Source organism: Ramlibacter agri (assembly GCF_012927085.1).
Taxonomy (GTDB): domain Bacteria; phylum Pseudomonadota; class Gammaproteobacteria; order Burkholderiales; family Burkholderiaceae_C; genus Ramlibacter; species Ramlibacter agri.
Genome location: NZ_JABBFX010000003.1, coordinates 494,495 through 603,316 on the forward strand (window position 1 = coordinate 494,495; position 108,822 = coordinate 603,316).

Consider the following 108,822-nt stretch of genomic DNA (forward strand, 5'->3'; position numbering starts at 1 on the left):
CTGGATCATCGCGTGGCGCACGCCGGGACGCAGGAACGCGGCCAGGTACTGCGCGCGCGCCTCGGGCGTGACTGCATCGAAGCGCCGCACCATGCCGCGCAGCGTCGAGTCGAGGAAGGACTCGGGATCCGCGGCCAGCAGGCGCTCGGGCAGGTCGTAGGGCTGGGCCAGCATGAACCAGTGCCAGGCCTTCAGCGAGAAGGCCGTGTCGACGCGCTGCCAGACCCATTCGGTGGGCAGCACGGTGACCGAAACGAAGGCCGACACCGCGTCCGGATGGTCCAGGCAGAGCCGGTGCGCGACGCGGCCGCCGCGGTCGTGCCCGATGAGCGCGAAGCGCTCGAAGCCGAAGTGCCGCATCAGCCGCGCCTGGTCGGCGGCATGGGCGCGCTTGCAGTGGTTCTCCTGCAGCGGGTCGCCCGGCGGCCCGCTGCTGTCGCCCCAGCCCCGCAGGTCCGGCGCGACGACGGTGAAGTCCTGCGCGAGCCTCGGCGCCACCTTGTGCCAGGCCGCGTGCGTCTGCGGATAGCCGTGCAGCAGCAACAGCGGGGGGCCGTTGCCGCCGATTTCGCAGTGAAGCGTGACGTCGTCCTGCACGCGCACCTGGTGCGTCGCGAAGCCGCGGATGAAACTCATCGTGCCTCCCCAGCGGCCGCGGCCGCGATGGCCGGCGCGAAGAAGTCCTGCATCATCGCCAGCTGCTCCTCCATCATCGGGCGGCCGCCTTGCACGGGGCAGCCGCGTTCGGCCGCCGCCGCCATCAAGGCGGTGACGGCGGGCTGCATCACCACGTCGGCCACCACCAGCGCGGGGTGCAGCGAAGCCGCGGGCAGCGGCAGGGGATCCGCAGGCTTCATGCCCAGCGGCGTCGCATTGACGAGGAGATCGGCGCCGCCGGTATCCACGCCGTCCCAGCGCCGCGCCTCGATGTCCGCGGCCTGCAGGCGCCGCAGCAGCGCGTCGGTGCGCTCGCCTGCGATGTCGTGGATGCGCAGCGCCTTCGCGCCGGCTTCGGCGAGCGCGAAGGCGATGGCCGACGCCGCCCCGCCGGCGCCAAGGATGCAGGCCGTGCGTCCTGGCACTGCGTGGCCGGCGCGCTGCAGGCCGCGCACGAAGCCCAGGCCGTCGAACAGGTCCGCCTCCCAGGCGCTGCCCGAGCGGCGCAGCACGTTCGCCGCGCCAATGCGCAGCGCGCGCTCGCTCGCCGGTCCGGCCGCTTGCGCTGCAGCCTGCTTGTGCGGCACGGTCACGATCAGGCCGGCGAAGTTGCGGATGTGGAGCAGCTCATGCAGCACCGCGGCCAGTGCGCCCGGCGCCACCTGCAGCGGCACGAGCACGGCGTTGATGCCCGTGGCCTGCAAGCGCTCCGTGAGGGGCTGCGGCGCCTTCACCTGTGCCACCGGATCGCCGACGATGCCGAGCAGCACGGTGCTGCCATCGAGCTTCCAGCCGGCGCCATCCATTCCGGGCTTCATGCCGCTTCCTCCACAGCAACGCCATGCGCTTGCGCCCATTGGCGGGTCTTGCGCATGGCGAGCCTGGCGCGTCCGGTGGCGTCCAGGGTGTCACGCCGCAGCGCGTTGGGGGCTTCGACGGCCAAGGTCGCATCCGCTTCCAGGGCCGAGGCCAGCCGCACCAGCGGAACCTCGCCTTCCCCGGGCAGCAGCCGGTGCGCCCGCGCTTCTTCGGCCAGCGACGGTGGCGCGGGCGGGCGGGCCAGGACATCGCTGACCTGCGCGAAGGCGCGCGCAACCTCGGGAGACTCCGCCCAGGTCTCGAAGGAGCCACCCGAGCGGAACAGGTGCAGGCTGTCGACCAGCACCCGGGCGCCGGGATGCGCCGAGCGCCGCACCAGCGCACACGCCCGCTGCAGCGTTGGCAAGGCGGTGTAGGCCATGAATTCGACGCCGACGCGCAGGCCGCGCGCGGCCGCGGCCGTCGCCACGCCCGCCAGTTGCTCCGCGGCGCGCGCTTCGTCGTCCTCGTCGACGTTGGCGACGAGCCAGCGCGCGCCGAGTTCCTGCGCGGCGTCGAGGGCCGGAGCCAGCTGCCGCAATTGCAGGGCCGGCCCGAGCCGCACGACCTCCACGTCGTGCACCTGCACGCCGAGCGCCCGCGTGCGGGCCAGCGTCTCGCGCAGCATCGCGCTGCCGGGGGCCATGGGCCAGGGCTGTTCGCCGGGCCTGGCAGGCAGCAGGCGCAGGCCGACCTGCCGGAAGCCCGCGGCGGCGGCCGCTTCCACCAGTTCGGGCGGCGAGGCGTCCTGCACCGTGAAGTGCGCCAGGGACAGGCGAAAGGCCATCAGTGCGTTCCTTCGAGGATGGCGCCGTCGGCCAGCAACCGGCGGCGCAAGGCAGTGCGGTCCACGCTGCGCACGTCGCCGTCCCAGCCCGGGCTGGCGTCGCACAGCGCGGCGGCCGTCCCGGCGGCCTGGCCGGTCGCCATGCAGGTGCCCATCACCCGGGCGGAACTCTGCGCCTCGCGCGTGCTGGAGATGCAGCGTCCCGCCATCAGCAGGCGGGTCTGTCCGCGCGGGATCAGGCATTCCAGCGGAATGTCGTACGAGCCGCCCTGTGCGATGGTCTCGTGGCGGTGGTCCTTGACGCCGAGGATATCCAGTTCGTGGCCGCCCTTGGCGATGCCGTCGGCGCGCTTGCGCGCGTGCAGGATGTCCTCGCCGCTCAGCACGTAGTCGCCCAGGATGCGCCGCGTCTCGCGGATGCCGATGCGCGGCGCCACCGCGGCGAGCTGCGCCTGCTCGAAGCCGGGGAGGCGGCGGCGCAGGAAGTCCAGGCCCTGCTTCACCTGCGCCATCAGCGGCGCCAGGGCTGCGCTCACCGATTCGGCACGCGTGCCGTCGACGCCGGCCAACTGGGTGGAATTGATGCTCACCTCCTTGCGTGCCAGCGAGGTGGGGACGATGGCGAGCACCGACGTCGGGTACATCTCGCCGGACGCGATGGCATCCTTCAGGAGTCCGTGGGTGCCTCGCAGCAGCACCTTGGGCAGGCCCTGGCGATGGAGCGCCTCGGCGCAGGCCCGGGCGTCCATGCCCAGGCCGGGATAGTCGCCGAGGCCGAAGTGCTCGGGGTGCTGGCGCACGAAGTCCAGCAGGCGAGCCGACTCCACGCCGCAGACGCGGTACATCAGCGTGGGCGGCTGCAGCACGCCGCCGGCGCCGCCCTGTTCGTAGCCGGCGCCGGCCATGACTGACACGTCGCCGTCGCCAGAACAATCGATGACGACGCGAGCGCGGTACCAGCGCTCCGCGCCCTTGTGGACTGCGCGCACGCTCGCCCCTTGCGCGTCCTGCGCGAAACCGAAGACGAAAGCCGGCATCAGGGTCCGCACGCCCGCGTCGGCCAGCAGGCCGGTGACGGCGATCTTCATCAGCTCGGTGTCGAAGCACACGAGGTGCAGCGCCCGGTAGTCGAAGACGGGGCCGATGTAGCCCCCCAGCGCCTTGACGCGATCCAGCAACTCGGTGACGACGCCGCCGACGATCCACTCGCCGCGGGTGGAGAGGCAGCCGAGGAGCGAGATGCCGCTGATCAACTCGCCGCCGGGCAAGGGCGAGGCGTCGAGCAGCAAGGTGCGGGCGCCGCAGCGGGCGGCGGCCGTGGCCGCAGCGACTCCGGCACTGCCCGCGCCGACGACGATCACGTCCCAGTCCTCGGGCAGGCTGGCTTGTGGAGGGAGATGGAGGCTTGTCATTCGTTCCGCCCGCTCAATTGCGCCCCTGGGCGAGCAGCAGGTCGGCGAGCTGGCGCGGCCGGCTCACCATCACGTCGTGTCCCGCGGCGATCTCGCTGAAGCTCCAGCCCGGGTCGGCCTTGACGCGCTCCTTGGTGGGCGCCAGCACGTCCAGCGCTGGCGAGGTGCAGCTGATGAACGCGCGTCGCGGTGCGGCGGCGGCTGCCGGCTGGCCCATCCGCAGCGCCTGCAGGTAGGTGCCGCTCGGATGGTCGGTCAGGCGGGCGTCGACCCAGTCGATGTCCGCCTGCGACTCGAGCCCGAAATACATCGCCGGGATCTTCGGCCAGCGCGGGTTGCCCGCGGCGAAGTCCGCCTGCATCTGGGCCTGGCCGGCGGCGTCGACGTAGTTGAACAGGCGGTCTCCCGGCGTCGGCACGAAGGCATCGAGGTAGACCGCGCAGCGCAGCCGGCCTTCGCCCGCCAGCGCCTCGATGGCGCCGGTGGCCGGGAAGCCCCCATAGCTGTGCGCCACGAGGACCACGTCGCGCAGGTCCCGCGTGCGCACGAGCGTGAGGATGTCGGCGATGTGCGTGTCGAGGTTGATGGCCGTCGACATCTCGCCCGCTCGCTCGGCCAGGCCGGCCAGGGTGGGCGCATGGGCGCCTGCGCCCGCGGCCTGCAGCAGCGGGACGACCCTGTCCCACGCCCAGCCGCCGTGCCAGGCGCCGTGCACCAGCACGTACTGCGGCGGCGGGTCGGATTCACCGCCGCCGCAGGCACTGACCGCGGCCGCGCCCGCGACGGCGCACGCTGCGCGCAGGAACTGGCGCCGGTTGCGGCGCGCTGGTGGGGTGGCCCGGTCTTTCATCTGCATCCTCGGTCTCCGTCGTGGGTTCGTTTCAGCTTAGTTCATGTATGTGAACTGTTCATGAATATAAACAAGATCCGGAAAATGCGTCAAGCGGCCTCGCGGAGGCGGCTCCTACAATTCGCCGCATGGCGTCTCCAAGAACCTCCGCCGCCGGCGCCCCGGCCGATGCGGCGTCCGTGAAGTCGGCGGATCGTGTGCTGGACATCCTGGAGTTGCTCGGACGCCAGGGCAGCGCACTCAGCCACCACGAGATCGGCACCACGCTCGGCATCCCCAAGAGCAGCCTCACGCACCTGCTGCGCAACCTGGTCGCGCGCGAGTTCCTGGCCTACGAAAGCGCCAAGGGCGTCTACTCGATGGGGCCGGCGGTGCACCGGCTGGTGTCGGGCCGGCAGGACCGCGAAGCCCTGATCGCGCTGGCGCGGCCCGTCGTGGACTGGATCGCGAAGAGCACCGGCGAGGCCGCCGCGTACTCCGTGCTGCGCGATGGCGAGGTCGAACGCGTGTGCGTGGCCGAATCGAAGTCGCCGCTGTCCTATCGCATGGCCGTCGGCGACCGCTTCCCGCTCTACTCCACGTCTGCGGGCAAGGCGATGCTGGCGGCGCTGCCGCCGGAGGAGCTCGCGGACTGGCTGGACCAGGCGGACCTGCAGCGCCACACGGCCAGCACCATCCGTTCCGTGAGCGCCCTGCGCAAGGAACTACAGCAGGTGCGCAAGACCGGCATCGCGTATTCGCGCGGCGAGCACACGCCGGGCGTGGTCGGCATGGCGATCGCCATGCAGTTGCCGGGTGACCCGCAGCCGTCCGCGCTCAACGTGGTGGTGCCTAGCGTTCGCCTGACACCGGACACCGAACAGGCCTGCCTCGACGCGCTGCGGCAGGCGCGCCAGCGGCTCGAGACCGGCGCGCGCTGACGCGGGCCCGGGGCCTGCGCCTCACTCGGCCGAAGTCGTCACCACCATTTGCGGCGCCTCGGCTTCCGCAGCCGGCAGCACCGGTTTGCGCTCGCTCGCCACCCAGCCCATGAAGATCTGGTAGCCCAGCGCCAGCACGGTGGCGCCGACGAACAGGCCCAGGATGCCCGCGGTGGCCATGCCGCCGAGGGCGCCGATCAGGATCACCGGCATCGGCGCATCGACGCCGCGGCCCAGCAGCAGCGGCTTGAGCACGTTGTCGGCCATGCCGGCCACGAACAGCAGCACCGAGAAGAGGGCCGCCTCGCCATTGCCGTAGTGCCCGCTCATCCAGAGGTAGGCGATCGCAGGCAGCGTGACGATCAAGGCCGGCACTTGCGCGATGCCCAGCACCAGCACCACGCCGGACAGCACGCCGGCCAGCGGCACTTGTGCGACGAGCAGGCAGAGGCCCACGGCCAGCGACTGGATGAAGGCGATGCCGATGACGCCCTGGGCCACGGCGCGGATGGTCGCCACGGAAAGACGCGTGAACTCCTCGCCCCGGGCGGCGCCGAACAGCCGCACGAAGATCGCGCGGCAAGCACGCGCGCCGGCTTCGCCGAAAGCCATCAACAGGCCCGCCAGGATCAGGGCAGCAATGAACTTGAGGATGCCGCCGCCGATCGAGGCCACCAGCGCGAGCGCGGCACGGGCCAGTTCGCCGACCTTGGGCTGCAGGCTTTGCAGCAGCGCCGGCAGGTCGGAGTGCACCCGTTCCCAGAAGCCATAGACCTTCGGGCCGATCAAGGGCCAGCTGGCGACGCGCTCGGGCGGCGGCGGGACCTGCAGCGTGTTCTGCTGCAGGCCGTCGACCAGGCGCTTCACCGAATCGCCGGTGGAATCGAGCAGCACCGCGGTGGGCGCGACGATCAACGCGATGCCTAGCAGCGTGATCAGGGTGGACGCCCAGCCCGTGCGCCCGCCCAACTTGCGGGCCACGGTCCGCTGCAGCGGATAGAGCGTGATGGCCAGGATGATCGCCCAGGCCATCAGCGACAGGAAGGGCGCGAAGACCTGGTAGCACAGGAGCGCCAGCACGACGATCAAGCCGGCGCGGATCAGTACTTCCTGCAGGCTGGTGGACAGCCGGCTAGCGAGCCCGTCTTCGGAGTTCACGGCGATTCCCCGGTGGTACCAGCACGACCGTATTCCGCGCGTTCCGGCGCGCGTAGTGGACTTTGGTCCTATGAGCGTGGCTAGCCGATGACGATCCGGAACAGGCTCCAGCGCCGGCCGTGCCCGCGCCCATGTCCATGGTGGCCGCCGTGGTGCCCGTGATGACCCGCATGGTGGCCGTGGCCGCGAGGCCGCGCCGGTTCGGCCGCATCGCCCTGTTCGTCATCGTCTTCACCCGATGGCGCCGCTGCTTGGGGCGCCTGCGGACCGGCGCCGGCCACCGCCGTCTGCGGAGCGGCAGCGGCGGCGGGAGCGGGCGCAGGAACAGGAACGGGCGCAGGCGCAGGCGCGGGCGCGGGCGCGGGCGCGACCGGCGCCGCCACCGCAACTTCCGGCAACGCCCCTGGCGGCCGCCCGAAACTCGCAGCCGGGTCGATCCACTTCGCCCCCAGCGCCTGCTGGAAGAACTCCGCCACCATCGGCAAGGCGCTGTTCGCGCCCGGCCCCCAGCTGTCGCCCATGCGCAGGCGGCTGTCGTCGAAGCCGACCCAGGCGCCGGCCACCAGCTGCGGGTGCATCAGCAGGAACCAGCCATCGGTGTTGTCCTGTGTCGTGCCCGTCTTGCCGGCGACGTCCGCGGTGATGCCATAGCGCTCGCGGATCGCGCGGCCGGTGCCGTGGTTCACCACGCCGCGCATGGCGTCGATCAGGGTGAGGTCCACGCCGGCATCGAGCTCGCGCTGCGGCCGCGCCGGCGCGAAGGCTTCCAGCACGCGGCCATGGCGGTCTTCCACCTGCAGGACGATCACCGGCTCGAGGTAGCGGCCGCCGTTGGCGATGCTGCCGTAGGCGGTGACCATTTCCTTCAGGCTCACCGGGCTGGTGCCGAGCGCCAGCGAGGGCACGGCGTCGAGCTTGCTGTCCCGCACGCCCAGGTCGCGCGCCAGCCGCGCTACCCGCGCCGGCCCGACCTTCTGCATCACCTGCGCCGTGATCGTGTTGCGCGAATAGGCCAGGCCGTCGCCCAGCGTCATGGGCTGCATCGAAGGCGGCGTGGTGTCCTGCGGCGTCCAGGTGCTGTTGCCGTTGCGGATCGCCACCGGCTGGTCGATGAACGTGTCGGTGGGCTTCAGGCCGGCGGCGAAGGCCGCGCCGTAGACGAAAGGCTTGAAGGTCGACCCCGGCTGGCGCCGGGCCTGCTCCACGTGGTCGAACTGGCTGGTCGCGAAATCGCTGCTGCCCACCCAGGCCAGCACGTGGCCGTCGCGCGGGTCGATGGCCAGGAAGCCGGATTGCAGCGGCTGGTTGCGCGCCACTGCCGCGGCTGCCGGCTGCAAGGCCTGCAGCTGGTGGGCGACGACGTTGTTGGCGGCCGCCTGCAGGTGCGAATTGATCGTCGTGCGCACCACCAGGCCGTCGGCATGCACCGAGTAGCCGTGGCGGTCGGCCCAGTCCGTCAGCCAGCGGCGCACCTGCTGCGCGAGGTGGGGCGCCGGGCCGAGGTCTTCGCGCTGCACTTCGAAGTCCACGCGCAAGGGTCGCGCCTGCAGGCTGTGCATCTGCGCTTCGCCCAGGTCGCCGTGCTGCTGCATCAGCTGCAGCACCAGGTTGCGCCGCTCGATCGCGCGCTCGGGATGCAGCATGGGGTTGTAGTAGCTGGTGCCCTTGAGCATGGCGACCAGGGTCGCGCTCTCCAGCACGTCGAGCTGCGACGCGTTCTTGCCGAAGTAGGTGCGCGCGGCCATCTCGATGCCGGTGGCGTTGTACAGGAAGGGCACCGTGTTCAGGTAAGTCTCCAGGATCTCCTGCTTGCTGGCGTGCGCCTCGATCTTCAGCGCCGTCATCGCCTCGCGCAGCTTGCGCGTGAGCGTGGGCGCGTTGCCGATCTCCTCCGGGTACAGGTTGCGCGCCAGCTGCTGCGTGATCGTCGAGCCGCCTTCGCGGTCGCCCTGCAGCGTGTTGATGCCGGCCGCGGCCATGCGCAGCGGGTCGATGCCGATGTGATGGAAGAAGCGCCGGTCCTCGGTGGCCACCAGCGCCTGCACGACATAGGGCGAGATCTTCGACAGCGGCTGCCAGTCGTGGTTGCTGCCCCGGTAGCGCGCCAGCACCTGGCCGTCGGCCGAGACCAGCACGCTGGGCTGCTCCTCGCGCGCCTGGCGCAGGTGCGCGACCGATGGCGTGAAGGGCACCAGGGCCAGGACGTAGACGGCGAGGACGGCGCCCAGCCAGGCCAGCAGGGCCAGGGCGCGGCGCGCGAGCGTGCGTGGTTCAGCCATGCAGGCAGCTTGCCGCGCCGTTGCCGTGCGCGGCCTTCACGCTTGCAGAGGCTGCGTGTAGGCGCAGGCTGGGGGCACGTCGCCGGCTTTCGCTCAGCCATGGCTTGCGGACGCGCTTGCCTATACTGGCCCGCCATGACCGAACCCGCCTACACGCCCCCCGCCGTCTGGACCTGGAACAAGGAAAGCGGCGGCAAGTTCGCCAGCATCAACCGCCCCATCGCCGGAGCTACGCACGACCAGGAACTGCCGGTGGGCCGCCACCCGCTGCAGCTGTATTCGCTGGGCACGCCCAACGGCGTGAAGGTGACGGTACTGCTGGAGGAACTGCTGGCGCTGGGCCACGCCGGCGCCGAATACGACGCCTGGCTCATCAACATCGGCGAAGGCGCGCAGTTCGGCAGCGGCTTCGTCGGCGCGAACCCGAATTCCAAGATCCCGGCCATGGTGGACCGCAGCGGCCCGCAGCCGGTGCGCATCTTCGAGTCGGGCGCCATCCTCGTGCACCTCGCCGAGAAGTTCGGCGCCTTCCTGCCGCGTGAGCCCGCGGCGCGCGCGGAATGCCTGTCCTGGCTGTTCTGGCAGGTGGGCAGCGCCCCCTTCCTGGGCGGCGGCTTCGGGCACTTCTATGCCTACGCGCCCAGCAAGATCGAGTACGCCATCGACCGCTATGCGATGGAAGTGAAGCGCCAGCTCGACGTGCTGGACCGGCGCCTGGCCGAAACGCGCTACGTGGCCGGCAACGAGTACACGATCGCCGACATGGCCATCTGGCCCTGGTACGGCGCGCTGGCCAAGGGGCAGCTGTATGGCGCCGGCGAATTCCTGCAGGTGCAGGATTACCGCAACGTGCTGCGCTGGACCGACGAGATCGCGCAGCGGCCCGGCGCGCGCCGCGGCCGCATGGTCAACCGCACCTGGGGCGAGCCGGCGAGCCAGCTGCACGAGCGGCACGAGGCAAGCGACTTCGACACGAAGACACAGGACAAGCTGGACGGAGCCAAGCCATGATCACCCTCTACGACTGCCTCACCGCGCCCAGCCCGCGCCGCGCCCGCATCCTGCTGGCCGAAAAGGGCATCCGCCACGAGACTGTGAACGTGGACCTGCGAGCGGGCGAGCAGCTGGGCGAGGCCTACCGCCGCATCAACCCGCAATGCACGGTGCCCGCGCTGCGCACCGAAGAAGGCGTGGTGCTCGCGGACAACGCGGCGATCGCGGCCTACATCGAAGCGCTGCAGCCGGAGCCGCCGCTCATGGGCGTGACGCCTTTGGAAAAAGCCGAAATCGCCAGCTGGAACTGGCGCGCCGAATTCGAAGGCCTGCTGGCGGTCGCCGAAGCCTTGCGCAACGGCTCACCGGCCATGGCCAACCGCGCGCTGCCGGGCCCGCAGGACTACGCGCAGATCCCCGAGCTGGCGCAGCGCGGCGTCGCGCGCGTGACCGCCTTCTTCGCGACCTTGGACGCGCGCCTGGCGAACCGCGACTTCATCGCCACCGACCGCTTCAGCATCGCCGACATCACCGCAGTGGTGGCCGTGGACTTCGCGCGCGTCGTCAAGGTCAAGCCGGGCGAGGCCCACCCCAACCTGCTGCGCTGGCGCGCGCAGCTGGCCGAGCGGCCTTCGATGGCGTTGTAGCGCCTCAGTCCGCCACGAAGCCGGTGGCCTTGACGATGCGGCCCCAGCGGACGGTTTCGGCTTCCATCTTCTTCAGGAACGGTTCGCCGCAGATGCCGGGTGTCACGGTCAGTCCGGCAATGGCCATGCGCGACTGCACGTCCGGCGAAGCGACGAACTGGTTGTGCGCCTGGGTCAGCTTCTGCACGATCGCGGGCGGCAGGCCCTTGGGGCCGGACAGGCCGAACCACACCGTGGTCGTCAGCTGCGGCATGCCCACTTCGGCGACGGTGGGCACATCCGGCAGTTGCGGCGAGCGCTTCTCGCTGGTGGTGGCATAGGCCACGAGCTTGCCGGCCTTGATGTTGGGCGCGGCGGTGGCGATCTGCACGAAGCCCAGCGGCGCCGCGCCGCCGATCATGTCGGTGATCTGCTGCGGGCTGCTCTTGTAGGGCACGTGCGTCATGTCCACCTTCAGCGCCTCCGCCAGCTGGTAGCCGAGGAAGTGCGCCGGCGAACCGGGCGAGTAGGAGGAGTACGAAGGCGGCGTCTTCTGCGCCTTGATCCACTGCGTGAGCTGCGTGAAGTTCTTCGGCCCCAGCTGCGGGTTCGCGGCCAGCACCAGCGCGGCTTCGACGCCCTGGCAGACCTGCGTGAAGTCGCTGCCCTGGTAACGCGCCTTCGGGTTGGCGTTGGGCGTGATGGTCATCATGCCCGCGGTGTTCACCAGCAGCGTGTAGCCGTCGGCCGGGGCGCGCTGGATCTGCTGCGCGGCGAGCATGCCGCCGACGGCAGGCACGTTCTCCACGATCACGGCCTGGCCCAGCGCCTTGGACAGGTGGTCGGCCAGCGCACGCGCATAGACGTCCGGCGGGCCGCCGGCGGTGGAGGGCGCCAGCAGCTTGATCGTCTTCTCGGGCCAGTTCTGGGCTTGCGCCCAGGGCAGGGCGAGCGCCAGCGCTGCCAGCACGACGGCGCGCCGCGCCGCGGGGTTCTTCAACATCTCGATGTCTCCTTGCTTTGGAATGGGTTGCGTCAGCGCTGCGGCATGTCCGCGGACGAATAGCCCAGGCTGACGGCGGCGTCTGCGGGAATGGCCGGCACGGTTTCGTTCCAGGCGAGCCACTGCTTGCGCATCGCCTCGAAGCGCTCCGGCTGGCGCCTGGCCAGGTTGGCGCGCTCGCGCGCGTCGGCGTCCACGTCGAACAGGTATTCGTGCTCGTCGACCTTCAGGTACTTCCACGCGCCCAGGCGCAGCGCGCGCTGGTCGCGGTGGTTCATGCGCCAGTACAGCGGGCGCGCGAAGGTTTGCGCGGGATCGCGCAGCACCGGCGCGAGCGACACGCCGTCCAGCGGGTAGTCGGGGTCGGGCAGGCCGCCACCCAGTTCGAGCATCGTCGCCGACCAGTCCATGGTCATGCAGTGCTGCGTGCTGACGCCACCGGCCGGAATGGTTGCGGGCCAGTGCGCGATCCATGGCACGCGGATGCCGCCTTCGGTGAGGTCCATCTTGCCGCCCACCAGCGGCCAGTTGTCGGAGAAGCGCTCGCCGCCGTTGTCGCTGGTGAAGACGATCAGCGTGTCCTCCAGCAGGCCTTCCTGGCGCAATGCGTCGACCAGCCAGCCAATGCCTTCGTCCATGTGGTGGATCATCCGGCGGTAGGTCTCGACGTTGCCGCCGTGCAGGTGGAAGAGGTTGTCCTTCACCTCCTCGGCCCGCGCGGCGTCCTCGCGCGTCTCCCAGGGCCAATGCGGCGCCGTGTAGTGCAGGCTGAGGAAGAAGGGCTTGCCGTCCTTCGCATCGGCGGCCTTGCGCTGCACGTAGTCGACGGCGCGGCGCGACAGCAGGTCGGTGAGGTAGCCGGCGTCGTGGCGCTGCTCTTCGCCTTCGTACAGGTCGTGGTCGCCCTTGCCGGAGCAGTGCGTGAAGTAGTCGGCGCCGCCGGCCATGATGCCGTAGAACTCGTCGTAGCCGGAACGCTGCGGGCCGAACGTGGGCGGGTAACCGAGGTGCCATTTGCCGACCAGCGCGGTGGCATAGCCGGCCTGGCGCAGCAGCGAAGGCAGCGTGGGGATCTTCGGCGGCAGGCCCAGCGTGGTGCTGCCCTTGCTCTTGCTGTTGATCGGTTCTTCCATGCCGCCGCGCACCCGGTACTGGTAGCGCATGGTCATCAGCGCAAAGCGCGTGGGCGAGCAGACCGGCGAATTGGAATAGCCCTGCGTCATGCGCAGGCCACCGGCGGCAAGCGCGTCGATGTTGGGCGAGACGGGGCCGAAAGCGGCTTCGCGGCCGCCGTAGCAGCCGAGGTCGGCGAAGCCGAGGTCGTCCGCGACGATGTAGATCAGGTTGGGTTTTTTCACGGAAAGGCGAGCATAGGGGAGCGTTGTCGCATCTGTAAAATCGAGATTCAGCGATTTGGATTGAAGTTTTTCGATGGATCCCCGTCACCTGGTCCAGCTCGCCGCCATCCTGGAGCACGGCTCGATCAGCCAGGCCAGCCGGCACCTTCACCTGACCCAGCCCACGCTCACGCACAACATGCAGGCGCTGGAGGTGCAGGCGGGCGGCAAGCTGTTCGAACGCAGCCGCTTCGGCGTGCGCAGCACCGTGCTGGGCGACATGCTGGCGCGCGAGGGCCGCGCGATTGCCCGGCGCCTCAAGGATGCGGCTGAGGCCACCGCCCGCCATCGCGGCGGCCTGCGCAGCACGCTGCGCCTGGGCACGGGGCCGCTGGTGGGCGCCGCGCTGCTGCCGGACCTCGCGGAGCAATTGCTGCGGGAGCACCCGGGCACCTATCTCACCTTGCAAAGCGACCGGCCCCACCTGCTGGTGGACCAGCTGGTGGACGGGCGCCACGACCTCGTCATCGCGCCCTCGTGGCTGGACAAGCCGCCGCCGGGCATCGAACGCTTCCTGCTGGTGGAGGACGACCTCGGCGTGTTCTGTGGCGCCAGCCATCCGCTGGCGGCCGGCGGCGTGCTGGCGCCCGGCGCGAGCGAGGGCCAGCGCTGGATCGCGCTGGGCGCGACTTCGCCTTTCGACCAGCACGTGCGCGAGATGCTGGAGGAAGCGGGCGTGGACCTGCCGCGCACCGAGATCACCATCCTCGGCGAGGCCTTCATGCTGCTGCGCCTGCTGGCGCAGGGGCGGCACCTGGCCGTGCTGCCGCATTTCCCGATGCGCATGCTGCGCAGCTTCCTGCCGATCGTGGAACTGTCGTTGCCGGCGCCGCCGCAGCCGCGCAACATCTACCTGTGGTGCCGGGCGACCTTGCTGGAAGACCCGGCCTTCGTCGCGATCAAGGACGGCATCCTGGCCCACGCGCAGGGCCTGGCCGCCAGCGCCTAATCCAGCTGGCCGTCGCGCGAGAGCAGCACCGCGAGCGGCCGCGTGCCCTCGAACTCCTGGAACACGATCAGCATGATCGCGGCGAAGGGCACCGCGAGCAGCGCGCCGGGAATGCCCCACAGCGCGCCCCACACCGCCAGGCTGAACAGGATGATGAAGGGGCTCAGGTTCAAGGAGCTGCCCATGAGCCAGGGATCGAGCACATTGCCATTCAGGAACTGCAGCACCGCCAGCCCGACGCACAGCCAGACCAGCGCCACGTCATCCGCGCCACTCAGGAAAGCCAGCAGCGCCGGTACCGCGACCCCCAGCACCGAGCCCACATAAGGGATGTAGTTCAGCAGCGCCACCAGCAGCCCTGACAGTCCCGCGAAGGGCAGGCCCAGCAAGGCCATCGCGCCCCAGGTGAGGACGCCCAGGCCCACGCCCAGCAGCGTCTTCAGCGCGAGGTAGTTGCCGACGCGGTCGTTGATGGCATGCAGCACGGTGCGCAGCCTTGCCGAGCGGCCCGGGTCCGCATAGAGGCGGTCGATCTTGCGGTCGAAAGCGCTTTTCTCGATCAGCAGGAACAGCGCATAGAGCAGGACCACCGACGGGATCGAGACCAGGCGCAGCATCACGCCGGCGGTGGAACCCAGCAAACGCGTCACGCTGACGCGGTCATAGAGCAGCTGGCGCAGCTGCGGCCAGGTGGGCTCGGCCTCGATGCCCAGCCAGTTGGCGGCGCGCTGCACGGCGCCGAGCATCGCCTTGTCGTAGCGGGCCGCGTTGTCGGTGATCTCGGCGACGCTTTCCAGGACCAGCAAGGTGATGCCCCAGACCGCGACCAGGATCACGGTGGCCGACACGACATAGCGCAGCGAAGGCGGCAGGCGCGGGCCGAGGCCCGGGATGCGCGCCAGCTGGCGCGTCATGCCCAGCACCACGTAGACGAGGAGGACGCTGTAGGCCACCGGCACCAGCACGTCGCGGGCGACGTACAGCACCCAGCCGATCAGCACCGCCAGCGCGATGCCCAGCACGAGTGTCTGCAGCAGCGATTTGTGTTCGGTCATGCGCCCCCCGCGAGATCGCCTGCCGAGTCTCGACAAGCCCGAGCGCGGCGTCAAGGCGGGGCGCGGGCAATCAGCCGGCCGCGGGGGCGGCCGTCCGGCCGGAATAGCGCTGCGCCAGCACCGCGCAGACCATCAGCTGCAATTGGTGGAACAGCATCAGCGGCAGGACGACGGCGCCGGCAGCGCTGGCGGAGAACAGCACGTGCGCCATCGGCACGCCGCTGGCCAGGCTCTTCTTCGAGCCGCAGAACACGATGGTCACTTCATCGGGCTTGGAGAAGCCGAGGCGGCGTGCCGCGAAACGGCTGGTAGCCAGCGCCAGCGCGAGCAGCACGGCGCACACCACCAGCAGGCCGGCCAGCGCCGACAGCGGGATGTGCGACCACAGCCCTTCGACGACCGCGGCGCTGAAGGCCGTGTAGACCACCAGCAGGATGGAGCCGCGGTCCACCAGGGTCAGCGCCGTCTTGTGCTTGCCGACGAACTCGCCGATCCACGGCCGCAGCAGGTGGCCCGCCACGAAGGGCACCATCAGTTGCAGCAGGATGTGGCCGATCGACTCCAGCGACGAACCGCCCTGGCCGTGCACGACCAGCAGGTTGGCCAGCAACGGCGTGACGAACACACCCAGCAAGGTCGATGCCGAGGCACTGCACACGGCCGCGGCGATGTTGCCGCCGCCCAGCGCCGTGAAGGCGATGGCCGACTGCACGGTGGCCGGCAGCACGCACAGGAACAGCACGCCGGTGTACAGGGCCGGCGTCACCAGCGAGGACAGCACGGGCTTCAGCGCGACGCCCAGCACCGGGAACAGGACGAAGGTGCAGGCGAACACCAGCAGGTGCAGCCGCCAGTGCGTGATGCCCGAGACGATGGCCTCGCGCGAGAGCTTGGCGCCGTGCAGGAAGAACAGCAGGCCGATGGCCAGGGTGGTGAGTTGTTCGAAGAAGCGGGCCGCGTCGCCATGCGCGGGCAGCAGGGAGGCCAGGGCGACGGTGACGAGGAGGGCGAGGGTGAAGTTGTCGGGAAGGAGGCGCGAACGAGGCATTCGGTGGATTGGACCAGAACTGCCTTTTCCCTCGCTGGCGAGGGTACGGATTTCCGGCCGCCAGGCGCCGGGATGGACGGAGAACCGTCCCCGGAATCGGCGTTCTCCGCTCGGACATCGCCTTGGCATGCCGCGTGCTGGCACAGGGAGCCCATGCTGCCCGCCTTCGTTTCCGTCTTCCTGCTGCTGGGTGCGGGTGCTGCCGCCGCGCAACCTGTCGATACGCTGAAACGCATCGCCGAGACCGGGACCATCAACCTCGGCCACCGGGAAGCGGCGCTGCCCTTCTCCTATTACGCCGGGCAGCGGCAGGTGGCCGGCTACTCGCACGAGCTGATGCTGCGGCTGCGCGATGCCATCCAGGCCGCGCTGGCGCTGCCGGCGCTGACGGTGCGGCTGGTGCCGGTGACGCCGCAGAACCAGGTGACGCTGGTGCAGAACGGCTCGGTCGACCTCGAATGCGCGGCGACGCCGCACGACCGCGAGCGGGCGCGCCAGCTGGCTTTCTCCATCTCGATCTTCCGGGCCGACACGCGGCTGCTGGCCGCGCGGGACTCGGGCATCCGCGACTTCCCGGACCTCGCCGGCAAGCGCGTCGCCATCGCCGGCGCGAATGCGCCGGAGCAACTGCTGCGCGAGCGCATCGGCCGCAAGCCGCGGATCGTCGCCGCCCGCGACCCGCGCGAATCCTTCGCCCTGCTGGAAGCCGGGCGCGTGGATGCGGTCGTGATGGAGGACGCCGCGCTGTACGCCGAGCGCGCCAGGTCGCGCGAGCCGGAGCGCTGGGTGGTCGTCGGCACCCCGCTCGCCGCCAGGGTGTACGCCTGCACGATGCGCCAGGGCGAGCCGGAGTTGAAGCGCATCGTCGATGCGGCGCTGGCGCGGATGATGGAGTCCGGCGAGATCCTGCGCATCCACGCGAAGTGGTTCGAGCAGCCGATCCCGCCGGTGGGCCTGAACCTGCGCTGGCCCGCGTCGCCGGACCTCGTCGACCTCTATCGCCATCCCGACGACCACCCGCTCGATTGAACGGGCGAGGCGACGGAAAGCCGGTCCTCCGCTCGCCACCGTGACGGCTTTCCGTTTGCGCCCTGGCCTGTTCGCGGCTGGTTTCCTGCTACTCGCGGCCACTTCTGCAGCGCTTCGTATTACTTCCTGCCTTGGCATGCCCGTTGCAAAAGCGCCTTGTCATCGCGGTGCAAGAGCGCATGGCCGAAGCACGGGGCGAGCACCCATCGCCGCCTCGCGGAGTAGCGAACTCAAAGGACGAAAGCATGGACAAACTGAAGAAAGTACGACTGCTGGTCATGGCGACCGCCGTCGCCCTGTCGGCCTGCGGCGGCGGCGACGACGCCCCCGCGCCCGTGGCGCCGCCGCCCTCCGGAGGCGGGGACACGACGCCCCCGCCCCCGCCTCCGCCGGCGCCGCCGCCGGTGTCCGCGGACACGCCGACGATTCCCGCCGAAGTGGTGAGTGCCGCGGCCAAGATCGCCGCGGACCCGCAGGTGAAGGCGCTGCTGGACGAACAGAGCACGCCGGCGGCGGCGCTCTCGCGCTGGCACCAGTTCCTGGAGCTGGTCCACATCGCCTCGCCCTCGCGCTTCGAGTACCGCATGGCCGGCGACATCCATCGCCGCCTGGTCGACGAGCTGGGCTTCTCGCCGACCGAGGTGAAGACCCGCGCCGACGGCATCATGTTCGGCACCGACGTCAACGTCGTCGACGGCTCCGCGGTCTACAACGCCTGCGTCGAGATCAAGGGCTCCTATTCGAGCACGGCCGGCGCGCAGCACTACAAGGGCGAGTTCCCGAAGGTGCTGCTCGAAGGGCACATCGACGTCGTGAACCCCGAGACGCTGCCGCCGGCGGCCGACCCGTACAACCGCATGAAGCTGCAGCCTTATGCGCAGGCCATCGTGGAAACGCCGGCGCAGCTGGCGGCCATCCCGGACGAACTGCACTTCGACGCCAGCGGCCGCATCCTGCAGGACGCCAACTACACCACGGCCAGCAAGTGGTTCGCCAACGCGACCGCCGCGCAGGCTGGCGGCGGCGTGCGCATCTACGTGCCGGGTTATGGCGACATGATCAGCAGCACGTCGAACGCCTTCGTGCTGGCGGCCGCGATGAAGAAGCACAAGATCAAGCCGGTCTACGACGTCTGGATCTGCGGCACCGCGGGCGAGGAGGGCAAGGGCAACCTGGCCGGCATGAAGCAGCTGTTCGGCTTCGAGCAGGACCTGGGCACCGGCTCCAACCCGCTGAACTTCGTCACCAGCATGGGCCTGGAAGGCGGCGGCGCCGTCAACTTCCTGGGCAGCTACCGCTACGAGATGAAGTTCAAGGCACCCACGACGCCCGGCCAGCCGAGCGCGGTGGAAGCCATGGCCGCCGTCATCGCGAAGATCGCCGACCTGAAGACGCCGTCGGAACTGCGCGCCGATGCGCCGCGCACCACCTACACCGTGGGCCGCGCGAGCTGCGAAGCCCCGGTGGGCGGGATCGTTCCGAGCTGCTCGATCGAAGTGGACATGCGCTCGCCGCGCACGGAAACGCTGAACGAGATGCGTGACAAGATCGTGCCGACCTTCCAGGGTGGCGTGACCGCGGAGAACGGCCGCTGGAGCGTGACCGACGGCACGGCCCAGGCCGTGACCATGGAACAGGTCTGGTACGGCCTGCGCCCGGCCTTCGTGCTGGAAGACGCCAACAACCCGGCCATCTATGCCGGCCTGCAATCGGGCATCGCCACCGGCGCCGAGAACCGCACCAAGGTCTCGACCGGCTCCAGCAGCCTGAACGACAACGTGCCGGCGAACACCGGCGTGCCGACCTACAACTTCAGCCTGGCTTCCACGGCCAGCGGGGGCGGCGGCCACGCGTTCTGGGAGTGGGGCACCCGCGGCGACCCGGCCGCCGAAGTGCAGCGCATGCACCGCGTGCTGACCGCCGTGCTGATCGCCTCCGGCTTCCACGCCGCCGACGGCAGCATCGTCGCGCCCGCGGCCGGCCCGATGGGCAAGCGCACCCGCGAAGTCAACCGCTAAGCAAAGGAGTCCGATTCATGAAGAAGACCATTGGATGGTTGGCGTGCTGCGCCGGCCTGGCCCTGGCCAGCCTCCCGGCATTCGCGCAGCAGACCGGCACGCTGCTCGTCGAGTTCCAGGGCCCCGGCGGCCACAGCAGCAACAACTACGGCCGCACCAGCGCGCTCCACGCCGCGGGTCGCGCAGCGATCCTGCTGCAGACCGGCATGCCGGCCGGCAGCTACGTGATCACCAACCTGACCGGCGGCAACTCGGTGAACAGCATCGCCTCGGACGGCCTCATCGAGGTGCAGCTGACGGCGGCGGATGCCACCGCCTATGCCGCGCTGGTCACCAAAGTGACCAGCGCCGCCAAGGGCGGGGCGGACGCCGAGAACGCCTTCCGCAACGTCAAGGCGGGTGACCTGACGGCGGGTGCGCCGGCGAACATCCGCTACACCGTCACCCCGAAGTGAACGAAAAAAGGCGCGGCGAAGGCCGCGCCTTTTTCATTGGCAGTGCCGGCTTACTTGTTGAAGTCTTCCGCCGGCGCGTCCGACGGTGTCTTCAGCAGGCCCGCCAGGACGGTGCCCATCTTCAGGTTGACGCTGGTGTCCTTGGGCGGGATCGGCTGCAGGAACCACTTGTCGTACAGCGCCGTGAGTTCGCCGCTCTTGATGGCGCCGCGGATGTAATCGTCCACCGCCTTCTTGAATTTGGCGTCGTCCTTGCGGATCATGATCGCGATCGGCTCAACGTTCAGCGTCTCGCCGACGATCGCATAGCCCTTCGGCTCCTTGGAGCCGGCGATCAGGCCGGCCAGGATGTTGTCGTCCATCACGAAGGCGTCGGCGCGGCCGGATTCGAGCAGCAGGAAGCTGTCGGCGTGGTCCTTGCCGTAGACCTCGGTGAAGTTGACGCCCTGGGCGCGCTTGTTCTTGCGCAGCAGCGCCACCGAGGTGGTGCCGGTGGTGGTGGCCACGGTCTTGCCGTTCAAGTCGGCGACCGACTTGACGGCGGAACTGGCCTTGACGGCGGTGCGGACCTCGGTCACGTAGGTCGTCAGCGCGAAGGCCACTTCCTTCTGGCGGGCGACGTTGTTGGTCGTCGAGCCGCACTCGATGTCCACCGTGCCGTTCTGCACCAGCGGCATGCGGTTGGCGGAGGTGACCGGCGCGTATTCGACCGGCACGCCCGGCAGCAGCGCCTTCAGGATGCGCTGGCACAGCTCCACGTGGTAGCCGGTGAACTGGTTGTTGCCCACCGTGTACGACAGCGGCGCCGACGATTCGCGCACGCCCATGACGACCTTGCCGGCGGCATGCGCCTTGGCCAGCGTGTCGTTCGCCTGGGCGAACACGCCGGTGGCGGCCAGCGCCAGGCCGGCGCAAGCGATCGATTTCTTCAGCTTCATCTGCGGTTTCCTTTCCATGTCTCGAAACGAGCGCAGCCGCAGGTGCAACTTGCATGCCACGCGCCCGCGCGGCGCTTCCGGTGCGGATTTCCGCCCTCGCGCGCAGGGAAAACCGTTCAAGCGGCCGCCGTCAATCCGGAAAACCGTCCTCGTGTTGGCATGCTAATGGCATGCAAAATGCTCGGCGACCGCAATGAAAAAACTGGCTCTTCTCGTCGGCGGCGCCCTGGCACTCGCGTGTGCCTGCCCAGGCGCGCAGCCGGTCGACACGATCAGGCGGATCTCGGAAGCCGGCACCATCAACCTCGGCCACCGCGAATCCTCCGTCCCCTTCTCCTACTACGACGCCAAGCGGCACGTCGTCGGCTTCTCGCACGAGCTGATGCTCAAGGTGGCCGAGGCGATCCGCGTCGAGCTGCACCTGGCCAGCCTCACCGTCAAGCTCGTGCCCGTCACCGCGCAGAACCGGCTGGCGCTGGTCCAGAACGGCAACGTCGACCTCGAATGCGGGTCGACCACGCACAACCGGGAGCGGGCGCGGCACGTGGCCTTCTCGGTGTCCTTCTTCCGGATCGGCACCCGCCTGATGACGGCGCGCGACTCCGGCATCCGCGACTTCCCCGACCTGGCGGGCCGCCGCGTCGTCGTCACCGCGGCCACCACTTCGGAGCGCTTGCTGCGCCTCTACAACGAAGGCACGGGCCGCAAGTTCACGATCCTGGTCGCCAAGGACCATGGCGAATCCTTCGCGCTGCTGGAAGCGGGCCGGGCGGAAGCCTTCATGATGGACGACGCGCTGCTGTATGGCGAGCGGGCCAAGGCGGTGAACCCGGAGCGCTGGGTGATCGTCGGCTCGCCCATGTCGTCCGAGGTGTACGGCTGCATGATGCGCCGCGGCGACCACGAGCTGAAGCGCATCGTCGACAAGGCGCTGGCCGACCTGATGCGCGGTGGCGAGGCGATGCGCCTGTACGCGAAGTGGTTCGAGCGGCCCATCCCGCCGCGCGGCCTCAACCTCGACTGGCCGCCCTCGCGCGAGCTCGTCGAGCTGTACCGGGACCCCAACGACCTGCCCCTGGATTGACGGCCCCGCCTGGAATGCGTTCCCCCTCTCGCGATGTGAAGATCGGGATGGCGGCTTTTGCCATCGCCCTGCTGGTTGTCGCCAGCGCGGTGCTGGCTTTCCGGCATGGCGAGCAGCGCGGCATCCACCAGCTGAAAGTCGACGCCAACCACCGGCTCGACCTGTTTGCCGCGGCCGTGCAGGGCGTCGTGAAGTCGCTGGAGAACGTGCCGGCGACGATCCAGCTGCATCCGGCGATCCTGGCCCTGCTGCGCGAGCCCGCCACGCCGCAGCGCACGGCCGCCGCCAACGCTTACCTGCGCCGCTTGAACGCGCACGTGGGGAGCCTCGCCGCCTTCACGCTGGACGACCGCGGCGTCGTGGTGGCTTCCAGCAACGAGACGCACCCGGACGACAGCCGCCTCGGCACCGACGTCTCGTTCCGGCCCTACTTCCTGGAAGCGCTGTCGGGCCGGGTCGGACGCCATTTCGCCATCGGCGTCGATGGCCGCCGTCCCGGCTACTTCGTGTCCTATCCGATCCGGGATGGCTCGGTCATCGTGGGCGTCGCGGCGATCAAGATCAGCCTGCAGCCGATCCACCAGACCTGGGACATGGTGGGTTCGCCGGCCCTGATCGCGGACGTGAACCGCGTCGTCATCGATTCCAGCAACCCCGGCTGGCGCTACCGCTCTCTGATGCCGCTGACGGTGGACCAGCGGGTGGACCACCAGTTGACGCGGGTCTATGCCGACATGGCGATCCGCCAGTTCCCGCTGGTGGCCGAACTCGACCCGCAACAGGACACGCAGCCCGTGGCCGGCCAGCTGGTGCTGAGTCGTCCCCTGGACGGCATGGATTGGCACGTGATGCTGTTCCTGGACCTCAAGGGCGTGCGCCGGCAGGCGCTGCTGCAGGCGGCGCTGGTGGCAGGCTTCCTCGTGCTCTTCGCGCTGGTGCTGGCGCAGGCGCGGCGCATCAGCCGCCAGCGCAGCGACGTGCGCCGCATGCTGGAAAACGCCAACGCGGAACTGGAGACCAAGGTGGAGGCGCGCACGCAGTCCTTGCGGGCTACGCAAAGCGAACTGGTGCAGGCCGCCAAGATGGCCGTGCTGGGGCAGCTGGCCGCGGGCATCACCCACGAACTGGCGCAGCCGCTGGGCGCGTTGCAGACCTTCGCCGGCAACGCGGAGGAATTCATGCGCCGCGGCGAGACGGAGCAGGTGGCCGGCAACCTGCAGATCATGGCGCGGCTGGCGGACCAGATGGGCAACATCATCCATCCGCTGAAGACCTTCGCGCGCAAGTCCGACGCCGTCTGCGAGTCCACCGACATCGGCCAGACGCTCTCCAACGCCCTGTTCCTGTACGGGATGCGCCTGCGCAAGATGGGCGCGCGGCTGGTCAACGACTGCGCGCCCGGCACGGTGTACGCCTGGTGCGAGGCCAACCGGCTGGAACAGGTGCTGATCAACCTGATCGGCAATGCGCTCGATGCGATGGCCGGCGTGGCCGCGCCCTGCCTGGAACTGCGGGTCTCCCGCGTCGAGGACGGCGAGGCGGGCGGGGCGTGGACCTGCATCGACGTCTGCGACAACGGCACGGGCATCGCGCCCGGCATTCGCGAGCAGCTCTTCGAGCCCTTCTTCACGACGAAGGCCCAGGGCGCTGGGCTGGGCCTGGGCCTGGCCATCTCGCGCGACATCGTGAGCGACTTCGGTGGCGACATCGTGGTGCTCGAACACGCATGCGGAGGCACCTGCTTCCGCGTGCGCATCCCATCGGAACAGCTGCTTGAACATGCGCATCACTGAACTCTCCGTCCTCGTCGTCGAGGACGATCCCCACATGCGCCTCGGCTGCGTCCAGGCGATCCAGCTGGCCGGCATCCAGGTGCAGGCGGTCGATTCGGCCGAGGCCGCGATCGCCGCGCTGCACCCCGGCTTCCCGGGCGTCGTGGTGACCGACATGCGCCTGCCCGGCAAGGACGGCCTCGAGTTGATCCGCTGGTGCCGCACGCACGACGCGGACCTGCCGGTCGTGATGATCACCGGCCACGGCGACGTCGGCCTGGCGGTGGAAGCGATGCGCAGCGGCGCCTACGACTTCATCCCCAAGCCCTTCTCGCGCGAAGCGCTGGTGGAAGTGGTGCGACGCGCGCTGGAAAAGCGCTCGCTGACCCTGGAAGTCGAGAAGCTGCGCCGCACGCTGGCCAGCCGCGCCAGCCTGGAGAGCCAGCTGGTCGGCGTCTCGCCGCAGATCCAGCGGGTGCGCGCGCTGCTGGCCGACATCGCCGATTCGCCGGTGGACGTGCTGGTGCATGGCGAGACCGGGACCGGCAAGGAAGTGGTGGCGCAGGCGCTGCACACGCATTCGAAACGCCACAACGCGCCCTTCGTCGCTCTGAATTGCGGCGGCATGCCCGACAACCTCCTGGACAGCGAACTGTTCGGCCACGAGCCGGGCGCCTTCACCGGCGCGCAGAAGCGGCGCATCGGCCGCATCGAGCATGCCGACAAGGGCACGCTGTTCCTCGACGAACTCGAGACCATGCCGATGGCGATGCAGATCAAGCTGCTGCGCGTGCTGCAGGAGCGGCGGGTGCAGCGGCTCGGCTCCAACGAGCAGACCGAGGTGGACGTGCGCATCGTCGCCGCCACCAAGGAAAACCTGCTGCTGCACGCGAAGGGCGGCCACTTCCGCCTGGACCTCTATTACCGCCTGAACATCGCGGCCATCGAGCTGCCGCCCTTGCGCGAGCGGCGTGAGGACATCCCCTTGCTGATGGAGCACTTCATGCTGCTGGCGGCGAGCCGCTATGCGCGGCCGAACCCGGGCGTCACGCCGCACCAGCTGCGGCTGCTGCTGTCGCACGAGTGGCCGGGCAACGTGCGCGAGCTGCGGAATGTGGCGGATTGCCTGGTGCTGGGGATCCCCTGCGCGGTCGTTGAGACCACGGCTGCATCGCCAGCCGCGGACGATGCCCCGGCGCCGTCACTGCCGGAGATGGTGGAGCGCTACGAGCGCGAGCTGATCGTCGCCGAACTGGACAAGCACAAGGGCAACGTGGCGCACAGCGCGCGGGCCTTGCGGATTCCGAAGACGACCTTGGCGGACAAGGTGCGCAAGTACGGGCTGGCGCAGGCGCCCGCCGTCGAAGGCAGCCTGCTGGACTGAGGCCCGTTCAGCCGGCCCGCTGCAAGGTCTGCTGCGCCAGCCGGATCACGGGCAGGTCCACCATCTTGCCGTCCATGCTGAAGGCTTCGCCTTGCCGCGCTTGCGCGCCTTCGACGACGCGGCGGGCCCATTCGACATCGGCGGCCGAGGGCGAGAAGGCCTCGTTCACCGCGCGCACCTGCGCCGGGTGGATGCACAGCTTGGCGCCGAAGCCGAAGCCGCGGGCACGCTCGGTGTCGGCCTGCAGCCGCTCGGCGTCGCCGGTGGCGACGGTGACGCCATCGATCGGCGAGGGCAGGCCGGCGCGGCGCGACGCGGCCACCAGCGCGAAGCGCACCGACGTGAGCTCGGTCTCCGCGGGGCCGCAGCGCATGCCCAGGTCCAATTGAAAGTCGAGATGGCCGAAGGCGAGGCGGCACACTTGCGGCGTGCCTGCCAGCGAGTCCACCTCGTCCAGGCCGGCCAGCGATTCGACCAGGGGTACCAGCTTCGCGTCCGGTCCCAGTGCCATGCCGACGCTGCGCAGCGCCGAGGCGGATTCGGCCTTCGGCACCATCGCACCCGCCAGGCCCTGGCCCACGCAGCGCGCGAGCATGCGCAGGTCCTCTGCATGCCAGGACGTGCCGTCGGCGTTGATGCGAACCAGCGTGCGCGCCAGTTGCGCGCGGGTGAAGCCGGGCAGCCGCTGCGCCAGTTGCTCGCGGGCCTGCGCCTTCTGGTCCGGCGGCACCGCGTCTTCCAGGTCCAGGATGACGCAGTGGGCGCCGGACTCCAGCGCTTTCTCGAAACGCTCCGGCCGCGAGGCGGGCACGAACAGGAAGCTGGCGGCGCGGGCGACGGCCTGGCTCATGTCAGATCGCTCCCGCGGCACGCAGCGCCGCGATGTCCTGCTCGTTGCGTCCCAGCTCGCGCAGGATCGATTCGCTGTGCTGGCCCACCGCGGGTACCGGGTCCATGCGGTAGTCGAAGCTGTCGTTCGCGCCGGGCGGCAGCAGCGCCTGCAACGCACCGGCGGGGGACTGGATCGTGCGGAAGCGCTCGCGCGCCCGCAGCTGCGGGTGCTGCCACAAGTCGCCGACGGTGTTGACGTGCGCGTTCGCGATCTGCGCCTGTTCGAGCCGGGCGATCACTTCATCGGCGCTCAGCTTGCCGAAGGCTTCCAGGATCAGGCGCTTCAGCTCGGCGCGGTTTTCGCTACGCCTGGTGTTCGCGTCGAAGCGCGGGTCGGCGGCCAGCTGCGGCTGCAGCAGCACCTTGTCGCAGAAGGACTTCCACTCGCGCTCGTTCTGCAGGCCCAGCATCACCGTCTTGCCGTCGCCGGCCTCGAAGGGGCCGTAGGGATAGATGGTCGCGTGCGCGGCGCCGTTGCGCGTGGGCGCGCTCTGGCCTTCGTACGCGTAGTACATCGGGAAACCCATCCACTCGCCCAGCGCTTCCAGCATCGACAGGTCGATGTGCGAGCCGCGTCCCGTCCGCTGCCGCTGCAGCAGCGCGGCCAGCACGTTGCTGTACGCGTACATGCCGGCGGCGATGTCGGCGATGGAGTTGCCGGCCTTGCAGGGCTCGTCCGGCGTGCCGGTGATCGAAAGGAAACCGGCCTCGCTCTGCACCAGCAGGTCGTAGGCCTTCTTGTCGCGGTAGGGACCGTCGTTGCCGTAGCCCGAGATGTCGCAGACGACCAGCCGCGGATTCAGCGCGCTCAGTTCCTCGTAGCCCAGGCCCATGCGCGCGGCGGCGCCGGGCGCGAGGTTCTGCACCAGCACGTCCGCCGTCGCCAGCAACTCCTTCAAGGCCGCCAGCGCCGCCGGCTGCTTCAGGTCCAGGGCCAGGCTTTCCTTGGAGCGGTTGACCCAGACGAAGTGCGAGGCCAGGCCGTGCGTGCGCGTGTCGTAGTCGCGAGCGAAGTCACCACCGCCTGGGCGCTCGACCTTGATCACCCGCGCGCCGAGGTCGGCGAGCTGGCGGGTGCAGAAGGGCGCGGCGATCGCATGTTCCAGCGACACGACCATGATGCCGTCGAGAGGCCTGGCCATCAGAAACTCCGAGGCAGGCCGAGCACGTGCTCGGCGACATACGAGTAGATCAGGTTGGTCGAGATCGGCGCCACCTGGTACAGGCGCGTCTCGCGGAACTTGCGCTCGACGTCGTATTCATGGGCGAAGCCGAAGCCGCCGTGCGTCTGCAGGCACATGTCGGCCGCCTGCCAGGAGGCTTTGGCCGCCAGGTACTTGGCCATGTTGGCCTCGGCGCCGCAGGGCTGGTGCGCGTCGAACATGGAGCAGGCCTTGAAGCGCATCAGGTTGGCCGCCTCGGTCTCGATGTAGGCGTCGGCCAGCGGGAAGGCCACGCCCTGGTTCTGCCCGATGGGCCGGTTGAACACCACGCGCTCGCTGGCGTAGCGGCGCGCCTTGTCGACGAACCAGTAGGCATCGCCGATGCATTCGGCGGCGATCAAGGTGCGCTCGGCGTTCAGGCCGTCCAGGATGTACTTGAAGCCCTGGCCTTCGGTGCCGATCAGGTTCTCCGCCGGGATCTCCAGGTTGTCGAAGAACACTTCGTTGGTCTCGTGGTTGACCATGTTCTGGATCGGCCGCACCGTCATGCCCTTGCCGATGGCCTGGTGCAGGTCCACGATGAAGATGCTCATGCCTTCGCTCTTCTTCTTCACCTCCGCCAGCGGCGTGGTGCGGGCCAGCAGGATCATCAGGTCGGAGTGCTGGATGCGCGAGATCCAGACCTTCTGGCCGTTGACGACGTAGCGGTCGCCCTTCTTCACGGCGGTGGTCTTGAGCTGCGTCGTGTCGGTGCCCGTGGTGGGCTCGGTGACGGCCATCGTCTGCAGGCGCAGCTTGCCGCCGGCGATGCCGGGCAGGTACTGCTTCTTCTGCTCGGGCGAGCCATGGCGCAGCAAGGTGCCCATGTTGTACATCTGGCCGTGGCAGGAGCCGGCGTTGCCGCCGGCGAAGTTGATCTCCTCCATCACCACCGAGGCCTCGGCCAGGCCCAGGCCGGAGCCGCCGTATTCCTGCGGGATCATGGCGGCCAGCCAGCCGGCTTCGGTCAGCGCGTCGACGAAAGCCTCGGGGTAGCCGCGCTCGGTGTCGACCTTCTGCCAGTAGGCGGAGTCGAAGCGGCCGCACAGGTCGCGCAGGGCCTCGCGCATTTCCTGGTAGGGAAAGGGGATCTGGGTCTTCATGTTCTTGCTCACTGGAATCGGGCTTCGGCCTGCATGGCCAGGTGGCCGCTGGCGTCCTGCGTCCACAGGCGGGCGCTGTGGCCGTCGGCCTGCGGTGCGCTGCAGACCTGGAAGGGGTGGCCGTCGAAGATCGGGCTCATGGCCCGGAAGCTGAAGCTGGCGAGCCGCGCCTGCGGCTGCTTGCGCCGCACCAGGTCCAGCAGCAGGGTCGCCTGCAGCGGGCCGTGCACGACCAGGCCGGGATACTGCTCCACGTCCTGCGCATAAGTGCGGTCGTAGTGGATGCGGTGCGCGTTGAAGGTCAGCGCGGAGAAGCGGAACAGCAGCGCGGGGTCGGCGACCAGCTCGCGCGACCAGGTGGCGTCGGTCGGGGCTGCTTGCGGTGCCGGAGCGGGATCGCCGGGTCGTGCCGGCGCGCGATAGACGATGTCCTGCTCTTCACGGATCGCCAGTTCGCCGCCGCGCGAGATCTCGTGCCGCACCGTCACGAACACCAGGTCGCCACTACGCCCGGCCTTGTGCGCCAGCGACTGGATGGTCGAGACGCGCTGCATCCTGTCGCCCACGCGCAGCGGCGCGAGCCACTGGATGCGGCTGCCGGCCCACATGCGGCGGGGCAGGGGCACCGGCGGCAGGAAGCCGCCCAGGCGCGGGTGGCCATCGGCGCCCAGTTCGGACTGCGGGGCGTTCGGCAGGAAGTACAGCCAGTGCCAGATCGGGGGCAGTTCGCCGCCGGCGGCAGCGCCCGCGGCGAGGTCCAGCGTGGCGGACAGGCCGGCCACGGGGGCGGGGGTGACCTCGTCCTGGCGTTCCTCCGTCTTGCCCGTCCACGTGCGCAGGTGCTCCAGCACGTCCTGGGTGATGCGCATCTCTGCGTTGGCTTCGGTCATGGCGGGATGGTGCCCAAGGCAGCGCTCCTTCACAATGCGGAGATTCCAAAGGAAGCCTTCGGCCGATCCGAAGGCTCAGCCGGCGCAGCATGAACTTCGACCTTCGCGACCTGCGGCTCTACGTCGCGGTCGCCCAGAAATCCAACATCACCCACGCCGCGGAGGAGCAGCACCTGTCGCTGCCGGCGGCCAGCGGCCGCATCAAGGCGCTGGAGGAGCAGGCCGGCATGCCCTTGCTGTACCGGCAGGCGCGCGGCGTGCGGCTGACGCCCGCCGGCGAGGCCTTCCTGCACCACGCCCGCAACCTGCTGCGCCAGTCGGAGCAGTTGCGCAGCGAACTGCAGGAGTACGGGCGCGGCCTGCGCGGCCACGTGCGCATCCAGGCCAACACCACGGGCGTGACGGACATCCTGCCGGCCGTGCTGCCCCGCTTCCTGAAGGCGAACCCCAAGGTGAACGTGGAGCTGCAGGAGAAGCACAACCCGGAAATCGCCCTGGGCGTGCTGGATGGCTCGGCGGACCTGGGCATCGTCTCCACGCGCATCGAGACGCCCGGCCTGCGCTCCATCCACTTCAGCACCGACCGGCTGGTGCTGATCGTGCCGCGCGGGCACCGCTTCGCCCGGCGCAAGAGCATCGCCTTCGCCGACACGCTGGACGAGCCGCACGTGGGCATGCATGCGGCCAGCACCTTGCGGGCGCACCTGGCCGCGGTGACCGCTTCCATCGGCCGCACGCTGCACTTCCGGGTGGAGCTCTCCAGCTTCGACGCGGTCTGCCGCATGGTCGGTGCCGGCGTCGGGATCGGCGTGGTGCCGGAGATGAGCGCGGCCCACAACCTGGCCAGCATGCAGCTGGTGCAGCTGGAACTGACCGACGCCTGGCGCATGCGCGAGCGCTTCGTGGTGGTGCGCGAGGGCGAGACCTTGCCGGCCTACGCCCAGGCGCTGATCGACGCGCTGGTGGAGTTCTACGCTGGCTAGGTCTTGTAGGAGGGATCGCGCCGGTCGAGATATCGGCGCATCGCCGGCCACTCGAGGATGCCGTGCGGGCGCCGCACTTCCGGCCGGTACAGGTGCTCGGTCTTCTTCACGACTTCGTCGCGGGCGAAGTTGAGCTCGGTGTTGCAGGCCATGGCGTCGACCTGCGCCCGGCACGCCATCTCCAGCCAGTAGATCGTATTGAAGGCCTGCGGAATGTCGGCGCTGGCGACCAGCAGGCCGTGGTTGCGCAGCACCATCGCGTCGGCACGGCCCAGGTCCTGCACCAGCCGCTCGCGCTCGGCGAGGTCGATCGCCGGCCCTTCGAAGTCGTGGTACGGGATGCTGGCGAAGCGCATCGCGGTCTGCGTCAAGGGCAGCAGGCCGCACTTCAGCGCCGCCACCGCCATGCCCGCGCGCGAGTGCGTGTGGATCACGCAGTGCACGTCCTCCCGCGCCGCGTGCACCGCGCCGTGGATCACGTAGCCGGCCTGGTTCACCCCGTAGCCGGCGTTCGGGTTGAAGAGGATGTTGCCCGCGAGGTCGATGGTGACCAGCGACGAGGCGGTGATCTCCTCGTACATGAAGCCGTAGGGGTTGATGAGGAGCTTGCCCTGCTCGCCCGGGATGCTGCAGGTGATGTGGTTGTAGATCAGGTCGCTCATGCCGAAGAGGGGCATCAGGCGGTAGGCCGCCGCCAGGTCCACGCGCGCTTCCCATTCGGCAGCGGACACTTGTTCCTTCACGTTCACTTCCGCACTCCTTCTTTCAGGTACGCATGGATCGCGGTCTGGTCGGCGCCGCGTTGCAAGGCCGCTTCGGCGGCCGATGCGACCTGCAGCACGCTCTGCGAAATGCCGCTTGCGATGCCCATGGCTTGCACCAGGCCGGCGGCGGTGGCCAGGTCCTTGCGCATCAAGGCCAGCGCGAAGCCGAAGTCATAGCGGCCGGAAAGCATGCACTGCACCTTGGATTCCGTCGCCGTGTTGCGGGCCGAGGAGACGTTGAAGACGCCGTTCACCCGTGCCGGGTCGATTCCGAAGGCTTCCGCGGCGACGAGGGCTTCGCTCGCGGCGATCAGGCCGGCGGCCGAAACGAAGTTGTTCAGGGCCTTCACCGCGTGGCCGGCGCCGGTGGCACCGACCAATGTGATCGTCTTTCCCAGGTGTTCGAGCAGCGGCCGGGCGGTGGCCAGGTCCGCGTCGCTGCCGCCCACCATGATCGACAGCCCGCCGTCGTCGGCGCGCTGGATGCCGCCGGACACCGGCGCGTCCAGGAAGGAGATGCCCAGCGCCGCGAGCTTGCGGGCGTTCTCCTGCGAATGCCGCGGGTCGGAGGAACCCATGTCGACCAGCAGCGCGCCGGCCTTCATGTGCGAAGCGATCCCGTCGGCGCCCCAGAGCACGGCGTCGACCACGGCGCTGCTTGGCAGCATGAGCACGACGACGTCCGCATCCGTCACCGCCGGCGCGGCGCCGTCGGCGCGGCGAAAGCCTTCCAGCGTGGCCAGCGTCTGCGCCGGTGCGGCCGGGTCGTAGGCGGTGACGGCGAAGCCCGCGCGCAACAGGCGCCTGGCCATGGGCACGCCCATGTTGCCCAGGCCCAGCCAGCCGATGCGAGGCAGCGGGCTCATGCCTTCTCCAGTTCGGCGAAGGTTTCGCGCGCCACGCGGAAGGCGTCCATGCCGGCCGGCACGCCGCAGTAGACGGCGCATTGCAGCAGGACTTCCTGCACCTCGGTCCTGCCGAGGCCGTTGTTCAGGGCGCCCTGGATATGCAGCTTCAGCTGCTGCGGCCGGTTCAGCGCGGTGAGCATCGCGAGGTTGATCGCGCTGCGCGTGCGGCGGTCCAGGCCGGGGCGGTTCCAGATCTCGTTCCAGCAGTAGGCCGAGACCAGTTCCTCCAGCGGCCGCGAGAAGTCCGCCTCCGCGCCCATGGACTGCTGGACGTGGGCCAGGCCCAGCACTTCGGCCCGCGTGCGCAGGCCGGCATCGATTGCTTCTTGATCCATGCGGGCAGTCTAGGAAGCGATGTGGCAGTGTCCGGACGGAGCCGGCAGAAACATTTCAACCCACGAAAAAGTGCCGTGCGCCGCGGCGTTCCACGCCTTGGAAACTCTTTGCCATCGACGCGGCGGGAAGCCGCTGGCCCCTGCATACACTGCCGCGAAAGCAAACATGAGCGGTGAAGCAGTGAGCAGATCAGCGTGCCCGGCCCCCACGGGTCCGGGCACGCGCAGCGTCGACCGAACCTTGCAGGTGCTGCTGGGCCTCAGCAGCCGGGGCGAGTTCGGCTGGCGCTTGACCGACCTGGCCGACCACGTCGGCCTGGACCCGGGCACCTGCCATCGCATCCTCGCCTGCCTGGTCAGCGGCGGCTTCGCGCGCCGCTACCCGCGCGACGTCAAGTACTACCCCGGCCAGCGCCTGTTCGAGATGGGCGTGGGCCTGCCGCAATACTCTACGTTCCGGGACCGGGTGGAGCCGCGCCTGGAGCAGCTCGCGCTGGCGACGCGCTGCATCTGCAGCTTCAGCCTGAGAAGCGGGCACGAAGTGGTCTGCGTGTTCCAGAAGAAGGGCGGGGTGGAACTGGCCGCCATGATGGTCCGGGTGGGAACGCGCCGGCCGCTGATCGGCGCGGCCGGCGGGCTGGCCATCCTCAAGATGCTGGAGCAACAGGAAGTGCGACAGATCGTCGAGGCCAATCTCGCGCTCGAAGCGAGCGGCGGGCCGCGGCGCTTCAAGGCTTTCCAGCAGATGCAGGAGCGCAGCGCCGGCCAGCCCTATGCCTTGAGTGCCGGTGACATCGCGCCCGGCGTGCACGCCATGGCGCTGGGCGTCGAAGGCGTGGACGGCGAGGCCTTCGGCGCCATCACGGTCACGGGCAGCCCCGAGCGCATTTGCGCCGCGAGCGTGCCGGCGCTGCACGCGCGGGTCGCGGCGCTCGCCGAGGAGATCCGCGGCTACGCGCTGCAGTGCTTCCAGAAACAACACAGGTAGTTCATGAAGGAGATGGAATGAAGGTTCTTGCAGAGGGTCTGCGCTTTCCCGAGGGCCCGGTGGCTCTCAGCGACGGGTCCGTGTGTTTCGTGGAGATCGCGGCCGGCCGCGTGTCCCGGGTGACGAAGGACGGCGCCGTGCAGGTGGTGGCCGAAACCGGCGGCGGCCCGAACGGGCTCGCGGTCGGCCCCGATGGCGCGCTGTACGTGTGCAACAACGGCGGCTTCATCGTGCAGGACGTCGATGGCGAGTGCCACGTGGTCCATGGCGAACTGCCTCCGGACTACGAGACCGGCTCCATCCAGCGCATCGACATGGCGACCGGCGCGGTGCGCACGCTCTACACCCATTGCGGCGACGTGCCCCTGACGGCGCCGAACGACCTGGTGTTCGACGCGCACGGCGGCTTCTACTTCACCGACTTCGGCAAGATCCGCCATCGCCAGCGCGAGGTGGGCAGCATCTACTACGCGCTGCCCGATGGCAGCGGCATCGTCGAAGTGGCGCACCCGGTCGCCAACCCCAACGGCGTTGGCCTGGCGCCGGACCAGAAGACGCTGTACGTCAGCGAAACGGAAACCTCGCGCCTGTGGGCCTTTCCCATCGTGGAGCCGGGCCAGGTGGCGAAGGCGTCCTTTCCTTCGCCCAATGGCGGGCGGCTGGTGTGTGGCTTGCCGGGTTATCAGCGTTTCGACAGCCTGGCGGTGCAGGCGAACGGCAGCATCTGCGTCGCGACCCTGGTCACGGGCGCGATCACCGTGATCTCGCCCTCGGGCCAGGTGGAGCGCGTGGTGAAGATGCCGGAGCCGTATTCGACCAACATCTGTTTCGGCGGCCCGGATCGGAAGAAGGCCTACGTCACCTTGTCGTGGACCGGGCGCCTGATCGAGCTGGATTGGGAGGAGGCCGGGTTGGCCTTGAACTTCAACCTGTAAAGCGAAAAGGCGGGCCCGCGGGCCCGCCTTGCATCCTGTCGCTCAGGTCTTCGCGTGGGCGACGCCCACCGGCGCCCGTGAACTCGCCTCATGCCCTTCCGAAGGCCGCATGAAGTGCGCGCAGATCGCGGCCAGCACGCCGATCGCTCCCACGTAGTACGCAACCGGAGTCAGGTCCCCGTAGCGTGCCACCAGCGCCGTCGCCATGATCGGCGCGATGCCGCCGCCGATGGCAGCCCCGAACTGGATGCCGATCGACAGCCCCGAGTAGCGCAGGTGCGCGGGGAACTGGGCGCTGTAGAAGGCCGCCTGCGGCGCGTAGACCAGCGGATGCACGACGCCCAGCGCGAAGATCATCGCCAGGTCCAGGCGGAAGCTGTCGCGGCTTTCGATCAGCGTGATGAGTCCGGCAATGGACACCGCCAGCACGATGCCACCGACGCGGGCGACGTTGCGGCCGTCGACCTTGGAGCAGAGCCATCCGGTGATGACCATGCCGATCACCTGCGCCACCGCGCCCACCAGCAGGGCGTGGATGGTGTCGGCGCGCGAAAAGCCGATCTTGATCGCGTAGGCGATCAGGAAGACCGTGGCCGTGTAGTACAGCGTCACCTCGCCCAGCTTGTTGCCGATGGTGAGGGCGGTGATCTTCCAGTGCTCCCGCAGCAGCTCCAGCGAGGGCATGCGGCTGGTGCGGTGGCGCTGCTGCACCTCCAGGAATTCCGGCGTCTCGGGAATCGAGGAGCGGATGTAGTAGCCGCCGATGACCAGCAGCACGCTCGCCAGGAAGGGCAGGCGCCAGCCCCATTCCAGGAAGCTGCTTTCGGGCAATTGCGTCACCAGCGCGAAAGATCCCGCCGACATCACCAGTCCCATCGGCACCCCGGCCAGCGGCAGCGCGCCCAGCACGCCCTTCCACTTGGGCGGCGCATGTTCCACAGCCATCAGGATCGCGCCGCCGAACTCGCCGCCGAAGGCGATGCCCTGCACCATGCGCAGCAGCACGAGCAGCAGCGGCGCCCAGAAGCCGATGGCGGCATAGCTGGGAACGAGCCCCAGGCCCACGGTCGCGACACCCATCATGACGAGGCTCAGCGACAGCATGGTCTTGCGTCCCACGCGGTCGCCGTAGTGGCCGAAGACCAGGCCGCCCAGCGGGCGGGCCAGCAGGCCGGTCGCGAAGGTGGCGAACGAGGCGATGCTCGCCGTGGTCGCGTCGAGGTTCGAGAAAAACACCTTGCCGAATACCAGGGCCGATGCCGTGCCGTAAGCGAGGAAGTCGAATCCCTCGATGGCCGAGCCGACCACTGCCGCGACGCACACCCGCCAGAGGTCGGGCCGGGCGCGCGCTTCCATTCCTTGTGCCACTGTTGTCTCCTGTTCTATTGCGAAATCCATCCTATCGGCCGGGGCTGACGATGCGCCGAGCGAACGCGCACGCAATTTTCAACGGGTGACAAAAGCGTGGCCCCGGCCCGCCGGGAATCAGGAAGTTCACGCCTTGGAACAACGGGCCGCCAGCCGCTGGCGCGCCGGGGGACGACCGCACTATCGTGGGCGCGCCCCTTCCAGGAGACAAGCGTGTTCGTCAGATCCATCCAAAAACTGTGCGTGCTGGCCGTCGCGGCAGGCCTTGCCGGCACCGCCTTTGCGCAACAGCATTCCGCCGCCGCCGGTTATCCCAACAAGCCCGTCAAGATCATCGTTGCCGCCGCCGCCGGCAGCAGCCCGGACGCGATCGGCCGCACGCTGGCCACCAAGCTGACATTCGCCTGGGGCCAGCCGGTCGTCATCGAAGACATCGCCGGCCTCGGCGGCATCGTCGGCACCGAGCGCGCGGCCAAGGCCACGCCGGACGGCTACACGCTCGTCATCAGCACCATCGGCGCCGTGGCGGTCGGCCAGAGCATGATGGACAAGATGCCCTACGACCCGGTCAAGGACCTGGCGCCGATCTCGCTGGTCATGAGCATGCCCAACCTGCTGGTCGTGCATCCGGCCGTGCCGGCGAACAACCTGCGCGAGCTGATCGCGTATGCGAAGCAGAACCCCGGCAAGCTGCGCTACGGCCACCCCGGCTCGGGCACCACGCCGCACCTGTCGGCCGAACTGCTGGACGAAATGGCCGGCATCAAGATGATGGGCATCCCCTACAAGTCCAGCTCGCAGATGATGACCGACCTGCTGGGCGGCCATTACGAGGTGCTGTTCCACAACAGCTCCGTGGTGCTGCCGCATGCGAAGGCCGGCGCCGCGCGCATCCTGGCGATCACGAGCGCCGAGCGCAACGCCACGCTGCCCGACATCCCCACGGTCGCCGAAGCAGGCGGGTTGAAAGGCTTCGCCGTCAACGCCTGGTGGGGCCTGTATGCGCCGGCGGGCGTGCCCGCGGAACTGGTGGCGAAGATCAGCGCCGACGTCGCGACCGCGCTGGCGCAAGCGGATGTCAAGAGCTGGGTCGAGCAGCAGGGCGGCGTCCCCGGCGGCGGCACGCCCCAGTCGCTGCGCAACTTCCAGGCTGCCGAAACCCGCAAGTGGCATGACCTGGTGAAGTCGGCCAACATCAAGCCGGATTGAGCCAACGCGGCGACCGCTCCCGCTCCTCTTTTCAAACCCCATCGTGCTGCGCCGGCGCTTGCGTCCGGCGCAGCGCCGTTTGTGGGGTCGCAATGCGCCCTGCACGCGCCGATTCGTGAAGTCCAACCCGTGGAACGCACGACGCGCAGCACCTTCTTCACCGCATTTCCCAAGCGGATGATCCGCCCACTTGATCGTTATCGAAAGGCGCATATGAGCGGGATCGTCGGTGTGGTGGGACTGGGCAACATGGGGCGCGGCATCGCTTCGCGCCTGCTGGAAACGGGCCACAAGCTCGTCGTGTTCGACGTGCGGCCCCAGGCGCAGCGCGAGTTCGCCGAGCGCGGCGCCACCATCGCGGGCTCGCCGCGTGCCGTGGCCGACGAAGCAGCCGTGGTGCTGGTGAGCCTGCCGACGCCCGATGTCGTCAAGCAGGTGGCGTTGGGCGCGGACGGCCTGGTCCAGGGCCGCGCCATCAAGACCTACATCGACTTCTCCACCACCGGCCCGCAGGTCGCGCGCGAAGTGGGCGAAGCGCTGGCGCAGGCGGGCATCCAGGCGATCGATGCGCCCGTCACGGGTGCCGTCACCGGCGCCGCCACGGGCAAGCTGCAGATGATGCTGTCCGGCGACCGCGCGACCATAGCCGCGGTGACGCCGGTGCTGCAGCACCTGGGCCACTGCGAAGTCGTCGGCGACCGCGTCGGCATGGGCCAGAGCCTGAAGCTGCTGAACAACCTGATGGTCGCCACCGCGATGGCCATCACCGCCGAAGCCACCGTGCTGGGCGTGAAGGCGGGCCTGGACCCCGACGTGATGCTGCGCGTGCTGAACCGCGGCTCGGGCCGCAACATCTGCACCGAGGAGCGCTGGCACAAGCACGTGCTCAATCGCAAGTTCGACAACGGCTTCGCCAACGGCCTGATGCGCAAGGACGTGCGCCTGTGCATGGACATGGCCGAATCGCTGCAAGTCCCCATGTGGGTCGCCACCGCGGTCGACCGCCTGTGGATGCAGACCGTGCTGCAGGTCGGCGCGGAACAGAACACCACCACGATCGTGCAGACCCTCGAGCAGTGGGCTGGCGTCGAGGTGCGCGGCAACGCCGCCTGAGCGGCACCTTCATTCACTACGAGAGCAAGAGGAGACATCATGAAGATCCGTTTCGAGCAGGCCCGCCGCGCGGGCTGCGCGCTGGCCGCCGCCCTGCTGCTGCCGCTGGCGGCGCACGCCGACAACTGGCGCGCCTACACCTACAACGCCGTGGCCACCGTCACGTCGGTCAAGGGCCTCAACGCCATGCTGGACGCCGTGCACAAGGAGTCCAAGGGCCAGCTGCAGATCCGCCTGCACCTGGGCGGCACCCTGCCGATTCCCGCGGTGGCCATCACGCAGGCCGTCAGCGACAACGTCGTCCAGATGGGCGACGACGCCTCCTTCATCGGCAACCTGCCGGTCGGCGGCCTCGTGCGCCTGCCGATGTTCCTGCGCACCCGCGCCGACTTCGAGAAGGCCTGGGACATCGAGGCCGACTACCTGCGCGCCGAACTGGCCAAGAAGAACATCGTCCTCCTGGGCCGCTACATCTTCCCGGAGAACGTGTTCTGGTCGAAGAAGAAGATGACCTCGCTCTCGGACATCGCCGGCCAGAAGATCCGCGTGATCTCGCCGGAGCAGGCGGAGTTCATCAAGCTGCTGGGCGGCGTGCCGGTCACGCTGGGCACCTCCGAAGTCGCCGCCGGCCTGGACCGCGGCGTCATCGACGGCGCACTCACCGCGAGCTCGGGCTATGGCTACGTCTGGCGCGACCTGCTGAAGTACAGCTACCGCCTCAACGTCAGCTTCATCGACTCGCTGATCCTGGTGAACAAGGATGCCTGGGACAAGCTGTCGCCGGAGCTGCGCACCAAGATCCAGGCCATCGTCAACGAGCACACGCGCAAGATCTCCGACGCCATGGCGGCGGAGGACAGCGACCTGACGAAGAAGCTGGCCGAGGGCGGCATGGTCGTCACCGAGCCGACCCGCGCCGACCTGGCCGAAGCCGAGCGCCGCATCACGCCTTACTGGACCGAGTGGGGCGACAAGCGCCCGGGCGTGAAGGAAGCGCTGCAGAAGGTCCGCACGGCGGTGGGGCGCTGACATGGCCGCGGTTCTGAGCGAGGGCCACGCGCCCCCGCCGGTCGCGGCGGAGGAATACGGGGAGCTCGAAAGCCCCGACGCCGACCAGTTCGCGCCGCGCGAAGGCATCAGCGCCGTGCTGGCGCGCTGGGCCGGGCAGCTGATGGTGCTGGCGCTCATCGTGATGATGGGCGTCGAGATGCTGGTGCGCACCGTGTTCGGCTGGTCGATCCAGGTGAGCAACGAGCTGGGTGGCTACGCGCTCGTCGCCATCACTTTCCTGACGCTCGCTTCTGGCCAGCTTCACCACGCCTACCACCGCGTGCACTTCCTGGAGCACCGCCTCTCCGGGCGCGGCAAGGCGCTGCTGCGCCTGGCGTTCGACCTCGCGTCCACGGTGGTCACCATCGTGCTGCTGCTGGAGATGGTCCGCTTCGAGTGGATCACCTGGCAGTCCGGCGACGTGTCCGCCACGGTGCTGCTGACGCCGCTGTGGATTCCGCGCCTGTCCATGCCGATCGGCTGTGCCGTGCTCGCCTGGGCGATGCTGCGCACCGTCGCCGGCGACATCCAACGCCTGCAGGCCGCGGGCCAGGGAGGCAACCATGCCCGCTGAGTACCAGATCATCCTGATCTTCGTCCTGTTCCTGGCGCTGCTGGGCGCCGGCATGACCGTGCCCTTCGCGATCATGCTGCCGGCGATGGTGTACCTGTACCTGCAGGGCGGCATCGGCGCGCTGCACGGGCTGGGCCTCACCAGCTGGGGCAGCATGGACGCCTATACGCTGACGGCGATCCCGCTGTTCGTGTTCATGGCGCAGCTGCTGCAACGCAGCGGCCTGGCGATGCGCGTTTACGGCGGCCTGTCGCAACTGGTGCGCGGCGTGCCGGGCGGCCTGCTGCAGACGAACATCGCGGGCTGCGCGGTGTTCGCCGCCGTCAGCGGCTCCAGCATCGCCACCGCGGCGTCCATCGGCCAGGTGGCGCTGCCGCAGCTGCGGGCGCGCAACTACGACCCGCGGCTCGCCACCGGCTCGCTGGCTGCCGGCGGAACGCTGGGCGTGCTCGTGCCGCCGTCGATCGCGATGATCGTCTATGCGACCTTCACCGAAACCTCGGTCGTCAAGCTGTTCATGGCGGGCGTCGTGCCGGGTGTCATCCTGACGGCGCTGTTCATGGCCTACCTCGCGGTGGCCGCGATCAGCAAGCCGGAGATCGCGCCGCGCGAACGCGGTGCGCTGACCCTGGCCGTCGTGCTGCGCGCGCTGCTGGAGATCGGGCCCTTCATGCTGCTGATCGGCGGCACCATGGGCGCCATCTACGCCGGCATCGCCACGCCCACCGAGGCGGCGGCGGTGGGCTGCTTCGTCGCGGTCCTCATCGCCTTCCTGTTCGGAGAATTGAACTGGAAGGTGTTCGTCGACAGCCTGAAGACCTCCGCGCTGACGGTGGCGAACATCCTGTTCATCACCTACGCCGCCTTCATCTTCTCGTACGCGATGAGCGTCGGCGGCGTCGGCGAGGAGATCACGCAGTTCATCATCTCCCTCAACCTCAGCAAGTTCGGCTTCTTCGCTGCGCTGCTGGTGCTGTTCACCGCCCTCGGTGCGCTGGTGGAAAGCCTGGGGATGATCGTCATCACCGTGCCGCTGCTCTATCCCTTGCTGGGCAAGTACGGCATCGACCCGGTGTGGTTCGGCGTGATCGTCGTCCTGTTCATCGAGATGGGCCAGATCACCCCGCCGATCGGCATCAACCTCTTCGTCATCCAGAGCATCTCGCGCGGCAAGTTGTCGGACGTGGTGATGGGCACGCTGCCCTTCCACCTGCTGATGTTCGTGCTGCTGCTGCTGCTCGTGATCTGGCCCGAACTCGCGCTGTGGCTGCCTGGCCGCGCCGCCGGCCACTGAACCCCCAAGGAATTCACCCATGTTCGCTCCCCCGGAAAAGCTCCGCGCCGAAGTGTTCGCGCGCATTCCCGACAAGTTCCACCAGAACAACAGGCAGTGCGCCTGGACCCGCACGCAGCTGCACGGCGCGCCCGCGCCGGTGTTCCTGGAAGGCCCGTCCTTCGACCGTGACGGCAACCTGTGGGTTGTCGACATCCCCTGGGGCCGCATCTTCCGCATCGACCCGCGCGGCGGCGTGGAGCTGGCGGCCGAGTACGACGGCGAGCCGAACGGCCTGAAGTTCCACCCGGATGGTCGCGCCTTCATCGCCGACTATCGCCGCGGCCTGATGGTGATGGACCCGCGCACGGGCAAGGTCGAACCGTACCTGGAGCGCGCGCAGCTGGAATGCTTCAAGGGTTGCAACGACCTGTTCTTCGCGTCCAACGGCGACCTGTATTTCACGGACCAGGGCCAGACCGGGCTGCACGACCCCACCGGCAGGCTGTTCCGCCTCAAGGCCGACGGTCGCCTCGACCTCGTGCTGAAGGGCATTCCCAGCCCCAACGGCCTGGTGATGAACCTGGACGAGACCGCGGTGTACCTGGCCGCGACGCGCGACAACGCCATCTGGCGCGTGCCGCTCATGAGCGACGGCGCGGCGACGAAGGTCGGCGTCTACATCCGCATGAGCGGCGGCGGCGGCCCGGACGGCATCGCGCTCGATTCGCAGGGCGGCCTGGCCGTGTGCCACGTGGGTTTCGGCGCCGTGTGGATCTTCAGCCCGCGCGGCGAACCGCAGTACCGCATCGAGCCGCCCGATGGCGGGCTCACCACCACCAACTGCGCCTACGGCGGCGCGGACGGCAAGACGCTGTACATGATCGAGTCGCGCAGCGGCTGCATCTTCACGGCGCGCGTCCCGGTCGCGGGCCGCCCCATGTACTCGCACGCCGCCGCCTGACATGCCTGCTTCCCATGGCCGTCTCCGTGTCGCCGGCCAGGAGCCGGGCGACACGCGCAGTCTCGACAGCGGCATCCGCCTGCTGCGCGTGCTGGCCGAACGGCCCGACGAGGGCTGGCGGCTGCCGGACCTGGCCGCCGTCTGCGGGCTGGACGAAGCGGAGGCGCTGCGGGTGCTGGACTGCCTGGCCGAGGCGCGCATGGTGATGCGGCGCGAGGACGGCCGGCGCTTCGCGCCGGGGCCGCTGATGTTCGAGCTGGCGCTGGCGCTGCCGCAGCGGGCGCGCTTCCAGCGCCGCGCCGAGGAGCTGTTGCGCAGCTTCGCGCAGCGCATGGACGGCGTCGCCTTGCTGCTGCTGCGCAGCGGCAGCGACTTCGTCTGCGGCGTGCGCGAAGGCCTGGCCGCCAGCCTGCCGGCCCTGGCCGTGACGCCGGGCACGCGGGCGCCGTTGTTCGTCGCGGCCGGCGGCGTGGCCATCCTGCAGCGACTGCCCACGCTGGAGGCCAGCGACGTGCTGAAGGAGAACACGGCGCGCGAGGTGGTGCGGCGCGGCACCGCGCGGCTGCAGGCGCTGGAGCGCATGCGCGACGACTCGGCGCGGCACGGCTTCGGCGTCAACGCCGGCGGCGTGGTCGCGGGCCTGCACAGCTTCGGCGTGGCGGTGCTGGGAGCGCGGGGCGAGCCCTTCGCGGCGGTCTGCCTGGCGGGGCCGCCCGAGCGCTTTCCGCTCGCGCGCGCCACGCAGTTGCGCACCGAGCTGGAAGGGGTCGCCGCATCGCTGGCCGGCGAGGCGCACCGATACGAAGACTAGGAGGACAACAACATGGACATCCGCAACGCCATCAACCTGGAAGACCTGCGGCGCCTGGCGCGCCGCAAGCTGCCGCGCATCGCCTTCGACTTCATCGACGGCGGCGCCGACGACGAGCGCTGCATGGCCCGCAACCGCGCGGCCTTCGCCCAGCACCAGCTGGTGCCGCGCTACCTGCGCGACGTGAGCAAGCGCGACCAGTCGGTCTCGCTGTTCGGCCGCAGCTACGCCAGCCCCTTCGGCATTTCGCCCACCGGCCTGGCCGGCCTGTGGCGCCCGGGCGCGGACCTGATGCAGGCCGAAGCGGCCCGCAACGCCAACGTGCCTTTCCTGCTTTCCAGCTCCAGCAACGATTCGCTGGAAGAAGTGGTGGCCATCGCGCCGCAGCACACCTGGTTCCAGATGTACTGCACCAGCGACCCGAAGATCAACGACGACTTCGTGCGCCGGGCGAGCGCCGCGAAAGTGCCGGTGCTGGTGGTGACCATCGACATCCCGGTGAACTCCAATCGCGAGCGCAATCGCCGCAACGGCTTCTCGCGGCCCTTCCGCATGACGCTGCCCGTGGTGCTGGAGGCGCTGGGCCACCCGGCCTGGGTGCTGCGCTACCTGCGCACCGGCGGCATCCCGATGATGCGCAACTGGCAGCCTTATGCGCGCGCAGGCGCGACGGCGGCCGAAGTCGCCGACATGTTCGGCACCTTGACGCCGGCGCCGATGGTGAGCTGGGACACTGTGCGCCGCATCCGCGCGGCCTGGGGTGGACCGATGATGCTGAAAGGCATCCTGCACCCGGACGATGCGCGCGAGGCGCAGCGAGTCGGCGTCGACGGGCTGGTGGTGTCCAACCATGGCGGCCGCCAGCTCGATGCGGCGCCTTCGCCGCTGGAGATGCTGCCTGCCATCCGCGCCGCGGTGGGGCCGGACATGACCTTGGTCCTGGACAGCGGCGTGCGCCGCGGCTCCGACGTCGTCATCGCCCGCTGCCTGGGCGCCGATGCCTGCGTCTTCGGCCGGCCCTCGCTCTATGGCGTGGCCGCCGCCGGGACCGCCGGCGCCGCCAAGGCCCTGCAGATCGTGCGCAGCGAGATCGACATGGTGCTGGCGCAGATCGGCTGCCGCGCCTTCGCCGAGCTCGATGCCGGCTATCTCGCCGATGCGATCCCTTCCACGACGGCCGCTGCGCCTGCGGCCGCGCCCGCCCTGGCCAGCGTGGCCTGAAACGAATTCCCAGCTTCCTGATTGAGATTGACGATGACCACAGAAACCTGCGACACCATCGAAGTCCGTGACGTCGAATACCTGCGCCACGGCGACGCGCCGTTGCTCGCGCGCCTGTACCTGCCCAAGGGCGCCGGTCCCTTTCCGCTGGTCGCCGAAATCCACGGCGGCGCCTGGTGCCGCGGTGACCGCCTCGACGAAGACCGGCTGAACCGTGCGCTGGCGAAGGCCGGCATCGCGGTGGCGGCGCTCGACTTCCGCATGCCGCCCACCGCGGGCTATCCGGCCTCGCTGCAGGACGTCCATGCGGCCTTGCGCTGGCTGCGCACGCAAGCGCCACAACTGCGCACGCGCCAGGAATGGATCGGCGTGATGGGCCTGTCCAGCGGCGCCCACCAGGCGATCCTGGCGGCCATGCGACCGCGCGACCCGCGCTATGCGGGCACGCCGGACAGCGACACGATCGCGGTTTATGCGGTGCTGTGCTGGCCGGTGATCGACCCGCTGGGCCGCTACCGCTACGCCAAGGACCTGCAGGCCAGCGGCCAGCCTTACCCGGAGATCATCGACCGCGTCATTCCCGACCACGACAAGTACTGGCTCGACGAGGCGGCGATGGCCGAAGGCAGCCCGGTGCTGGCGCTGGAGCGCGGCGAGCAAGCCGTGCTGCCCCCGGTGCTGTACATCCAGGGCGAGGAAGACATGGCCCACCCGCGCGCGCACCTGGAGCGCTTCGTCGCCGCCTGGCGCAAGGCCGGCGGCTCGCTGCGGCTGAAGCTGTTCCCCGGCGAGGCCGAGAGCTTCATCAACAAGAAGCCCGATTCGCCTGCGACCGCTGCTGCGATCGATGCGATCGTGACCTTCGTCCAGGAGCAGTGCCATGCCGGCTGACGGGCCTTCGTACGGCAACCACGTCGGCGGCCGGTCGGTCGCCGGCGCGGCGGGCCGCACTTTCACCGGCACCGACCCGAGCACCGGCCAGGCCTGGGGCACCTTCGTCGATTCGGAGGCGAGCGACGTCGATGCCGCGGTGCAAGCGGCGGCGCAAGCCTGCACGGGAAGCTGGGCGCAACTGTCCGCGACGAAGCGCGGGCGGCTGCTCAGCGCCTGGGGCGACAAGATCGCCGAGAACGCCGAAACCATCGCGCGGCTCGAATCCACCCAGAACGGCAAGCTGCTCGCGGAGATGCGGGCCCAGGCGCGCGCCGTGCGCGAGTGGCTGCACTACTTCGGCGGCCTCGCCGACAAGATCGAAGGCCGGGTCATTCCGCTCGAACGCGCGAGCGTCCTCAACTACACCTTGCGCGAGCCGCTGGGCGTGGTCGGCGTCATCGTGCCGTGGAACTCGCCGACCTTCCTGACGATCATGTCCTGCGCGCCGGCGCTGGCTGCCGGCAACACGGTGGTGATCAAGCCTTCGGAAGTGACCTCGGCCTCGGCGATCGAACTCGCGCGCCTGGCGGAAGAAGCAGGCATCCCGGCCGGCGTCGTCAACGTCGTGACCGGCGCCGCGGCTGCAGGCTCCGCGCTGGTCGACCATCCGCAGGTCGCCAAGATCTGCTTCACGGGCAGCGACGGCGCCGGCCGCGCCATCGCCGCCCGCGCCGGCGCGCGCCTGGCCAGCTGCACGCTGGAGCTGGGCGGCAAGAGCCCCAACATCGTGTTCGCCGACGCACCGGTCGACAACGCGGTGGTGGGCATCCTGTCCGGCATCTTCGCGGCCGCCGGCCAGACCTGCATCGCCGGTTCGCGGGCCTATGTGCATGAAAGCATCTACGGCAAGGTGCTCGATCGCCTGGTCGAACGCGCCAAGGCGATCCGGCTGGGCCATCCTTTGGCCGCAGAGACGCAGATGGGCCCGGCCGCCACCACGGCGCAGTTGCAAAAGAACGAATCCATGGTCGCCCGCGCCCTCGACGCCGGCGGCCAGCTGGCCTGCGGCGGCCGCCGCGCCGTCGTGCCCGGCCTGGAGCAGGGCTTCTTCTACGAGCCGACCATCGTCCACGGCATGCGCCCGGACAACCCGCTGCTGCAGGAGGAGGTGTTCGGGCCGGTGCTGGGCATCACGCCTTTCCGCGACGAGGACGAGGTTCTGGCGCTGGCCAACGGCACCCGCTTCGGCCTGGCCGCGGGCCTGTGGACGCGCGACTTTTCGCGCGCCCACCGCTTCGCGCGGCGCCTGCAGGCCGGGACTGTATGGATCAACACCTACCGGGCGCTGGCCTTCAACTCGCCCTTCGGCGGCTGGAAGGACAGCGGCCTGGGCCGGGTCAACGGCGCCGAGGCGCTGGACCAGTTCCTCCAGACCAAGAGCGTCTGGTGCGAGACCAGCGACGAGATCCAGGACCCGTTCGTGATGAAGGTCTGAAGGGCAGATCCGGGACAAAAGTTCAACTGGTGGAATTCCTGCCCCCCTGGTCAGGGCCAGGAGGGCTCCAGGCGCCTATCGTTCTTCCCTGGAGACAAGCATGACGAACATCGTTGCCGAACACGAGCTGGCCGCCGCCGCGGCCCTGGCGCCGCGCGCCGGAACCCAGAGCCTCAGCCGCGGCCTGCAGCTGCTGCGCATGGTGGCGACCCGGCCGAAGGTCGGCTGGCGCCTGTCGGACCTGGCCGTGGCCTGCAAGCAGGAGAAGGCGACCGTGCACCGCATCCTGGCGCGGCTGGTGGACGAGCGCCTGGTGGTCCAGCGCCCCAGCGACCGCCACTACCTGCCCGGGCCGCTGATGTTCGAACTGGGACTGGCCCTGACCGAGCACACCGAGTTCCAGCGCCGCGCCGAACCGCTGGTGACGGCCTTCGCGCGCCGCATGGGCGGCATCTGCCTGCTGCAGTTCCGCAGCGGCAACGAATACGTCTGCAGCGTGCGCGCCGGCACGCTCACCCTGACCGGCCTGATGGTCTACGAAGGCACGCGCCGGCCGCTCTTCACGTCGGCCGGGGGCGTCGCCATCCTGCAGACCTTGCCGCCGGACGAGGCCCGTCGCATCCTCCTGGACAACGTGGCTTCCGAGATCGCCCGCCAGGGCACGACCCGGCTGGCTGCGCTGCAGAAGATGCGCGAACGCTCCGACGAGCACGGCTTCGGCGTCAACTTCGGGGACGTCGTGCACGGCTCCTATGCCTTCGGCATGCCGGTGCGCAACACGGCGGGCGAGGCCTTCGCCGCGCTGTGCCTGGTGGGCACGCCCGAGCTCTATGGCGAGCACCGGCTGGAAGAAATCCGGCGCGAAATGGAGGCCGCCGCGGCCTCGCTCGAAGCGGAGGCCCGCAGCCTCCACATCTGACACCCGGTTTTCCCCTTCATGACTCCTGCGCGCCTCCAGGTGCTTGCCTGCGCCTTGCTTTGCCTTGCCTGCGGCATCGTCGATGCCATCGGCTTCCTGCGGCATGGGATCTTCGCCGCCAACATGACGGGCAACACGGTGCTGCTCGGCATCACCGTCGCCCAGGGCGATTGGGCCCAGGCGCTGGGCCGGCTGCTGCCGCTGGGCGCCTTCTTCCTCGGCGCGATGACGGCCCGCGCCACATTGCGCCGGCGCGATGCGCGCGCCTGGATCCCGCTGGTGCTGGAAGCCGTGTTGATCGGCGTGGCGGCCTGGCTGATCGGGCATCCGCAGGTCTCGCTGTTCGTGATCGCGTTCGCGATGGGCCTGCAGGCTTCCGCGGTCACCAGGTTCGGCGGCGTGGCGCTCAGCACCGTCGTCATCACCAGCACGATGGCGCGCATCGCCGAAAGGGCGCTGGATCGCCTCACCGGCCACGCCAGCGCGCCGGCTCGTGGCACCGCGCAGCCTCCGCGCGGGCTCCATGCGCTGACATGGATCTGCTATGTCGCTGGCGCCCTGGTGGCCGCGCTGGGCGCGCACGAGAGCGTGCCGGCGATGGCCCTGGCTGCCTTCATGGTCCTGGCGGCTGCGTGGACGACGCGCCGCGAGCAAAAGGTCGAACCCTCATGAACCTCCAATCCGCGATCAACCTCGAAGACCTGCGCCGCATGGCGCGCCGCAAGCTGCCGCGCATTGCCTTCGATTTCATCGACGGCGGCGCCGACGACGAACTGTGCCTGGCGCGCAACCGCGAGGCCTTCGAGCGCTACCGCCTGTTGCCGCGCTACCTGCGCGACGTCAGCGGGCGCGAGCAGGGCGTGTCGCTGTTCGGCACGCGCTACGCCAGCCCCATCGGCATCTCGCCTACCGGCCTGGCCGGCCTGTTCCGGCCCGATGCGGACCTGATGCTGGCGGCGGCAGCGCGTGAAGCCAACGTGCCCTTCCTGCTTTCCAGCGCGGCCAACGCAGCCCTGGAAGACGCGATGCCGGTCGCGCCCGGCCACGTCTGGTTCCAGATGTACTGCACCAGCGACGAGGCCATCAACGCCGACCTGGTCGCGCGGGCGCGCAAGGCGCAGGTGCGCGTGCTGGTGGTGTCGGTGGACGTGCCGGTCAACTCGAATCGCGAACGCAATCGGCGCAACGGCTTCTCGCGTCCCTTCCGCATGACGCTGCCCGTGGTGCTGGAAGCGCTGGGCCATCCGGCCTGGGTGCTGCGCTACCTGCGCACCGGCGGCATCCCGATGATGCGCAACTGGAAGCCTTATGCGAGCGCGGGTGCGAGCGCGGGCGAGGTGGCGGACCTGTACGGCACCTTGACGCCGGCGCCCATGGTGAACTGGGAGCACCTGCGCCGCATCCGCGCGAGCTGGAGCGGCCCGCTCGTCATCAAGGGGCTGATGCACCCGGAGGACGCGCGTGCCGCGGTGCGCCTGGGCGCGGACGGCCTGGTGCTGTCCAACCATGGGGGCCGCCAGCTGGATGCCGCGCCGTCGCCGCTGGACATGCTGCCCGCGGTGCGCGCAGCGGTCGGCACGGATATTCCCATCCTCCTGGACAGCGGCGTGCGCCGCGGCTCCGACGCCGTCATCGCGCGCTGCCTGGGTGCGACTTCCGTCATCTTCGGCCGCCCGACGCTGTTCGGCGTCGCCGCGGGCGGGCAGGCCGGCGCTGCCCGCGCCCTGCAGTTGATGCGCAACGAGATCGACATGGTGCTCGCGCAGGTCGGCTGCCGCCGCTTCGAGGACCTCGATGCGAACTTCCTCTGGACCCCGTCCACGGGAAGTTCAAAGGGTGGAAAGGTCGAACGTCCGCACGCGCAACCGGCCGGTGTCCGCAGCTAACCTGCATGGCCATGAGCACCAAGATCCAGACCACCGCACTGCATTCGGATTTCGCCGTGGAGGTCCACGCGTCCATCATGGACGTCGTCGACGATCCGGATGCCATCGAGCAGATCCAGGCGATCTGGCGCCGCTCGCCCGTGATGATCTTCCGCCGCCAGTCGCTGGACGAGCCGGAACTGGTCCGCTTCACCGAGCGCTTCGGCCGCTGCGAGACGTCCTTCCGCAAGGACATCCAGTCGCCGTACCACGACCAGATCATCTACTTCAGCACGCTCAAGTACCACGACGGCCGCTTCGTCGGCGGCTTCGCCGGCGGCGAGGACGTGGACTGGCACTCCGACCAGACCTTCCAGGTGCGCCCGGCCACCGGCGCCATCCTGTACGGCACCGAAGTGCCGCGCGACGGCGGCGACATCTACTGGGCCAACCAGTACGCCGCGTGGGAACTGCTGCCGCAAGACGTGCGGCGCCTGGTCGACGGCCGCACCGGCGTGTTCCGCTACGCCAAGCGCTATTCGATGCTCAATGCGACCGAGCTGAAGGACAAGGAAAAGGCGAACGCCATGCTCAGCCTGCCCGACGCGCGGCACCCGGTCGTGCTCACGCATCCGCGCACCGGTCGCAAGGCGCTGTACGCGGACCCGACGACGCTGGTCGAAATCGAAGGCCTGACGCAGGAGGAGAACGAGCGCGTGCTGCCGCAGCTGTTCGCCGCCGGCGGCGACCCCGCCCATGCCTATCGGCACAAGGTGCACAACGGCGACATGATGATGTGGGACAACGGCTGCCTCATGCACCGGCGCGACGTGATGAAGATCGAGCAGCCGCGCCTGATGAAGCGCACCACCTTCCGGCTTTCCGCCGCCGACTACTGCGTCCCGCACGCGTGAAAACCATGAACGCATCCAAGGTCTATCTCAAGGTCCAGCGCGTAGCCGCGGACATTGCGCGCCAGGCGCGCGAAGTGACGGTGGCGGACATCCACGAAGCCATGGGCCCGCAAGGGCGCGGCGCGCTGATGGGCGCGCGCATGCGGCCGCTCAGCGAAGGGCAGCAGCGCATCGCGGGCCCCGCGGTGACGGCCTTCTGCTGGCCGGGCGACAACCTCATGATGCACCGCGCGCTGTACCTGGCGCAGCCCGGTGACGTGCTGGTGGTGGTCTGCCAGTCCGAGCTGTCGGGCGCGCAGTGGGGCGACCTCGCCTGCCGCTATGCGATGCAGAAGGGCCTGGCCGGCGTCGTCGTGCAGGGCTGCGTGCGCGACATCGACCAGGTGCGCGCCTTCGGCTTCCCGGTGTGGTCCACGCACATCTGGCCGATGCATCCGGACAAGTCCGGCCACGGCTCGGTGAATGCGCCGGTGGTGTGCGAAGGCGTCAACGTGCGGCCCGGCGACCTGATCGTGGCCGATGGCGATGCGGTCATCTGCGTGCCGCGCGACGAAGCAGCGCAGGTGCTTGCCGCCGCGCAGGCCAAGATGCGCCGCGAAGACGAAGTGGCGGAGAAGGTGCGCGCCGGCGGCTCGGTGTGGGAACTGAGCGGCGCGGCCGCGAGTTACGCCAAGCTGGGCATCGAGGAAGTCAACGCGGCCTGGGACGAGTGAGGCTTTCGTCGTTACATCCCGCGGCGTAACCGCGGGTATCGGCCTTCAGACCGTCACAAACCTGGCCTAGAGTCGGTCCTCGTGAGAAAGGATCGCATGCAGGGAAAGGTTTTGTCGCCGCGGGTGCTGACGTTCAAGTTCGCCGCGGCCCTGGACAACTACGAACTCGACCTGCGCCAGCTCGCGCAGGGCTGGCGCGACCCGGTGCTGTTCCGGCGCGTGCAGGGTCAATTCAACGAGCTGCGGAAGTTCGGGGCTTCGCTGCCCCGGCTGTCCGTCAACTGGGTCGCCGTGCTCGTCTCGCGCGCCCGCCTGCTGCAGGAACTGCTGGAGTCGGCGGAGCTGCCGCTGCCCACGCTGCAGGAACACCTGGCCGCGGTCGAGGGACTGCGCTGCCGCTGCCTGCGCGTGCTGGGGCTGGAGCCGCAGGCGGCGCGCGAAGCCGCGGGCCTGGGCTCCGCGGGCTGAACCGATGGCTGGCGGCTGGGCCGCCTGCCGCGACCGCCGGCGCCGTTGACGCACGTCAACTCTTTCCAGCGGCTCGCCACTATCGTGAGTGGATCAACCGGAGTCCGCCATGACGTCCCCGATCCGCACGATCCTCGTCCACCTCGATCCGACGGCCGCAACGCCGCGCCGGCTGGCGCTGGCCCGGGAACTGGCGGGCGCGCACGGCGCGCAGCTGTCGGCGCTGTACGCGGTGACGCCCAGCTTCATCGAGCTGCCGTACACGATGGCGATCGGGCCGACGGTCGCGGCCAGCCTGGTGGAGATCGACGAGCAGCGGCGCGAGCGCGTGCTGCAGGCTTTCGACAAGGAGATGATCCGGCCGGGGCCGCTGGCCACCTGGTCGCAGACCGACGATGTCCCCACGGAGGGCGCGTTCGCGCAGCAGGCTTTCTATGCGGACCTGCTGGTGCTGGGCCAGCACGATCCGGCCGACGCAGGCTCGCCGTCCGTGCCGCCGGACTTCGTCGAGAACGTGCTGGTCTCGAGCGGCCGGCCGGCGATCGTCGTGCCCCACATCGGCTGGCAGCGGGCGGTCGGCGAGACCATCGCCATCGCCTGGAAGGAGAGTCCCGAGGCGGCGCGAGCCGTGCGGGCCGCCGTTCCCTTCCTGCAGCGCGCGGCCAAGGTCCATGTGTTTGCCTGGGGCGAAGGCGGCGCGTCGCGCCTGGTCGGGCCGCCGCTGGACCTGGAGCGTTACCTGCTCGCGCACGGCGTGCACGTCACCTGGCACCGCGAAGAGAGCGAGCCGCCGCGCATCGGCGAGCTGCTGTTGTCGCGCGTGTTCGATGTCGGCGCCGACCTGCTCGTCATGGGCTGCTATGGTCACTCGCGGGCCCGCGAGTGGATCCTGGGCGGCGCCAGCCGGACGCTGCTGCAGTCCATGACCTTGCCGGTGCTGATGGCGCATTAGAGGGCTCGGGCAGGGCGGGGTTCTGCAGTGATAATGAATCGATGCAAGGCACCCTCCCGCTTCTCGCCATCCTCGGCGCGCTAGGCGCCGGCGTCGTCAGCCCCGGCCCCAGCTTCGTGATGGTGGCCCGCGTGGCCGTGTTCTCGTCACGCGCGGAAGGCCTGGGTGCGGCGCTGGGCATGGGGCTGGGTGGTCTGCTGTTCGCGTCGGCCGCGCTGGCGGGCTTGCAGGCCGTGCTGCTGGCCGTGCCCACGCTGTACCTGGTGCTGAAGGTGTGCGGCGGGCTGTACCTTTGCTACCTCGGCTACCGCATCTTCCGGGGCGCGACGCAAGCGCTCGCGACCGATGCCGCCGGCGGCCCGCGCGCATCGCGCTGGCGCAGCGTGGTGCTGGGCTTCACCACGCAGGTGAGCAACCCCAAGACTTCGATCATCTACGCCAGCGTGTTCGCGGCCTTCCTGCCCGGGCATGTGTCCGCGGCCTTCGCCGCGGTGCTGTTGCTGGCGGTGTTCTGCATGGAGACCGGCTGGTACGCGCTGGTCGCGCTCGTGCTGTCCGCCGGCGGCCCGCGCGCGCTCTACCTGCGCGCCAAGAAGTGGCTGGACCGCCTGGCCGGCACCGTGCTGGCGGCGCTGGGCTTGCGGCTGGTGGCGATGGCGTGGAGCGAGTGAGCAGCATGGCGCTCAGCGCAAGATGACCGGCATGGCGAACTTCCAGGACGAAGCCGCCGCCATCGCTGGCGGGCACCTGGCGGGAGACTAGGGCCCCATCCGGTAGTGCTGCGCCACCAGCTCCCGCAGCAGCTCCGCGCCGAACTGGCTGATGCGCGTGGCCGACCGCGCCACCGGTACCGCCAGGGTGAGCTTGTTGCGGATCACCGGCGCCTGGATCGCCGCCACGTGCAGCTTGCCCACCTTGCCGGACTGCCAGGGTACGCCGGCCGGCAGCACGGCGTCGGCTACGCCGCGTTCGACGATGGTCAGCACCGTCTGCACGGAGTCCACTTCCGCCACGATCTGCAACTGGTGCCCGCGCGGCCCCGCATGTTCGTCCAGCAGGCGGCGCAAGGCGTTGGGCGCGCTGGGCATCACCAGCCGGTGCCGCACCAGGTCGGCCAGGCGCAGCTTCTCGGGCAGGGGTCGCTTGCTCACCAGCACCAGCGGCTCGCGCACCAGCACCTCCAGGTGCATCTGCGGCGAGGGCGCGGGGTCGAACATCACCGCCAGGTCGGCGCGGCCGGCGATGAGCCATTCGCGCACGCGCAGGCTCAGGCCCTCCATGATCGTGATGCCCGCGTCCGGAAAGCGCGCGTGGAAGCGCTCCACCAGGTCCGCCGTCAGCACGTGGGCCACGCGCGGCGGCAGCGCGATGGTGAGGCGGCCGCGCGGGTTGCGCTGGCGCTCCTGCATGTCGACGCGGGCGCGCTCGGCCAGGTCGAAGATGGCGCGCGCGTGCGCCAGCAAGGCCGTGCCGGCCTCGGTGGGCGCGACGCCGCGCCCGTGCCGCTCCAGCAGGCGCTGGCCCACTTCGGTTTCCAGCAGCTGCACCTGGCGGCTCAGGGAAGGTTGCGTGAGGTGCAGCGCCGCCGCCGCGCGGCTGAAGCTGCCGGCGTCCGCGACGGCGGCGAAGTACTGCAGGCGCGTCAGGTCCATGGGTTCCAATTATGCTTTGTACGTATAGCTGATAGAGAAAATCCCGCGAGCACGCCGGCCCGGCCGGTCGACAATCCCTCCCGTGCCCTCCGAACCCGTCCTAACCTACGACCCGCGCGCCCAGCACCCGCTGCTGCGCCTGCCCGCCGGCGCCTGCGACAGCCACGTGCATGTCTTCGGCCCGGCCGACCGCTTCCCCTACGCGCCTGAGCGCAACTTCACGCCGGTGGACGCGCCCAAGGAGGCGCTGTTCGCACTGCACCGCCAGCTGGGCGTGGACCGCTGCGTGATCGTGCAGTCCGCCGTGCACGGCTTCGACAACCGCGTGGTGGAAGACGCCATCGCCGCCGGCGGTGGCCGCTACCTGGGCGTGGCGCTGGTGCCGGTGGACGTCAGCGACGCCGAACTCGCTCGCCTGGCCGGCTGCGGCTTCCGCGCCGTGCGCTTCAACTTCATGCGCCACCTGGCGGGCGGGCACGACATCCACTCGGTGCTGGCCCTCACGCCGCGCCTGCGCGCCGCCGGCCTGCACCTGCAGGTGCACTTCGAAAGCGCGCTGGTGCACGAACTGGCCGAGCCGCTGGCGCGCAGCGCGGTGCCGGTCGTCATCGACCACATGGGCCGCGTCGACGCCACGCTGGGCGCCGAGCACCCAGACTTCCGCGCGCTGTTCGAAATGCTGGCCAACCCGCTGTTCCGCGTGAAGATCAGCGGCATCGATCGCATCGACAGCAAGCCGTCCGCGGCGCCCAGCTACGACAGCGGCGTCGAGCTCGCCCGCCGCCTGCTCGCCGCCTACCCGGACCGCTGCCTGTGGGGCACCGACTGGCCGCATCCGAACCACACGCACATGCCGTCCGACGCCGCGCTGGTGGATGCGCTGGAGCGCATCGCGCCTGTGCCCGACCTGCTGCAACGCCTGCTCGTGACCAACCCCGCCAACTTCTACCGCTTCGAAGCATGAACGCATCCGCATCGACTGGCCGCCTGGCCGGCAAGGTTGCCATCGTCACCGGCGCCGGTTCCGTGGGCCCCGGCTGGGGCAATGGCCGCGCCATCTCCACCCGCTTCGCCGAGGAGGGCGCGCAGGTCTTCGGCGTCGACCGCGACCCGGCCCGCATGGCCGAAACGGCGGAACGCATCCAGGCCGCCGGCGGCGCCTTCGCCGCGGGCGAGTGCGACGTGACCGACAGCAACTCGGTGGCGCGCATGGTGCAGCAATGCATGCTGCGCTTCGGCCGCGTCGACATCCTCGTCAACAACGTCGGCGGCTCCGCCAAGGGCGGCCCGGTGGAAATGAGCGAGGAGGTCTGGGACGCGCAGGTCGACTTCAACCTGAAAAGCGCCTTCCTCACCTGCAAGCACGCGCTGCCGCACATGCTGGCGCAGGGCAGCGGCACCATCGTCAACGTGTCCTCGACCTCCGGCATGCGCTGGACGGGCGCGGCGCAGATCGCCTATGCCGCCACCAAGGCCGGCATCATCCAGTTCTCGCGCGTGCTGGCCGTGCAATATGCGAAGCAGGGCATCCGCGTGAACACCGTCGTGCCCGGCCAGCTGCACACGCCCATGGTGGAAGCGCGCCTGGCCGGCCAGCGCGCCGGCGGCGACGTAGCCACGCTGCTGGAGCAGCGCCAATCCCGCATCCCGCTGCCCTTCATGGGCGACGGGCGCGACACGGCGAACGCGGCGCTGTTCCTCGCCAGCGAGGAAGCGCGTTTCATCACCGGCACCGAGATCGTGGTGGACGGCGGCATGTCCGTGCGCTGCGACTGAACGCAAACACAAACCCAAGGAGACGACATGGAAAAGATCTCGATCCGCCGCCGCAACATCGCGCTGGCCTGCGGCGCCGCCGCGCTGGCGCTGCCTTTCGCGACCCGTGCGCAGTCCGGCACCGTGAAGCTCGTGGTGGCGTTCCCGCCCGGCGGCCCGGTGGACTTCGTCGCCCGTGCCCTCTCCGAGCAACTGGGCAAGGAGCTGGGCCAGCAGGTGATCGTCGACAACCGCGCCGGCGCCAACGGCGCCATCGCGGCCGATTTCGTCTCGCGCGCGGCGCCGGACGCCAACACGCTGTGGCTCACCAGCGTCGGCGCCGTGGCCATCAACCCTTCGCTGTACGACAAGCTGTCCTACGACCCCGAGCGCGACCTCGTGCCGGTCTCGCTGGTCGTGCGCAACGTCGAAGTGCTGGTCGTCGGCGCCAATGCGCCGTACCAGACCGGCGCCGACTTCGTGGCTGCCGCGCGCAAGCCGGGCGCGAAACTGAGCATGGCTTCGTCGGGCACCGGCAGCGTGCCGCACCTGGCGATGGAACTGCTCAATGACGCGGCGAAGATCAACCTGCTGCACGTGCCTTACAAGGGCGCGGCGCCGGCCATCGTCGACGTCATCGCCGGCAACGTGGACGGCTTCTTCGGCGACATCCCGGGCCTGATCGGCCACATCAAGTCCGGCAAGCTGAAGGCGATCGGCATCGCGGCGCCGAAGCGCCACCCGCTGCTGCCGGACGTGAAGACCTTCGACGAGATGGGCATCCCCGGCGTCGACTCGGACAACTGGTACGCGCTGTACACGTCCAAGGGCACGCCGCCGGCGCAGGCCGAGCGCGTGTCGGCCGCCGTGCGCAAGGCGCTGGCCAACGAGGCCGTGCACAGCCGGCTGGCCAGCTCGGGCGCCGAACCGGCACCGTCCACGCCGGCGCAGCTGGCGGCGCTGCTGAAGAAGGATTCGGCCAAGTGGGGCCGCATCGTCAAGGCCAAGGGCATCAAGGCGGACTGAAATGCGACTGGACCCCATCGCGCCCGGCACGCGGCCGGAACTGGCGGAGCAGGAGCAGCGCATCCTGGCCGAACGCGGCCGCATCTCGCCGCTGTACCAGGTGCTGTTGAACAGCCCGCCCATCGCGCACGGCTGGGAGCAGATGCTGTCTGCCGTGCGCAACCGCAACAGCGTTCCCGCCGACGTGCGTGAACTGGTGATCCTGCGCGTGGCCGTGCTCAATCGCGCGCCCTACGAGTTCGACGCGCACGTGCCGCACGCGCTGGCGGCCGGCGCGAGCGATGCGCAGGTCGCCGCGATGCGCACCGTGCCGCTGGCGGCGGACGCGCCCCTGAACGCGGCGCAGCGCGTGGCGATCCGCCTCGCCGATGCGATGACGCGCGACATCGAGGTGGACGACGCGCTCTACGCCGAGGTGCAGGCGCAGTTCACGACGTCGCAGCAACAGCTGGACCTGGTGGCCACCGTCGCCGCGTACAACATGGTGTCGCGCCTGCTCACGGCGCTGCGGATCGGGCACTGACATGGACGCGCTGAAGACCGACGTGCTCCTCGTGCGCTGCCGCACGACGGGCGAGGGCCTGCCTGACGCCGCCGCGCGCTTCTGCGCGCAGGCCGGGCTGGACCTGCGCCTGGAACGGACCGCGTGGTCGCGTGAAGAGGGCTGGGCTTACGTGTATGCCCGCCTGCGCGGCGTCGGTGCGCTGGACGCCTCCGCCCTGCCGCGGCTCGCGAAGCTGTGGAGCTCGTTGTGCCCCGGGGCCAGCGAAGTCGACGTCTCGCGCCTGCAGTTGATGCAGGACCTGCCCGGCTTTTCCGAAGCGGAGGTCCCGAGCCACCACTACGTCGTGGAGACGGACCCGGAGGCCGGCTGGGAAGAAGACATCCTGCGCTGGTACCTGGACGAACACCTGCCGGGCCTGGCCTCGGTGCCCGGCACCGTGCGCGCCCGCCGCTACGTCAACCACGACGCCGGCCCGAGCTCGCATGCCTGCTACGGCCTGGTCGGCGCGGAGACCCTGGGCTCGCCGCCCTGGCTGGACGTGCGCGGCACCGAATGGAGTTCGCGCGTGCGGCCGCATTTCACGAACACGCGGCGCACGATGATGCGGATCGTGGACTGACGTCCGCCAGCTCAGGCTTCGTCCCAGCGGAACACCAGCTTCGCTTCGGCGCGCGTGCCGGCGACGAGACGCGCGTTCGGTTCGTCGGTCGCCGCGATCCATGCGGCGGCTTCCTGCGGGTCGCGCCCGAACTGCTGGTGCCGCTGCGCCAGCCGGCCGGTCCGCAGCGTGTCGTCGACCTCGACATACCAGGCGTCGTCCAGCAGGGCGGCGACGTCCTTCCATAGCAGCAGGTAGTTGCCCTCGGTGATCACGAGCCGGGTGTCCGGCAGCACCGCGATGGCGCCGGCGATGGGCTCCTCGATCTCGCGCCGGAACTCGGGCGCGTAGACGATTTCATCCGCGCGCTGCGCGCGCAGGCGGCGCAGCAGGGCTGCATAGCCCGCAGCGTCGAAGGTGTCCGGCGCGCCCTTGCGGCCGGCGCGGCCGAGGCGCTGCAACTGCGTGTTGGCCAGGTGGAAGCCGTCCATGGGCACGACTTGCGAGATGCCTGGGAAGGCGTCGTGCAGCGCATTCGCCAGCGTGGACTTGCCGCTGCCGGGCGGCCCGGCCAGGCCCAGGATCCGGCGTTCGCCGCCGCGCAGCAGTTCACGGACGCGGGCGAGGTAGTTGGGGGCGAGGGCGGCGGCCATGGCGTATTCTGGCAAGCAAGAGGAGAGCCCGCATGCCCGCCACCACCACCATCGGCCTGATCGGCGCCGGCGCCATCGGCCGCGCCCACCTGGGCGGCGCGGCGCAGGCCGCGGGAGTGCGGATCGTCGGCGTCGCCGACCCGAGCCCCGCCGCCGCGGAACTGGCGCGGGAATTCGGCTTGCCGCACTTCGAGGACCAGCGCGCGCTGCGCGACGCGCTGCAGCCGGACGGCGCCGTCATCGCGACGCCCAATGCCCTGCACGTCCCGCTGGCGCTCGAATGGATAGCCGCGGGCCGGCCGGTGCTGGTCGAGAAGCCGGTCGCGGTGACGGTCGAAGAAGGGCGGCAACTGGCGCGCGCCGCCGCGGACGCCGGGGTTCCGGTGCTGGTGGGCCACCATCGGCGACACAACCCGGTGCTGCAGAAGGCGCGCGCCCTGGTGCAGGGCGGTGCGCTCGGCCGCCTGGTCTGCGCCAGCGTGATGGCGGCCTTCCTGAAGCCGGACGCCTATTTCGAGCAGGCGTGGCGGCGCTCGAACGCCGGTGGCCCGGTGCTGATCAACCTGATCCACGAGATCGACCTGCTGCGCTTCGTCTGCGGCGAGATCCGCAGCCTGCAGGCCCTGACTTCCAACGCCGTCCGCGGCTTCGAGGTCGAGGACAGCGCAGCGACCCTGCTGCGCCTGGAGAACGATGCGCTGGCGACGATCCAGCTGAGCGACACCGCCGCCGCGCCCTGGAGCTGGGACCTGGCCTCGGGCGAGAGCCCGGTGTTCGCGCGTTCGGACACCGAGAGCCACTTCCTCTGCGGCACCGAGGCGTCGCTGGCGCTGCCCACGCTGCGCAGCTGGCGCTATCCCGGCGAGCGCGGATGGTTCCATCCGCTGGAGCAGTCGCGCGTGGCCTTCGAGCCGGGCAATCCCTACGTAGAGCAGATGCGCCACTTCGGCGCGGTGATCCGGCGCGAGGAAGCGCCGCTCACCGATGCCGCCGATGCGACCCGCACGCTCGAAGTGACGCTGGCGGTCCGGCAGGCCGCGCGCTCCGGCGAGGTGATCCGGTTCTGAAGCCGCCGGGCATTCATGCACGGCGTGCAAGAACGCTTCCAAAACTCGCAATTCACGGCCCCGGCCGTTTGCCGCAGGATGCGCGGGTTCCGGAAAGGACGACAACAATGAGATTCGGAGACATCCTGCGTGCCCTGGCGCTGGCGGCGCTCACCATCAGCGGCGCCTGGGCCCAACCCGCGGACACCATCGCCGTCGAGGGCGGGCGCATCCGCGGCGTCGCGGCCGATGCGCCGGGCGTGACCCTCTACAAGGCGGTGCCCTTCGCGGCGCCGCCGGTGGGCCCCAATCGCTGGCGCGCGCCGCAACCGGTGCAGCCCTGGACCGGCGTGCGCGAGAGCAATGCCTGGCCGAACCGCTGCTACCAGCTGGCCAGCGCCAACCCGCCGGGCACCTTCTACTTCAACGAGTTCTACTGGGATCCGGCGCGCGACCCCAAGGACAGCGAGGACTGCCTCTACCTGAACATCTGGGCGCCGCAGCGCAGCGCGGGCGCGCCCTTGCCGGTGCTGGTCTTCTACCACGGCGGTGGCAACCGGCACGGCAACAATTCGGAAGTGGAGTTCGATGCCGCGCGGCTCGCCGCCAAGGGCGTCATCGTCGTGACCGCGGCCTATCGCCTGAACCTGATGGGCTTCCTGGCGCTGCCCGGCATGCCGGCGGGCGAGGCCGGCAACTTCGCCGTGCTGGACACGGTGGAGTCGTTGAAGTGGGTGCAGCGGAACATAGCCGCGCTCGGGGGCGACCCGGCCAACGTGACGATCATGGGCCAGTCGGCCGGCTCGCGCAACGTGCGCACGCTGCTCTCCACGCCGCTGGCGCAGGGCCTGTTCCGCCGGGCCATCATGCACAGCAGCCCCACGGTGATGGTGCAGCCCGGCAAGTCCAACTACGTCGCGCTGGCCGACAAGCAGGCTGCGGCCGCGGCGATGTTCCAGAAGCACTTTCCCGGCATGACGCTCGACGACCTGCGCAAGCTGCCGCCGGAAGCCTTCTACGGCGACGCCGCGCGGACCGAGGAACTCTATGGCGTCAGCAGCGGCTCCTACGCCGCGCTGGATGGCCAGGTGATCACAACCACCTCGGCGGACCTGCTGCGCCCCGGCGCGCTGAATGGCGTCGACGTGATGCTGGGCACCGTGGCCGATGAACGCACGGCCCTCGACGGCGCACCCGACCGGCAGATGGATGTCGCCGCCTTCCAGGCCACCTGGAAGAAGCAGCTGGGCGACGCCTTGTACGCGAAGTACGGCTTCGAGCAGCTCTACCCCGCATCGACCCGGCTCGACGCCTGGCGCCAGCACATGAAGGCCGGCGCGGACCTGCTGCTGGAACAGAACCGCATCGCCGGCCCTCTGCTGAAGGCCAACAACCCCTCCAGCAAGGTCTACGTCTTCTACTTCGACCATCCGACGCCGGGGCGCGACCGCGAGTACTACGGCAGCTGGCATTCCTCCGACCTCTGGTACGTGCTGGCTTCGCTGCGCAACGAGCCGGGGCAGCGCCAGTGGTCCCCCTACGATTTCCAGCTGGCGGAGCAGGCCTCGACCCTGTGGGCGAACTTCGTGAAGACGGGCGACCCCAACGGCCCGGGGCTGCCGGCCTGGCCGCAGGCGAGCACCGCGAACCACGGGACCTACCTGTGGTTTGCCGAGCGTTCCGTGGGCGCGACCGAGCGCTCGCCTTACTTCGGGACAGCGGTGGAGCAGCGCAACGCGCTGTTCCACGAGTGGCAGCTGCAGTACTACGGCAGGCGCTGAACGGCGCTACGGCCTACTGCCGCCGCGGCAGGAACGCGCTACAACGCTCGCGTGGACCTCCGCTTGCAAGGCAAGGTCGCGCTGGTGACCGGCGCGGCCCAGGGCATCGGCCTCGGCATCGCCGAGCGGCTGGCGCGCGAGGGCGCGCAGCTGGCGCTGAACGTGCATCGCGAGGACGAGCGCTCGCGCGCCGCGCAGCAGCTGGTGGCCGCCGCGGGTGGGCGCTGCGAGGTGTTCACGGCGGACGTGGCCCTGCCGGCGGAAGGCCGCCGGCTGGTCGACGAGGTCGTGGCGCGCATGGGCCGTCTCGACATCCTGGTGAACAACGCCGGCATCGAACGCAATGCCGGGGCCCTGGACATCACCGAGGAAGACTACGACCGCGTGCTGGCCACCAACCTCAAGGGCCCGCTGTTCCTGGCGCAGGCCTTCGCGCTGCACGTCCGCCAGCAAGGGCAGGGCGGCCGCATCGTCAACATCAGCTCCGTGCACGAGGAGCTGCCTTTCCCGCACTTCGCGCCCTACTGCGCCAGCAAGGGCGGGCTGAAGATGGCGATGCGCACGCTGGCGCTGGAGCTCGCGCCGCTGCGCATCACCGTGAACAACGTGGCGCCCGGCGCCATCCGCACGCCGATCAACCAGGACCTGCTCGCGAACCAGCCTATGCTGGACGCGCTGCTGGCACAGATCCCTGCAGGCCGCTTGGGCGAGCCCGGCGACGTGGCCGGCGCGGTGGCCTTCCTGGCCTCGGACGATGCGGGCTACATCACGGGCACCACCCTTGTGGTGGACGGCGGGCTGCTCTGGAACTACCAGGAGCAGTGATGGAGAATCGCGGGGCCCATGCGCCCCACCATGCAGATCGTCGCGACTCCGGACGTCCCGGCTCCCACGTGGGACGAGCTCTGGCAATTCAGCTGCCGCTTCTATGACGCGGAGCGCGCCTATGTCGAGGCGCGGCTGAAGGAGCACGGGGAGCTGGCGCTGTACCGGGACCCGGGCGACGGCAGCCTGGTCGGCATGGCCGCCATCCACGTGGAGCCGCTGGAGTTCCGCGGCCGCAAGCTGGTGGTGATCTTCACTTCGCACGCCATCGTGGACGAGCGCTTTCGCGGCCACAACCTGCTGCAGCGCGCCGGCGCGCGCACCTACCTGCGCAGCTGCCTGCGGCATCCGCTGCGCAGCAAGTTCTGGGTGTTCGACACCTTCAGCTACCGCAGCTACCTGCTGTTGACGCGCAACATGCACGCCTTCTGGCCGCGGCGCGAACGGGCCACGCCGGAGTGGGAGGCGGCTTTCATGGACCACTACGGCCGCCTGCGCTATGGCGAGGACTGGGGTGAGGCGGGCATCGTGCGGCGCTCGCCGCACAAGCGGCTGCTGCCGGGCACGGCGCGGGTCGATGCGGACAAGCTGCGCAACCCGGACATCGCGTACTACGTCGAAGCGAATCCGGGGCATGCGGAGGGCGACATGCTGCTTTGCATCTGCCCGCTGAACTGGGCGAACTGGTGGGGGATCCTCTCGCGCGCCGCGGGGAGGATGTGGCGGCGGCGTTGATTCGGTCCACGCGCGGACGCCGCCGCTCGATGTAGGGTGCGCAACTCCGCTGCGCACCGCACGCGGACGTTGTTACTGGTGCGCAACGAAGCTGCGAACCCTAAGACCCGCGTCGCCAAGGTCGGGTGCATCGGAAAGCTTCCGAACAAGCTCCTCCCGCCGGACCGCCACCGCCTCGATGCTCCGCGCTTTCACGTGCCCATAACCGCGGATCTGCGCCGGCAACTGTGCCAGCTGCACCACCGCATCCCGATCCAGATCCCCAAGGCGCGGGAGCAGGGCATCGATCTGCGCCAGGTACTCCTCCACCAGCGCGCGCTCCTGCCGCCGCTCCGCCGTCCGCCCGAAGGGGTCGAGAGCTGTGCCGCGCAGGAAGCGCAGCTTCGCCAGCGCGCGAAAGCCCCACAGCATCCACGGACCAAAGGCCCGCTTGCTGGTGCCCAGTGAGGGCGGCGCCAGGTGGAAGGTCAGCCGCGGCTTGCCTTCGAACTGCTCTGCCAGCTGGCGCAGGAACTCGGGTCGCGTCGACAGCCGCGCCACTTCGTATTCGTCCTTGTACGCCATCAGCTTGTGCAGGTTCTGGGCGACGGCGCGCGTCAGGCGTTCGGAACCCCACGCGGCGCTCTCCGCCGCGCGCACCCGCTGCACGAAGTCGAGATAGGAACGCGCATAGCGGGCGTCCTGGTACTGCGTCAAGTCCTGCGACAGCATGTCGATGACTCCAGCCAGCGGCTTGTTGACGACGAACTGCACGGGCTGCACCGGCGACACGCAGCGCTGCACCGCCGCCAGGTCCAAGGCGGCGCGCCGGCCCCAGGCGAAGGCCGCCTGGTTGGCGCGCACGGCAACCCCATTGATCTCGATCGCTTTCTGTAGCGCCTGCGACGACAGCGGCACCAGGCCCTTCTGGAAAGCGAAGCCGAGCATGAACAGGTTGGTCGCGATCGCGTCGCCGCACAGGCGCGTGGCCAGGCTCGTCGCGTCGAGGAACTCGGAATTGGCGCCGGCGGCTTCGGCGATGAGGCCGCGCACCTGTTCCGCCGGATAGGCCCAGTCGGGGTCCTGCGCGAAGTGGCCGGTCGGCTGCTCGAAGGTGTTGATCAGGGCGTGCGTGCGGCCTGGCCGCATCTTGGCGATGGCGTCCGGCGCGCCGGCGGTGAGCATGTCGCAACCCAGCACGACGTCGGCCTCGCCGGTGGGGATGCGCTGCGCGCGGAGCTTGCCGGCGTCGGCGGCCAGCCGCACGTGCGAGGTGACGGAGCCGTTCTTCTGCGACATGCCCGTCATGTCCAGGACCGACACGCCCTTGCCTTCCAAGTGGGCCGCCATGCCGATCAGCGCGCCCAGCGTGATGACGCCGGTGCCGCCGATGCCGGTGATCAGGATGTTGTGCGTGCCGGTGAGCGCCGGTAGCGCGGGCTCCGGCAGCGGCACGTCGCCAGCGGCAGGCGCCACGCCGGCCTGCTTGCGCGGCTGCACGCCTTCCACCGTCACGAAGCTGGGGCAGAAGCCCTGGATGCAGGACTCGTCGGCGTTGCAGGACGACTGGTCCACGCGCCGCTTCAAGCCGAAGTCCGTGGACTGCGGCAGAAGCGAAGTGCAGTTGGACTGCTCACCGCAATCGCCGCAGCCTTCGCAGACGCGCTCGTTGATCACCACGCGCCGCTTGGCCGCCGGGAACTCGCCCTTCTTGCGGCGGCGGCGCTTCTCCGCCGCGCAGACCTGGTCGTACAGCAGCACCGACACGCCCTGGTGTTCGCGCAGTTCCCGCTGCACCGCATCCATGTCCTTGCGTGGGTGGATCGTGAACTGCAGGCCGGGGCGGCCCATGGGCAAGGCGCTCGTGTCTTTCCAGCGCGAGACGTCTTCCGCCACCAGCGCGATGCGCTGCACGCCTTCGGCGGCGAGCTGGTGCGCGATGCGCGGCAGGCTGATCGGCCCATCCACCGGCTGGCCGCCGGTCATGGCGACCGCATCGTTGTAGAGGACTTTGTAAGTGATGTTGACGCCGGCCGCCACCGCCGCGCGGATCGCCATCGAACCCGAGTGGTAGTAGGTGCCGTCGCCGAGGTTGGCGAACACATGCTCGCGCTTGGAAAACCAGGCCTGCCCCAGCCAGGGCGCGCCTTCGCCGCCCATGTGCGTGGTGGTCTTGTTGTGCTCCGGGTAGATGGCCGTGGCCATCACGTGGCAGCCGATGCCCGCCAGCGCCAGGCTGCCCTCGGGCACCTTGGTGGAGGTGTTGTGCGGGCAGCCGGAGCAGTACCAGGCCGGCCGCGGCGGCGTGCCCACGGCCTTGCGCAGCACTTCGTCTTTCTCGTCCAGCAGGCGCAGCCGCTCGCGGATCTGTTCGCTTTCGTGGAAGCGCGCCAGCCGCGCCGCGATGACGCGGGCCACCTGCGCCACCGAGAAGTCCGCGGTGGCGGGCAGCAACCAGTTGCCGCGCGGGTGGCAACCCCATTCGCCGGTCTCGTCGAACTTGCCGATCACGCGCGGCCGCACGTCTTCGCGCCAGTTGTACAGGTGTTCCTTCAGCTGGTATTCGACGATCTGGCGCTTCTCCTCGATGACGAGGATCTCCTCCAGGCCGTCGGCGAACTCGCGCACCGAGTCCGGCTCCAGCGGCCAGGGCATGGCCACCTTGAACAGGCGGATGCCGATGCGGCCGGCCGCCTCTTCATCCAGGCCCAGGCCTTCCAGCGCTTCCAGCACGTCGCGGTAGGACTTGCCCGAGGCGACGATGCCCAGCTTGGGCTGCGCGGAATCGATCGTGATGCGGTTCAGGCGGTTGGCGCGCGCATAGGCGATGGCTGCATAGATCTTGTGGTCCTGCATCAGCGCTTCCTGCTTGCGCGCCTGCACGCCCAGCGTGTCGGTGGACAGGCGCGCATGGAAGCCGCCGCCGGGAACGGCCACGTCTTCCGGAAGCTTGATCTCGATGTCCGGGTCCGCGGGAATGGAGGACGAGGATTCCACGGTGTCGGCCAGCGCCTTGAAGCCCACGGGCAGCCCGGCGAAGCGCGACATCGCGAAGCCGTGCAGGCCCAGCTCCAGGTATTCGTCCACGCTCTGCGGATAGAGCATCGGGATCATCGACGCCGCGAAGATATGGTCGCTCTGGTTCGGTAAGGTGGACGAATACGCGCCGTGGTCGTCGCCCGCCACCAGCAACACGCCGCCGCGCGGCGCGGTGCCCGCGTGGGCCATGTGCTTGAAGACGTCGCCGCAGCGGTCGACGCCGGGGCCCTTGCCGTACCACATGGCGAACACGCCGTCGTAGTCGCTGCCACCGGTGAGGTGGACCTGCTGCGTGCCCCACACCGCGGTGGCAGCCAGTTCCTCGTTGACGCCGGGAAGGAACTTGACCTCATGTTCCTTCAGCAGCTTCTCGGCCTTCCAGAAGGCCTCATCCAGGCCGCCCAGCGGCGAGCCGCGGTAGCCGGAGACGAAGCCCGCGGTGCGCAGGCCCTGGGACGCGTCGCGGCGCTGTTGCACGAGCATGAGGCGCACGAGCGCCTGGATGCCGCTGAGGTAGATCCGCCCGGACGTGGCGGTGTATTTGTCGTCCAGAGAGACATCGAGCATGGGCGATTCCGGTGGGAGCCGTCGGGGAACGCGGCCTGCCCGGGGTGCTGGGCGGGCCGCGCTTGCGCGCACGCCCGGATAGGGCGCGCGTCGCGAGGGAAAGGCGCGATTGGAAGGCGGGTTCAGGCGGAGGCGGGCACCTCGCCTTCATCCCGGTACCACTCGGTGTCGGACAGCATCAGCTCGTGGTGGCCGCGTCCGGCGGGGATCATCGGGTAGCAGTTTTCCAGCTGCACCACGTGCACGTCCAGGAAGAACGGGCCGGGGTAGGCCAGGCAGGCGTCGAGCGCCGCGCCCAGTTCAGCGGGGTCGGTGACGCGCGCCGCGCCCCAGCCGAAGGCCTTGGCCAGCGCGACGAAGTCGGGCAGCGCGGCGTTCCAGCTGTGGCTGATGCGGTTGCCGTGGTTCAACTGCTGCCACTGGCGCACCATGCCCATGTAGCTGTTGTTCGAGAGAACCAGCTTCACCGGCGTCTGGTGCTGTGTCGCGGTGGACAGCTCCTGGATGTTCATCAGCACCGAGGCGTCGCCGCTCACGCACACCACGGTCTTGTCCGGGTGCGCAACCTGCGCGCCGATGGCGGCGGGCAGGCCGTAGCCCATGGTGCCGGCGCCGCCGGAGGTGAGCCAGCGGCGCGGCTGCTCGAAGCGCAGGTACTGCGCGGACCACATCTGGTGCTGGCCGACGTCGGTGGCGACGATGGCGTCGCGGCCTTCCAGGCGCTGCTGCAGCTGCGACAGCAGGCGCTGCGGCAGGATCTGCGTTGCATGGGGCTCGAAGTCCAGGCAGCGGCTGGCGCGCCAGTGCGTGATGCGCTTCCACCAGGCGTCCAGGCGCGAAGCCTCCGGCTGCGCGGGCAGCGCTTCGAGCAGCTTGCGCAGCACGGCGCCGCAATCGCCCACCAATGCGGCGTCGACCTGGATCACCTTGTTGATGTTTTCCGGCGCGATGTCGATGTGGATCTTGCGGGCGCCGGGCGCGAACTCCGACAGCTTGCCGGTGATGCGGTCGTCGAAGCGGGCGCCGACGCAGACGATCAGGTCCGCGTGGTGCATCGCCAGGTTCGCCTCCACGGTGCCGTGCATGCCCAGCATGCCCAGGAAGTGCGGGTCGGAGGCGGGCAGGGCGCCCAGGCCCATCAGGGTCAGCGTGGTCGGCAGGTTCCAGGCGCGGGCGAGCGCAGTGAAGGCGGCGCAAGCGTCGGGGCCCGAGTTGACCAGGCCACCGCCGCCGTAAAGCACAGGGCGGCGCGCGGTGCCCAGGAGGTCGGCGGCGCGCTGGAGGTCGTCCAGCGACAGCGTCGTCACCGCGGCGGCGGGCGCTTTTGGCGCCGGCGCCGGCGGCACGACCGCGACCCGTTCCAGTTGCACGTCCTTGGGCACGTCGATCAGCACCGGGCCGGGGCGGCCCGTGGCTGCGATGTGCAGCGCCTTGCGCACGGCCTCTTCGACTTCGGCCGCCGAACGCACCTGGTGGTTCCACTTGGTCACCGGCCGCGACATGCCGAGGGCGTCGCATTCCTGGAAAGCCTGGGTGCCGATCACGCCGGTGGCCACCTGGCCGCTGATGCAGACGACCGGGATGGAATCGCTGATGGCGTCCAGCAAGCCGGTCATGGTGTTGCTGACGCCGGGACCGGAGGTCACCAGCACCACGCCGACGCGGCCGGTGGTGCGCGCATAGCCTTCGGCCGCATGCACGGCGGCCTGCTCGTGCCGCACCAGGATATGCCGCAGCTGCGGGCGGGCATGCAGCGCGTCGTACAGGGGCAGGGCGGCGCCGCCCGGGTAGCCGAAGATCGTGTCGATGCCACAGGCCAGCAGGGTGTCCAGCAGGATTTCGGCGCCGTTGGCTTCGAGCACGGCGGACGGGGCGGTGGTGGCGAGGGTCTCCATGGGCATCCATTCTTCGCGGCTTGCCGCCGAAAAGGCGTCTGATTTCGGGGCCTGCCCTGGACAAGGTCCGAAGAGTTTTCGGAGAATGGCGGAATCCACCGTTGAATTACCGCATGAAGCGCAACAAGCCCCTCCTGGACACGCCCGAAGAAACCCCGTCGGTCAGCTTCGACAAGTTCGACCTCGCCATCCTGCGCGAGCTGCTGGCGGACTCGCGCCGCACCCTGCAGGAGATCAGTGCCGCCGTAAAACTTTCGCCCACCACCTGCTGGGGGCGCATCAAGCGGCTGGAAAGCGAAGGCGTCATCAAGCAGTACACGGTGCTCGTGGACCGCGGCCGGCTGGGCTACAAGGACACGGTGCTGGTGCAGGTCACGCTGGAAAGCCACACCGACGAAACGCTGTACCAGTTCGGCCGCACGCTGGCGGCCATTCCCGAGGTGATGGAGGCCTACCTGGTCTCGGGCGATTACGACTATCTCATTCGCATCGCGGTGAAGGACACGCGCGACTACGAAAGGCTGCTGCGAGAAAAGTTGTACAAGATCCCCGGCATCCGCCACAGCAAGTCCAGCTTCGTGCTGCGGGTGTTGAAGGACACGCTCGCGCCGCCGGTGTAAAACATCCCGTCACAAGCATGTCATGACGTGCTGCGACAGTGGCCTGGCAGTAAGCAGTAAGCGCCCCCATCATGGCGGACCAACACATCGCCAGCCGATTCGATCGCAACATCAACGTCCTCGTCCTGCGCGTCATGGCGCTGGGCGGCCTCGTCGAAAAGCAGGCGCGCGACGCCACCCGCGCGCTGATGGCGGTCGATGTGCCCGGCGCGCAGGAGGTGCTGGCCACGGAGTGGCTGGTCGACCGCCTGGAGGTGGAGATCGACCGCGACCTGTCCTCCGCCTGCGGACGCCGCCAGCCGAAGGCCTCCGAGCTGCGCCTGCTCACCGCCATGGCCCGGGCCACCAGCCACCTCGAACGCGCCGGCGACGAGGCCGAGCGCATCGCCCGCGCCGTGCAGTCCATCGCCCGCCACCCGACGGAGCTGGCCAACCTGCTGCCCGCCGACCTGGAAACCGCCGCGACCCTGGCCGCTTCGCAACTGCGCCGCGCGCTGGACGCGCTGGTGCGGCTGGACACGGCCGACGCGCTGGCCGTGATCGCGGACGACCGCATGCTCGACCGCGAGTTCGCCCGCTGCCTGGCGACGCTCGCGACGCGCATGGCCCTCCGGCCCCGGTCGGTGGCGCCCGGGGTGGACCTGGTGATGGCGGCCAAGGCCATCGAGCGCATCGGCCACCACGCCCGGAACATCGCCGAGTGCATCATCTACATCGTCCAGGGCGCCGAGATGCGCCACGGGACTGTCACGGAACCGACATGTCGGGCGGATAAGCTGGGAGCAGACGCCACAGTCCGCCATGAACGCCATCAAGACCGCACGCCAGTTCATCGAGAGCCAACCTGAGCACGCCGACGCCGCGGCGCTGTCCGCGCTGGTGCTGGCGCTGGAAACCGAGGTGGAGTTCCCGCTGCGCCGCCTGTACGACCTGCAGCTGGAGAACTTCGAGCTCGCGCTCGAGATCCTGAGCGAATGGCGCCTGGACCGCTACTACAAGGGCAAGGCCAAGCTGTTCTCCGTCTCCATGCAGCTGCAGGAACAGCAGGGCGAGGGCGCGCCGCAAGCCTAGCGCGCCTGCGCACAATGGGGGCATGATGTGCTCCCTGCCCGGATGGCTTGCTGCCGCACTGCTTTGCGCGGGCTTCAGTTCGCCCTCTGTCGCCGCTTCCGCCTGTGCGGCCACCGCGCGCCACGCCCCCACCGATCCGCGCCTGCAAGCCGCCGTCGCCGAAGCGCGCCGCCAGCACCAGCTGTTCGGCGGCCAGGCGATAGCGCGCGATGGCGGCATGTACCGCGTCGGCCACTACGAGGCCGAGTGGGACCGGGCTCCCGGCGAATCCATGGCCACCTGGCAGCGGGTGGCGGCGTTCTGGCAATCGCTGTCCGACGCCGACCCGCCGGACCTCATCACCAGTGCCGGGCTGGTGGCGCGTTCGGAAGCGCTGCGCGCCGTCCCCGAAGCAAGCGTCGCCATCCGCGAATCCCTGCTGCGCGCCGCCATCGTCGACACGCCCTGGTCCGCCGCGTTCATCAGCCATGTGATGAAGACGGCGGGCTTCGCGCGCACCGAGTTCGCGTTCTCGGACAGCCATGCCGACTACGTGCAGGCGGCTTTCGCGGCCGGGGCTGAAGAAGCAGCGGGCCGTCCTGCCAGCTACGCCTTCCGCGCCTGCGATGTCACCACCACGACGCCACGCGCGGGCGACCTGCTTTGCGCGACGCGCGCCAACACGGCGGACGTCAAGCGCTTCGACGCCCTGGCCGCCGCGCTGGCAGCGCGTGCGCCGGGCCAGCCCTTCCCGATGCACTGCGACCTGGTCGTCCGCTCCGACGCAGGCGGCGACGCCAAGGTCGAGACGATCGGCGGCAACGTGATCCAGTCCGTGACCTTGTCGCGGATGACCTTGAACGCGAACAAGGTGCTGGGCGCGGCCTACTTCACGCGCCCGGGGCCGCAACGCGAACACCTCGGCCGCCGGCCCTGGGTGGTGGTGCTGCAAGCGCGGCAGTAACGGCGCGTCGTCATCGGACTGTCACGGACCCGTCATAGGGTGGCTGGAAATCCCAGCACCCCGGAGGGCAGGCCCATGAACACCAGTACCGTCGCTGCGCTGCCGCAGCGCGCCGGCTCCGCGCCGCACCTGGACGGCAAGACCAGCGTGGTGACGATCGTCGCCTTCCTGTTCCTGCTGGCCATCGGCCTGTTCTACACGGCGTACAGCCTGTTCGGCGACGTCAGCGAGGCGCCGCCGGCGAGCAGCACCTGGCTGCCCTACATCCTGCTCGGCGTGGCCTTGCTGATCGCCCTGGGCTTCGAGTTCGTCAATGGCTTCCACGACACCGCCAACGCGGTCGCCACCGTCATCTACACCCACTCGCTGGCGCCGAATTTCGCCGTGGTGTGGTCCGGCTTCTTCAACTTCCTGGGCGTGATGGTCTCCAGCGGCGCGGTGGCCTTCGGCATCATCTCGCTGCTGCCGGTGGAGCTGATCCTGCAGGTCGGCTCCAGCGCCGGCTTCGCGATGGTGTTCGCGCTGCTGATCGCGGCGATCCTGTGGAACCTGGGCACCTGGTGGCTGGGCCTGCCGGCTTCGTCGTCGCACACGCTGATCGGCTCGATCATCGGCGTGGGCATCGCCAATGCGCTCATGCACGGACGGGACGGCACCAGCGGCGTCGACTGGTCGCAGGCCCTCAAGGTCGGCTATTCGCTGCTGCTGTCGCCCGTGGTGGGCTTCGCCTGCGCGGCGCTGCTGTTCCTGGCGCTCAAGGCGCTGGTGAAGAACAAGGAGCTCTACGAAGCACCCAAGGGCAACGCGCCACCGCCGTTGTGGATCCGCGCGCTGCTGATCCTGACCTGCACCGGCGTGTCCTTCGCGCATGGCTCCAACGACGGCCAGAAGGGCATGGGCCTGATCATGCTGATCCTGGTCGGCACCGTGCCGACGGCTTACGCGCTGAACCGGGCGATGCCGGTCGACGAGATGATTCCCTTCGCCGCGATGGCGCAGGCCACGCAGCAGTCGCTGCGCAAGGACGCGCTGGTGGCGGCGCCGGCCGACCCGCGCGCCGCCCTGTCCGAGTACGTGCGCACCCGGCAGCTGCAGCCGCAGGTGGTGCCGGCGCTGGCCGTCGTGGTGGGGAACATCGGCGAGCAGATCCGGCAATACGGCGCGCTGAACAAGCTGCCGACCGAAGCGGTTGCCAACGTGCGCAACGACATGTACATCGCCTCGGAGGCGATCCGCTTCCTGGAAAAGGAGCCCGCCGCCGGCCTGTCGGCGGAGTCGAAATCCAACCTCAAGGCCTTCCGCCGGCTGATGGACGACGCGACCAAGTTCATCCCCCTCTGGGTCAAGGTCGCTGTGGCCATTGCGCTGGGCTTGGGGACCATGGTGGGCTGGAGGCGCATCGTCGTCACCGTCGGCGAGCGGATCGGCAAGACGCACCTCACCTATGGCCAGGGCGCGTCGGCGGAGCTGGTGGCGATGCTGACGATCGGTGCCGCCGACGTCTACGGCCTGCCGGTCTCGACGACGCACGTGCTCTCGTCTGGCGTCGCCGGGACGATGGCTGCGAACAAGTCGGGCCTGCAGATGGCGACGGTCCGCAACCTGCTGATGGCCTGGGTGCTGACCCTGCCGGCGGCTATCCTGCTGTCGGGCGCACTCTACTGGCTGTTCCGGCAGCTGTTCTGAGCCGCGGGCGGCCGCGCCACAATGGCGGCATGCCGCGCCGCCCCGTCAACGTCCATTCCGCCTACCACGCCCACGTCTATTTCGATGCCGCCACCGTCGCCCAGGCGCGCGCCTTGTGCGAAGAGGCGGGCCGCCTGTTCCATGTGGCGGTGGGCCGCGTGCACGAGAAGCTGGTGGGGCCGCACCCGCGCTGGAGCTGCCAGCTGGCCTTCTCGGCGGCCGAATTCGACCGCATCGTACCCTGGCTCGACGAGCACCGCGGCGGCCTCGACGTCTTCGTGCACGGCCTGAGCGGCGACGCACTCAAGGACCACACGGACTTCGCGTACTGGCTGGGCCAGGACTGGCCGCTGGACCTGCGGCAGTTCCAGCGGGGCTGATGTCGAGAAACGCCGCCCTCGTGCGTCGTGGAGATGAACGACCCACGGAGACCCCATGAGAAAGCTCATCGCATCCACTTTTGTGTCCCTCGACGGCATCATGCAGGCGCCGGGCGGCCCGCAGGAGGACCCCAGCGGAGGCTTCGCCAGCGGTGGCTGGACCTTCCCCTACTGGGACGACAGCATGGGCCGCGACATGAAGGGCTTCGACGGCAAGGACCGCGAACTGCTGCTCGGCCGCCGGACCTACGAGATCTTCGAGGCCTACTGGCCCTACCAGCCGGCCGACAACCCGATCGCGCGCAACCTCAATGCGGCGCGCAAGCACGTGGCTTCGCGTACCCTGAAAAAGCTGGACTGGAACAACTCCGCGCTGCTGCAAGGCGACGTGGCCACCGCCGTCGCCGCGCTGAAGGCGCAGGACGGGCAGGACCTGCAGATCATCGGCAGCGGCAACCTGGTGCAGTCGCTGTGGGCCGCGGGGCTGGTCGACGAATACAACGTGTGGACCTTTCCGGTCGTGCTCGGGCGCGGCAAGCGGCTGTTCGAGGCGGATGCGAAGCCAGGGGCGCTGCGGCTGCTCGGCTCGGAGACTTCGGCGCGCGGTGTCGTGATGAGCACTTACGTGCCTGCCGGCGAAATCCCGCCTGGCTCCCACGTGCAGGACGAGCCGAGCGAGAAGGAGATCGCCAGGCGCAAGAAGCTGGCGCGCGAGGCGGGCTGAGGCCCGTCAGAGCTTGCGCATCGCCACCGCCAGCCGCTTGATGCCCAGCTCGATCTCCCCCGGATCGAGCAAGGCATAACCCAGGACCAGGCCGGCTGGCCGCTTGGCCGCCGTAGCCCGCTGCGGCAGGTAGAGCGCGCCCAGCGGATACACCAGCACCCGTTCGCGCCGGGCCGCGGCCACGAGTTCGGCCTCGCGTGACGCGGGCAGCTGGTCGGCCCAGGCGACCAGGTGCAGGCCGCTGGCTGCGCCTTCCACCGTGAGCTGGCCGGCGAGATGGCGGTCGATCGCCTGCAGCAGCGCCGTGCGGCGCGCGTCCTGCGCTCGCCGCACGCGGCGCACGTGCCGCTCGTATGTGCCTTCTTCCAGCAGCAGGGCCAGCGTGCGTTGCGCATGCGAGGACGAGTGGCGGTCAGCCAGCCGCTTGGCGGATGCGAAGGCCTCGGCCACGCGCTGCGGCACCACCATGTAGCCAAGCCGCAATTCGGGCGACAAGGTCTTGGAGAAGGTTCCGATGTAGATGACGGAGCCCGCGTCGTCCAGGGACTGCAGCGACGCCTCGGGGCGCACGGCGTAGCGGTATTCGCTGTCGTAGTCGTCCTCGAGGATCCACGCTCCCGTCTTCGCCGCCCATTGCAGCAGCGCCTGGCGCCGCGGCATGGCCAGGAAGGCGCCCAGTGGGAACTGGTGCGTCGGGGTCACGTAGGCCAGCGCGGCCTGGCGCACGCGGGCGAGATCGTCGGTGCGCAACCCGTGCCGGTCGACGGCGATGCCGTGCAGGCGCGCGCCCTGCGCGGTGAACACGTGGTGCGCCATGCGGTAGCCCGGGTCTTCGACCACCACCTTGTCGCCTGGGTCGACCAGCAGGCGCGCGCACAGGTCCAGCGCCTGCTGCGAGCCATTGACGACCAGCAACTGCTCGACGCTGCAGGAGATGCCGCGGGCACGAGCCAGGTAGGCCTGCAGTGCGCGGCGCAGGCCCGGGTCGCCGCGCGGATCCGCGTACGCCAGCCGGGCCGGGCGCTCGCGCTCCACCTGGCGCGAGGCTTTCATCCACGCGAGCGTCGGGAAGTCGGCGCCGGCCAGCGGGCCGTACAGGAAGTCGATGGCGCCCGCGGGGGCCGGCTGCGGCTGTGCGAGCTCCAGCGCCGCGACGCGTTGGCCGAAGGCGGACAGGCGGGACGCGGCGGCTTTCCCGATGCGCCTCGCCGCGTTCGGGACGAGTGCCGGCCCGGCCCCGAAGGCGACCCGGCTCGCCGCCCCCGGCCGCGTCTCGAGGAAGCCTTCGGCCGCGAGCTGCTCGTGGACGGCGGTGACCGTGGTCCGCGACAGGCCGCGCTCGGCCGCGCTGGCGCGCGTCGACGCAAGCGCCGTGCCGGCGGCATAGGTTCCGTCGAGGATGCGGGCCTTGACCTCCTCGTACAGGGCCTGGCCACGGCCGCGGGGTCGGGAAACTGGCACAGCGAAATGGGCGGAAACTGGACGTTTTCATCATGCCACGCCCGGGCCATACTCGCGCCATGTACCAGCCGGCAGCCTTCGCGGAAACGCGCACCGAGGAACTCCACCGCATCCTGCGCGAGCACCCGCTCGGCGCGCTCGTGACGCACACGGAGCAGGGCTTCGATGCGAACCACATTCCCTTCGAGCTCGATGCGGCGCGCGGGGCGCACGGCACGCTGCAGGGCCACGTGGCACGCGCCAATCCCGTCTGGACCGGTGCGGCCGATGGCGCGCAGGTGCTGGTGATCTTTCGCGGGCCGCAGGGCTACATCTCGCCGAACTGGTACCCGAGCAAGCAGGAGACGCACCGGCACGTGCCCACCTGGAACTACGAGGTGGTGCATGCCCATGGGCGGCTGCGGATCCTGGACGACGAGAAGTTCGTGCGCGGCATCGTGGCGCGCCTCACGCGGCGGCACGAAGCCAGCCTGGCCAGGCCCTGGAAGATGGGCGATGCGCCCGCCGACTACCTCGACCAGATGGTGGGCATGATCGTCGGCATCGAAGTGGAGATCACGCGGCTGGAAGGCAAGCGCAAGCTGGGGCAGAACCGCGAGCCGCGCGACCTGCAAGGCGCCGTGGCGGGACTGCAGGAGCGCGGGCAGGCGGAACTGGCTGCGGCGATGGCCGGAGCGAGCAAGGGAGACTGAACGGCCGGATTCCAGTTGTTACGCGCGACCTTGACCGGCCGGCAAGCTGTTGCCAAAGTCGGCCCAGGAGGTGAAGTCATGACTGCTGCTTCCACCTACTCCGCGCGTAGCCCGGAGGACTACCTGAAGACGCGGCTCGATTACAAGACCGACGTCTACACGCGCAAGGGCGACCGCTATCGCAAGTCCTACCTGGCGATGAGCTCGCTGGCCGCGGTCGCCGGCGCCACCGTTCCCGTGCTGATCAACCTGAGCAACGTGCCCACGATCGTCCCCACGCTCCTGAGCCTGCTCGTCACCGTGCTGGTGACGCTGGAAGGCGTCTTCCACTTCCGCGAGCACTGGAAGAACTACGACCTGATGAAATCCTTCCTGCGCCAGGAGTCCTGCCTGTACCAGGCGAACGCCGGCCCTTACCGCAACAAGGCGCAGGCCGACAGCTTCGTGCTGCTGGTGGAGCGGGTGGAAGACGCCATCGCCAAGGAGCGTGCCCAGACGATCGAGATGCGCACCTCGCGCTGGGAGGAGCCGGCGGCGAACAGCGCCGCACCCGCGAAACCGCAGCCGGCACCGCTGGCCACGGCTGCGGGATCGGCCGTCTAGCCGCGCGGCGGCATGCCGGCGCCCGGCCGGCCGCCTTCCGGCGGCGCCAGCAGCAGGCGCGGCAGCACTTCGTCGGCCACCTGCTTCTGCTTGTCATCGAGTTTCCCAAGCAGTTCGCGCAGGGCGTCGGCGAGGTCTTCGCTGCGCGCGTAGCGGTCCTTCGCGCCGGTGAGCTGCAGTTGCATCGCTTGCTGAGCGGTGAGCTGCACGTCGTCACCGGGTCGCGGCGCGCCGTGCGCGTGCACTGCCATCAAGGCGCCGTAGAAGCGCTCCCAGGCCGGCGCTTGCTCGCGCGAGATCAGCAGCCGCAGCCGCGCCTGCAGCAGCTGGTTGGTGAGCATCTCGATCGGCGAGGCCGGCGGCGGGCCACTTCGGCCCGCTTCGGGGCCACCCTGGTGCGGACCGCCGCGCATGCCCGGCATGCCGCCGGGGCCCATCTGCGCCGCGGCGGAGAGTGACAGGAACAGGATGAGCGCGCCACCGCTGAGGCGCGCAAGGCGGGGGATATTCTTCTTCATGGCCGCCAGCATGGGCGGCCATCTGGGAGGGATCGTGGAGAAAGGGCCGCGGCCTTACATCGCCGTGCTCATCGACCACATGCCCGTGGCATAACTGAAGCTTTCCTCCGGGCTCGGCTCATCGGGCCGGACCCAGATGCGCACCCATTGCACGACGCCGCCCTGGTCGTCGTGGTGCGTGAACGTGTAGACCAGCGTCGGCTCGTTCAGCACCAGCTTGAGCTGGCGCGCGACATGTGGCGGGGCGATGCTGGCGCTCACGCGCCGCGTGAGGCGCGAGAACTGCACGCCATGCTCGCGCAGCAGCTGCGTCATCGGGTACTTCTGCAGTTCGGCCAGCGTCAGCTGCTCGCCCACGTCCACGCGCTGGGCGTTGAGCGTCACGCTGTGCGGCCGCCCCTTGAAGCTGCGCAGCCGGCTGCAAAGCCACAGGCGCGCACCCGCCGGCATGCCGAAGGCTTCGCAGGCTTCGACCGGCGCCACGCCGACGCCACGCGACAGCACGCGGTAGGTGAAGGCGCGCGGGGCGCCGATGGTCGTCTGGATGATCGCCGGGACCGTGCCGCGGCGCGCCACTTCGGGGCCGCGCAGCACGCGGGTGCGCTTGCCGCGCGAGCGCTCGATGAAGCCGTCCTCGACCAGGCGCGCCAGCGCCTTCCGCGACGTGATCACGCTGACGCCGAACTGCCGGGCGAGCTCCGCTTCCCCCGGGAAATCGTCGCGGCCGATCCAGCCGCCGTCCAGGATTTCCGCGCGCAGGTGCAGGTAGATCTGGTGGTAGAGCGGAACGTCCGAGGCCACGACGGCGTGGGTTTCTGGGGTCGTCTTCGCCATGTCCCGCATCTTGCCACAGGGCGGCTTGGCAGCACCGTGCCAAATGCTATAAACTCATATGAACATAAGTAGTTGAAGGTGGTGCCGTGGAGACCGGAAGCGTTCATGAGTTGCTGGTGGAGCCGCATGCGCTGGGCGGGCAGGGCGGCGTGCTGGCGGCGCACGCCGCCCGTGGCGGCGCGCGCATCGGGGCCTGGTCCACCGAGTACGGGCCGCTGAACCGCGTCGTCAGCCTGTGGGCCGCTCCCGCTGACCCGCGGCCGGAAGAAGAAGCCGCAGCCGACGACTGGCTGCATCCGCGTTCGCTCGCGCGCCGCCTGCAGGTGCGCCGCGCCGTGCGGCCCGAGCTCCTGTCCGCCCCGTGCCTGGAACTGCGCATGTATGCCGCGCGACCCGGGCAGTGCGACGACTTCCTCGCGGCGCTGCTGCAGGCGCTGCCCTTCCGCGAACGCTACTCGCCCTGTGCCGCGGTCTGGAAATCGAGCGAGCGGGACGTCGAGATCGCCGTGCACCTGTGGGCCTACGAAAACCTGCAGCAGCGCATGGCGGCCCGCAGCGCGGCGATGCAAGACCCGGACTGGTCCGCGTACCGCGCCTCGATCCGCCCGATGCTGGCGAGCCTGCAGGCCTGGCTGTTGCTGCCGCTGGCGAAGGAAGTCCGGTGAAGCCGGTCATCGATTGCGACGTGGCCGTGTTCGGCAGCGGGGCCGCGGGACTCGGCGCCGCGCTGGTGGCCGCGTGCGAAGGCCTGAAGGTCTGCGTCTTCGAGAAGGCGGACGCGCTGGGCGGCACGACTGCCACGTCCGGCGGCGCGGCCTGGATTCCCGGGAACAGCGCGGCACGGGCCGCCGGCGCGCCGGACTCGGTCGAGGATGCCCGCTGCCTGCTGCAAGATGAACTCGGCGCCAGCTGGCGGGCCGACCTGGTCGATGCCTATCTCGCCTCGGGCGCCGAGGCCGTGGACTACCTCGCCGAGCGCACGGACGTCCGCTTCGAGATCCTGCCGAGCCCGGACTATGTGAGCGACAAGCGCGGCGCTTCCCTGAAGGGCCGCGCGCTGGCGCCGCTGCCCTTCGACGGCCGGCTGCTGGGACGCGACTTCGCGCTGGTGCGCGCGCCGCGCCCGGCCTTCATGATCCTCGGCGGGCTGATGATCGGCCGCCGCGAGATCCCGATGTTCCTGCGGCCGCTGGCGTCGTGGAAGTCCTTCGCGCACGTCACGCGCACGCTGGCGCGCTACGCGGCGGACCGCCTGCGCTTTTCCCGCGGCACTCGCCTGCTCATGGGCAACGCGCTGGTCGCGCGTGCGCTGCATTCGGCGCTGCGCCTGGGCGTCGTCTTCCATACGAAGGCCGCCCTCGTCTCCTTGCAGCGTGAAGGCCAGCGCGTCACGGGCGCCACCGTGCGCCTGGACGGCGCCGAGGTCCGCGTCCGCGCCGCGCGCGCCGTGGTGCTGGCCACCGGCGGCTTCCCGCATGGCGCGCGCCTGCGCGATGCCCATTCCCCGAAGCATCCGCACCACCATTCGCTGGCGGCGCCGGAAAGCACCGGCGATGCGGCGGAGGCCGCGCTCGCCATCGGGGCCGTGATCGACGATCGCCTCGAAAGCCCGGGCTTCTGGACGCCTGCTTCGCGGGTGGTCGACGCGAAGGGGCGCGAAACCCTGTTCCCCTACGGCCACATGGACCGCGGCAAGCCGGGCGCGATCATCGTGGACCGCAATGGCCGCCGCTTCGTCAACGAAGCGGACTCGTACCACCACGTCGTGCTGGCGATGTTCGAGCGCCGGAAGTTCGCGCCGCACGACGCCGCCTTCATCGTCTGCGACAGCGATTTCATCCGCAAGTACGGCCTGGGTCTGGCCAAGCCGGCGCCGTTCCCGGTCTGGCAGCACGTGCGCAGCGGCTACCTCCGGCGCGGGGCGACCGTACGCGAACTGGCCGTGGAGATCGGCGTCGATGCCGCGGGTCTGGAAGCCGAGGTCGCCCGCCACAACGCGTTTGCCGCGAGCGGGAACGACTCGGATTTCCGCAAGGGATCGACCGCGTTCAACCGCTACAACGGTGACCCGGCCGTCCAGCCGAACCCGTGCCTTGCGCCGATCGCACGCGGGCCGTTCTACGCGATGGAGATCCTGCCGTGCACGATAGCCATCGCCGCCGGCCTCAAGACCGATGCCGATGCGCGCGTCGTCGATGCCAGCGGCAACCCGATTCCCGGCCTCTATGCCTGCGGAAACGACATGGCCTCGTTCACGCGAGGCGCCTACCCCGGGCCGGGCATCACCATCGGGCCCGCACTCGTCTTTGCCTACCGTGCCATGCAGCACGCACGAAGGAACCCAGCATGAATGAATCAAGACTCCTGGAAGGCCGCGCCGCGGTCGTCAGCGGCGCCGGCCAGGGCCTCGGCGAGGCTTTCGCCCGCGCGCTGTCCGGCGCCGGCGCGCGCGTCGCCATCCTCGACCTGGATGCCGCGCACGCCGACCAGGTGGCGCGCTCGATCCGCGAACAAGGCGGTGAAGCGATCGCGCTGGCCTGCGACGTGCGAGATGTCGAAAGCTGCGGCGCCGCCGCCCGCCAGGTGAAGGCGGCGCTGGGCGACGTGTCCGTCCTCGTGAACAACGCCGGTGTCTCCACCCGTGCCCAACTGGCGGACCCCAACTTCAACGACGAGATCGACCGCGTGATGGCGGTCAACCTCAAGGGCGTCCTCAACCTGACGCGCGCCTTCGTTCCGCAGCTGGAGGCCAGCCGCGGCAGCGTCGTCAACATCGCGTCGATTGCTTCGCTGCTCGCGTCGTTCGCCAGCATTCCCTACGCGGCCTCCAAGGGCGCCGTGGCGCAGGCGACGAAGTTCCTGGCCCGCGACCTCGCGGCTGCGGGCGTGCGCGTCAACGCGCTGGCGCCCGGCTTCGTCGTGACGCCGCTCACGGCGGACCTGCAAGGGCCCGGCTCGCGCGCCGAAAAGGTCACGCAGCGCACCTTGCTGAAGCGCGTCGCCCACCCGGACGACCTGACGGGTCCGCTGCTTTTCCTGGCGTCCGACCTGTCCAAGTACATCACCGGCCTGGTGCTGCCCGTCGACGGCGGCTACTCGGCGAACTGAAACCAGCGAGACCTCCAGCATGCCAAGCAACAGCAACCATCCCCTCATCCTGCGCGGGCTGCACCACGTCGCCTACCGCTGCCGCGACGCCGTCGAGACGCACGAGTTCTACACGAACGTGCTCGGCCTCGAGTACGCGCACAGCGTGAAGACGGACACCTACAAGGGCCAGCGCTGCCCCTACATCCACATCTTCTTCAAGATGGCCGATGGCAGCTACATCGCCTTCTTCGAGTTGCCGGAAGAAGCCGAGATGGGCTTCGATGCGAACACGCCGCGCTGGGTGCAGCACCTGTCGCTGCGGGTGGACGACGAAGCCGCGCTGCAGGAAGCCAGGAAGCGCCTGGAAGCGCGCGGCATCGAGGTGGACGGCCCGCGCACCGGCCACACCGTGCGCGCGCTGTATTTCTACGACCCCAGCGGCAACCGGATGGAATTGGCCGTGCCGCTGACGCTGGATGACGCCGCTTGCGCCAAGCGGGCCGTGGAGGACCTGGAGGCCTGGAAGCAGGAACGCGACGCCTACCTCGCGCGCCGTCCCAAGGGTGCGGCATGAGCGGAGTTCGAGAGACAGCCCGCGAAGAGGGCGGACTGGTCGCGCTGGACACGACGCCCGGGGCCTACATGGAAAGCCAGAGCGGCCTGCAGCGCGGCCGGCCGCGCATCTATTGCCGCTACGCCCCGCCCAAGGGCGGTGGCCGCGATCTTGCCTTCATCGTCTTCCACCCAACGAGCAATTTCCACGGCCATTACCTGGTCGAGCCGCTGTCCCGGCTGGGCGCAGGCGTGCTGGCGCTGAACACGCGCTACGTGGGCAACGACTCGATGCTGATCATGGAGCGCGCGATCCAGGACGTCGGTGCCGGCATGCGCTTCCTGCGCGAGCAGGGCTACAAGCGCATCATCATGATCGGCAATTCGGGCGGCGGCTCGCTGGCTGCCTTTTACCAGGAGCAGGCGACGCGCGTGACCGTGACGAGCACGCCGGATGGCCGGCCCTTCGACATGGCGAGCGACCCGCTGCATCCCGCCGATGCGCTGGCGCTCGTCGCCGCACATCCGGGCCGGGCCTCGCAACTGCTTGCCAAGATCGACCCCAGCGTGCTGGATGAGTCGGATGCGCCGGCGATCGACGCTTCGCTGGACATGTTCGACCCGCGGCACGGGCCGGCGTACTCGCCCGAGTTCGTCGCCCGCTTCCGCGCCGCGCAGGCGCGCCGGCTGGACCGAATCACCGACTGGGTGGTGCAGCGATTGCAGGACCTGGACCGGACCCGGCATGCGGACGTGGCCGACGACGCTTTCGTCATCCGCCGCACGCAGGCGGACCCGCGCAACATGGACCTGCTGCTGGATGCCAACGACCGCAAGCAGGGTTCGCTGGGCGGCGACGCGCGCAACTACAACGAGGCCGCCAACGGGCTGGCGCGCTTCTGCACGCTGCGCTCCTTCCTCAGCCAGTGGAGCGTGCGGCACACCCGGGCCGAGGGTCCGCGCTGCCTCGCCGCCACCAACGTGCCCGTGCTGTTGCTGAACTACACCGCCGACCAGACGGTGTTCCCCAGCCACGTTGCTGCGTGGCAGGCCGCAGCCGCGGGCCGCTGCACGACGCACGACATCAAAGGCGCCCCCCACTACCTGATCGGCATGCCGGAAGTGACGGACCGCGTCGCCGGGCTGCTGATGGCATTTGGTGATTGAAAACCGGAGAGAGACGCACATGAACAAACGAAACCTGTTGGCCTGCGTTGCGCTTGCCGCGAGCGCGATGCTTTCGTCCGCCCACGCCGAGGACGCCTATCCCTCGCGGCCGATCAAGCTGGTGGTGGGCGTGGCGCCCGGGGCGACCACCGACGCCGCGGCCCGGCTGGTAGCCGAAGTCCTGAGCAAGAACCTGGGCACGACCATCGTCGACAACCAGCCCGGCGCCAACGGCACGATCGCGGCGCGCAACGTCGCGCGCGCCAAGCCGGACGGCTACACGCTGCTGGCCTTCTACAGCGACCAGATGCAGGTGGCCCCGCTGGTCTACAAGAACGCCTACGACCCGCTGGAGGATTTCGCCTTCATCACGACCACGGTTCGCAGCGGCGGCTTCATCCTGGCGGTGCCGGAGAGTTCACCGGCCAAGACCTTCGCGGAGTTCATCGACTACGCCAAGAGCGGCAAGAAACAGATGAACTACGGCACCTATGGCGTCGGCAGTTCCGTGCAGCTCGGTTTCGAGATCTTCAACGAGCGCTACGGCACGAAGATGCTGCACATCCCGTACAAGGGCGGTGGGCCGTCCTACCAGGCCGCGGTCGCGGGTGAAGTCGACATCGTGGCCGGCACGAGTTTCATCGAGCTGCTGAAGGCCAACCGCCTGCGCCCGCTGGCCATCGGCGGCAGCCAGCATTCGCCCGAGTTCCCCAACATTCCGACGCTGGCAGGCCAGGGCTTCGGCGAATTGGTGTTCGGGCCGGTGTTCTACGGCGTCGCGGCACCGCGCGGCACGCCGCCGGAAATCATCGAGAAGGTGCGGGCCGCGGTGGCCAAGGGCGCGCAGAACCCGGAGTTCGCGGCGCGCCTGAAGCCGATCGCGCACGACCCCTTCATCGTCGGTCCCGCCGAGACGGCCGCGCTGGTCCGCAAGGGGTTGGACACCTATCGGCCGGTGGTGCAGAAGCTGAAGATATCCCTGGACAACTGACCCCTTCCATAGCCGATATCGGCGCCGGGCGCACAATCGGGCCCCGCAGTTTCCAAGCCCGAGGCCGCCCATGTCAGACACCACCCCCATCCGCGACCCGAACTCCGACCGCCTGATCACGCCGCAGAACGCGGTGCTGGCGATGATCGACTACCAGCCCGAGCAGTACCGGGGCGTCGCGTCGGTCAGCCACGAGGTGCTGCTGCACCACGTGACCATGCTCGGGCGCGTGGCGACGACCTTCGAGCTACCGGTTGTCCTGAGCACGGTGTACGTCAAGCACGGCATGGGCGCCACCAACGCGGAACTGCGCGAAGCGCTGCCCGGCGTGCCGGAGGTCGACCGTACCACCATGAATTCCTGGGAGGACGCGGACTTCCGCGGCGCGGTGGAGGCCAGCGGCCGCAAGAAGCTGATCCTGGCCGGCCTGTGGACGGAAGTGTGCGTCGCCTTCCCGGCGCTCGACGCGCTGGCCGCGGGCTACGACGTGTACGTGGTGGCCGATGCCATCGGCGGCGTCAGCAAGGTGGCGCACGATTCCGCCATGGAGCGCATGGTGCAAGCCGGCGCGCATCCGATCACGGTGCTGGGTCTCGCTTGCGAGCTGCAGCGCGATTGGGGCCGTGACGGCGCGGACCGCCTGCGCGCGATCATGCGCGCCTACTTCGCGGGCCTGCGCCACTGAGGCGGCGATGAAGCTCGTCCTGGGCGTGCTGTTCGCGATGCTGCTGGGCGCTTGCGCGGCGCCCACGCCCGACATGCAGGGCATGGTCCACAACAGCCGCAATTCGCTGGACTGGGCGGGCGCCTACGAAGGCACCTTGCCCTGCGCCGACTGCCCCGGCATCGCGACCCGCGTCGAACTTGCGCTCGACCAGACCTACGTGCTGTCCTTGCGCTACATCGACCGCGACGCCGCGCCGCGGGTTTCGCGTGGCACCTTTACCTGGGACGCCGAGGGCCGCAGCATCGAGCTGCAGTCCTGGCGCTTCCAGGTGCGCGAGGGTTCGCTGGCGTTGCTGGATCGCGAAGGGCTGCCGATCACCGGCGCTCTTGCGCAGAACTACGTGCTGAAGAAACTCTAGGAAGAACAACCGATGATGCAATCCTGGTGGATGCAGGCCAGCGACGCTGGCGTGAGCCTCGAACAACGCGAAGTGCCGGTCCCGCAAGCCGGCGCCGGGCAGGTGCTGGTTCGCATGCATGCGGCCGGCCTGAACCGCGGCGAGCTGCTGGCCTTTCGCGAGAGCGGCGGCAAGCCGGGCGCGGCCAAGGCGGCGGGCGGCGAGGGCGCCGGCGAGGTGGTGAGTGTCGGCGCCGGCGTGACGACGCTGAGCCCCGGTGACCGCGTGATGGGCCGCGCCGCCGGCGCTTTCGCGCAGTACGCGCTGATGGAAGCCAATGAAGCGATGCCGATGCCCGGCGAGCTCTCGTGGGAGCAGGCCGCGGGCATTCCGCTGACCTTCCTCGTCGCTTTCGACATGCTGGTGCTGAAGGGCCAGTTGCAGCAGGGCGAATGGCTGCTGGTGAACGGCGTGTCCTCCGGCGTCGGTGTCGCCTGCGTCCAGCTGGCCAAGGCGATCGGCGCCCAGGTCATCGGCACTTCGGGCTCGCAGGCGAAGCTGGATCGGCTGAAGCCGCTGGGCCTGGACGTCGGCCTCGCGGTCCCGCACGGCGGCGAGTTCGCTCAGGCCGTGCTGGCCGCGACGGACAAGAAGGGCGCCAACCTGGCCATCAACACCGTGGGCGGCACCGCCTTCGAGGAAGAGATGCGCGCACTGGCTTTCGAGGGGCGGCTGGCGATGGTCGGCCATGTCGACGGCGTGCTGCGGGCCGAAATCGACCTGGAGCTGCTGCACCGCCAGCGGTTGACGCTGTTCGGCGTCTCCAACAAGCTGCGCAGCAAGGCCCAGCGCGCGTCGGGCATTCCGCGCTTCGTGGCGGAGGTGCTGCCGCACTTTGCCGCCGGCCGTATCGTGCCGCTGGTCGACGAGGTGTACTCGTTCGCGCAGTTGCCGGCGGCGAAGGAGCGCATGGAGGCGGACCAGCATGTGGGGAAGCTGGTGCTCCGCATCGTCGGGGACTGACTGGCACCCTACAACCCACATCGATCCCCGACCGGACTCACACCGGCGGCGTCAACTGGCTCCGCAGCGGCAACGAGCGCACCCGCTTCCCCGTCGCCGCATGGATCGCATTCATCAACGCCGGCGCGATCACGGGCACGCCCGGCTCGCCGACGCCGCCCAGCGGCACGTCCCAGGTGGACGGCAGGATGTGCACGACGATCTTCTTCGGCGCCATGTTCATGCGCGCCACCTCGAACTGGTGGAAGTTGTCCTGCTGCGCCCGCCCGTTCTTGAAGGTCACTTCGCTCAGCACCGCCTGGCTCAGGCCCATGATGCAGGCGCCTTCCATCTGCGAGCGCACGCGGTCCGGGTTCACCGACGGTCCGCAGTCGACCGCCACGTCGACGCGCGGGATCACGATGTCGCCCTTGGGGCTGATCTCCACGTGCACCACCGCGGCGATGTAGCTGACGAAGCTGTAGTGCGCCGCCAGCCCGAGCCCCTGGCCCGCCGGCAGCTTCCTGCCCCAGCCCGCTTCCTGCGTCGCCTTCAGCACCACCTGGCGCAGCCGCCCGGTGTTGATCGGGTAGCGCTGCGGCGACTCGCCGTGGTTCCAGCCTTCGCCGATCTTGCCGGGGTCGATCTGCCGGTCCGGCCCCAGCAGTTCCAGCAGGTAGTCCTTGTGGTCCTTGCCCAGCGCATGCGCGATCTCGGCGACGAAGGACTGCGAGGCGAAGGCATGCTGGATGTTGTTGACCGAGCGCAGCCAGCCGATGCGCGTATGCGCCGTGGTCGCCGGGTTCTCGATGCGCACGTTGGGGATGGCATAGGGCAGGCCCACCAATCCCAGCCCGAGCTCGAAAGGCGCCAGCTGTTTCGGGTCCGGCGCGAAGATCGAGATGATCGTCGGCTCGGAGGTCCGCTGCAGCCAGGCCACGACCTTGCCGTTCGCATCGAGCCCCGCTTCCACGTGCTGCGCCGATACGGCGTGGAAGTAGTCGTTGTGCAGGTCGTCCTCGCGGGTCCACGTCAGCTTCACCGGCTGGCCGCCCATCTCCTTCGAGACCAGCGCGGCCTCCAGCACGAAGTCCTGCTTGGACTTGCGGCCGAAGCCGCCGCCCAGCAAGGTGACGTTGACGGTGACCTTGTCCTCGGCCAGCCCGAGCCGCTTGGCCAGCCGGTCGCGTGCGGCCTGCGGTGACTGCGTCGGCGCCCAGACTTCACAGGCGCCGCCCTGGATGCGGGCGACCGCTGCCGGGCATTCCATCGACGCGTGCGCGTAGTGCGGCACGTAGTAGTCCGCCTCGACGCGCTTCGCGGCGGAGGCCAGCGCCGCCATCGCGTCGCCATCGTTGCGCACCACCTTGCCACCGGGCTTCAGCACCGCCTGTTCGATCTCGCCGCGGAAGGCCTCGGAGTCGTAGCTGCCGTGCGGGCCATCGTCCCATTCGATCTTCAGCGCGCGGCGCGCCTTGATCGCGGCCCAGGTGTCCTTGCCCACCACGACCACGCCGCCGACCGGCTGGAACTCCGAAGGCGGCGGCGTGCCTTCCAGCTGGAAGATCTTGAGGACGCCGGGCACCTTCTCGGCTTCGGACGTGTCGACCGACTTCACCTTGCCGCCCAGCACCGGCGGCCGCGCGATGACGGCATAGACCATGCCGGGCAGGCGCGTGTCGATGCCGTACTGCGTCTTGCCGGTGACGATGGCCTGGCCGTCGGTGAGGAAGGTGTCGGTCTTGCCGATGTAACGGAAGCGCGAAGGATCTTTCAGTTTGAGATTCGTGGGCACGTCCAGCTTGGCGGCGGCCACGGCCAGCGCGCCGTAACCGAGCTTGCGCCCGCTGGGCTTGTGGACGACCTCGTGATTGCGCGCCTCCACTTCGCTCACGGGCACCTTCCAGCGTTCGGCGGCGGCCTGCTCCAGCATCTGGCGGGCGGCGGCGCCGCTGCGGCGCAGCGGCTCGAACCAGTGGCGCGTGGAGCGCGAGCCGTCGGTGTCCTGGTTGCCGTAGCGTTCCTCGTTGCCTTCGGCCTGGACGACGCGCACGCGCTTCCAGTCGGCCTCCAGCTCGTCGGCCACGATCTTCGGCAGGCTGGTGCGCACGCCTTGCCCCATCTCGCCGCGATGGCAGACGATGCGCACGATGCCGTCCGGCGCGATGGAGACGAAGACCAGCGGGCTGTCGCGCAGCCCGTGCGGCATGCCGTCGCCGCCGTACTTCTGCGGCTCCTGGGCGCTGCCGGTCCACGGCAGGCCGATGGCGAGGACGAGGCCGGTGGCCGGAATGCCCTTCAGCAGGGTGCGCCGGCTGACGCTGGCGGGCGCGGAGGCGAGGGCGGTGTTCATGCGCGCTCCTCCTGCACGCCGGCGGCGAGCTTGATCGCGCTGCGGATGCGCGTGTAGGTGCCGCAGCGGCAGATGTTGCCGCTCATCGCGCCTTCGATGTCCGAATCGCTGGGCTTGGGCTTGGCCTGCAGCAGCGCGCAGGCGCTCATGATCTGGCCGGCCTGGCAGTAGCCGCATTGCGGCACGCCCACCTTTAGCCACGCGGCTTGCACCGACTTGCCGACCGGCGTTGCGCCCACGCCTTCGATGGTGGTGACCTTGTGGCCGGCGGCCGCGGAGAGCGGCGTCACGCAGGAGCGCACCGGCTGGCCATCGAGGTGCACGGTGCAGGCGCCGCACAGCGCCATGCCGCAACCGAACTTGGTGCCGGTGAGCCCTGCGTGGTCACGCAGCACCCATAGCAGCGGGGTGTCCTCGGGTGCGTCGACGGTCGTCGGCTTGCCATTGATCTGGAGCATCGCCATGTCGTCCTCCTTCCCAGGTGCAGGATGCTGCGCATGATGCGTCCAGCCGAGCCAGGACGAAATGGGCGGCCCCTAGACCCTGATGCGGTCAGGCTCTTCAGGCCGCCCAGTGCTGCTGCAGGTAGCGCAGCAGGGCGTCGACCCGGGCCACCCGCAGCTTGCGCTTCGGCACGTAGGCCTTGAACCAGTTCTCCTGCGGCGCGAACTTGGGCAGCACGGGCTGCAACTTTCCTGTCTGCAACGCATCGGCCGCAATGTAGGTGGGCAGCAGCGCGATGCCCAGTCCCCCGACGGCCGCATGCAGCAGGGTGAGGTTGTCGTCGGCGAGCAGGCGTGCGTGCACGTCGATGGCCAGCGTTCCGCGGCTGCTCTGGAAAGCCCAGCTGGTGCCGGTGGCGGAGAACATCAGGCAATCGCGATCGGCCAGTTCGCGCGGGTGCGCGGGCTCGGCGTGCTGCGCAAGATAGGCGGGCGACGCGCACAGCACCGGCCGCACCGGACACAAGGGGATGTCGACGACTCCCTCGTAGGTGGCGGCGCGTCCGCTGATCGCCAGGTCGAAGTCGCCTTCCGCCGGGTTGGCCGAGCGGTCGACCAGCGCGAGTTCCATCGTGATCGCCGGGTGGGCGGCCAGGAAGGCGCAGAACACCGGGCCCAGCTGCTCGAGCGTCAGCGTCGTCGGCGCCATCACGCGCAGGTGGCCTTCGGGTTTGCCTTCGTCGCGCCGCACCGAAGCGAGCAGGTCTTCGAACTCGGCCACCACGCCGGAGGCGCGCGCGTAGAAGCGGTCGCCGGCCTCGGTGAGCGTGACCTTGCGGGTGGTGCGCTCGAACAGGCGCGCCTGCAGCTCGCCTTCCAGCTGCGCGATGCGCTTGGCCACCACCGAAGGCACCACGCCCAGCTGGCGCGCCGCCTCGGAGAAGCCGCCGCAGCGGACCACGGCGGTGAAGGTGCGGATGTGGGTGGTGACGTCCATTGATTCTGAAAAGCGTCAACTGAAAACCAGAAATCAGTCTAATTGACTTTGATCGGCATCAATAAACTGGCGCTTCACAAGACCCAGGAGACACCGATGAACCGGAAGCGCATGCTTCTCTCGCTGCTGGCGCTGGCCGCGCTGCAGGGCCTGGCCGGCGCTGCCGGCGCGCAGGCCTGGCCGGCGAAGCCGATCAAGATCGTCACCCCCTTCCCGCCGGGCCAGGGGCCGGACGTGCTGCTGCGCGCACTGTCGGAGAAGCTCACCGTTGCGCTGGGCCAGCCGGTCATCATCGAGAACAAGCCGGGCGGCAGCGGCTTCATCGCTTTCCAGGCCGCGAAGGCGGCACCGGCCGACGGCTACACGCTGGTGCAGATGGACAGCTACCACATCGGCACGCAACCGCACCTGTTTGCCAAGCTGCCCTACAGCGCGACGAAGGACTTCGATCCGGTCACGCCGCTGGTGCGCAACTACTTCTTCGTCGTGGTGCCCGCCACTTCCAGGTGGCAGACGATGGGCGACCTGGTCGCCGCCGCCAAGGCCAGGCCGGACGCCGTCACCTACGGCTCCTGGGGCATCGCGACGCCCGCGCACCTGGGCGGCCTGCTGCTGGAAGCGGCCACCGGCACGCACATGCGCCACGTGCCCTACAAGGAGTCGACGCAGCTCTATGCCGGCGTAGCCAGTGGCGAGACCGACTGGGCGATCGGCTCCGCCGTGTCGGCCGGCCCGATGCTGCAGGCGAAGAAGGTCCGCTTCCTCGCGGTGGCCGGCCCGCAGCGCATCGCCGGCTACGAGCGCGTGCCGACCGCCGCCGAAGCCGGCGGCCCGAAGGACTGGTCGGTCAGCGGCTGGAACGGCCTGCTGGCGCCCAAGGGCACGCCGAAGGAAATCGTCCAGCGCCTGAACACCGAGATCGCCAAGGCGATGCAGTCGCCCGACATCCGCCAGAAGCTGGCCCTGTTCACCTACGAGCCCTACACGATGTCGAGCGCCGACATGGCGAAGCTGATGGACAAGGAAGTGGCCGACTGGGGCCCGCTGATCCAGAAGTCCGGCATCCGCCTGGATTGAGGACGGCGCGATGGCCCAGGGCAACTTCGAAGTCGTGGTGGCGGGCATCCGCCAGCTGACGCCGCGCGTGCGCGAATTCCTGCTGCGCTCCGCTGGCGGTGCGCCGCTGCCGGAGTACACAGCCGGCGCCCACGTGGCGCTGCACACGATGTCGGCCGAGCGCGGCCTGATCGTGCGCCACTACTCGCTGGTGGGCGGCCAGGACCTCGCGGACGATGCGCGCGACACCTATCGCATCGCGGTGCAGCGCGAAGACCATGCGCGCGGCTCGGCGCACATCCACGCCAGCTTCGAGGTGGGCACGCGGCTGCGCATCGGCCCGCCGCTGAACAACTTCCCGCTGGACCGCCGCGATGCGAACGTGTTGCTGCTGGCGGGCGGCATCGGCATCACGCCCATCTTCTCGATGGCGCGCAGCCTGGTGCGCAGGCAGCGGAACTTCCGCGTCTTCTACGCGGGCCGCAACGCAGAGGGCATGGCTTACCACGGCGAATTGGCGCAGCTGGCCGGCGAGCGGGTGCGCTTCCACTACAGCGACACGCAAGGCCATCCGGACCTGGAAGCGCTGCTGCGCGAGCAAGCGGAAGGCACGACCGTCTACGTCTGCGGGCCGGCCCGCATGATCGAAGCCACGCAGGCTGCGGCGGCGCGCCTGGGCTGGGCGCCGGCGCGCGTGCGCAGCGAGATGTTCGGCGCCGGCTTCTCCGGCGTCGCCACGCCTTTCGAGGTGCGCCTGCGCCGCAGCGGCCGCACGGTGCACGTGGGCGCCGACACCAGCATCCTCGACGCGCTCCTGAACGAAGGCGTGCCGGTGCTGTGGGACTGCCGCCGCGGCGAATGCGGCCTGTGCCCGCTGCCCGTCGTCTCCTGCAATGGCGCCATCGAACACCACGACCGCTACCTGTCCGCCGAGGAAAAGGCCGCGGGCGAGACGCTATGCATCTGCGTGTCGCGCACGCGCGGCGGCGAGCTCGTGCTCGACGCCTGACACCTTCTTGAAGGAATCACCATGAACGAGATCATGCTGGGCGGTATCGCCGACCACGCCACGCCGCTCGTGCGCAACTGCTGGTACGTGGCCGCGCGCGCCGCCGAAGTGGGCCGCGAGATCATCAGCCGCCGCCTGCTGGGCGTGGACGTCGCGCTGTACCGCACGCTGGCCGGCGAAGTGGTGGCGGTGCGCAACCGCTGTCCGCACCGTTCCTTCCCGCTGGCCAAGGGCAAGCTGGTGGGTGACGTGCTCGTGTGCGGCTACCACGGCATGCAGTTCGATCCCTCGGGCCGCTGCGTCAGCATGCCGGCCATGCCGATCACGCCGACCAACGCCAGCGTGCGCAGCTTCCCCACGGCGGAACGCGGCCCGCTGGTGTGGATCTGGATGGGCGACCCGGACCATGCCGACGAGGCCAAGGTGCCGGACACCAGCTGGCTGGACAGCGCCGAATGGAAGTCCGTCACCGGCGGCTTCCACATCGAGAGCGACTACGTCGCCATGCACGAGAACCTGCTGGACCAGACGCACTTTCCCTTCCTGCACCCGGGCGCCATCGGCACGCCGGAATACGCGCGCTCGAAGCTGAAGGTGCGCGAGGAGGGCGACATGGTCATCATCGACCGCGAGCTGCGCAATTCGCCGCCGCCCGGCGTCTACGGCGTGCCCACCGGCCTCACGGGCCGGCCCGTGGACCGTTTCTCCGACGCGCGTTTCGTCTCGCCGGCGCTGCACACGGCTTACGCGCGCATCGTGGACAACAACGACGCCAGCGGCGCGCCGCGCACCTACCGCTTCAACATCACGCACATCTTCACGCCGGAGAGCAACGGCGCCATCCACTACTGGTGGTTCTGCAGCCGCAACTTCAAGCTGGACGACGCGGCCGCCGACGCGCACTTGTACGAGTCCTCGGCCAAGGCCTACCAGGAGGACGTGGACGCGCTCGAATGGATCCTGGACGTGGTTCGCAACGACAGCCAGCCGCAGTTCGACCTGAACTTCGCGCCCGACAAGCCGGGGCTGATGATGCGGCAGATCCTGTACCGCCTGGCCGCGGCGGAAGCGGGCTCGCCCTCTCAGGGATGCCAGCGTGACAACGCCGGCGGCGTCGCCGCCGAGCGGCTGCCCGCCAGCGCGTAGGAGAGCTGGTTCGCGGCGCGGATGACGAGCTTGGCGTGCTTCTCGAGCTTGGGCTTGGTCAGGCGCGAGCTCGGGCCCGAGATGCACATCGAGCCCAGCAGCCGCCAGTTGAGGCCGAACACCGGCGCCGCCACGCTGGCGACCTCGGCCTCGCGCTCGCCCAGGGAGATGTGGCAGCCGCGCTCGCGGATCGACTCGTAGGGCTCGCCCGCGGCGCCGCTGAAGGCGAGGATCACACGGCCCGGCGCGCCCTTGTTCAGCGGCAGGCGCTCGCCGATGCGCACGTTGTGGCGCACCGACTGCGGCCCTTCCACGCGTGCCACGCAGGAGCGGATGTCGCCTTCGCGCACGTAGAAGGACGCGCTTTCGCCGGTCTCCTTGACCAGCTGGTGCAGCGCGGGCTCGACCACGCGGTTGACGTCGAAGCCCGCCTGGTAGCGCGCGCCCAGCCAGCCGGCCGCGGGGCCCAGGCGCCACTGGCCGTCGTCGGTCTGCACCATGTACTGCGAAAGTGCGAGCGTGCGCGCGAGGCGCAGCGCCGTGGTCTTGTGCATGCCGGAGCGGCGGCTCAGTTCGGCCAGGCTCAGCGAGGACTCACCGACCTCGAAGGCTTCCATCAGGGAAAGCGCCCGCGTCACCGCGGTCACGCCGCCTTCGGCGCCCGCGGCATCATCCTTGGGTGTGTTTCGCATGTCGCACCGGGGTTCGCTGTGTGAAACGGAATTGTAGCCAGCGCAACGTGCGTCTAGATTCGCGGCACACAAGGAGACAACGATGCAGTTTTCACGCCGGGCGGCCCTCGCTTTCGCCGCCGCTTCCCTGGCTTCCACCGCCTTTGCCCAGGCCTGGCCGGCCAAGCCGATCTGGCTGGTCGTGCCCTTCCCGGCGGGCGGCGGCACGGACATCCTCGCGCGCGAGCTCGCGAACAAGCTGGCCGGCTACAACTTCGTCATCGACAACAAGCCGGGCGCCGGCGGCAACCTGGGTGTCGACGCCGCGGCCAAGTCGGCGCCCGATGGCTACACCTTCGTCATGGGCCAGACCAGCAACCTGGCGATCGCGCCCAGCCTGTACACCAACTTGCCCTATTCGCCCGCCAAGGACTTGACGCCGGTCGCCCTGGTCGCCAGTTCGCCGCTGGTCATCGTCGCCAGCGCCAACTCGCCCTTCCACACGCTGGCCGACGTGGTGAAGGAAGCGAAGGCGCATCCCGGCAGCATCAACTTCGCTTCGTCCGGCAACGGCACGGTGGCGCACCTGGCCACCGTCTCCTTCGAGAGGGTCGCCGGCATCCAGCTCACGCACGTTCCCTACAAGGGCGCGTCGCAGGGCGCGACCGACGTGATCAGCGGCGCGGTGCAGCTGTACGTCTCGTCCATTCCCACGCTGCTGCCGCACATCAAGAGCGGCAAGATGCGGCCGCTGGCGGTGACCTCGCTGCAGCGCGTGGCCGACCTGGCGCAGGTGCCGACCGTCGCCGAGTCGGGCTACAAGGGCTTCGAGGCTGTGACCTGGTTCGGCATCCTGGGCCCGGCGGGCCTGCCCAAGGACATGGTCACGAAGCTGAACGCCGACATCGACAAGGCGCTGAAGGACCCGGAGTTGAAGAGGAAGATGGACGCGCAGGGCGCGGACGTCCTCGGCGGCACGCCGGAGCAGTTTGCGAAGCTGATCCGCGAGGACATCGCGCGCTGGGGCGTGACCGTCAAGGAGTCGGGCGCGAAGATCGACTGAGCGCTATTGCTTGGGAACGCCTGGCAAGTCCGCGATGTCCTGCGACCACGGCAGCGCGGACTGGCACCAGATCTGGCGCCTGGGCGCCAGCTGCTCCCGCTGCGCCAGGCCGCCCACGCGCACGCCGCGCGTGGACGGGTTGTCTTCGTCGGCGCTCGCGTACACCGGGGAGCCGCAGTTGGGGCAGAAAGCGTGCCGGCGCCTGGCGCCGCTGTCGGCGGTGGTCTTGAGGTAGACGCTCGGCTTGCCGGTGAGCAGGCGGAAGGTGCCGGGCAGCGTCGGAATCGAGACCCGGTACGCCGTGCCCGTCAGCACCTGGCAGTCGGTGCAATGGCAGATGCCGCTGCGCTCCGGGTCGACTTCGGCTTCGTAGGTGATTTGCCCGCAGTGGCAGGCGCCGGTGACTTTCATTGTTCGAACCTCGCAGTTGGAAGATCCCAGGCCGTGCAATGCGCCGCGCCTGGCTGGCCTGTTCGCAAGCGTACGCTATCGCGATTCGAAGTACCCGAAGTCCTGCCTCAGGAACTGCTGCTGCCAGTAGGCGGCGGCAAGGATGGCCGCTCCCAAAGCCAGGGCGAGGACGACCGCGGCGACCTTGCACAGGAAAACGAAACGGGTGCGCTCGCCCAGCCAGAAGATGAGGAAGGTCGCCAGGGCGGCGAAGACGATGACTACGGTCCCGAACACGAACGCGGCGATCCAACCGTTGCGCGTCCTCGGTAGCAGCGGGTACAGCCAGGCAAACCACAGAAGCAGGCCCGCCGCCAGGCAAGCCGCCGATGCACGCCAGTCCTTCAGTGTGGACAGCAACTGCGCAGAGTTCTTCATGGACGCGAACGAATTCCTTCGACGTGCGATTCTGCCCAAGCGCAGCCGCCGCGCCGACGGGAGCAACCCGCAGCCTTTCGCTGTGCCCCCCACGTATAACCGTGACTTCGCATCAGGAGGACGCATGAGTGCGGGAGACTGGGACACGCTGCTGTCCGCATTGCAGGCACGTTTCGAAACGCACATGCATCGCCACCGCGGCCTCGCCTGGAAGGACGTGCTGGCGAACCTGGCCTCGCAACCGGACGCGCTGCGCTCCCTGCAGGCCATGGAGGACACGGGTGGCGAGCCGGACGTCATTGCGCAGGACGGCCAGCGCTTCGTGTTCTGCGACTGCTCGGCCCAGAGTCCCGCCGGCCGCAGGAGCTGCTGCTACGACCCCGAAGCGCGCCGCGCGCGCAAGGAGAACAAGCCGCGCAGCAGCGCCGTCGAAGAGGCGGCGGCGATGGGCATCGAGCTCCTCACCGAAGGCCAGTACCGGGCGCTGCAGGAGATCGGGGAGTTCGACACGAAAACTTCCAGCTGGGTCCTCACGCCCCCGGAAGTGCGCTCGCTCGATGGCGCGCTCTTTTGCGATCGCCGCTATGGCCAGGTGTTCGTGTATCACAACGGCGCGGAGTCCTACTACGCGGCAAGAGGCTTCCGGGGACGGATCAGCGTCTGACCTACAGGATCGGCCGGCGGGGCGAGCCGACACTGCGTCCATCGGCGCTTCCGCCGGGAGACTTCGATGACCAACGAATCCATCATCAACTTTGCCCCCCTCCGCTCGCAGCTCACGGCGATCGACAGGAGTACCGAACGCGCGTTCGAGCGCGCCTTCGACCTCCAGCAGGCCGGCGCGCCGGCGGAGCGGGTCGAAGCCGCCATCGCGGAGGTCAGCCGGCTGCAGGAGAGCGCGCGCCGCCTGCGCGCGCAGTTGGGCGAGCAACCCGTGCTGCATTGAGGCCGGCGGCGGGCGTCCCGCGGCGCGCCCGCTCTGTAGCGACTCCAGGCCTTTCCCCTCGTGGGGGCGAAGCGCATACTGCGCTCGACTGCCCGCCCGTGCCGGTTGAGCACCATGGATCGCCCATCCCACCTCCCCAGCATCGAGACCGGCGACTTCGACGTCGTCGCGCTCGTGGGCTCGGCGGGCGCCGGCCCGGCCGGCCTGCAGGTGCTGCGCGACTTGCCGCCGGGCTTCAGCGTGCCGCTGATCGCGGCCTTCCACCTCGCGCCTGACTCCGTGCTGGACCAGGTGTTCGCACGCGCGCCATTCGAGGTGGTGTGGGCGCGGCAGGGGTCGCTGCTGGCAGCGGGCCGCTTGTTGCTGTGCCCGCCGCGGCAGTTCCTGGACATCCTTCCCGATGGCAGCTGCCAGCTGTCGCCCTGCGAGGGCGGCGCCCTCGAAAAGCCGCTGGACCGCTTCCTCGGCTCCGTCGCGCAGAGCTTCGCGAGCCGCGCGATCGGCGTGGTGCTCACGGGCATGGGCAACGACGGCGCGGCGGGCGCGCTGGAGCTGCACCGTGCGGGCGGCCAGGTCGTCGTGCAGAGCGAGGCCAGCGCCGAGTACCCGGCGATGCCGGCGTCCGCCATCGCCGCCGGTTCCGCGAGCATCGTGATCCCGCTGGGCGAACTGGGCCACCTCGTCGGCGAATTGCTCACGCGCACGCCGCGCCGCGAGATGCGCTCTGAAGTGGAGGCGGTGCGCCGCGTGTTCGGCGACCACGGCGAGATGGCGGCACGCGCGCGCGAGGTCGACTGGTCGCGCACGCCGCTGGGGCCGGCGGTCGACTGGCCGGAGGCGCTGCGCATCCCGGCGCGCACCATCATGGACGCGTCCAACCCCCAGGCCTTGTGGTGGGGGCCCCAGCTGACCCAGGTCTACAACGACGCCTGGCGCGTCTTCCTGGGCGTGCGGAAGCACCCGCAGGCCCTGGGCGGGCCGGCGGCCGCGAGCTGGCCCGAGGTCTGGCACGACATCGGCCCCATGGTCGCGCGCGTGATGGCCACGGGCGTCGCCGAGGCCGGCAAGGGCTACCTGCTGCTCGTGCAGCGCGACGAGTACGTCGAAGAGGTGTTTGCCGATTTCTCCTATGCGCCGGTGCGCGATGCCGCGGGCGCGGTCCTGGGCGTCCACCACAACGTCTGGGAGACCACGCATTACGTGGTGGCCGAACGGCGGCTGCAGGCGCTGCGCACGCTGGGCGCCCAGCTGGCTGCCGCCCAGGGCATGCGCGACGCCTGCGAGCGCGCCGCCACGGCACTGGGCAGCGACCCGCAGGACCTGCCCTTCGCGCTGTTCTACCTGCTCGATGCGCAGCGCCGCCAGGGCGTGCTCGCAGCGGCAGCGGGCGTGGCACCTGGGGCGGCCTGCGCGCCGCACCTGCTCCCGCTGGACGTGGGCACGCCCTGGCCGCTGCTGGCGGTCCTCGGCAGCGTTCCGGACGCGCAAGTGCTGTTGTCCGACCTCGCGAACCGTTGCGCCGGCCTGCCGCCGGTGCCCCTGGCGCGCGAGGGCGCGCTGCCGCCGCAGTCGGCGCTGCTGCGGCCGCTGCGCGCGTCGGCCGACGAGCCGCCCGTGGGCGTGATGGTGCTGGGGCTCAGTCCGCACCGGCAGTTCGACGAGGGCTATCGCGCCTTCCTGGATCTCGTCGCGGTGCAGCTGGCGGCCGGCATCGGGCAGGGCCGCGCGACCGAACTCGAGCGCGAGCGGCGCGAGCGCCTCGCCGCGCTTGACCGCGAGAAGATGCTGTTCTTCGCCGACGTCAGCCACGAATTCCGCACGCCGCTCACGCTGTTGCTCGCGCCGCTGGAGGAGCTGCTGCGCCGGCAGGACAGCCTGCCCGCCAGCCTGGCCGCCGACGTGGACGTCGCGGTCCGCAACGCCCGGCGGCTGCTCGCGCTCGTGACCAACCTGCTCGACTTCTCGCAGGCGGAATCGCGGCGCAAGCCCGCCCGGCTGGCGCCGCTGGACCTGCGCACGTTGACGGCCGAGGTCGTGAGCCACTTCCGCAGCGCGATCGGCGCCGCGGGCCTGCAACTGCGGATGGAGTTCGACGAGCAGCTGCTCGAAGTGCCGGTCGATCCCGAGATGTGGACCACCGTCGTGTCCAACCTCGTCTCGAACGCGCTGAAGTTCACGTTCGAGGGCGAGATCGCGGTGAAGCTGCGCGCCCTGAAGCTGCACGCGGAGCTGGTGGTGTCGGACACCGGCATCGGCATCGCCGAGAGTGAACTGGGGAACGTCTTCAAGCGCTTCCATCGCGTGCGCGGCGCGCGTGCCCGCACGTCCGAGGGCGCGGGCATCGGCCTGTCGATGGTGCAGGACCTCGTCCAGCGCATGGGCGGCCAGGTGCGGGTGCGCAGCCGCTCGGGCTGCGGCTCGGAGTTCATGGTCTGGCTGCCCTACAAGTCCTACCGCATGCAGGCCGGCGCCGAGCCGGACCCCGTGCCACGCGCGGCGTCCGACCTGGCGGCCGACCTGGCGGACCAGGCGGCGCGCTGGGTCGAGGACGACGCGCCCGCCGGCGTGCTGCACGACCTGGTGGCCCAGTCCGGTGGGCGGTCCGCTGCGCCTGCTGTCGAACCGGTGGGTGCGATCGTCGTGGTCGACGACAACGCCGACATGCGCCGCTACCTGCAGCGCCTGCTCGGTGGCCGCTGGGTCGTCGAGACCGCCAGCGACGGCGAAACAGGCCTGGCCGCCATCCATCGCTTGCGCCCGCAGGCGGTGCTGGCCGACGTGATGATGGGGGGCATCGACGGCTTCGAGCTGCTGCGCCGCGTGCGCGCCGACCGCGAACTGCGGCACACGCCCGTGGTGCTGGTCACGGCGCGGGCGGGCGAGGCGGCCGCCATCGAGAGCCTGCTCGCGGGCGCCGACGACTACATCGCCAAGCCGTTCTCGCCGCGCGAACTGCTGGCGCGGGTGCAGGCGGTGGTCGACCGCGCGCGCGTGGACGCCGCGCTGCGCGCGAGCGAGCTCCGCTTCCGCACGCTCTTCGAGACGATGAGGCAGGGTTACAGCGAGTGCGAGATCGTGCGCGACGACCAGGGACGCGCGGTCTCCTACCGGGTGCTCGACGCCAACCCGGCGTGGGAGCGGCTGACCGGCTTGCCCGCCGCCGCCTGCCGGGGCCGCGACGTGCTCGACTTCCTCCCCGGCATCGAACGGTCCTGGATCGACACCGCCGACCGCGTGGTGCGCCTGAACCGCCGTGAGCACATCGAGCACGAAGCGGCTGCGCTGGGTGCCTGGTTCGAGACCGATTTCTATCCTTCCGGCGGCGACCGGTTCAACGCGCTGTACGAGGACATCACCGAGCGCAAGCTCGCCGAGATGCGGCAGGCCTTCCTGCTGCGCCTGAGCGACGCGCTGCGCCCGCTGCGCGACCCGATCGCGATCCAGCAGGCCGCCATGCAGGTGCTCGGCACGCACATGAAGGTGAACCGCGCCTTCTACGGTGACGCGCAGGACGACGGCGACACGCTCGCGATCGGCCCCGGGTTCAGCAAGGGCACCTTCCCGCTGGAGGGGCACGTGAAGTTCTCGGACTTCGACGCCGACATGGCGGCGTGGTACCTCGCGGGCCAGACGGTGGTGATCCACGACGTGCGGGACCATCCCCTCGTCTCCGCCAAGGCGCGCCCGAATTTCGATGCCATCCAGGTCGGCGCCGCCGTCGGCGTGCCGCTGGTCAAGGAGGGGCGCGTGCGTGCGATCGTCAGCCTGCACCAGACGGCGCCCCGCCAGTGGACGGACGCGGAGGTGTCGCTGCTCGAAGAGACCGCCGAGCGCACCTGGGCTGCCGTCGAACGCGCGAAGGCCGAGGCGGTCCTGCAGGCCAGCGAGGCGCGCCAGGGCTTCCTGCTCGGGCTCAGCACGAGTGCAGAACGCACGCGCCGGCAGAACGAGGCCTTGCAGGCCGTCGTGCGTGGCGCGCCCATGCAGGAGTCGCTTGCGATCCTGGCGCGCATGGTCGCGGAGGAAACGCAGGGCGAAGCGCGCACGGCTTTCTACATGGCCGACGCGGCTGGCGCGCAGCTGCACCCGGTGCGCGGCGCGGGCGACATGCCGGAGGCTGAGCTCGATCCGGCCGGCGACCGTGGCTGCTGGTCGTTCCCCATCCAGACGCGCGAGCGGCTGGCGATCGGCACCTTCGCGATGTACTTTCGCACGCCCCGGGAGCCCGCAGCGGCCGACCGGGAGCTGGCCGAACTCGTCACGCGGACGGCGGCGATCGTCATGGCGAGCCATCGCGCCGATGCGAAGTACCGTGCGCTGCTGGAGGCGACTGCCGAGGCGGACCGGCCGCCGGCGGGATCGTGAGGAGGCGCCGTTCATCGATCGTTCATGGAGCGCGCGTTATCGTGGACGCAACCTCACCAAGGAGCCTCCATGACCCGCCTTGCCCGCTCCAGCGTTGCCTTCTTCCTGGCGCTGGGTTTCCTGTTGCCCGCCGCCTGGGCCGCCGTCAGCCGTGACGAAGCGGTTTCCCTGGCGCAACGCACGGCCCCGGGCCGCGTGCTGGCGGTGGAGCATGGCATCGACCTGGAAAACAAGGTGGTCTGGCGCGTCCGCGTGCTGAGCGCGGCAGGCGAAATGCGCGTCGTCGTGATCGATGCCGATACCGGAAAGGCGCGCTGACGATTGATCGGATCGGCACCAAAGCCGACCGGCTGCGCACACCGCGGCGGCGGGGCAGTTCCTAGACTCCCTGCCCATGATCACCATCCACCACCTGGGCCACTCCCAGTCCGAGCGCATCGTCTGGCTCTGCGAGGAGCTGGGCCTGCCTTACCGCCTGGTGCGCTACGAGCGCGATCCCGTCACGCGGCTGGCGCCGCCTGAACTGCAGGCGCTGCACCCGATGGAGGCCGCCCCGGTCATCGAGGACGGCGAGTTGAAGCTCGCCGAGTCGGCGGCGATCGTGGAGTACCTCATCGCGGTGCACGGCAGCGGCCGGCTGAAGCCGGGCGTCGGCGACGCCGACTACGCCCAGTTCCTCTTCTGGTTCCACTTCGCCAATGGCAACCTGCAGCCGGCGATCGGCCGGCTGATGTTCTTCCAGCGCCTGCAGTTGCCGGCCGGCCATCCCGTGCAGGCGGCCGTCCAGGGGCGGCTGGACCGCTGCCTGCGCCTCGTGGAAAGCAGGCTGGGGCAGGCGCCGTATCTCGCCGGCTCCGAATTCACTGCTGCCGACGTGATGACGGTCGTGTCGTTCACCACGATGCGGCTGTTCCTGCCCATGGACCTGGGACCGTACGTGAACATCCGGGGCTGGCTGCGGCGGATCGGCGAGCGGCTTGCCTACCAGCGCGCGATGGCCGCCGGCGACCCGGACCTGCAGCCCATGCCTGGTTAGACTGGCCGGCGTGCGTCCCGCAACCGACCCCTCCGCGCTGGCCCGGGAACTCCACGCCCTGGCGGACGTGGGCATCGCGGCGCACATCCTGCAATCGAGCAGCCTGCAGATCCTGCGCATGCGGGTGGAGCATCCGGTCCTGATCCTGGTCACCCAGGGCGTCAAGGAGGTCCGGCCGGAGCGGGGCGCCCCCGTGCGCGCGCGGCCGGGACAGGCGATCGCGCTGGCCGGCAACCAGGCGGTGGATTTCAAGAACACGGTTGCCGACGGCGCGAACTACGAAGCGCGGTGGCTGGTGTTCGATCCTGCGCTGGAGGGGGATGCGTACTGGCGGAGCAGGGCGAGCGCCTTGCAGGCTTCGTCGTCCCCGGCGCGCCTGCTCGAACAGGTTCCCGATGCATTGACCGCCGCCTTCCAGCGTGCCTCGGAGGCGCTGGGGCCTGCTTCCTCGACGCCCGTTCCGATCGCGCGGCAACGCATGCTGGAGGTGATGCACTGGTTGCTGGAGCTGGGCATCGTGTTCCAGAGCCGGTCGCCCCAGTCGGCGGTCTCCGTCGCAGTCCGCGACCTCGTCGCGAACCGCCTGGACGCAGCATGGACCACCCAAGGCGTTGCCAGCGAGCTGGCCATGTCCGAGGCGACCTGCCGGCGCCGCCTGGCCGCGGAAGGAACCACGTTCGCGGAGTTGCTGGTGGACGCCAGGATGTCCGCGGCGCTGACCTTGCTGCAGGCGACCACGCGGCCCGTGTCCGACATCGCGCTGCAGGTCGGCTACGAGTCGCCCTCGCGGTTTGCGGTGCGGTTCCGGGAGAGGTTCGGGTTTGCGCCGACGCAGGTGCGGGGGCATGAGCGGAGTCGGTGAGCAGACATCGCCAAGGCAGTGAACTTCACGCGCATGCCGTTCTCCAGCTATTCGAGTTGTTCCACCCGCAACCGCGTCAGCGCTTGCACACCTGGCATCCCTTCGATCTCCCGGAGGGCCGCCGCCATGGCGGATTCCAGGACTTCGCCGCTCAGGACGACGAAGGTGTTGCGGGATTGCGTTCCCTTGATCACCGGCACATGGTGCCGGCTGAGTGCCTCGAGCACCAAGACCGCCGAATCCGCATTCAGCAACTCCACGCGCAGGTAGTTGCGCAGGCGCGTGTCACCCAGGCTGGCGGCGCGCGGCTGCGGCACGCCTTCCCAGAAGCCCAAGGGCGGAACGCGCACCTGGCCGCCGCCGCGCACGGCGCGCGCCAGGTCCACCAGGTCGGCGACCACGGCCGACGCCGTCTCGCTCGATCCGGCGCCCGCGCCGTAGTACATGGTGACGCCCGCGGCGTTGCCCTTGACCATGATGCCGTTCATGCGCCCGTCGACGCGCGCCAGCAGGGACTCGCGCGGGACCAATGCGGGGTGTACGCGCAGCTGCAGTTCGTCGCCGCTGCGCCGCGCCACGGCCAGCAGCTTGACGGCGTAGCCCAAGCGCGCGGCGTGCAGGAAGTCCACGGCCTGCAGCGTGGCTATGCCTTCCACGTGCACGGCGTCCAGCCGCGGCGGGCCGCCGAAGGCCATGGCCGCCAGCAGCGCGAGCTTGTGTGCGGCGTCGCCGCCGCCCACGTCGAGCGCCGGGTCGGCCTCGGCATAACCCAGCGACTGGGCCGAGGCCAGGGCGTCGGCGTAGCTGCGTCCGGCCGCGGCCATCTGGGTGAGGACGTAGTTGCTGGTGCCGTTGACGATGCCGGCGAGCCACTCGATCTCGTTGGCCACCAGCCCTTCGCGCAGCGCCTTCACGATGGGGATGCTCACGGCCACGGCCGCCTCGAAGCCCACCGTGACGCCGCGCGCGCTGGCGGCGGCGAAGATCTCCTCGCCATGCATCGCCAGCAGCGCCTTGTTGGCGGTGACCACGTGCTTGCCCTCGGCGATGGCGGCCAGCACGCAGTCACGCGCGTCGGTGGTGCCGCCGATGGCTTCGATGACGACGTCCACGCCCGGGTGGCGCGCCACCTGCATCGGGTCCGTCAGCACCTCGATGCCGTCCTCCATGGCCGCGCGTGCGCGCGAGGCGTTGCGGGTGGCCACCACGGCGAGTTCGATGGCGCAGCCGGCGCGCGCCCGGATGGTGTCGCGATTGGCCGCGAGCACGCCGTGGGTGCCGGAGCCGACCACGCCGAAGCCCAGCAAGCCGGCACGCAGTGCGGGCGGAGGGGCGAGAGGTGCTTGCATTTCCGTTTTCTCCTGTCTGCCTCGCGGGGGAGGGGGAGAAAACGCTGCAACCCCGGCCGCTTGGCGGGGTTGGGTGATGAGTGCGCTAACTGCGATGCACGACCACCTCGCCCCGGGAGGGCGTGGTAATCATGGTGATCGTCATGATGCTCATGGAACGCACAGGCCCACTATAGCAGGACGGCGCCCGGTCAGTCTGTCGTGCCGAAAGCCACGTAAAGGAGGGCCTCCCCCTCCAGCCTCGGGCCGGCCAGGCCCGCGAAGCGCGGAGCGCCCTGCAGCGGCCCGGGCAGGTTCGCGTCGATCAACGAGCCCAGGTACTCATAGCCCATCGCGTCGAAGGTGTCTTCGATGTCGCTGGCCGGGCCGACGGTGGTGACGACCTGGCCATTGATCTTGCGCAGCAGAAGGAACGCCTGGGGCGCGGTTGCGTTCGATGACATGACGGGGTTGGGGACGGAGCGTCATCGACTTTAGATGTGGTGCGGAAGTTGCGCACCCCCTGAACAGAGGGGGGCGGGGCTGACAGGAATCTGTCACTGCGCCAGCCAGGGGCCATGGCTATTCGTAGCGTTGCAAGGCCTGCGCGCTCTCTTTCCAGCCTTCGCGAAGGGCGTATTGCAAGGGCGTTTCGCCTTCGTCGTTGCACGCATGCGGATCGGCGCCGGCTTCGACCAGCACGGCGATGTTCGCCGTCGAGCGGTCCGCGCAAGCCGCGCGGTGCAGCACCGTGAGGCCGCCGCTGCGCCGCGCCATCTCCTCGGGGAACTCGCGGATGAACGCGCGAAGGATGCAAGGCGAGCGGGTTCGCAGGGCGAAAAAAAATGCTTCGTCCACGTCCGGCGCGCCGGGTTTCCAGGGCAATGCTTTCAGCTGGCGCACGGTCGTGAGTGCCGATTCGTCGGTCTCGTCAGGAATTCGCCCGCGCCATGTGTCGGCGAAGCTGGCGAGCGCATCGCGCGGCCAGAGTGGACGGTTGCGTGCCGCGGCGAAGAGACCCGGGTGCCTTGCGATCGCTTCGTCGCGCCAGGTCTTGTGCCGCAGCGCACGTGCTACCAGCTCGATGCCCAACTGGGCCTCGTGGCCGTGGTGCCACCGCGCCAGGGTATCGAAGAGGAACAGCGCATCTTCGCGGGCCAGCGGCGATTCGGCCAGCACCAGGAGCAGGCGGTGCCGCTCCCGGTGATGCTCCTTGGGCCGCAAACCGAGCCGCGTCAGGTCGCCGTCCAGGGCCCGGAGGCAGTCCACGAGCCTGGCAGGCGCGGCTTCCAGCCCGCTGGGGGGCGCAAAGCTCGCCAGCGCGCCCGCGTGCTTCGCGGCCTCCGCCAGTGCGCGGGTGAACCGGGCCCGGAATTCAGCGGATTGGATGTCGGCGTCCATGGCGTCAGTGCAGCATGGACTTCAATTCGCCGCTGGCTATGAGTGCCTGCAGTTCGCTCGATCCGCCGACCAGGACGCCTTTGACGAAAACCATGGGGAAGGTCGGCCAGCCGGTCCACATCTTCAAGGCGCTGCGCGGACGCCACATCTTGAAGTAGCTGCCGTACTCGAGATACTTGAACGGCTGCCCGATGGCATCGAGTGCCTTGCGCGCCTTGGCAGGAAACGGGTTCTGCTTCATCCCGACCACCAGGACGTCGTTGGCGGCCGCTGCCGCCTTGACTTCATCGACGATGCCGTGGTTCCAGCCGGCGATCTTCGCGCGGATGGCGGCATGGATGCTGGATTCATCGAGGATCGGGCGCGGCATCGTGGTTCCTTGCGAGTGGAGTGACACGGTAGCATGGGAACATGGAAAGCTGTCCAGGGGGCTGGTACATCGTCAACCGCGGGGCGCGGCCTACATCGCGCTACACCGCTGAGGCAGTCGGTTGACGTCACTACACCGTGTATATACACTGAGGCGATGGGGTTCACCTGGTCCGAGGCAAAGCGCGCGGCGAACGTCAAGGCACATGGGCTCGACTTTGTTGATGCACTTTTGGTGTTTGAGGGCGTGACTTTCACATTCGAAGACGATCGGTTCTCCTACGGTGAGCAGCGCTTTGTGACTCTGGGCCTGCTTGCCGGCATTCCCGTCTCAGTCGTTCATACGGAGAGTGAAAGTGAAATCCGCATCATCTCGTTCCGACAAGCCACAAAGCGCGAAGCGCAAATCTACTTCAGTGAAATCCAAGACTGATTGGGACCGCCTGAAGGCTGGCAAGCCCTCTACGACCGCCGAGCATCCCGAGGCGGACGTCAAGCACATCGTTCGCGGAGTAGTGAGGCGTGGGCTGCAGCCTCTTCCCTCCAAGGCATCAATCTCATTGCGCGTAGACCAGGACGTCCTAGAGTGGTTCAAGGCGCAAGGGCCAGGCTACCAAACGCGCATCAACAGTGTGTTGAGGGCGTTTCGGGACGCATCGGTATAGCAGGTCGGTCGACTCGGACACGTTGGAGCGCATCGCCACCGTCGCCGAATCCATTCCAAAATCAGGCCATGATCTACGTTGCACTTGTTCGCGAAGGATCCGCGGTGTGGCGTGCTGTGCCAGCCGAGGAGGTGGCCGACGGTGAGTTCGTGCTAGGTGGGGCCATGCCAGAAGACGAGCGTTGGGAATTCATTCCTGGAACTCGCGTCCGCTGCGAGGAACGCAGTTTTTCCGACGGATCGCGCGGCTTGGTTGCGGTGGCGCGTCTGTCCGAAGGGTAGGTGTTCGTGGGTGATCCTGGCCTGGAAGCGGACATGAGACCCAAGACATCGACGCGGCGCGCAAGACTTTGGCAATTTGTTGTCGTCGTCGCAGCGTGCCTTTTGCCGTCCACCTACGCGCTCTCTGTGGACGAGACCAGGGCAGAAGCCGGCATCAGATACATGCACATGGTGTACCAATCGTGCAGCGCGGCGGACCCCCAATTTTCGACAAACAGCGCCGAAACCTATGCCGCGTGGCTACGTCAAAATCGTGAGGCGATTGCAAAGTTCGCTGACAAGCCTTGGTACCGGAAGGAACTCGCCGCCTATCTGGCAGGCGAGGAGCGTAGCAATCCACACAGGCGGTCCCTCTGCGAGACGCTGACGGAGCACTTGGCACTGTCGGCCAAACCGCCGGATCCTGCCTTGTCTTCGCCAGAAAAGACCTGGTCGATGTTCACGTCGGCCCTGCTGAAGGCCGACCGCGCCATGCTCGCTGCGTGCCTCGTTGGCATTGCCGAATCGAAATGGAAGCCGTTGCTGGACAAGCTCTCCGACGCCGAACTGGCGAGCATGGGGAATGCCACGAAGGAAATGTCGATCGAATGGGGAAACGACCAGATGAAGTCCGGCTGGGTATCGACGGAGAACGGAACCATTGGCTCCGTCGTGTTTGTGAATATCTACGGCAACTGGAAGATCAGCGAACTGTAGGCTTTTGACACCCGGCCCGTGATGGTCACGAATTTAGCGGCCGGCACAAATCCACCACCATCCCCCGCAACCACCGATGCGCCGGATCGCGGTCCACGCGCGGATGCCACATCTGCGAGACGGTGATCTCGTTGGTGGGCAAGGGCAGCGGAAAGGCGCGCAGGGTGCCGCGTGAGCGCAGGTGCTCGAAATAGGAAGAGGGAATCAAGGCCACCAGGTCGGTGGCGGCGGCAATGGCCAGCGCCGCATTGAAGCTCGGGACGATCACCGCGACGTTGCGCGCCAGGCCCAGGGCCGCCAGCGCTTCGTCGGCCGGGCCCTCCTTCTGCCCGTGGCGCGAAGTGACCACGTGGCCGCAGGCGGCGTAGCGCTCGGGCGTGATCTGCCCTTCGGCGAGCAGCGGGTGCGCTTCGTGCACGACACCGACGAAGCGGTCGCGAAAGAGGGCCTGGACGCGCACCTCCGGGCCGGATTCGCCGAGGACGCCGATATCCAGGTCCAGCAGCCCTTCACGCAGCGGCCGCACGTCCTTGTCCGGCTTGGGGGCGAAGCGCAGGCGGACGCCCGGGGCTTCTTGCGCCGCGCGAGCCACCAGGCCGTGCGCGAAGCCTTCGATGAAGCCGTCGTTGGCCCGGATGGTGAAGGTGCGCTGCAGGGTCCGCGGATCCAGGCTGTCGCCGCCCGGCTGCAGCACGCCCTGCGCTTCCTGCACCAGCGTGCGGACCCGGTCGCGCAGTGCGGCCGCATGCGGGGTGAGCACCATCGCGCGGCCGGCGCGCACCAGCAGGGGATCCCCGGTCGCCTCGCGCAGGCGTGCCAGCGTGCGGCTCATGGCCGATTCGCTCAGGCCGATGCGTTCGGCCGCGGGCGCCACGCCGCCTTCGGAGAGCAGGGCGTCCAGCGCGATCAGCAGGTTGAAATCGGCGTTCTGCATGCCCGAAGCTAGCACGGACGCGGGCCGTGGCGACAGGCGCGGCGTGCAGGAACACCTTGCGCGCCGCGCTCTGGGCCGTTGAGGACCCTCGCCCTAATCTGGCCGGGCGCCATCCAGCGCTTCCTCCTCCCGCCGCCCATGCCTGCCTCCACCCTTCCTTCCCTCGCCTTTTCCCCCGAACTACGCAGTCCCGACGTAAAAAGCGACGCCGACGGCCTGCCGATGCCGCGCCGCGGCCGTGGCCGCCATCCTGGGCGCCGGCATCCTCGTGGTGCTGGACGGATCGATCGCCAACGTCGCACTCCCCGCCATGGCCGCCAGCCTGCACGCGGCACCGGCCGATGCGGTCTGGATCACCACGGCCTACCAGCTCGCGGTGGTCATGTTCCTGCTGCCCGCTTCCGCGCTCGGCGATTCGCTGGGCTACCGGCGCGTGTTCGTGGGCGGCGTGGCACTGTTCACAGCTGCGTCCCTGCTGTGCGCGTTGGCGCCTACGTTGCCTTTGCTCGTTGCCGCGCGCTGCCTGCAAGGGCTGGGCGCCGCCGCGGTCATGCCGCTGGGCCTGGCCTTGTTGCGCTTCACCTACCCGCGCGCGATGCTCGCGCGGGCGATCTCGTGGAACGCCCTGGCCGTCGCGGGTGCGACGGCAACTGGCCCCGCCCTTGGAGCCTTCGTCCTGTCCGTGGCCGGCTGGCCCTGGCTGTTCGCAGCGAACTTGCCGATCGGCGCGCTGGTGCTCGCGGCCTGCCGCTGGCTGCCGCGCCCTGAGCCTTCCGGCAAGCGTATCGACGGCGGGAGCGTGGCGCTCAATGCGACGCTGTTCGCCTCGTTCGTGCTCGCGAGCGACCGGCTGGCGCCGCATCCCTGGCAAGGCATCGCGCTCTATGCGCTGTCGCTGGCTTGCGCGGTCTCGCTTGTCCGGCGCGAGCGGCGCAAGGCAGCGCCGCTGGTGCCGCTGGACCTGCTGCGCGTGCCGTCGTTCCGGGCGTCGATCGTCGCATCCGTCTGCTGCTTCACCGCGCAGATGGCCGGCTTCGTGGCCCTCTCGTTCTACCTGCAGCACGTCCTGGGGCAGGGCCCCGCGGCCACGGGCTTGTGGATGACTCCCTGGCCGGTTGCGGTGATGCTGGCAGCGCCCCTGTCGGCGCGACTCGCGCAGAAGGTGCCGACGGCGCTGCTATGCGCGGCTGGCGCCGCCTGCCTCGCGGCGGGCTTGGGGCTTTGCGCGATGTGGCCGCTACATGGCGGCTCCGCGCTGCCCCTGTCGGCTTTCACCAGCCTGGCCGGTTTCGGCTTCGGCCTGTTCCAGACGCCCAACAACCAGAACATGCTGCTCGCCGCACCGCGCGAGCGCAGCGGTGCCGCAGGCGGCGCGCAAGGCACGGCGCGGCTCACCGGCCTGACGCTCGGCAGCCTGCTCATGAGCCTGCTGTTCGGCGCGATGGCGACGCCTGCGGCCGTGCGCT

The 108,822-nt window shown here is 69.6% G+C and carries 111 protein-coding genes (2 of these 111 only partly in view); 73 read left to right on the forward strand and 38 right to left on the reverse strand.

What is annotated here, in order from left to right; genetic code table 11:
* The 5 genes in view from HHL11_RS26835 to HHL11_RS26855 are tightly spaced (at most 13 nt apart) and all read right to left on the reverse strand, a layout consistent with a single transcriptional unit that may run on beyond the window.
* Positions 1–636: the 5' portion of an alpha/beta fold hydrolase gene (locus HHL11_RS26835; RefSeq protein ID WP_169421674.1), read on the reverse strand. Its footprint begins 279 nt before the window's first position; only the first 636 of its 915 coding nucleotides appear in the window; its start codon is at positions 634–636; the stop codon falls past the left edge of the window.
* Positions 633–1,475 (reverse strand): shikimate dehydrogenase family protein, encoded by an 843-nt coding sequence (locus tag HHL11_RS26840; protein ID WP_169421675.1) that lies wholly within the window; start codon positions 1,473–1,475, stop codon positions 633–635. Before HHL11_RS26840 ends, HHL11_RS26835 begins: the two co-directional genes overlap by 4 nt.
* The gene (locus HHL11_RS26845) at positions 1,472–2,302 is read right to left on the reverse strand and encodes a sugar phosphate isomerase/epimerase family protein (RefSeq protein ID WP_169421676.1); all 831 of its coding nucleotides are present in this window, start codon (positions 2,300–2,302) and stop codon (positions 1,472–1,474) included. The genes HHL11_RS26840 and HHL11_RS26845 overlap by 4 nt, the downstream gene beginning before the upstream one ends.
* Entirely contained in the window at positions 2,302–3,714 is a 1,413-nt protein-coding gene (locus HHL11_RS26850; RefSeq protein WP_169421677.1) for an FAD-dependent oxidoreductase, read from the reverse strand. Before HHL11_RS26850 ends, HHL11_RS26845 begins: the two co-directional genes overlap by 1 nt.
* A 13-nt stretch (positions 3,715–3,727) precedes the next feature.
* Positions 3,728–4,570 carry an alpha/beta hydrolase family protein gene (locus HHL11_RS26855; protein ID WP_169421678.1) on the reverse strand — a complete coding sequence of 281 codons (843 nt, stop codon included), beginning with the start codon at positions 4,568–4,570 and terminating at the stop codon, positions 3,728–3,730.
* A 122-nt stretch (positions 4,571–4,692) separates the two neighbouring features.
* On the opposite strand from HHL11_RS26855, the gene HHL11_RS26860 reads away from it, so the two are divergent.
* Positions 4,693–5,484 (forward strand): IclR family transcriptional regulator, encoded by a 792-nt coding sequence (locus HHL11_RS26860; RefSeq protein WP_169421679.1) that lies wholly within the window; start codon positions 4,693–4,695, stop codon positions 5,482–5,484.
* A 21-nt stretch (positions 5,485–5,505) separates the two neighbouring features.
* Here HHL11_RS26860 and HHL11_RS26865 read toward each other — a convergent pair whose 3' ends face one another.
* Positions 5,506–6,642, reverse strand: a complete 1,137-nt coding sequence (locus HHL11_RS26865; protein WP_342593287.1) for an AI-2E family transporter — start codon at positions 6,640–6,642, stop codon at positions 5,506–5,508.
* Positions 6,643–6,722: 80 nt separating this feature from the next.
* On the reverse strand, positions 6,723–8,921 hold the full coding sequence (locus HHL11_RS26870) for a transglycosylase domain-containing protein (RefSeq protein WP_169421680.1): 2,199 nt from the start codon (positions 8,919–8,921) through the stop codon (positions 6,723–6,725).
* A gap of 135 nt (positions 8,922–9,056) precedes the next feature.
* Between HHL11_RS26870 and yghU the strand changes: the two genes are divergently transcribed.
* The gene (gene yghU, locus HHL11_RS26875) at positions 9,057–9,932 is read left to right on the forward strand and encodes a glutathione-dependent disulfide-bond oxidoreductase (protein WP_169421681.1); all 876 of its coding nucleotides are present in this window, start codon (positions 9,057–9,059) and stop codon (positions 9,930–9,932) included.
* Positions 9,929–10,561: a glutathione S-transferase family protein gene (locus tag HHL11_RS26880; protein WP_169421682.1), complete on the forward strand. Its 633-nt coding sequence runs from the start codon at positions 9,929–9,931 to the stop codon at positions 10,559–10,561. The genes yghU and HHL11_RS26880 overlap by 4 nt, the downstream gene beginning before the upstream one ends.
* 4 nt (positions 10,562–10,565) lie before the next feature.
* Here the strand turns inward: HHL11_RS26880 and HHL11_RS26885 are convergent, their stop codons facing one another.
* Both HHL11_RS26885 and HHL11_RS26890 read right to left on the reverse strand, forming a co-directional pair.
* On the reverse strand, positions 10,566–11,543 hold the full coding sequence (locus HHL11_RS26885) for a Bug family tripartite tricarboxylate transporter substrate binding protein (RefSeq protein WP_169421683.1): 978 nt from the start codon (positions 11,541–11,543) through the stop codon (positions 10,566–10,568).
* A 32-nt stretch (positions 11,544–11,575) separates the two neighbouring features.
* Positions 11,576–12,901, reverse strand: coding sequence for a sulfatase-like hydrolase/transferase (locus HHL11_RS26890; RefSeq protein ID WP_169421684.1), 1,326 nt, complete (start codon positions 12,899–12,901; stop codon positions 11,576–11,578).
* Positions 12,902–12,974: 73 nt separating this feature from the next.
* On the opposite strand from HHL11_RS26890, the gene HHL11_RS26895 reads away from it, so the two are divergent.
* Positions 12,975–13,889: a LysR family transcriptional regulator gene (locus HHL11_RS26895; RefSeq protein WP_169421685.1), complete on the forward strand. Its 915-nt coding sequence runs from the start codon at positions 12,975–12,977 to the stop codon at positions 13,887–13,889.
* Here HHL11_RS26895 and HHL11_RS26900 read toward each other — a convergent pair.
* Together HHL11_RS26900 and HHL11_RS26905 are read right to left on the reverse strand one after the other, a co-directional pair.
* Complete coding sequence (locus HHL11_RS26900; RefSeq protein ID WP_169421686.1) at positions 13,886–14,944, reverse strand: AI-2E family transporter; 1,059 nt, start codon at positions 14,942–14,944, stop codon at positions 13,886–13,888. The two genes, HHL11_RS26895 and HHL11_RS26900, sit on opposite strands and share 4 nt — an antisense overlap.
* 70 nt (positions 14,945–15,014) lie before the next feature.
* Complete coding sequence (locus HHL11_RS26905) at positions 15,015–15,992, reverse strand: bile acid:sodium symporter family protein (protein WP_169421687.1); 978 nt, start codon at positions 15,990–15,992, stop codon at positions 15,015–15,017.
* A gap of 153 nt (positions 15,993–16,145) precedes the next feature.
* Here HHL11_RS26905 and HHL11_RS26910 point away from each other — a divergent pair, with 153 nt between their 5' ends.
* The 3 genes from HHL11_RS26910 (at position 16,146) to HHL11_RS26920 (ending at position 19,494) form a co-directional block, all read left to right on the forward strand.
* A complete protein-coding gene (locus tag HHL11_RS26910) occupies positions 16,146–17,021 on the forward strand; it encodes a transporter substrate-binding domain-containing protein (RefSeq protein ID WP_169421688.1) in 876 nt (291 codons plus the stop codon).
* 245 nt (positions 17,022–17,266) lie between these two features.
* Entirely contained in the window at positions 17,267–19,039 is a 1,773-nt protein-coding gene (locus HHL11_RS26915; RefSeq protein WP_169421689.1) for a peptidase dimerization domain-containing protein, read from the forward strand.
* 17 nt (positions 19,040–19,056) lie between these two features.
* Positions 19,057–19,494 carry a zinc-binding metallopeptidase family protein gene (locus HHL11_RS26920; RefSeq protein ID WP_169421690.1) on the forward strand — a complete coding sequence of 146 codons (438 nt, stop codon included), beginning with the start codon at positions 19,057–19,059 and terminating at the stop codon, positions 19,492–19,494.
* A 50-nt stretch (positions 19,495–19,544) separates the two neighbouring features.
* Here HHL11_RS26920 and HHL11_RS26925 read toward each other — a convergent pair whose 3' ends face one another.
* Positions 19,545–20,432, reverse strand: a complete 888-nt coding sequence (locus HHL11_RS26925) for an amino acid ABC transporter substrate-binding protein (protein WP_169421691.1) — start codon at positions 20,430–20,432, stop codon at positions 19,545–19,547.
* A 193-nt stretch (positions 20,433–20,625) separates the two neighbouring features.
* Between HHL11_RS26925 and HHL11_RS26930 the strand changes: the two genes are divergently transcribed.
* The 3 genes from HHL11_RS26930 to HHL11_RS26940 are packed head-to-tail and all read left to right on the forward strand — an operon-like array spanning position 20,626 to position 24,672.
* Positions 20,626–21,516, forward strand: a complete 891-nt coding sequence (locus HHL11_RS26930; RefSeq protein WP_169421692.1) for a transporter substrate-binding domain-containing protein — start codon at positions 20,626–20,628, stop codon at positions 21,514–21,516.
* Between the two features lie 47 nt (positions 21,517–21,563).
* Complete coding sequence (locus HHL11_RS26935) at positions 21,564–23,309, forward strand: ATP-binding protein (protein ID WP_169421693.1); 1,746 nt, start codon at positions 21,564–21,566, stop codon at positions 23,307–23,309.
* On the forward strand, positions 23,296–24,672 hold the full coding sequence (locus HHL11_RS26940; RefSeq protein ID WP_205964663.1) for a sigma-54-dependent transcriptional regulator: 1,377 nt from the start codon (positions 23,296–23,298) through the stop codon (positions 24,670–24,672). The genes HHL11_RS26935 and HHL11_RS26940 overlap by 14 nt, the downstream gene beginning before the upstream one ends.
* 7 nt (positions 24,673–24,679) lie before the next feature.
* Here HHL11_RS26940 and HHL11_RS26945 read toward each other — a convergent pair whose 3' ends face one another.
* The 4 genes from HHL11_RS26945 to HHL11_RS26960 are packed head-to-tail and all read right to left on the reverse strand — an operon-like array spanning position 24,680 to position 28,758.
* Positions 24,680–25,522 carry an HpcH/HpaI aldolase/citrate lyase family protein gene (locus HHL11_RS26945; RefSeq protein ID WP_169421694.1) on the reverse strand — a complete coding sequence of 281 codons (843 nt, stop codon included), beginning with the start codon at positions 25,520–25,522 and terminating at the stop codon, positions 24,680–24,682.
* Between the two features lies 1 nt (position 25,523).
* Positions 25,524–26,705 carry a CaiB/BaiF CoA transferase family protein gene (locus tag HHL11_RS26950; RefSeq protein WP_169421695.1) on the reverse strand — a complete coding sequence of 394 codons (1,182 nt, stop codon included), beginning with the start codon at positions 26,703–26,705 and terminating at the stop codon, positions 25,524–25,526.
* On the reverse strand, positions 26,705–27,868 hold the full coding sequence (locus HHL11_RS26955; RefSeq protein ID WP_169421696.1) for an acyl-CoA dehydrogenase family protein: 1,164 nt from the start codon (positions 27,866–27,868) through the stop codon (positions 26,705–26,707). Before HHL11_RS26955 ends, HHL11_RS26950 begins: the two co-directional genes overlap by 1 nt.
* An 8-nt stretch (positions 27,869–27,876) precedes the next feature.
* A complete protein-coding gene (locus tag HHL11_RS26960; protein WP_169421697.1) occupies positions 27,877–28,758 on the reverse strand; it encodes an HTD2 family dehydratase in 882 nt (293 codons plus the stop codon).
* Positions 28,759–28,847: 89 nt separating this feature from the next.
* On the opposite strand from HHL11_RS26960, the gene HHL11_RS26965 reads away from it, so the two are divergent.
* A complete protein-coding gene (locus HHL11_RS26965; protein ID WP_169421698.1) occupies positions 28,848–29,741 on the forward strand; it encodes a LysR family transcriptional regulator in 894 nt (297 codons plus the stop codon).
* Here the strand turns inward: HHL11_RS26965 and HHL11_RS26970 are convergent.
* From HHL11_RS26970 to HHL11_RS26980, 3 genes are read right to left on the reverse strand one after another with little or no spacing between them, the layout of a single operon-like run.
* A complete protein-coding gene (locus HHL11_RS26970) occupies positions 29,738–30,490 on the reverse strand; it encodes a class II aldolase/adducin family protein (protein WP_169421699.1) in 753 nt (250 codons plus the stop codon). The genes HHL11_RS26965 and HHL11_RS26970 overlap by 4 nt on opposite strands.
* Positions 30,487–31,371: an NAD(P)-dependent oxidoreductase gene (locus HHL11_RS26975; RefSeq protein WP_169421700.1), complete on the reverse strand. Its 885-nt coding sequence runs from the start codon at positions 31,369–31,371 to the stop codon at positions 30,487–30,489. The genes HHL11_RS26970 and HHL11_RS26975 overlap by 4 nt, the downstream gene beginning before the upstream one ends.
* Complete coding sequence (locus tag HHL11_RS26980) at positions 31,368–31,748, reverse strand: carboxymuconolactone decarboxylase family protein (protein ID WP_169421701.1); 381 nt, start codon at positions 31,746–31,748, stop codon at positions 31,368–31,370. Before HHL11_RS26980 ends, HHL11_RS26975 begins: the two co-directional genes overlap by 4 nt.
* Before the next feature lie 181 nt (positions 31,749–31,929).
* Between HHL11_RS26980 and HHL11_RS26985 the strand changes: the two genes are divergently transcribed.
* Both HHL11_RS26985 and HHL11_RS26990 read left to right on the forward strand, forming a co-directional pair.
* Positions 31,930–32,736: an IclR family transcriptional regulator domain-containing protein gene (locus tag HHL11_RS26985; RefSeq protein ID WP_169421702.1), complete on the forward strand. Its 807-nt coding sequence runs from the start codon at positions 31,930–31,932 to the stop codon at positions 32,734–32,736.
* Positions 32,737–32,753: 17 nt separating this feature from the next.
* The gene (locus HHL11_RS26990; RefSeq protein ID WP_169421703.1) at positions 32,754–33,671 is read left to right on the forward strand and encodes an SMP-30/gluconolactonase/LRE family protein; all 918 of its coding nucleotides are present in this window, start codon (positions 32,754–32,756) and stop codon (positions 33,669–33,671) included.
* Between the two features lie 42 nt (positions 33,672–33,713).
* On the opposite strand, the gene HHL11_RS26995 is transcribed toward HHL11_RS26990, so the two are convergent.
* The gene (locus tag HHL11_RS26995; RefSeq protein WP_342593288.1) at positions 33,714–35,039 is read right to left on the reverse strand and encodes an MFS transporter; all 1,326 of its coding nucleotides are present in this window, start codon (positions 35,037–35,039) and stop codon (positions 33,714–33,716) included.
* A 213-nt stretch (positions 35,040–35,252) separates the two neighbouring features.
* On the opposite strand from HHL11_RS26995, the gene HHL11_RS27000 reads away from it, so the two are divergent.
* From HHL11_RS27000 to HHL11_RS27085, 18 genes are all read left to right on the forward strand, one after another.
* Positions 35,253–36,248, forward strand: a complete 996-nt coding sequence (locus HHL11_RS27000) for a tripartite tricarboxylate transporter substrate-binding protein (RefSeq protein ID WP_169421704.1) — start codon at positions 35,253–35,255, stop codon at positions 36,246–36,248.
* 213 nt (positions 36,249–36,461) lie between these two features.
* Positions 36,462–37,361, forward strand: coding sequence for an NAD(P)-dependent oxidoreductase (locus HHL11_RS27005; protein ID WP_169421705.1), 900 nt, complete (start codon positions 36,462–36,464; stop codon positions 37,359–37,361).
* Positions 37,362–37,400: 39 nt separating this feature from the next.
* Positions 37,401–38,390, forward strand: coding sequence for a TRAP transporter substrate-binding protein DctP (gene dctP, locus HHL11_RS27010; RefSeq protein ID WP_169421706.1), 990 nt, complete (start codon positions 37,401–37,403; stop codon positions 38,388–38,390).
* Position 38,391: 1 nt separating this feature from the next.
* A complete protein-coding gene (locus HHL11_RS27015) occupies positions 38,392–38,985 on the forward strand; it encodes a TRAP transporter small permease (RefSeq protein ID WP_169421707.1) in 594 nt (197 codons plus the stop codon).
* Positions 38,975–40,279 (forward strand): TRAP transporter large permease, encoded by a 1,305-nt coding sequence (locus HHL11_RS27020; protein ID WP_169421708.1) that lies wholly within the window; start codon positions 38,975–38,977, stop codon positions 40,277–40,279. Before HHL11_RS27015 ends, HHL11_RS27020 begins: the two co-directional genes overlap by 11 nt.
* Positions 40,280–40,298: 19 nt before the next feature.
* Positions 40,299–41,222, forward strand: coding sequence for an SMP-30/gluconolactonase/LRE family protein (locus HHL11_RS27025; protein ID WP_169421709.1), 924 nt, complete (start codon positions 40,299–40,301; stop codon positions 41,220–41,222).
* A 1-nt stretch (position 41,223) separates the two neighbouring features.
* A complete protein-coding gene (locus tag HHL11_RS27030) occupies positions 41,224–42,033 on the forward strand; it encodes an IclR family transcriptional regulator (RefSeq protein ID WP_169421710.1) in 810 nt (269 codons plus the stop codon).
* Positions 42,034–42,045: 12 nt separating this feature from the next.
* Positions 42,046–43,254, forward strand: coding sequence for an alpha-hydroxy acid oxidase (locus HHL11_RS27035; RefSeq protein WP_169421711.1), 1,209 nt, complete (start codon positions 42,046–42,048; stop codon positions 43,252–43,254).
* A gap of 33 nt (positions 43,255–43,287) precedes the next feature.
* Complete coding sequence (locus HHL11_RS27040) at positions 43,288–44,145, forward strand: alpha/beta hydrolase (RefSeq protein WP_169421712.1); 858 nt, start codon at positions 43,288–43,290, stop codon at positions 44,143–44,145.
* Positions 44,135–45,622, forward strand: coding sequence for an aldehyde dehydrogenase (locus tag HHL11_RS27045; protein WP_169421713.1), 1,488 nt, complete (start codon positions 44,135–44,137; stop codon positions 45,620–45,622). The genes HHL11_RS27040 and HHL11_RS27045 overlap by 11 nt, the downstream gene beginning before the upstream one ends.
* Before the next feature lie 100 nt (positions 45,623–45,722).
* The gene (locus HHL11_RS27050) at positions 45,723–46,541 is read left to right on the forward strand and encodes an IclR family transcriptional regulator (RefSeq protein WP_169421714.1); all 819 of its coding nucleotides are present in this window, start codon (positions 45,723–45,725) and stop codon (positions 46,539–46,541) included.
* 18 nt (positions 46,542–46,559) lie between these two features.
* Positions 46,560–47,213, forward strand: a complete 654-nt coding sequence (locus HHL11_RS27055) for a YoaK family protein (RefSeq protein WP_169421715.1) — start codon at positions 46,560–46,562, stop codon at positions 47,211–47,213.
* Positions 47,210–48,427, forward strand: a complete 1,218-nt coding sequence (locus tag HHL11_RS27060) for an alpha-hydroxy acid oxidase (RefSeq protein WP_169421716.1) — start codon at positions 47,210–47,212, stop codon at positions 48,425–48,427. The genes HHL11_RS27055 and HHL11_RS27060 overlap by 4 nt, the downstream gene beginning before the upstream one ends.
* An 11-nt stretch (positions 48,428–48,438) precedes the next feature.
* Positions 48,439–49,320: a TauD/TfdA dioxygenase family protein gene (locus tag HHL11_RS27065; protein ID WP_169421717.1), complete on the forward strand. Its 882-nt coding sequence runs from the start codon at positions 48,439–48,441 to the stop codon at positions 49,318–49,320.
* A 5-nt stretch (positions 49,321–49,325) separates the two neighbouring features.
* On the forward strand, positions 49,326–50,033 hold the full coding sequence (locus tag HHL11_RS27070) for a 4-carboxy-4-hydroxy-2-oxoadipate aldolase/oxaloacetate decarboxylase (protein ID WP_169421718.1): 708 nt from the start codon (positions 49,326–49,328) through the stop codon (positions 50,031–50,033).
* A gap of 96 nt (positions 50,034–50,129) precedes the next feature.
* Positions 50,130–50,501 (forward strand): hypothetical protein, encoded by a 372-nt coding sequence (locus tag HHL11_RS27075; RefSeq protein ID WP_169421719.1) that lies wholly within the window; start codon positions 50,130–50,132, stop codon positions 50,499–50,501.
* A 109-nt stretch (positions 50,502–50,610) separates the two neighbouring features.
* The gene (locus HHL11_RS27080; protein ID WP_169421720.1) at positions 50,611–51,453 is read left to right on the forward strand and encodes a universal stress protein; all 843 of its coding nucleotides are present in this window, start codon (positions 50,611–50,613) and stop codon (positions 51,451–51,453) included.
* Between the two features lie 41 nt (positions 51,454–51,494).
* On the forward strand, positions 51,495–52,124 hold the full coding sequence (locus tag HHL11_RS27085) for a LysE family translocator (RefSeq protein WP_169421721.1): 630 nt from the start codon (positions 51,495–51,497) through the stop codon (positions 52,122–52,124).
* An 87-nt stretch (positions 52,125–52,211) separates the two neighbouring features.
* On the opposite strand, the gene HHL11_RS27090 is transcribed toward HHL11_RS27085, so the two are convergent.
* A complete protein-coding gene (locus HHL11_RS27090) occupies positions 52,212–53,105 on the reverse strand; it encodes a LysR family transcriptional regulator (RefSeq protein ID WP_169421722.1) in 894 nt (297 codons plus the stop codon).
* Positions 53,106–53,187: 82 nt separating this feature from the next.
* Between HHL11_RS27090 and HHL11_RS27095 the strand changes: the two genes are divergently transcribed.
* The 5 genes from HHL11_RS27095 to HHL11_RS27115 are packed head-to-tail and all read left to right on the forward strand — an operon-like array spanning position 53,188 to position 57,010.
* Entirely contained in the window at positions 53,188–54,069 is an 882-nt protein-coding gene (locus HHL11_RS27095; protein WP_342593289.1) for an amidohydrolase family protein, read from the forward strand.
* Positions 54,066–54,881 (forward strand): SDR family NAD(P)-dependent oxidoreductase, encoded by an 816-nt coding sequence (locus HHL11_RS27100; protein ID WP_169421723.1) that lies wholly within the window; start codon positions 54,066–54,068, stop codon positions 54,879–54,881. Before HHL11_RS27095 ends, HHL11_RS27100 begins: the two co-directional genes overlap by 4 nt.
* A 27-nt stretch (positions 54,882–54,908) precedes the next feature.
* Positions 54,909–55,886, forward strand: coding sequence for a Bug family tripartite tricarboxylate transporter substrate binding protein (locus HHL11_RS27105; protein ID WP_169421724.1), 978 nt, complete (start codon positions 54,909–54,911; stop codon positions 55,884–55,886).
* A gap of 1 nt (position 55,887) precedes the next feature.
* Complete coding sequence (locus HHL11_RS27110) at positions 55,888–56,409, forward strand: carboxymuconolactone decarboxylase family protein (protein ID WP_169421725.1); 522 nt, start codon at positions 55,888–55,890, stop codon at positions 56,407–56,409.
* Position 56,410: 1 nt separating this feature from the next.
* Positions 56,411–57,010, forward strand: a complete 600-nt coding sequence (locus HHL11_RS27115) for a hypothetical protein (RefSeq protein WP_169421726.1) — start codon at positions 56,411–56,413, stop codon at positions 57,008–57,010.
* An 11-nt stretch (positions 57,011–57,021) separates the two neighbouring features.
* On the opposite strand, the gene HHL11_RS27120 is transcribed toward HHL11_RS27115, so the two are convergent.
* Positions 57,022–57,642, reverse strand: coding sequence for a nucleoside/nucleotide kinase family protein (locus HHL11_RS27120; RefSeq protein ID WP_169421727.1), 621 nt, complete (start codon positions 57,640–57,642; stop codon positions 57,022–57,024).
* 32 nt (positions 57,643–57,674) lie between these two features.
* Between HHL11_RS27120 and HHL11_RS27125 the strand changes: the two genes are divergently transcribed.
* The 4 genes from HHL11_RS27125 (at position 57,675) to HHL11_RS27140 (ending at position 62,029) form a co-directional block, all read left to right on the forward strand.
* On the forward strand, positions 57,675–58,709 hold the full coding sequence (locus HHL11_RS27125) for a Gfo/Idh/MocA family protein (RefSeq protein WP_169421728.1): 1,035 nt from the start codon (positions 57,675–57,677) through the stop codon (positions 58,707–58,709).
* 107 nt (positions 58,710–58,816) lie between these two features.
* Entirely contained in the window at positions 58,817–60,469 is a 1,653-nt protein-coding gene (locus HHL11_RS27130) for a carboxylesterase/lipase family protein (RefSeq protein WP_169421729.1), read from the forward strand.
* 51 nt (positions 60,470–60,520) lie between these two features.
* Positions 60,521–61,294 carry a glucose 1-dehydrogenase gene (locus HHL11_RS27135; protein ID WP_169421730.1) on the forward strand — a complete coding sequence of 258 codons (774 nt, stop codon included), beginning with the start codon at positions 60,521–60,523 and terminating at the stop codon, positions 61,292–61,294.
* Between the two features lie 18 nt (positions 61,295–61,312).
* Complete coding sequence (locus tag HHL11_RS27140) at positions 61,313–62,029, forward strand: hypothetical protein (RefSeq protein WP_169421731.1); 717 nt, start codon at positions 61,313–61,315, stop codon at positions 62,027–62,029.
* Between the two features lie 72 nt (positions 62,030–62,101).
* Here HHL11_RS27140 and HHL11_RS27145 read toward each other — a convergent pair whose 3' ends face one another.
* Both HHL11_RS27145 and ilvB read right to left on the reverse strand, forming a co-directional pair.
* Positions 62,102–65,614, reverse strand: coding sequence for an indolepyruvate ferredoxin oxidoreductase family protein (locus HHL11_RS27145; protein ID WP_169421732.1), 3,513 nt, complete (start codon positions 65,612–65,614; stop codon positions 62,102–62,104).
* A 122-nt stretch (positions 65,615–65,736) separates the two neighbouring features.
* Complete coding sequence (gene ilvB / locus HHL11_RS27150) at positions 65,737–67,515, reverse strand: biosynthetic-type acetolactate synthase large subunit (RefSeq protein ID WP_169421733.1); 1,779 nt, start codon at positions 67,513–67,515, stop codon at positions 65,737–65,739.
* A 107-nt stretch (positions 67,516–67,622) separates the two neighbouring features.
* On the opposite strand from ilvB, the gene HHL11_RS27155 reads away from it, so the two are divergent.
* From HHL11_RS27155 to HHL11_RS27185, 7 genes are all read left to right on the forward strand, one after another.
* Positions 67,623–68,129 carry an Lrp/AsnC family transcriptional regulator gene (locus HHL11_RS27155; protein WP_169421734.1) on the forward strand — a complete coding sequence of 169 codons (507 nt, stop codon included), beginning with the start codon at positions 67,623–67,625 and terminating at the stop codon, positions 68,127–68,129.
* A gap of 71 nt (positions 68,130–68,200) precedes the next feature.
* Positions 68,201–68,977, forward strand: a complete 777-nt coding sequence (gene phoU / locus HHL11_RS27160) for a phosphate signaling complex protein PhoU (protein WP_169421735.1) — start codon at positions 68,201–68,203, stop codon at positions 68,975–68,977.
* Complete coding sequence (locus HHL11_RS27165; protein ID WP_169421736.1) at positions 68,931–69,200, forward strand: hypothetical protein; 270 nt, start codon at positions 68,931–68,933, stop codon at positions 69,198–69,200. Before phoU ends, HHL11_RS27165 begins: the two co-directional genes overlap by 47 nt.
* 22 nt (positions 69,201–69,222) lie before the next feature.
* The gene (locus tag HHL11_RS27170) at positions 69,223–70,143 is read left to right on the forward strand and encodes a DUF2272 domain-containing protein (RefSeq protein ID WP_169421737.1); all 921 of its coding nucleotides are present in this window, start codon (positions 69,223–69,225) and stop codon (positions 70,141–70,143) included.
* Positions 70,144–70,218: 75 nt separating this feature from the next.
* Positions 70,219–71,829, forward strand: a complete 1,611-nt coding sequence (locus HHL11_RS27175) for an inorganic phosphate transporter (protein WP_169421738.1) — start codon at positions 70,219–70,221, stop codon at positions 71,827–71,829.
* A 29-nt stretch (positions 71,830–71,858) separates the two neighbouring features.
* Entirely contained in the window at positions 71,859–72,209 is a 351-nt protein-coding gene (locus HHL11_RS27180; RefSeq protein ID WP_169421739.1) for a DOPA 4,5-dioxygenase family protein, read from the forward strand.
* Positions 72,210–72,264: 55 nt separating this feature from the next.
* Positions 72,265–72,933 (forward strand): dihydrofolate reductase family protein, encoded by a 669-nt coding sequence (locus HHL11_RS27185; RefSeq protein WP_169421740.1) that lies wholly within the window; start codon positions 72,265–72,267, stop codon positions 72,931–72,933.
* Positions 72,934–72,939: 6 nt separating this feature from the next.
* Here HHL11_RS27185 and pdxR read toward each other — a convergent pair whose 3' ends face one another.
* Complete coding sequence (gene pdxR, locus HHL11_RS27190; protein ID WP_169421741.1) at positions 72,940–74,394, reverse strand: MocR-like pyridoxine biosynthesis transcription factor PdxR; 1,455 nt, start codon at positions 74,392–74,394, stop codon at positions 72,940–72,942.
* Positions 74,395–74,453: 59 nt separating this feature from the next.
* Between pdxR and HHL11_RS27195 the strand changes: the two genes are divergently transcribed.
* Both HHL11_RS27195 and HHL11_RS27200 read left to right on the forward strand, forming a co-directional pair.
* The gene (locus HHL11_RS27195) at positions 74,454–75,086 is read left to right on the forward strand and encodes an FMN-binding negative transcriptional regulator (protein ID WP_169421742.1); all 633 of its coding nucleotides are present in this window, start codon (positions 74,454–74,456) and stop codon (positions 75,084–75,086) included.
* 78 nt (positions 75,087–75,164) lie between these two features.
* Positions 75,165–75,689 (forward strand): DUF4231 domain-containing protein, encoded by a 525-nt coding sequence (locus HHL11_RS27200; RefSeq protein WP_169421743.1) that lies wholly within the window; start codon positions 75,165–75,167, stop codon positions 75,687–75,689.
* Here HHL11_RS27200 and HHL11_RS27205 read toward each other — a convergent pair.
* Together HHL11_RS27205 and HHL11_RS27210 are read right to left on the reverse strand one after the other, a co-directional pair.
* The gene (locus HHL11_RS27205; RefSeq protein WP_169421744.1) at positions 75,686–76,207 is read right to left on the reverse strand and encodes a hypothetical protein; all 522 of its coding nucleotides are present in this window, start codon (positions 76,205–76,207) and stop codon (positions 75,686–75,688) included. The genes HHL11_RS27200 and HHL11_RS27205 overlap by 4 nt on opposite strands.
* A gap of 54 nt (positions 76,208–76,261) precedes the next feature.
* Positions 76,262–77,041, reverse strand: coding sequence for a GntR family transcriptional regulator (locus HHL11_RS27210; protein ID WP_169421745.1), 780 nt, complete (start codon positions 77,039–77,041; stop codon positions 76,262–76,264).
* 86 nt (positions 77,042–77,127) lie between these two features.
* On the opposite strand from HHL11_RS27210, the gene HHL11_RS34880 reads away from it, so the two are divergent.
* The 9 genes from HHL11_RS34880 (at position 77,128) to HHL11_RS27255 (ending at position 84,928) form a co-directional block, all read left to right on the forward strand.
* The gene (locus HHL11_RS34880) at positions 77,128–77,706 is read left to right on the forward strand and encodes an NIPSNAP family protein (protein ID WP_169421746.1); all 579 of its coding nucleotides are present in this window, start codon (positions 77,128–77,130) and stop codon (positions 77,704–77,706) included.
* Complete coding sequence (locus HHL11_RS27220; protein WP_169421747.1) at positions 77,703–79,391, forward strand: FAD-dependent oxidoreductase; 1,689 nt, start codon at positions 77,703–77,705, stop codon at positions 79,389–79,391. Before HHL11_RS34880 ends, HHL11_RS27220 begins: the two co-directional genes overlap by 4 nt.
* A complete protein-coding gene (locus HHL11_RS27225; RefSeq protein ID WP_169421748.1) occupies positions 79,388–80,149 on the forward strand; it encodes an SDR family NAD(P)-dependent oxidoreductase in 762 nt (253 codons plus the stop codon). Before HHL11_RS27220 ends, HHL11_RS27225 begins: the two co-directional genes overlap by 4 nt.
* 19 nt (positions 80,150–80,168) lie before the next feature.
* A complete protein-coding gene (locus tag HHL11_RS27230; RefSeq protein WP_169421749.1) occupies positions 80,169–80,705 on the forward strand; it encodes a VOC family protein in 537 nt (178 codons plus the stop codon).
* Positions 80,702–81,850: an alpha/beta hydrolase family protein gene (locus HHL11_RS27235; RefSeq protein WP_169421750.1), complete on the forward strand. Its 1,149-nt coding sequence runs from the start codon at positions 80,702–80,704 to the stop codon at positions 81,848–81,850. Before HHL11_RS27230 ends, HHL11_RS27235 begins: the two co-directional genes overlap by 4 nt.
* A gap of 19 nt (positions 81,851–81,869) precedes the next feature.
* Complete coding sequence (locus HHL11_RS27240) at positions 81,870–82,841, forward strand: Bug family tripartite tricarboxylate transporter substrate binding protein (RefSeq protein WP_169421751.1); 972 nt, start codon at positions 81,870–81,872, stop codon at positions 82,839–82,841.
* Between the two features lie 70 nt (positions 82,842–82,911).
* Positions 82,912–83,526 carry a hydrolase gene (locus tag HHL11_RS27245; RefSeq protein WP_169421752.1) on the forward strand — a complete coding sequence of 205 codons (615 nt, stop codon included), beginning with the start codon at positions 82,912–82,914 and terminating at the stop codon, positions 83,524–83,526.
* 7 nt (positions 83,527–83,533) lie between these two features.
* Positions 83,534–83,926 (forward strand): copper resistance protein NlpE, encoded by a 393-nt coding sequence (locus HHL11_RS27250; protein ID WP_169421753.1) that lies wholly within the window; start codon positions 83,534–83,536, stop codon positions 83,924–83,926.
* Positions 83,927–83,938: 12 nt separating this feature from the next.
* Positions 83,939–84,928, forward strand: coding sequence for a zinc-binding dehydrogenase (locus tag HHL11_RS27255; protein ID WP_240980438.1), 990 nt, complete (start codon positions 83,939–83,941; stop codon positions 84,926–84,928).
* Positions 84,929–84,965: 37 nt separating this feature from the next.
* Here the strand turns inward: HHL11_RS27255 and HHL11_RS27260 are convergent, their stop codons facing one another.
* From HHL11_RS27260 to HHL11_RS27270, 3 genes are all read right to left on the reverse strand, one after another.
* Positions 84,966–87,260, reverse strand: a complete 2,295-nt coding sequence (locus tag HHL11_RS27260; RefSeq protein WP_169421754.1) for a xanthine dehydrogenase family protein molybdopterin-binding subunit — start codon at positions 87,258–87,260, stop codon at positions 84,966–84,968.
* Positions 87,257–87,724: a (2Fe-2S)-binding protein gene (locus HHL11_RS27265; RefSeq protein WP_169421755.1), complete on the reverse strand. Its 468-nt coding sequence runs from the start codon at positions 87,722–87,724 to the stop codon at positions 87,257–87,259. The genes HHL11_RS27260 and HHL11_RS27265 overlap by 4 nt, the downstream gene beginning before the upstream one ends.
* Positions 87,725–87,821: 97 nt before the next feature.
* Positions 87,822–88,700 (reverse strand): LysR family transcriptional regulator, encoded by an 879-nt coding sequence (locus HHL11_RS27270; RefSeq protein ID WP_169421756.1) that lies wholly within the window; start codon positions 88,698–88,700, stop codon positions 87,822–87,824.
* A 96-nt stretch (positions 88,701–88,796) separates the two neighbouring features.
* Between HHL11_RS27270 and HHL11_RS27275 the strand changes: the two genes are divergently transcribed.
* Genes HHL11_RS27275 through HHL11_RS27285 form a run of 3 tightly spaced genes read left to right on the forward strand, consistent with a single transcriptional unit; the run spans position 88,797 to position 91,911 of the window.
* Complete coding sequence (locus HHL11_RS27275; RefSeq protein WP_169421757.1) at positions 88,797–89,777, forward strand: Bug family tripartite tricarboxylate transporter substrate binding protein; 981 nt, start codon at positions 88,797–88,799, stop codon at positions 89,775–89,777.
* A gap of 10 nt (positions 89,778–89,787) precedes the next feature.
* Positions 89,788–90,765: a PDR/VanB family oxidoreductase gene (locus tag HHL11_RS27280; RefSeq protein WP_169421758.1), complete on the forward strand. Its 978-nt coding sequence runs from the start codon at positions 89,788–89,790 to the stop codon at positions 90,763–90,765.
* A gap of 21 nt (positions 90,766–90,786) precedes the next feature.
* A complete protein-coding gene (locus tag HHL11_RS27285; protein WP_169421759.1) occupies positions 90,787–91,911 on the forward strand; it encodes an aromatic ring-hydroxylating dioxygenase subunit alpha in 1,125 nt (374 codons plus the stop codon).
* Here HHL11_RS27285 and HHL11_RS27290 read toward each other — a convergent pair.
* On the reverse strand, positions 91,848–92,603 hold the full coding sequence (locus tag HHL11_RS27290) for an IclR family transcriptional regulator (RefSeq protein ID WP_169421760.1): 756 nt from the start codon (positions 92,601–92,603) through the stop codon (positions 91,848–91,850). The two genes, HHL11_RS27285 and HHL11_RS27290, sit on opposite strands and share 64 nt — an antisense overlap.
* Positions 92,604–92,685: 82 nt before the next feature.
* Here HHL11_RS27290 and HHL11_RS27295 point away from each other — a divergent pair, with 82 nt between their 5' ends.
* On the forward strand, positions 92,686–93,645 hold the full coding sequence (locus HHL11_RS27295) for a Bug family tripartite tricarboxylate transporter substrate binding protein (protein ID WP_169421761.1): 960 nt from the start codon (positions 92,686–92,688) through the stop codon (positions 93,643–93,645).
* Positions 93,646–93,648: 3 nt separating this feature from the next.
* Here HHL11_RS27295 and HHL11_RS27300 read toward each other — a convergent pair whose 3' ends face one another.
* Both HHL11_RS27300 and HHL11_RS27305 read right to left on the reverse strand, forming a co-directional pair.
* Positions 93,649–94,056, reverse strand: coding sequence for a GFA family protein (locus HHL11_RS27300; RefSeq protein WP_169421762.1), 408 nt, complete (start codon positions 94,054–94,056; stop codon positions 93,649–93,651).
* A gap of 75 nt (positions 94,057–94,131) precedes the next feature.
* Positions 94,132–94,473, reverse strand: a complete 342-nt coding sequence (locus tag HHL11_RS27305) for a hypothetical protein (protein WP_169421763.1) — start codon at positions 94,471–94,473, stop codon at positions 94,132–94,134.
* Positions 94,474–94,597: 124 nt separating this feature from the next.
* Between HHL11_RS27305 and HHL11_RS27310 the strand changes: the two genes are divergently transcribed.
* The 6 genes from HHL11_RS27310 to HHL11_RS34885 all read left to right on the forward strand — a co-directional run bounded on the left by HHL11_RS27310 (position 94,598) and on the right by HHL11_RS34885 (position 101,682).
* On the forward strand, positions 94,598–95,137 hold the full coding sequence (locus tag HHL11_RS27310) for a DUF4256 domain-containing protein (protein ID WP_169421764.1): 540 nt from the start codon (positions 94,598–94,600) through the stop codon (positions 95,135–95,137).
* Positions 95,138–95,203: 66 nt separating this feature from the next.
* Positions 95,204–95,419, forward strand: a complete 216-nt coding sequence (locus HHL11_RS27315) for a hypothetical protein (RefSeq protein ID WP_169421765.1) — start codon at positions 95,204–95,206, stop codon at positions 95,417–95,419.
* Positions 95,420–95,533: 114 nt separating this feature from the next.
* Positions 95,534–99,784 carry a chemotaxis protein CheB gene (locus HHL11_RS27320; RefSeq protein WP_169421766.1) on the forward strand — a complete coding sequence of 1,417 codons (4,251 nt, stop codon included), beginning with the start codon at positions 95,534–95,536 and terminating at the stop codon, positions 99,782–99,784.
* 69 nt (positions 99,785–99,853) lie between these two features.
* The gene (locus tag HHL11_RS27325) at positions 99,854–100,102 is read left to right on the forward strand and encodes a PepSY domain-containing protein (protein WP_169421767.1); all 249 of its coding nucleotides are present in this window, start codon (positions 99,854–99,856) and stop codon (positions 100,100–100,102) included.
* Between the two features lie 76 nt (positions 100,103–100,178).
* Complete coding sequence (locus tag HHL11_RS27330; protein ID WP_169421768.1) at positions 100,179–100,820, forward strand: glutathione S-transferase family protein; 642 nt, start codon at positions 100,179–100,181, stop codon at positions 100,818–100,820.
* Positions 100,821–100,830: 10 nt separating this feature from the next.
* The gene (locus HHL11_RS34885) at positions 100,831–101,682 is read left to right on the forward strand and encodes a helix-turn-helix domain-containing protein (protein WP_169421769.1); all 852 of its coding nucleotides are present in this window, start codon (positions 100,831–100,833) and stop codon (positions 101,680–101,682) included.
* 47 nt (positions 101,683–101,729) lie between these two features.
* Here the strand turns inward: HHL11_RS34885 and HHL11_RS27340 are convergent, their stop codons facing one another.
* The 4 genes from HHL11_RS27340 to HHL11_RS27355 form a co-directional block, all read right to left on the reverse strand.
* Positions 101,730–103,031 carry a homoserine dehydrogenase gene (locus tag HHL11_RS27340; protein WP_169421770.1) on the reverse strand — a complete coding sequence of 434 codons (1,302 nt, stop codon included), beginning with the start codon at positions 103,029–103,031 and terminating at the stop codon, positions 101,730–101,732.
* A 191-nt stretch (positions 103,032–103,222) separates the two neighbouring features.
* Entirely contained in the window at positions 103,223–103,474 is a 252-nt protein-coding gene (locus HHL11_RS27345) for a hypothetical protein (protein ID WP_169421771.1), read from the reverse strand.
* A gap of 118 nt (positions 103,475–103,592) precedes the next feature.
* Positions 103,593–104,411, reverse strand: a complete 819-nt coding sequence (locus HHL11_RS34520; protein WP_240980439.1) for an ankyrin repeat domain-containing protein — start codon at positions 104,409–104,411, stop codon at positions 103,593–103,595.
* A gap of 4 nt (positions 104,412–104,415) precedes the next feature.
* Positions 104,416–104,781, reverse strand: coding sequence for a glutaredoxin domain-containing protein (locus tag HHL11_RS27355; protein ID WP_169421772.1), 366 nt, complete (start codon positions 104,779–104,781; stop codon positions 104,416–104,418).
* A 156-nt stretch (positions 104,782–104,937) separates the two neighbouring features.
* Here HHL11_RS27355 and HHL11_RS27360 point away from each other — a divergent pair, with 156 nt between their 5' ends.
* From HHL11_RS27360 to HHL11_RS27375, 4 genes are all read left to right on the forward strand, one after another.
* Complete coding sequence (locus HHL11_RS27360; protein ID WP_169421773.1) at positions 104,938–105,213, forward strand: BrnT family toxin; 276 nt, start codon at positions 104,938–104,940, stop codon at positions 105,211–105,213.
* Complete coding sequence (locus HHL11_RS34525; protein WP_342593290.1) at positions 105,197–105,445, forward strand: BrnA antitoxin family protein; 249 nt, start codon at positions 105,197–105,199, stop codon at positions 105,443–105,445. The genes HHL11_RS27360 and HHL11_RS34525 overlap by 17 nt, the downstream gene beginning before the upstream one ends.
* Positions 105,446–105,513: 68 nt before the next feature.
* Positions 105,514–105,726 (forward strand): hypothetical protein, encoded by a 213-nt coding sequence (locus HHL11_RS27370; RefSeq protein WP_169421774.1) that lies wholly within the window; start codon positions 105,514–105,516, stop codon positions 105,724–105,726.
* A 33-nt stretch (positions 105,727–105,759) separates the two neighbouring features.
* The gene (locus HHL11_RS27375) at positions 105,760–106,422 is read left to right on the forward strand and encodes a hypothetical protein (RefSeq protein ID WP_169421775.1); all 663 of its coding nucleotides are present in this window, start codon (positions 105,760–105,762) and stop codon (positions 106,420–106,422) included.
* Positions 106,423–106,447: 25 nt separating this feature from the next.
* Here HHL11_RS27375 and HHL11_RS27380 read toward each other — a convergent pair whose 3' ends face one another.
* The gene (locus HHL11_RS27380) at positions 106,448–107,356 is read right to left on the reverse strand and encodes a LysR family transcriptional regulator (protein WP_169421776.1); all 909 of its coding nucleotides are present in this window, start codon (positions 107,354–107,356) and stop codon (positions 106,448–106,450) included.
* Between the two features lie 238 nt (positions 107,357–107,594).
* Here HHL11_RS27380 and HHL11_RS27385 point away from each other — a divergent pair, with 238 nt between their 5' ends.
* A protein-coding gene (locus HHL11_RS27385; protein ID WP_342593291.1) for an MFS transporter crosses the window boundary here: on the forward strand, positions 107,595–108,822 show its 5' portion. It continues 86 nt past the right edge of the window; the window shows 1,228 of its 1,314 coding nt (coding positions 1–1,228); the start codon lies at positions 107,595–107,597; the stop codon falls past the right edge of the window.

Excerpts from the sequence above, each read along its gene's own strand:
- HHL11_RS26840 (WP_169421675.1), bottom strand. The coding sequence starts at position 1,475 with ATGAAGCCCGGAATGGATGGCGCCGGCTGGAAGCTCGATGGCAGCACC.
- HHL11_RS26845 (WP_169421676.1), bottom strand. The coding sequence starts at position 2,302 with ATGGCCTTTCGCCTGTCCCTGGCGCACTTCACGGTGCAGGACGCCTCG.
- HHL11_RS26850 (WP_169421677.1), bottom strand. The coding sequence starts at position 3,714 with ATGACAAGCCTCCATCTCCCTCCACAAGCCAGCCTGCCCGAGGACTGG.
- HHL11_RS26855 (WP_169421678.1), bottom strand. The coding sequence starts at position 4,570 with ATGCAGATGAAAGACCGGGCCACCCCACCAGCGCGCCGCAACCGGCGC.
- HHL11_RS26860 (WP_169421679.1), top strand. The coding sequence starts at position 4,693 with ATGGCGTCTCCAAGAACCTCCGCCGCCGGCGCCCCGGCCGATGCGGCG.
- HHL11_RS26870 (WP_169421680.1), bottom strand. The coding sequence starts at position 8,921 with ATGGCTGAACCACGCACGCTCGCGCGCCGCGCCCTGGCCCTGCTGGCC.
- yghU (WP_169421681.1), top strand. The coding sequence starts at position 9,057 with ATGACCGAACCCGCCTACACGCCCCCCGCCGTCTGGACCTGGAACAAG.
- HHL11_RS26880 (WP_169421682.1), top strand. The coding sequence starts at position 9,929 with ATGATCACCCTCTACGACTGCCTCACCGCGCCCAGCCCGCGCCGCGCC.
- HHL11_RS26885 (WP_169421683.1), bottom strand. The coding sequence starts at position 11,543 with ATGTTGAAGAACCCCGCGGCGCGGCGCGCCGTCGTGCTGGCAGCGCTG.
- HHL11_RS26895 (WP_169421685.1), top strand. The coding sequence starts at position 12,975 with ATGGATCCCCGTCACCTGGTCCAGCTCGCCGCCATCCTGGAGCACGGC.
- HHL11_RS26900 (WP_169421686.1), bottom strand. The coding sequence starts at position 14,944 with ATGACCGAACACAAATCGCTGCTGCAGACACTCGTGCTGGGCATCGCG.
- HHL11_RS26905 (WP_169421687.1), bottom strand. The coding sequence starts at position 15,992 with ATGCCTCGTTCGCGCCTCCTTCCCGACAACTTCACCCTCGCCCTCCTC.
- HHL11_RS26910 (WP_169421688.1), top strand. The coding sequence starts at position 16,146 with ATGCTGCCCGCCTTCGTTTCCGTCTTCCTGCTGCTGGGTGCGGGTGCT.
- HHL11_RS26915 (WP_169421689.1), top strand. The coding sequence starts at position 17,267 with ATGGACAAACTGAAGAAAGTACGACTGCTGGTCATGGCGACCGCCGTC.
- HHL11_RS26920 (WP_169421690.1), top strand. The coding sequence starts at position 19,057 with ATGAAGAAGACCATTGGATGGTTGGCGTGCTGCGCCGGCCTGGCCCTG.
- HHL11_RS26925 (WP_169421691.1), bottom strand. The coding sequence starts at position 20,432 with ATGAAGCTGAAGAAATCGATCGCTTGCGCCGGCCTGGCGCTGGCCGCC.
- HHL11_RS26930 (WP_169421692.1), top strand. The coding sequence starts at position 20,626 with ATGAAAAAACTGGCTCTTCTCGTCGGCGGCGCCCTGGCACTCGCGTGT.
- HHL11_RS26935 (WP_169421693.1), top strand. The coding sequence starts at position 21,564 with ATGGCGGCTTTTGCCATCGCCCTGCTGGTTGTCGCCAGCGCGGTGCTG.
- HHL11_RS26940 (WP_205964663.1), top strand. The coding sequence starts at position 23,296 with ATGCGCATCACTGAACTCTCCGTCCTCGTCGTCGAGGACGATCCCCAC.
- HHL11_RS26945 (WP_169421694.1), bottom strand. The coding sequence starts at position 25,522 with ATGAGCCAGGCCGTCGCCCGCGCCGCCAGCTTCCTGTTCGTGCCCGCC.
- HHL11_RS26950 (WP_169421695.1), bottom strand. The coding sequence starts at position 26,705 with ATGGCCAGGCCTCTCGACGGCATCATGGTCGTGTCGCTGGAACATGCG.
- HHL11_RS26955 (WP_169421696.1), bottom strand. The coding sequence starts at position 27,868 with ATGAAGACCCAGATCCCCTTTCCCTACCAGGAAATGCGCGAGGCCCTG.
- HHL11_RS26960 (WP_169421697.1), bottom strand. The coding sequence starts at position 28,758 with ATGACCGAAGCCAACGCAGAGATGCGCATCACCCAGGACGTGCTGGAG.
- HHL11_RS26965 (WP_169421698.1), top strand. The coding sequence starts at position 28,848 with ATGAACTTCGACCTTCGCGACCTGCGGCTCTACGTCGCGGTCGCCCAG.
- HHL11_RS26975 (WP_169421700.1), bottom strand. The coding sequence starts at position 31,371 with ATGAGCCCGCTGCCTCGCATCGGCTGGCTGGGCCTGGGCAACATGGGC.
- HHL11_RS26980 (WP_169421701.1), bottom strand. The coding sequence starts at position 31,748 with ATGGATCAAGAAGCAATCGATGCCGGCCTGCGCACGCGGGCCGAAGTG.
- HHL11_RS26990 (WP_169421703.1), top strand. The coding sequence starts at position 32,754 with ATGAAGGTTCTTGCAGAGGGTCTGCGCTTTCCCGAGGGCCCGGTGGCT.
- HHL11_RS27005 (WP_169421705.1), top strand. The coding sequence starts at position 36,462 with ATGAGCGGGATCGTCGGTGTGGTGGGACTGGGCAACATGGGGCGCGGC.
- dctP (WP_169421706.1), top strand. The coding sequence starts at position 37,401 with ATGAAGATCCGTTTCGAGCAGGCCCGCCGCGCGGGCTGCGCGCTGGCC.
- HHL11_RS27015 (WP_169421707.1), top strand. The coding sequence starts at position 38,392 with ATGGCCGCGGTTCTGAGCGAGGGCCACGCGCCCCCGCCGGTCGCGGCG.
- HHL11_RS27020 (WP_169421708.1), top strand. The coding sequence starts at position 38,975 with ATGCCCGCTGAGTACCAGATCATCCTGATCTTCGTCCTGTTCCTGGCG.
- HHL11_RS27025 (WP_169421709.1), top strand. The coding sequence starts at position 40,299 with ATGTTCGCTCCCCCGGAAAAGCTCCGCGCCGAAGTGTTCGCGCGCATT.
- HHL11_RS27030 (WP_169421710.1), top strand. The coding sequence starts at position 41,224 with ATGCCTGCTTCCCATGGCCGTCTCCGTGTCGCCGGCCAGGAGCCGGGC.
- HHL11_RS27035 (WP_169421711.1), top strand. The coding sequence starts at position 42,046 with ATGGACATCCGCAACGCCATCAACCTGGAAGACCTGCGGCGCCTGGCG.
- HHL11_RS27040 (WP_169421712.1), top strand. The coding sequence starts at position 43,288 with ATGACCACAGAAACCTGCGACACCATCGAAGTCCGTGACGTCGAATAC.
- HHL11_RS27045 (WP_169421713.1), top strand. The coding sequence starts at position 44,135 with ATGCCGGCTGACGGGCCTTCGTACGGCAACCACGTCGGCGGCCGGTCG.
- HHL11_RS27050 (WP_169421714.1), top strand. The coding sequence starts at position 45,723 with ATGACGAACATCGTTGCCGAACACGAGCTGGCCGCCGCCGCGGCCCTG.
- HHL11_RS27055 (WP_169421715.1), top strand. The coding sequence starts at position 46,560 with ATGACTCCTGCGCGCCTCCAGGTGCTTGCCTGCGCCTTGCTTTGCCTT.
- HHL11_RS27060 (WP_169421716.1), top strand. The coding sequence starts at position 47,210 with ATGAACCTCCAATCCGCGATCAACCTCGAAGACCTGCGCCGCATGGCG.
- HHL11_RS27065 (WP_169421717.1), top strand. The coding sequence starts at position 48,439 with ATGAGCACCAAGATCCAGACCACCGCACTGCATTCGGATTTCGCCGTG.
- HHL11_RS27070 (WP_169421718.1), top strand. The coding sequence starts at position 49,326 with ATGAACGCATCCAAGGTCTATCTCAAGGTCCAGCGCGTAGCCGCGGAC.
- HHL11_RS27075 (WP_169421719.1), top strand. The coding sequence starts at position 50,130 with ATGCAGGGAAAGGTTTTGTCGCCGCGGGTGCTGACGTTCAAGTTCGCC.
- HHL11_RS27080 (WP_169421720.1), top strand. The coding sequence starts at position 50,611 with ATGACGTCCCCGATCCGCACGATCCTCGTCCACCTCGATCCGACGGCC.
- HHL11_RS27085 (WP_169421721.1), top strand. The coding sequence starts at position 51,495 with ATGCAAGGCACCCTCCCGCTTCTCGCCATCCTCGGCGCGCTAGGCGCC.
- HHL11_RS27090 (WP_169421722.1), bottom strand. The coding sequence starts at position 53,105 with ATGGACCTGACGCGCCTGCAGTACTTCGCCGCCGTCGCGGACGCCGGC.
- HHL11_RS27100 (WP_169421723.1), top strand. The coding sequence starts at position 54,066 with ATGAACGCATCCGCATCGACTGGCCGCCTGGCCGGCAAGGTTGCCATC.
- HHL11_RS27105 (WP_169421724.1), top strand. The coding sequence starts at position 54,909 with ATGGAAAAGATCTCGATCCGCCGCCGCAACATCGCGCTGGCCTGCGGC.
- HHL11_RS27110 (WP_169421725.1), top strand. The coding sequence starts at position 55,888 with ATGCGACTGGACCCCATCGCGCCCGGCACGCGGCCGGAACTGGCGGAG.
- HHL11_RS27115 (WP_169421726.1), top strand. The coding sequence starts at position 56,411 with ATGGACGCGCTGAAGACCGACGTGCTCCTCGTGCGCTGCCGCACGACG.
- HHL11_RS27120 (WP_169421727.1), bottom strand. The coding sequence starts at position 57,642 with ATGGCCGCCGCCCTCGCCCCCAACTACCTCGCCCGCGTCCGTGAACTG.
- HHL11_RS27125 (WP_169421728.1), top strand. The coding sequence starts at position 57,675 with ATGCCCGCCACCACCACCATCGGCCTGATCGGCGCCGGCGCCATCGGC.
- HHL11_RS27130 (WP_169421729.1), top strand. The coding sequence starts at position 58,817 with ATGAGATTCGGAGACATCCTGCGTGCCCTGGCGCTGGCGGCGCTCACC.
- HHL11_RS27140 (WP_169421731.1), top strand. The coding sequence starts at position 61,313 with ATGCGCCCCACCATGCAGATCGTCGCGACTCCGGACGTCCCGGCTCCC.
- HHL11_RS27145 (WP_169421732.1), bottom strand. The coding sequence starts at position 65,614 with ATGCTCGATGTCTCTCTGGACGACAAATACACCGCCACGTCCGGGCGG.
- ilvB (WP_169421733.1), bottom strand. The coding sequence starts at position 67,515 with ATGCCCATGGAGACCCTCGCCACCACCGCCCCGTCCGCCGTGCTCGAA.
- HHL11_RS27155 (WP_169421734.1), top strand. The coding sequence starts at position 67,623 with ATGAAGCGCAACAAGCCCCTCCTGGACACGCCCGAAGAAACCCCGTCG.
- phoU (WP_169421735.1), top strand. The coding sequence starts at position 68,201 with ATGGCGGACCAACACATCGCCAGCCGATTCGATCGCAACATCAACGTC.
- HHL11_RS27165 (WP_169421736.1), top strand. The coding sequence starts at position 68,931 with ATGAACGCCATCAAGACCGCACGCCAGTTCATCGAGAGCCAACCTGAG.
- HHL11_RS27170 (WP_169421737.1), top strand. The coding sequence starts at position 69,223 with ATGATGTGCTCCCTGCCCGGATGGCTTGCTGCCGCACTGCTTTGCGCG.
- HHL11_RS27175 (WP_169421738.1), top strand. The coding sequence starts at position 70,219 with ATGAACACCAGTACCGTCGCTGCGCTGCCGCAGCGCGCCGGCTCCGCG.
- HHL11_RS27180 (WP_169421739.1), top strand. The coding sequence starts at position 71,859 with ATGCCGCGCCGCCCCGTCAACGTCCATTCCGCCTACCACGCCCACGTC.
- HHL11_RS27185 (WP_169421740.1), top strand. The coding sequence starts at position 72,265 with ATGAGAAAGCTCATCGCATCCACTTTTGTGTCCCTCGACGGCATCATG.
- HHL11_RS27195 (WP_169421742.1), top strand. The coding sequence starts at position 74,454 with ATGTACCAGCCGGCAGCCTTCGCGGAAACGCGCACCGAGGAACTCCAC.
- HHL11_RS27200 (WP_169421743.1), top strand. The coding sequence starts at position 75,165 with ATGACTGCTGCTTCCACCTACTCCGCGCGTAGCCCGGAGGACTACCTG.
- HHL11_RS27205 (WP_169421744.1), bottom strand. The coding sequence starts at position 76,207 with ATGAAGAAGAATATCCCCCGCCTTGCGCGCCTCAGCGGTGGCGCGCTC.
- HHL11_RS27210 (WP_169421745.1), bottom strand. The coding sequence starts at position 77,041 with ATGGCGAAGACGACCCCAGAAACCCACGCCGTCGTGGCCTCGGACGTT.
- HHL11_RS27225 (WP_169421748.1), top strand. The coding sequence starts at position 79,388 with ATGAATGAATCAAGACTCCTGGAAGGCCGCGCCGCGGTCGTCAGCGGC.
- HHL11_RS27230 (WP_169421749.1), top strand. The coding sequence starts at position 80,169 with ATGCCAAGCAACAGCAACCATCCCCTCATCCTGCGCGGGCTGCACCAC.
- HHL11_RS27235 (WP_169421750.1), top strand. The coding sequence starts at position 80,702 with ATGAGCGGAGTTCGAGAGACAGCCCGCGAAGAGGGCGGACTGGTCGCG.
- HHL11_RS27240 (WP_169421751.1), top strand. The coding sequence starts at position 81,870 with ATGAACAAACGAAACCTGTTGGCCTGCGTTGCGCTTGCCGCGAGCGCG.
- HHL11_RS27245 (WP_169421752.1), top strand. The coding sequence starts at position 82,912 with ATGTCAGACACCACCCCCATCCGCGACCCGAACTCCGACCGCCTGATC.
- HHL11_RS27250 (WP_169421753.1), top strand. The coding sequence starts at position 83,534 with ATGAAGCTCGTCCTGGGCGTGCTGTTCGCGATGCTGCTGGGCGCTTGC.
- HHL11_RS27255 (WP_240980438.1), top strand. The coding sequence starts at position 83,939 with ATGATGCAATCCTGGTGGATGCAGGCCAGCGACGCTGGCGTGAGCCTC.
- HHL11_RS27260 (WP_169421754.1), bottom strand. The coding sequence starts at position 87,260 with ATGAACACCGCCCTCGCCTCCGCGCCCGCCAGCGTCAGCCGGCGCACC.
- HHL11_RS27265 (WP_169421755.1), bottom strand. The coding sequence starts at position 87,724 with ATGGCGATGCTCCAGATCAATGGCAAGCCGACGACCGTCGACGCACCC.
- HHL11_RS27270 (WP_169421756.1), bottom strand. The coding sequence starts at position 88,700 with ATGGACGTCACCACCCACATCCGCACCTTCACCGCCGTGGTCCGCTGC.
- HHL11_RS27275 (WP_169421757.1), top strand. The coding sequence starts at position 88,797 with ATGAACCGGAAGCGCATGCTTCTCTCGCTGCTGGCGCTGGCCGCGCTG.
- HHL11_RS27280 (WP_169421758.1), top strand. The coding sequence starts at position 89,788 with ATGGCCCAGGGCAACTTCGAAGTCGTGGTGGCGGGCATCCGCCAGCTG.
- HHL11_RS27285 (WP_169421759.1), top strand. The coding sequence starts at position 90,787 with ATGAACGAGATCATGCTGGGCGGTATCGCCGACCACGCCACGCCGCTC.
- HHL11_RS27290 (WP_169421760.1), bottom strand. The coding sequence starts at position 92,603 with ATGCGAAACACACCCAAGGATGATGCCGCGGGCGCCGAAGGCGGCGTG.
- HHL11_RS27295 (WP_169421761.1), top strand. The coding sequence starts at position 92,686 with ATGCAGTTTTCACGCCGGGCGGCCCTCGCTTTCGCCGCCGCTTCCCTG.
- HHL11_RS27300 (WP_169421762.1), bottom strand. The coding sequence starts at position 94,056 with ATGAAAGTCACCGGCGCCTGCCACTGCGGGCAAATCACCTACGAAGCC.
- HHL11_RS27305 (WP_169421763.1), bottom strand. The coding sequence starts at position 94,473 with ATGAAGAACTCTGCGCAGTTGCTGTCCACACTGAAGGACTGGCGTGCA.
- HHL11_RS27310 (WP_169421764.1), top strand. The coding sequence starts at position 94,598 with ATGAGTGCGGGAGACTGGGACACGCTGCTGTCCGCATTGCAGGCACGT.
- HHL11_RS27315 (WP_169421765.1), top strand. The coding sequence starts at position 95,204 with ATGACCAACGAATCCATCATCAACTTTGCCCCCCTCCGCTCGCAGCTC.
- HHL11_RS27320 (WP_169421766.1), top strand. The coding sequence starts at position 95,534 with ATGGATCGCCCATCCCACCTCCCCAGCATCGAGACCGGCGACTTCGAC.
- HHL11_RS27325 (WP_169421767.1), top strand. The coding sequence starts at position 99,854 with ATGACCCGCCTTGCCCGCTCCAGCGTTGCCTTCTTCCTGGCGCTGGGT.
- HHL11_RS27330 (WP_169421768.1), top strand. The coding sequence starts at position 100,179 with ATGATCACCATCCACCACCTGGGCCACTCCCAGTCCGAGCGCATCGTC.
- HHL11_RS27340 (WP_169421770.1), bottom strand. The coding sequence starts at position 103,031 with ATGCAAGCACCTCTCGCCCCTCCGCCCGCACTGCGTGCCGGCTTGCTG.
- HHL11_RS27345 (WP_169421771.1), bottom strand. The coding sequence starts at position 103,474 with ATGTCATCGAACGCAACCGCGCCCCAGGCGTTCCTTCTGCTGCGCAAG.
- HHL11_RS34520 (WP_240980439.1), bottom strand. The coding sequence starts at position 104,411 with ATGGACGCCGACATCCAATCCGCTGAATTCCGGGCCCGGTTCACCCGC.
- HHL11_RS27355 (WP_169421772.1), bottom strand. The coding sequence starts at position 104,781 with ATGCCGCGCCCGATCCTCGATGAATCCAGCATCCATGCCGCCATCCGC.
- HHL11_RS27360 (WP_169421773.1), top strand. The coding sequence starts at position 104,938 with ATGGGGTTCACCTGGTCCGAGGCAAAGCGCGCGGCGAACGTCAAGGCA.
- HHL11_RS27370 (WP_169421774.1), top strand. The coding sequence starts at position 105,514 with ATGATCTACGTTGCACTTGTTCGCGAAGGATCCGCGGTGTGGCGTGCT.
- HHL11_RS27375 (WP_169421775.1), top strand. The coding sequence starts at position 105,760 with ATGAGACCCAAGACATCGACGCGGCGCGCAAGACTTTGGCAATTTGTT.
- HHL11_RS27380 (WP_169421776.1), bottom strand. The coding sequence starts at position 107,356 with ATGCAGAACGCCGATTTCAACCTGCTGATCGCGCTGGACGCCCTGCTC.